This is a genomic window from Pseudomonas sp. CJQ_9 (assembly GCF_043106615.1).
Taxonomy (GTDB): domain Bacteria; phylum Pseudomonadota; class Gammaproteobacteria; order Pseudomonadales; family Pseudomonadaceae; genus Aquipseudomonas; species Aquipseudomonas juntendi.
This window is the reverse complement of the sequence record NZ_JBICMS010000091.1, coordinates 57,672-155,538: the sequence shown is the minus strand read 5'-3', so window position 1 is coordinate 155,538 and position 97,867 is coordinate 57,672. Positions and strand designations below refer to the sequence as shown.

General features: G+C 62.6%; 98 protein-coding genes (1 of these 98 running past the window's edge). 75 read left to right on the top strand and 23 right to left on the bottom strand.

Annotated elements, in window-relative coordinates; all coding sequences use genetic code 11:
• The 54 genes from ACF8SD_RS19160 to ACF8SD_RS18895 all read left to right on the top strand — a co-directional run.
• On the top strand, nt 1-199 hold a 199-nt coding region (locus ACF8SD_RS19160), incomplete at its 5' end, for a hypothetical protein (protein WP_392484981.1).
• A gap of 83 nt (nt 200-282) precedes the next feature.
• Nucleotides 283-693, top strand: coding sequence for a flagellar basal body rod protein FlgB (flgB, locus tag ACF8SD_RS19155; RefSeq protein WP_009684247.1), 411 nt, complete (start codon nt 283-285; stop codon nt 691-693).
• A 2-nt stretch (nt 694-695) separates the two neighbouring features.
• Nucleotides 696-1,139: a flagellar basal body rod protein FlgC gene (flgC, locus tag ACF8SD_RS19150; protein WP_061304388.1), complete on the top strand. Its 444-nt coding sequence runs from the start codon at nt 696-698 to the stop codon at nt 1,137-1,139.
• A gap of 12 nt (nt 1,140-1,151) precedes the next feature.
• Nucleotides 1,152-1,853, top strand: coding sequence for a flagellar hook assembly protein FlgD (gene flgD / locus ACF8SD_RS19145; RefSeq protein ID WP_392484980.1), 702 nt, complete (start codon nt 1,152-1,154; stop codon nt 1,851-1,853).
• Between the two features lie 28 nt (nt 1,854-1,881).
• Nucleotides 1,882-3,204 carry a flagellar hook protein FlgE gene (gene flgE / locus ACF8SD_RS19140; RefSeq protein ID WP_392484979.1) on the top strand — a complete coding sequence of 441 codons (1,323 nt, stop codon included), beginning with the start codon at nt 1,882-1,884 and terminating at the stop codon, nt 3,202-3,204.
• A 131-nt stretch (nt 3,205-3,335) separates the two neighbouring features.
• Nucleotides 3,336-3,518 carry a hypothetical protein gene (locus tag ACF8SD_RS19135; RefSeq protein WP_054881819.1) on the top strand — a complete coding sequence of 61 codons (183 nt, stop codon included), beginning with the start codon at nt 3,336-3,338 and terminating at the stop codon, nt 3,516-3,518.
• Nucleotides 3,519-3,678: 160 nt separating this feature from the next.
• Entirely contained in the window at nt 3,679-4,419 is a 741-nt protein-coding gene (locus ACF8SD_RS19130) for a flagellar basal body rod protein FlgF (RefSeq protein WP_009684241.1), read from the top strand.
• 47 nt (nt 4,420-4,466) lie between these two features.
• Nucleotides 4,467-5,252: a flagellar basal-body rod protein FlgG gene (gene flgG, locus ACF8SD_RS19125; RefSeq protein WP_009684240.1), complete on the top strand. Its 786-nt coding sequence runs from the start codon at nt 4,467-4,469 to the stop codon at nt 5,250-5,252.
• Between the two features lie 45 nt (nt 5,253-5,297).
• Nucleotides 5,298-5,993: a flagellar basal body L-ring protein FlgH gene (gene flgH, locus ACF8SD_RS19120; protein WP_029887007.1), complete on the top strand. Its 696-nt coding sequence runs from the start codon at nt 5,298-5,300 to the stop codon at nt 5,991-5,993.
• A gap of 12 nt (nt 5,994-6,005) precedes the next feature.
• On the top strand, nt 6,006-7,115 hold the full coding sequence (locus ACF8SD_RS19115) for a flagellar basal body P-ring protein FlgI (RefSeq protein WP_009684238.1): 1,110 nt from the start codon (nt 6,006-6,008) through the stop codon (nt 7,113-7,115).
• Nucleotides 7,116-7,126: 11 nt separating this feature from the next.
• Entirely contained in the window at nt 7,127-8,281 is a 1,155-nt protein-coding gene (flgJ, locus tag ACF8SD_RS19110) for a flagellar assembly peptidoglycan hydrolase FlgJ (protein ID WP_392484978.1), read from the top strand.
• Nucleotides 8,282-8,293: 12 nt separating this feature from the next.
• A complete protein-coding gene (flgK, locus tag ACF8SD_RS19105; RefSeq protein ID WP_392484977.1) occupies nt 8,294-10,336 on the top strand; it encodes a flagellar hook-associated protein FlgK in 2,043 nt (680 codons plus the stop codon).
• Between the two features lie 13 nt (nt 10,337-10,349).
• Complete coding sequence (locus ACF8SD_RS19100; RefSeq protein ID WP_392484976.1) at nt 10,350-11,912, top strand: flagellar hook-associated protein 3; 1,563 nt, start codon at nt 10,350-10,352, stop codon at nt 11,910-11,912.
• A gap of 353 nt (nt 11,913-12,265) precedes the next feature.
• Entirely contained in the window at nt 12,266-13,195 is a 930-nt protein-coding gene (locus ACF8SD_RS19095; protein ID WP_009684233.1) for a ketoacyl-ACP synthase III, read from the top strand.
• Between the two features lie 407 nt (nt 13,196-13,602).
• Nucleotides 13,603-15,039: a flagellin gene (locus ACF8SD_RS19090; RefSeq protein WP_392484975.1), complete on the top strand. Its 1,437-nt coding sequence runs from the start codon at nt 13,603-13,605 to the stop codon at nt 15,037-15,039.
• A 77-nt stretch (nt 15,040-15,116) separates the two neighbouring features.
• Complete coding sequence (locus ACF8SD_RS19085) at nt 15,117-15,473, top strand: flagellar protein FlaG (RefSeq protein ID WP_392484974.1); 357 nt, start codon at nt 15,117-15,119, stop codon at nt 15,471-15,473.
• Nucleotides 15,474-15,556: 83 nt separating this feature from the next.
• Complete coding sequence (gene fliD, locus ACF8SD_RS19080; protein ID WP_392484973.1) at nt 15,557-16,945, top strand: flagellar filament capping protein FliD; 1,389 nt, start codon at nt 15,557-15,559, stop codon at nt 16,943-16,945.
• Nucleotides 16,946-17,070: 125 nt separating this feature from the next.
• Entirely contained in the window at nt 17,071-17,472 is a 402-nt protein-coding gene (fliS, locus tag ACF8SD_RS19075; RefSeq protein ID WP_009684229.1) for a flagellar export chaperone FliS, read from the top strand.
• A gap of 16 nt (nt 17,473-17,488) precedes the next feature.
• Nucleotides 17,489-17,782 (top strand): flagellar protein FliT, encoded by a 294-nt coding sequence (locus ACF8SD_RS19070; protein ID WP_392484972.1) that lies wholly within the window; start codon nt 17,489-17,491, stop codon nt 17,780-17,782.
• Between the two features lie 169 nt (nt 17,783-17,951).
• On the top strand, nt 17,952-19,427 hold the full coding sequence (gene fleQ / locus ACF8SD_RS19065) for a transcriptional regulator FleQ (protein WP_392484971.1): 1,476 nt from the start codon (nt 17,952-17,954) through the stop codon (nt 19,425-19,427).
• Nucleotides 19,428-19,639: 212 nt separating this feature from the next.
• A complete protein-coding gene (locus tag ACF8SD_RS19060; RefSeq protein WP_392484970.1) occupies nt 19,640-20,857 on the top strand; it encodes a sensor histidine kinase in 1,218 nt (405 codons plus the stop codon).
• A complete protein-coding gene (locus ACF8SD_RS19055; RefSeq protein WP_392484969.1) occupies nt 20,857-22,212 on the top strand; it encodes a sigma-54-dependent transcriptional regulator in 1,356 nt (451 codons plus the stop codon). The genes ACF8SD_RS19060 and ACF8SD_RS19055 overlap by 1 nt, the downstream gene beginning before the upstream one ends.
• 223 nt (nt 22,213-22,435) lie before the next feature.
• Nucleotides 22,436-22,768, top strand: coding sequence for a flagellar hook-basal body complex protein FliE (gene fliE / locus ACF8SD_RS19050; protein WP_392484968.1), 333 nt, complete (start codon nt 22,436-22,438; stop codon nt 22,766-22,768).
• A 15-nt stretch (nt 22,769-22,783) separates the two neighbouring features.
• A complete protein-coding gene (gene fliF, locus ACF8SD_RS19045) occupies nt 22,784-24,562 on the top strand; it encodes a flagellar basal-body MS-ring/collar protein FliF (protein WP_054904678.1) in 1,779 nt (592 codons plus the stop codon).
• Nucleotides 24,555-25,574 carry a flagellar motor switch protein FliG gene (fliG, locus tag ACF8SD_RS19040; RefSeq protein WP_003254434.1) on the top strand — a complete coding sequence of 340 codons (1,020 nt, stop codon included), beginning with the start codon at nt 24,555-24,557 and terminating at the stop codon, nt 25,572-25,574. Before fliF ends, fliG begins: the two co-directional genes overlap by 8 nt.
• A gap of 109 nt (nt 25,575-25,683) precedes the next feature.
• Entirely contained in the window at nt 25,684-26,478 is a 795-nt protein-coding gene (gene fliH, locus ACF8SD_RS19035; protein ID WP_392484967.1) for a flagellar assembly protein FliH, read from the top strand.
• On the top strand, nt 26,468-27,823 hold the full coding sequence (gene fliI, locus ACF8SD_RS19030; protein WP_054904676.1) for a flagellar protein export ATPase FliI: 1,356 nt from the start codon (nt 26,468-26,470) through the stop codon (nt 27,821-27,823). Before fliH ends, fliI begins: the two co-directional genes overlap by 11 nt.
• A 6-nt stretch (nt 27,824-27,829) precedes the next feature.
• The gene (gene fliJ / locus ACF8SD_RS19025) at nt 27,830-28,282 is read left to right on the top strand and encodes a flagellar export protein FliJ (RefSeq protein ID WP_173888052.1); all 453 of its coding nucleotides are present in this window, start codon (nt 27,830-27,832) and stop codon (nt 28,280-28,282) included.
• Between the two features lie 114 nt (nt 28,283-28,396).
• Nucleotides 28,397-28,699: an STAS domain-containing protein gene (locus tag ACF8SD_RS19020; protein ID WP_173888054.1), complete on the top strand. Its 303-nt coding sequence runs from the start codon at nt 28,397-28,399 to the stop codon at nt 28,697-28,699.
• Between the two features lie 8 nt (nt 28,700-28,707).
• Nucleotides 28,708-30,399, top strand: coding sequence for a fused response regulator/phosphatase (locus ACF8SD_RS19015; RefSeq protein ID WP_173888056.1), 1,692 nt, complete (start codon nt 28,708-28,710; stop codon nt 30,397-30,399).
• Between the two features lie 47 nt (nt 30,400-30,446).
• Nucleotides 30,447-30,794, top strand: coding sequence for an Hpt domain-containing protein (locus ACF8SD_RS19010; RefSeq protein ID WP_173888057.1), 348 nt, complete (start codon nt 30,447-30,449; stop codon nt 30,792-30,794).
• A 70-nt stretch (nt 30,795-30,864) separates the two neighbouring features.
• Nucleotides 30,865-32,127, top strand: coding sequence for a flagellar hook-length control protein FliK (locus ACF8SD_RS19005; protein ID WP_392484966.1), 1,263 nt, complete (start codon nt 30,865-30,867; stop codon nt 32,125-32,127).
• A 208-nt stretch (nt 32,128-32,335) separates the two neighbouring features.
• Entirely contained in the window at nt 32,336-32,833 is a 498-nt protein-coding gene (fliL, locus tag ACF8SD_RS19000) for a flagellar basal body-associated protein FliL (protein ID WP_054911378.1), read from the top strand.
• Between the two features lie 9 nt (nt 32,834-32,842).
• Nucleotides 32,843-33,811: a flagellar motor switch protein FliM gene (fliM, locus tag ACF8SD_RS18995; RefSeq protein WP_173888061.1), complete on the top strand. Its 969-nt coding sequence runs from the start codon at nt 32,843-32,845 to the stop codon at nt 33,809-33,811.
• A 47-nt stretch (nt 33,812-33,858) separates the two neighbouring features.
• Nucleotides 33,859-34,326, top strand: coding sequence for a flagellar motor switch protein FliN (gene fliN, locus ACF8SD_RS18990; RefSeq protein WP_173888063.1), 468 nt, complete (start codon nt 33,859-33,861; stop codon nt 34,324-34,326).
• Nucleotides 34,327-34,773 (top strand): flagellar biosynthetic protein FliO, encoded by a 447-nt coding sequence (gene fliO / locus ACF8SD_RS18985; RefSeq protein ID WP_392484965.1) that lies wholly within the window; start codon nt 34,327-34,329, stop codon nt 34,771-34,773. It abuts the gene before it with no gap.
• Nucleotides 34,773-35,540 carry a flagellar type III secretion system pore protein FliP gene (fliP, locus tag ACF8SD_RS18980; protein ID WP_054881279.1) on the top strand — a complete coding sequence of 256 codons (768 nt, stop codon included), beginning with the start codon at nt 34,773-34,775 and terminating at the stop codon, nt 35,538-35,540. Before fliO ends, fliP begins: the two co-directional genes overlap by 1 nt.
• A 21-nt stretch (nt 35,541-35,561) precedes the next feature.
• The gene (fliQ, locus tag ACF8SD_RS18975; RefSeq protein ID WP_012273497.1) at nt 35,562-35,831 is read left to right on the top strand and encodes a flagellar biosynthesis protein FliQ; all 270 of its coding nucleotides are present in this window, start codon (nt 35,562-35,564) and stop codon (nt 35,829-35,831) included.
• A 7-nt stretch (nt 35,832-35,838) separates the two neighbouring features.
• Entirely contained in the window at nt 35,839-36,615 is a 777-nt protein-coding gene (gene fliR, locus ACF8SD_RS18970; RefSeq protein WP_392484964.1) for a flagellar biosynthetic protein FliR, read from the top strand.
• Between the two features lie 2 nt (nt 36,616-36,617).
• On the top strand, nt 36,618-37,760 hold the full coding sequence (gene flhB, locus ACF8SD_RS18965) for a flagellar biosynthesis protein FlhB (protein ID WP_173888065.1): 1,143 nt from the start codon (nt 36,618-36,620) through the stop codon (nt 37,758-37,760).
• 240 nt (nt 37,761-38,000) lie between these two features.
• Nucleotides 38,001-40,130, top strand: a complete 2,130-nt coding sequence (flhA, locus tag ACF8SD_RS18960) for a flagellar biosynthesis protein FlhA (protein WP_173888066.1) — start codon at nt 38,001-38,003, stop codon at nt 40,128-40,130.
• 11 nt (nt 40,131-40,141) lie between these two features.
• Nucleotides 40,142-41,446, top strand: a complete 1,305-nt coding sequence (gene flhF / locus ACF8SD_RS18955) for a flagellar biosynthesis protein FlhF (RefSeq protein ID WP_173888067.1) — start codon at nt 40,142-40,144, stop codon at nt 41,444-41,446.
• Between the two features lie 84 nt (nt 41,447-41,530).
• A complete protein-coding gene (gene fleN, locus ACF8SD_RS18950) occupies nt 41,531-42,373 on the top strand; it encodes a flagellar synthesis regulator FleN (protein ID WP_172828404.1) in 843 nt (280 codons plus the stop codon).
• Complete coding sequence (fliA, locus tag ACF8SD_RS18945) at nt 42,370-43,110, top strand: RNA polymerase sigma factor FliA (protein ID WP_009683227.1); 741 nt, start codon at nt 42,370-42,372, stop codon at nt 43,108-43,110. The genes fleN and fliA overlap by 4 nt, the downstream gene beginning before the upstream one ends.
• A gap of 116 nt (nt 43,111-43,226) precedes the next feature.
• Nucleotides 43,227-43,601, top strand: a complete 375-nt coding sequence (locus ACF8SD_RS18940) for a chemotaxis response regulator CheY (RefSeq protein ID WP_173888068.1) — start codon at nt 43,227-43,229, stop codon at nt 43,599-43,601.
• A gap of 20 nt (nt 43,602-43,621) precedes the next feature.
• Nucleotides 43,622-44,410: a protein phosphatase CheZ gene (locus tag ACF8SD_RS18935; RefSeq protein WP_173888069.1), complete on the top strand. Its 789-nt coding sequence runs from the start codon at nt 43,622-43,624 to the stop codon at nt 44,408-44,410.
• A 12-nt stretch (nt 44,411-44,422) separates the two neighbouring features.
• Nucleotides 44,423-46,684 (top strand): chemotaxis protein CheA, encoded by a 2,262-nt coding sequence (locus ACF8SD_RS18930; protein WP_173888070.1) that lies wholly within the window; start codon nt 44,423-44,425, stop codon nt 46,682-46,684.
• 46 nt (nt 46,685-46,730) lie between these two features.
• Entirely contained in the window at nt 46,731-47,855 is a 1,125-nt protein-coding gene (locus ACF8SD_RS18925; RefSeq protein WP_392484963.1) for a chemotaxis response regulator protein-glutamate methylesterase, read from the top strand.
• Nucleotides 47,855-48,595, top strand: coding sequence for a flagellar motor protein (locus ACF8SD_RS18920; RefSeq protein WP_009681920.1), 741 nt, complete (start codon nt 47,855-47,857; stop codon nt 48,593-48,595). Before ACF8SD_RS18925 ends, ACF8SD_RS18920 begins: the two co-directional genes overlap by 1 nt.
• A gap of 3 nt (nt 48,596-48,598) precedes the next feature.
• Nucleotides 48,599-49,456, top strand: a complete 858-nt coding sequence (gene motD / locus ACF8SD_RS18915) for a flagellar motor protein MotD (RefSeq protein ID WP_009681921.1) — start codon at nt 48,599-48,601, stop codon at nt 49,454-49,456.
• Between the two features lie 182 nt (nt 49,457-49,638).
• Nucleotides 49,639-50,427: a ParA family protein gene (locus ACF8SD_RS18910; RefSeq protein WP_173888074.1), complete on the top strand. Its 789-nt coding sequence runs from the start codon at nt 49,639-49,641 to the stop codon at nt 50,425-50,427.
• Nucleotides 50,427-51,353, top strand: a complete 927-nt coding sequence (locus ACF8SD_RS18905; protein ID WP_173888076.1) for a CheW domain-containing protein — start codon at nt 50,427-50,429, stop codon at nt 51,351-51,353. Before ACF8SD_RS18910 ends, ACF8SD_RS18905 begins: the two co-directional genes overlap by 1 nt.
• Nucleotides 51,354-51,365: 12 nt before the next feature.
• Nucleotides 51,366-51,845 (top strand): chemotaxis protein CheW, encoded by a 480-nt coding sequence (locus ACF8SD_RS18900; RefSeq protein ID WP_003254393.1) that lies wholly within the window; start codon nt 51,366-51,368, stop codon nt 51,843-51,845.
• A gap of 1 nt (nt 51,846) precedes the next feature.
• Entirely contained in the window at nt 51,847-52,242 is a 396-nt protein-coding gene (locus tag ACF8SD_RS18895; RefSeq protein ID WP_173888077.1) for a DUF2802 domain-containing protein, read from the top strand.
• A gap of 44 nt (nt 52,243-52,286) precedes the next feature.
• Here ACF8SD_RS18895 and ACF8SD_RS18890 read toward each other — a convergent pair whose 3' ends face one another.
• The 4 genes from ACF8SD_RS18890 to ACF8SD_RS18875 form a co-directional block, all read right to left on the bottom strand.
• Entirely contained in the window at nt 52,287-55,046 is a 2,760-nt protein-coding gene (locus ACF8SD_RS18890) for a dermonecrotic toxin domain-containing protein (RefSeq protein WP_392484962.1), read from the bottom strand.
• A gap of 88 nt (nt 55,047-55,134) precedes the next feature.
• Nucleotides 55,135-57,867, bottom strand: coding sequence for a dermonecrotic toxin domain-containing protein (locus ACF8SD_RS18885; protein ID WP_392484961.1), 2,733 nt, complete (start codon nt 57,865-57,867; stop codon nt 55,135-55,137).
• A gap of 59 nt (nt 57,868-57,926) precedes the next feature.
• Nucleotides 57,927-58,280, bottom strand: a complete 354-nt coding sequence (locus tag ACF8SD_RS18880) for an EscU/YscU/HrcU family type III secretion system export apparatus switch protein (RefSeq protein ID WP_392484960.1) — start codon at nt 58,278-58,280, stop codon at nt 57,927-57,929.
• Nucleotides 58,277-59,833, bottom strand: coding sequence for a flagellar hook-length control protein FliK (locus ACF8SD_RS18875; RefSeq protein ID WP_173888084.1), 1,557 nt, complete (start codon nt 59,831-59,833; stop codon nt 58,277-58,279). The genes ACF8SD_RS18880 and ACF8SD_RS18875 overlap by 4 nt, the downstream gene beginning before the upstream one ends.
• A gap of 185 nt (nt 59,834-60,018) precedes the next feature.
• Here ACF8SD_RS18875 and ccmA point away from each other — a divergent pair, with 185 nt between their 5' ends.
• The 13 genes from ccmA to ACF8SD_RS18810 all read left to right on the top strand — a co-directional run bounded on the left by ccmA (nt 60,019) and on the right by ACF8SD_RS18810 (nt 69,829).
• Nucleotides 60,019-60,651: a cytochrome c biogenesis heme-transporting ATPase CcmA gene (gene ccmA, locus ACF8SD_RS18870; RefSeq protein WP_173888086.1), complete on the top strand. Its 633-nt coding sequence runs from the start codon at nt 60,019-60,021 to the stop codon at nt 60,649-60,651.
• Entirely contained in the window at nt 60,648-61,316 is a 669-nt protein-coding gene (gene ccmB, locus ACF8SD_RS18865; protein WP_173888088.1) for a heme exporter protein CcmB, read from the top strand. Before ccmA ends, ccmB begins: the two co-directional genes overlap by 4 nt.
• Nucleotides 61,317-61,362: 46 nt before the next feature.
• Nucleotides 61,363-62,130 (top strand): heme ABC transporter permease, encoded by a 768-nt coding sequence (locus tag ACF8SD_RS18860; protein ID WP_392484959.1) that lies wholly within the window; start codon nt 61,363-61,365, stop codon nt 62,128-62,130.
• A complete protein-coding gene (gene ccmD, locus ACF8SD_RS18855; RefSeq protein ID WP_173888092.1) occupies nt 62,127-62,303 on the top strand; it encodes a heme exporter protein CcmD in 177 nt (58 codons plus the stop codon). The genes ACF8SD_RS18860 and ccmD overlap by 4 nt, the downstream gene beginning before the upstream one ends.
• A complete protein-coding gene (gene ccmE / locus ACF8SD_RS18850; protein ID WP_173888093.1) occupies nt 62,300-62,755 on the top strand; it encodes a cytochrome c maturation protein CcmE in 456 nt (151 codons plus the stop codon). The genes ccmD and ccmE overlap by 4 nt, the downstream gene beginning before the upstream one ends.
• Before the next feature lie 11 nt (nt 62,756-62,766).
• Nucleotides 62,767-64,740 (top strand): heme lyase CcmF/NrfE family subunit, encoded by a 1,974-nt coding sequence (locus tag ACF8SD_RS18845; protein WP_392484983.1) that lies wholly within the window; start codon nt 62,767-62,769, stop codon nt 64,738-64,740.
• Nucleotides 64,737-65,273, top strand: a complete 537-nt coding sequence (locus ACF8SD_RS18840; protein ID WP_009681936.1) for a DsbE family thiol:disulfide interchange protein — start codon at nt 64,737-64,739, stop codon at nt 65,271-65,273. Before ACF8SD_RS18845 ends, ACF8SD_RS18840 begins: the two co-directional genes overlap by 4 nt.
• Entirely contained in the window at nt 65,270-65,746 is a 477-nt protein-coding gene (locus tag ACF8SD_RS18835) for a cytochrome c-type biogenesis protein (RefSeq protein ID WP_392484958.1), read from the top strand. The genes ACF8SD_RS18840 and ACF8SD_RS18835 overlap by 4 nt, the downstream gene beginning before the upstream one ends.
• Nucleotides 65,739-66,935 carry a c-type cytochrome biogenesis protein CcmI gene (gene ccmI / locus ACF8SD_RS18830; RefSeq protein WP_392484957.1) on the top strand — a complete coding sequence of 399 codons (1,197 nt, stop codon included), beginning with the start codon at nt 65,739-65,741 and terminating at the stop codon, nt 66,933-66,935. The genes ACF8SD_RS18835 and ccmI overlap by 8 nt, the downstream gene beginning before the upstream one ends.
• Nucleotides 66,936-66,947: 12 nt before the next feature.
• Nucleotides 66,948-67,358 (top strand): hypothetical protein, encoded by a 411-nt coding sequence (locus ACF8SD_RS18825; protein WP_392484956.1) that lies wholly within the window; start codon nt 66,948-66,950, stop codon nt 67,356-67,358.
• 121 nt (nt 67,359-67,479) lie between these two features.
• Nucleotides 67,480-68,418 (top strand): 2-hydroxyacid dehydrogenase, encoded by a 939-nt coding sequence (locus ACF8SD_RS18820; RefSeq protein ID WP_173888099.1) that lies wholly within the window; start codon nt 67,480-67,482, stop codon nt 68,416-68,418.
• Nucleotides 68,419-68,468: 50 nt separating this feature from the next.
• Nucleotides 68,469-69,257 carry a PhzF family phenazine biosynthesis protein gene (locus ACF8SD_RS18815; protein ID WP_392484955.1) on the top strand — a complete coding sequence of 263 codons (789 nt, stop codon included), beginning with the start codon at nt 68,469-68,471 and terminating at the stop codon, nt 69,255-69,257.
• Nucleotides 69,258-69,421: 164 nt separating this feature from the next.
• Nucleotides 69,422-69,829, top strand: coding sequence for a GFA family protein (locus tag ACF8SD_RS18810; RefSeq protein WP_110677418.1), 408 nt, complete (start codon nt 69,422-69,424; stop codon nt 69,827-69,829).
• A gap of 1 nt (nt 69,830) precedes the next feature.
• Here ACF8SD_RS18810 and ACF8SD_RS18805 read toward each other — a convergent pair whose 3' ends face one another.
• Nucleotides 69,831-70,724, bottom strand: a complete 894-nt coding sequence (locus ACF8SD_RS18805) for a LysR substrate-binding domain-containing protein (protein ID WP_392484954.1) — start codon at nt 70,722-70,724, stop codon at nt 69,831-69,833.
• 249 nt (nt 70,725-70,973) lie between these two features.
• Here ACF8SD_RS18805 and ACF8SD_RS18800 point away from each other — a divergent pair, with 249 nt between their 5' ends.
• The 3 genes from ACF8SD_RS18800 to ACF8SD_RS18790 all read left to right on the top strand — a co-directional run bounded on the left by ACF8SD_RS18800 (nt 70,974) and on the right by ACF8SD_RS18790 (nt 73,190).
• Complete coding sequence (locus tag ACF8SD_RS18800) at nt 70,974-71,915, top strand: DMT family transporter (RefSeq protein ID WP_392484953.1); 942 nt, start codon at nt 70,974-70,976, stop codon at nt 71,913-71,915.
• A 39-nt stretch (nt 71,916-71,954) separates the two neighbouring features.
• Nucleotides 71,955-72,293: an FKBP-type peptidyl-prolyl cis-trans isomerase gene (locus ACF8SD_RS18795; protein ID WP_173888103.1), complete on the top strand. Its 339-nt coding sequence runs from the start codon at nt 71,955-71,957 to the stop codon at nt 72,291-72,293.
• Between the two features lie 234 nt (nt 72,294-72,527).
• Nucleotides 72,528-73,190 (top strand): histidine phosphatase family protein, encoded by a 663-nt coding sequence (locus tag ACF8SD_RS18790; RefSeq protein WP_392484952.1) that lies wholly within the window; start codon nt 72,528-72,530, stop codon nt 73,188-73,190.
• A gap of 174 nt (nt 73,191-73,364) precedes the next feature.
• Here the strand turns inward: ACF8SD_RS18790 and ACF8SD_RS18785 are convergent, their stop codons facing one another.
• The 3 genes from ACF8SD_RS18785 to ACF8SD_RS18775 form a co-directional block, all read right to left on the bottom strand.
• Entirely contained in the window at nt 73,365-74,093 is a 729-nt protein-coding gene (locus tag ACF8SD_RS18785) for an aspartate/glutamate racemase family protein (RefSeq protein ID WP_173888107.1), read from the bottom strand.
• A gap of 16 nt (nt 74,094-74,109) precedes the next feature.
• Nucleotides 74,110-75,642 (bottom strand): NCS1 family nucleobase:cation symporter-1, encoded by a 1,533-nt coding sequence (locus ACF8SD_RS18780; protein ID WP_392484951.1) that lies wholly within the window; start codon nt 75,640-75,642, stop codon nt 74,110-74,112.
• Between the two features lie 547 nt (nt 75,643-76,189).
• Nucleotides 76,190-76,627 (bottom strand): Lrp/AsnC family transcriptional regulator, encoded by a 438-nt coding sequence (locus ACF8SD_RS18775; protein ID WP_392484950.1) that lies wholly within the window; start codon nt 76,625-76,627, stop codon nt 76,190-76,192.
• A gap of 133 nt (nt 76,628-76,760) precedes the next feature.
• Here ACF8SD_RS18775 and ACF8SD_RS18770 point away from each other — a divergent pair, with 133 nt between their 5' ends.
• Both ACF8SD_RS18770 and ACF8SD_RS18765 read left to right on the top strand, forming a co-directional pair.
• Complete coding sequence (locus tag ACF8SD_RS18770; protein ID WP_173888111.1) at nt 76,761-77,657, top strand: DMT family transporter; 897 nt, start codon at nt 76,761-76,763, stop codon at nt 77,655-77,657.
• 85 nt (nt 77,658-77,742) lie between these two features.
• Nucleotides 77,743-78,669 carry a class I SAM-dependent methyltransferase gene (locus tag ACF8SD_RS18765; RefSeq protein WP_392484949.1) on the top strand — a complete coding sequence of 309 codons (927 nt, stop codon included), beginning with the start codon at nt 77,743-77,745 and terminating at the stop codon, nt 78,667-78,669.
• A 122-nt stretch (nt 78,670-78,791) separates the two neighbouring features.
• On the opposite strand, the gene ACF8SD_RS18760 is transcribed toward ACF8SD_RS18765, so the two are convergent.
• Nucleotides 78,792-79,790 carry a sulfate ABC transporter substrate-binding protein gene (locus ACF8SD_RS18760; protein ID WP_173888115.1) on the bottom strand — a complete coding sequence of 333 codons (999 nt, stop codon included), beginning with the start codon at nt 79,788-79,790 and terminating at the stop codon, nt 78,792-78,794.
• 214 nt (nt 79,791-80,004) lie between these two features.
• Entirely contained in the window at nt 80,005-80,826 is an 822-nt protein-coding gene (locus tag ACF8SD_RS18755; RefSeq protein WP_274411914.1) for an ion transporter, read from the bottom strand.
• Between the two features lie 155 nt (nt 80,827-80,981).
• On the opposite strand from ACF8SD_RS18755, the gene ACF8SD_RS18750 reads away from it, so the two are divergent.
• A complete protein-coding gene (locus ACF8SD_RS18750) occupies nt 80,982-81,680 on the top strand; it encodes an RHS repeat-associated core domain-containing protein (protein WP_392484948.1) in 699 nt (232 codons plus the stop codon).
• Here the strand turns inward: ACF8SD_RS18750 and ACF8SD_RS18745 are convergent.
• The 6 genes from ACF8SD_RS18745 to gcl form a co-directional block, all read right to left on the bottom strand.
• Complete coding sequence (locus ACF8SD_RS18745) at nt 81,656-82,522, bottom strand: urea transporter (protein ID WP_392484947.1); 867 nt, start codon at nt 82,520-82,522, stop codon at nt 81,656-81,658. The two genes, ACF8SD_RS18750 and ACF8SD_RS18745, sit on opposite strands and share 25 nt — an antisense overlap.
• 183 nt (nt 82,523-82,705) lie before the next feature.
• On the bottom strand, nt 82,706-84,121 hold the full coding sequence (pyk, locus tag ACF8SD_RS18740; protein WP_392484946.1) for a pyruvate kinase: 1,416 nt from the start codon (nt 84,119-84,121) through the stop codon (nt 82,706-82,708).
• A complete protein-coding gene (locus tag ACF8SD_RS18735; RefSeq protein WP_392484945.1) occupies nt 84,118-85,392 on the bottom strand; it encodes a glycerate kinase in 1,275 nt (424 codons plus the stop codon). Before ACF8SD_RS18735 ends, pyk begins: the two co-directional genes overlap by 4 nt.
• A gap of 215 nt (nt 85,393-85,607) precedes the next feature.
• A complete protein-coding gene (locus ACF8SD_RS18730) occupies nt 85,608-86,501 on the bottom strand; it encodes a 2-hydroxy-3-oxopropionate reductase (RefSeq protein WP_392484944.1) in 894 nt (297 codons plus the stop codon).
• A 158-nt stretch (nt 86,502-86,659) separates the two neighbouring features.
• The gene (hyi, locus tag ACF8SD_RS18725) at nt 86,660-87,442 is read right to left on the bottom strand and encodes a hydroxypyruvate isomerase (protein WP_173888127.1); all 783 of its coding nucleotides are present in this window, start codon (nt 87,440-87,442) and stop codon (nt 86,660-86,662) included.
• A gap of 53 nt (nt 87,443-87,495) precedes the next feature.
• On the bottom strand, nt 87,496-89,271 hold the full coding sequence (gene gcl, locus ACF8SD_RS18720) for a glyoxylate carboligase (protein ID WP_173888129.1): 1,776 nt from the start codon (nt 89,269-89,271) through the stop codon (nt 87,496-87,498).
• Between the two features lie 256 nt (nt 89,272-89,527).
• Here gcl and ACF8SD_RS18715 point away from each other — a divergent pair, with 256 nt between their 5' ends.
• The gene (locus tag ACF8SD_RS18715; RefSeq protein WP_173888131.1) at nt 89,528-89,968 is read left to right on the top strand and encodes a heme-binding protein; all 441 of its coding nucleotides are present in this window, start codon (nt 89,528-89,530) and stop codon (nt 89,966-89,968) included.
• A gap of 128 nt (nt 89,969-90,096) precedes the next feature.
• On the opposite strand, the gene ACF8SD_RS18710 is transcribed toward ACF8SD_RS18715, so the two are convergent.
• Nucleotides 90,097-90,708, bottom strand: coding sequence for a TetR/AcrR family transcriptional regulator (locus ACF8SD_RS18710; protein WP_054911348.1), 612 nt, complete (start codon nt 90,706-90,708; stop codon nt 90,097-90,099).
• Between the two features lie 132 nt (nt 90,709-90,840).
• Here ACF8SD_RS18710 and ACF8SD_RS18705 point away from each other — a divergent pair, with 132 nt between their 5' ends.
• Nucleotides 90,841-91,755: a DUF808 domain-containing protein gene (locus ACF8SD_RS18705; RefSeq protein ID WP_173888133.1), complete on the top strand. Its 915-nt coding sequence runs from the start codon at nt 90,841-90,843 to the stop codon at nt 91,753-91,755.
• A gap of 138 nt (nt 91,756-91,893) precedes the next feature.
• Here ACF8SD_RS18705 and ACF8SD_RS18700 read toward each other — a convergent pair whose 3' ends face one another.
• From ACF8SD_RS18700 to uraD, 6 genes are all read right to left on the bottom strand, one after another.
• Nucleotides 91,894-92,676, bottom strand: a complete 783-nt coding sequence (locus ACF8SD_RS18700; RefSeq protein WP_173888135.1) for an outer membrane protein OmpK — start codon at nt 92,674-92,676, stop codon at nt 91,894-91,896.
• 351 nt (nt 92,677-93,027) lie between these two features.
• A complete protein-coding gene (locus ACF8SD_RS18695) occupies nt 93,028-93,813 on the bottom strand; it encodes an outer membrane protein OmpK (protein ID WP_009683937.1) in 786 nt (261 codons plus the stop codon).
• Nucleotides 93,814-93,966: 153 nt separating this feature from the next.
• A complete protein-coding gene (locus ACF8SD_RS18690) occupies nt 93,967-95,322 on the bottom strand; it encodes a nucleobase:cation symporter-2 family protein (RefSeq protein WP_054911346.1) in 1,356 nt (451 codons plus the stop codon).
• A 159-nt stretch (nt 95,323-95,481) separates the two neighbouring features.
• Entirely contained in the window at nt 95,482-96,807 is a 1,326-nt protein-coding gene (locus tag ACF8SD_RS18685) for a urate hydroxylase PuuD (protein WP_173888137.1), read from the bottom strand.
• A gap of 45 nt (nt 96,808-96,852) precedes the next feature.
• Complete coding sequence (locus ACF8SD_RS18680) at nt 96,853-97,356, bottom strand: ureidoglycolate lyase (protein ID WP_009683933.1); 504 nt, start codon at nt 97,354-97,356, stop codon at nt 96,853-96,855.
• 49 nt (nt 97,357-97,405) lie between these two features.
• On the bottom strand, nt 97,406-97,867 hold the 3' portion of the coding sequence (uraD, locus tag ACF8SD_RS18675) for a 2-oxo-4-hydroxy-4-carboxy-5-ureidoimidazoline decarboxylase (protein WP_392484943.1). The gene runs 54 nt beyond the window's last position; the window shows 462 of its 516 coding nt (coding positions 55-516); its start codon lies off the right edge, out of view; its stop codon occupies nt 97,406-97,408.

Here is a 97,867-nt window from a genome sequence, read left to right as displayed (position 1 = left end):
CTGTGCCGCCTTCAGGCTTGCATGGCCCCTGCGGGAGCGGGCATGCCCGCGAAGAGGCCGGCTCAGAAAAACCCTGACGTCAAATTTTTGTTTTGCCGCTTATGCCAACCGGCAATTGCCGCTTTCACGGCCAAAGGCGGAAAGCTTTTGCCGCTTTTCTGGCATCAGCCTGACAGCATGCCGCGCGCAGACCCCGTAATTTAGCGGTTCACGGGGGTTGGCACAGCCCTTGCTATAGCTTGCTCAACAAAACTCCGGTCAACCTCTGAAGGTTTCCCCGATATGAGCATCAGCTTCGACAAGGCGCTTGGCATTCACGAAAAGGCCCTGGGCTTCCGCGCCCAGCGCGCCGAGGTGTTGGCCAACAACATCGCCAACGCCGACACGCCCAACTACAAGGCGCGTGACATGGACTTCTCTTCGGTGCTCGCCGCCGAAACCAGCAAGCAGCAAAGTGGCCGCTTTGCCATGGAGCGGACCAACAGCCGGCACATCGAAGCCGAGGGCCTGGCCGTCGCTGCTGACGACACGCTCAAATACCGCACGCCGCTGCAGCCTTCGATCGACCAGAACACCGTCGACGCGCAGATCGAGCAGTCGAACTACACCGAAAACGCCATTGGCTTCCAGGCCAGTTTCACCTTGCTCAACAGTAAATTCAAAGGGCTGGTTTCCGCCCTGCGGGGAGAATGACCATGTCCCTTTCCAGTGTCTTCAACATTGCCGGTAGCGGCATGAGTGCGCAAAACACCCGGCTGAACACTGTGGCCTCGAACATCGCCAACGCCGAGACTGTCTCGTCGAGCATCGATCAAACCTACCGCGCTCGCCATCCGGTGTTCGCCACCACGTTCCAGGATGCGCAGGCTGGCGGCAGCCAGTCGCTGTTCGACGACCAGGGTGAAGCCGGGCAGGGCGTGCAGGTAAAAGGCATCGTCGAAGATCAGAGCAACCTTGAAGCCCGCTACGAGCCGAACCATCCGGCGGCGAACAAGGACGGCTATGTCTACTACCCGAACGTCAACGTGGTCGAGGAGATGGCTGACATGATCTCCGCCAGCCGCGCGTTCCAGACCAACGCCGAGCTGATGAACACGGCCAAGAGCATGATGCAGAAAGTGCTGACCCTGGGGCAGTGATAGGAAGCCGACATGACCACCACCAATTCCACCACAGACGTCGGCAGCGCGTACCTCACCTCGCTGCAGAAGCAGACGTCGAAAACCGACAGCACTACCGGTGCTGCCGGCAGTGCACTGGGCAAGGATGCGTTTCTGCAATTGCTGGTAACCCAGATGCAGAACCAGAACCCGCTCGACCCGCAGGAAAACGGCGAGTTCGTCGCCCAGTTGGCGCAGTTCAGCAGCCTGGAAAGCATGCAGTCGCTCAATGATGCAGTGACTTACATTGCCGCTGGGCTGCAGTCCTCCCAAGCCCTGCAGGCTTCTTCCCTGGTGGGGCGCAATGTGGTCGTGCAGACCGACAAGGCCGTTGTCGACACCAGCAAGGACATGCGTGGTTCGGTCAACCTGACCTCGTCCAGTACTTCGACCTCGGTGGGCATCTACGACAAGGACGACAAGCTGGTGCGCACCATCGACCTGGGCACCCAGAAAGCCGGCAGTATCGACTTTACCTGGGACGGCTTGAACGATGACGGTGAAGTCGCGGCTGCCGGGACCTACACCTTCAAGGCCACGGCCTCGATCGATGGCCAGGCCACCAGCATGACCACCAACCTGCCAGCGTCGGTGACCAGCGTGACCATGGGTACCAACGGATCGGAAATGATGCTCAACCTGGCCGGGCTGGGCAGTGTTGCGCTTTCCAAAATTCAAAGCATCGGCATCTAGGGCCTGAGCAAAACGACAGGAGTTACACATGTCTTTCAACATCGGCCTTAGCGGCCTCTATGCAGCGAACAAGGCCCTTAACGTTACCGGCAACAACATTGCCAACGTCGCCACCACCGGTTTCAAATCGTCGCGTGCCGAGTTCGCCGACCAGTACTCCAACTCCATTCGGGGTACTAGTGCCGGCAAGAGCGTGATCGGTACCGGGGTCAAGACCGCCGCGGTTTCCCAGCTCTTCACTCCGGGCAACATCAATGCCACCGGCCAGGCGCTGGACATGGCCATCGATGGCAACGGTTTCTTCGCCCTGAATGACAACGGCTCGAAGATCTATACCCGTGCCGGCGCGTTCTACAGCGACAAGGAAGGCTATGTGGTCAATGCCGGCGGGGCAAACCTGCAGGGCTATGCGGTCGGTGAGGACGGCAAGATCATCCAGGGTGTTCTGACCGACCTGCAAATCGACACGTCCAACCTCACGCCGAAGCCAACCAGCCTCATCACCGAGAAGATCAACCTCAACTCGGGTGCCACCGCTCCATCGGTCACGCCGTTCGATCCGACCAACGCCAGTTCCTACAATTTCACGTTCAATACCCCGGTGTATGACAGCCAGGGCAACGAACACCAGATGAATCAGTACTTCATCAAGGACGACGTTACCAATACCTGGTCCATGCACACCACCATCGATGGGCGCAACCCGGCAAACCCGGCTTCTACCACGCCCCTGGTCAACGCCGTGCCATTCAAGTCCGATGGCACCCTGGACAAGGACGCCATGGCTGCGGGTGACGTGGTCGGCGGCCTGAGCATTGGCGAAGACAAGATCTTCCAGCTCAACGACTGGATTCCGGCGCAGAAGAATGCCGCTGGCGAGTGGTCGGCCAATGGCGCCGTTGCCAACGCCGATGGCGTCAAGCTGGACATGCTCGGTGCCACCCAGTACAACGCCTCATCCGCCGAAATCGCCAAGACCCAGGACGGCTTCGCAACGGGTGAGCTGTCGGGGTTGAGTATCGACCAGAACGGCTACCTGTTCGCCAGCTTCACTAACGGCAAGGACAAGGTGATCGGCCAGGTGGCGATTGCCAACTTCGCCAACCTGCAAGGCCTGACGCCGATTGGCGGCACCAACTGGAAGGAATCCTACGCCTCGGGCGTGCCGGTAATCGGCGCCCCTGATACCGGTACTTTGGGTCAGATCTCGGGTGGCGCCTTGGAAGATTCCAACGTCGACCTGACCGGCGAGCTGGTCAACCTGATCAAGGCGCAGAGCAACTACCAGGCTAACGCCAAGACCATTTCCACCGAAAGCACCATCATGCAGACCATCATCCAGATGACTTGACGATGGCTGGGGCTGCACAGTAGCCCAGCGCGACCCGAGGCCGTTCTTACAGGTGATCGCGATCCCTTGTAGGCGCGGCCTTGTGTCGCGATTGGCGCAACGCGGCTCCAAATTTCCAAAGGTTGACGCTCATGACAAGGCTAATGCTGATAGCCCTGCTGGCCATGGCTTTGCCACTTTCGGCCGCTCCCGCCCCGTTCTACTTGTGGCAAAGCCTGGTCACCGGCCGCTACCTGTGTGTGCCCCACAACCCGGGCAAGGGCTGGGTACGCCATGCCGGCCCCTACAACAACGCAGCTTGCCGCAGCCACTGAGCCTACCTTGCCGCAGGCGGCAATTATCCGCCGACAAACTGACGGTTACTGCCCCTTGGCACGCTGCAAGCCCCGTAAACCGGCTGTTTCATACTTGGTTCGATTATTGCTTTGAACCTGCCCAGTGACAGCGCGGCAGCGACGCGCAGAAGGAGATACTGTGGACAAGTTGCTTTATGTGGCCATGACCGGCGCCAGCCAGAACGCGCTGGCGCAGAAGGCCCACGCCAACAACCTGGCGAACGTTTCCACCAATGGTTTTCAGCGCGACCTGGAACAGGCCCGCTCGATGCCGGTGTTTGGTGACAGCTTTCCGGCGCGCGCATTCGCCATGACCGAACGGCCTGCGACCGATTTCACCCAGGGGCCCCTGGTGGAAACCGGCCGTGACCTGGACGTGGCGGTGACCGGCAACGGTTTCATCGCGGTGCAGGCCCCCGACGGCAGCGAAGCCTATGTGCGCACCGGTAGCTTGAACATCGATGCCCTTGGCGTGCTGCGCGCCGGCAATGGCATGCCGGTGATCGGCAACGGTGGCCCGATCGCCGTACCGCCCGAGCAGAAGGTGGAGGTCGGCGCTGATGGCACCCTCAGTATCCGCTCCATGGGCGAAGACCCGCGGGTGATTGCCGAGGTTGACCGCATCAAGCTGGTGAACCCCGACATCAAGGGCCTGAAGAAGGGCCTGGACGGCTTGATCCACACCACGTCCGGCCAGCCGGCCGATGCCGACGTGAATGTACGGGTCGTGTCGGGCTTTCTGGAAGGCAGCAACGTCAACGCGGTCGAGGAAATGACCTCGGTGCTGGCGTTGTCACGCCAGTTCGAACTGCACGTCAAGATGATGAACACGGCCAAGGAAGGCGACGAAGCCATGGCTCGGGTTTTGCAAATCGGCTAATCACTTTTGAACGCGTGCCGTAAAACAGGCGCACGAGGAGAAATTACATGCTTCCGGCTCTTTGGGTCGCTAAAACCGGCCTGTCCGCCCAGGACACCAACCTGACGGTCATTTCCAACAACCTGGCCAACGTCTCGACCACCGGCTTCAAGCGTGATCGTGCCGAATTCGCCGACCTGCTCTACCAGGTGAAACGCCAGCCTGGCGCCCAGTCGACCCAGGACAGCGAGCTACCCTCGGGCCTGCAGGTAGGTACAGGTGTGCGCATTGTCGGCACCCAGAAAAGCTTCGTCGCCGGCAGCCTGCAAACCACCGAAAACCCGCTGGACATGGCGGTCAACGGCCGTGGTTTCTTCCAGATCCTGCAGCCCGATGGCACCGTTTCCTATACCCGTGACGGTACCTTCCACCTGAATTCCGACGGCCAGATCGTTACCGCCAACGGCTATGCCCTGGAACCTGCGATTGTTGTGCCCAACGATGCGCAAACCTTCACCGTGGGCACCGACGGCACGGTCTCGATCACCACGGCCGGCAACCCGGCTGCGCAGGTGATCGGCAACATCCAGACTGCCGACTTCATCAACCCGGCCGGCCTGCAGGCGATTGGCGACAACCTGTTCCTGGAAACCGCTGCCAGTGGTGCGCCGCAAGTCGGCACCCCGGGCCTGAACGGTTTCGGCACAACCCAGCAGCAGACCTTGGAAAACTCCAACGTCAGCACCGTGGAAGAGCTGGTGAACATGATCACCACCCAGCGCGCCTACGAGATGAACTCCAAGGTCATCTCCACCGCCGACCAGATGCTGTCGTTCGTCACCCAGCAGCTCTAAGCCGCCTTGTTCTTTCGTTACACCCGTGCCCGTGAGGTAAGCGTCATGAATCGTCTGTTGTCCGTTTTCGCCCTGGGGGGGGCGGTGTTGCTGGCAGGTTGCGTCGCGCCGACGCCCAAGCCCAACGACCCGTACTATGCGCCGGTGTTGCCGCGCACCCCGTTGCCGGCAGCGGCCAACAACGGTTCGATCTACCAGGCCGGTTTCGAGCAGAACCTTTACAGCGACCGCAAGGCGTTCCGGGTGGGTGACATCATCACCATCACCCTCAACGAGAAAACCTCGGCCAGCAAGAACGCCGGGTCGCAGATTGCCAAGAACAGCAAGACCAATATCGGCCTGACCTCGCTGTTCGGTGGCACACCGAACACCAACAACCCGTTTGGCGGCGGCGACCTGTCGCTGGAGGCGGGCTACAGTGGTGACCGCGCCACCAAGGGCGATAGCAAGGCGACCCAGGGCAACACCCTGACCGGCTCGATCACCGTAACGGTGGCCGAAGTGCTGCCCAACGGCATCATCGCGGTACGCGGCGAAAAGTGGCTGACCCTGAATACCGGCGAAGAGTTGGTGCGTATTGCCGGCATGGTCCGTGCCGACGACATCGCCACCGATAACACCGTACCGTCCACCCGTGTGGCCGACGCGCGTATTACCTACTCCGGTACCGGCTCGTTCGCCGATGCCAGCCAGCCTGGTTGGCTGGACCGCTTCTTCCTCAGCCCGCTTTGGCCTTTCTGAGTACGGATGACCATGTTCAACGTGAGGCAGCTGATTGCCGCAACCCTGCTCCTGTCCTGTGCCTGTGTGGCCCAGGCCGAGCGCCTGAAGGATATCGCCAGTATCTCTGGCGTGCGCTCCAACCAGTTGATCGGCTATGGCCTGGTGGTTGGCCTGAACGGTACGGGTGACCAGACCACCCAGACCCCGTTTACCCTGCAAACCTTCAACAACATGCTGTCGCAGTTCGGCATCAAGGTGCCGCCAGGCTCCGGCAACGTGCAGTTGAAAAACGTCGCTGCCGTGTCGGTGCATGCCGACTTGCCGCCGTTCGCCAAGCCGGGCCAGGTGGTCGACATTACCGTGTCCTCGATCGGTAACTCGAAGAGCCTGCGCGGCGGCAGCCTGCTGATGACCCCGCTCAAGGGTATTGACGGTAACGTCTACGCCATCGCCCAAGGCAACCTGGTGGTCGGGGGCTTCGACGCCGAGGGCCGTGACGGCTCGAAGATCACCGTCAACGTTCCGTCGGCGGGTCGGATTCCAGGTGGCGCCAGTGTGGAGCGGGCCGTGCCAAGCGGCTTCAACCAGGGCAATACCCTGACCTTGAACCTCAACCGCCCCGATTTCACCACCGCCAAACGTATCGTCGACAAGGTCAACGACCTGCTGGGGCCAGGTGTGGCCCAGGCGGTGGACGGTGGCTCGGTGCGGGTCAGTGCGCCGATGGACCCAAGCCAGCGCGTGGACTACCTGTCGGTCCTGGAAAACCTGGAAATCGACCCCGGCCAGGCGGTGGCCAAAGTCATCATCAATTCGCGTACCGGTACCATCGTCATTGGCCAGAACGTGAAGGTTTCGCCAGCGGCGGTGACCCACGGCAGCCTGACCGTGACCATTACCGAAGACCCGATCGTCAGCCAGCCGGGCCCGCTCTCCAACGGCCAGACCGCCGTGGTGCCGCGCTCGCGGGTCAATGCCGAGCAGGAAGCCAAGCCGATGTTCAAGTTCGGCCCTGGTACCACGCTGGATGAAATCGTCCGCGCGGTGAATCAGGTGGGCGCAGCGCCCGGTGACCTCATGGCCATTCTCGAAGCCCTGAAACAGGCCGGCGCCCTGCAAGCCGACCTGATCGTGATCTGAGGCCGTCGCCAATGAACAGCAAAAGCCTGGTTTCCGGTAGTGCCGACAGCGGCGCCTACACCGACCTCAACCGCCTCAACGCGCTCAAACAGGGTGACCGCAACAGCGAAGCCAATGTGCGCAAGGTGGCCCAGGAGTTCGAGTCGCTGTTCATCAGCGAAATGCTCAAGGCCTCGCGCAAGGCCAGCGACGTGCTGGCTGACGACAACCCGATGAACACCGAAACGGTCAAGCAGTACCGAGACATGTACGACCAGCAGCTGGCGGTGAGCATGTCCCGCGAGGGGGGCGGTATCGGCTTGCAGGACGTGCTGGTGCGCCAGTTGACCAAGGGCCGCAGCGCTTCGATCAACACCAGCCCGTTCCCGCGGGTGGATAACGCAGGCCCGGCCTTGTGGGGCAACAAGGTGGCAGAGCCGGCACGTGCCACGGCTCCGGCCAGCAACCGCAACGACGTGGCTGCGCTCAATTCGCGGCGCCTGGCCCTGCCCAGCAAGCTCACCGACCGCCTGCTGGCCGGTATCGTGCCCTCGGCGGCCACGGCCAACGCTGCTGCCGTGCCGGCGCGTGAAGGCCAGCAAGTGGCCAAGGCTTTCGCCGTGCCGGACTCGGGGCTGCGCATTGTCGGCCGGGCCGTGGCCCAGCCACCATTGGCACCGAAAAAAGCCTTTGCCAACAGCGACGAATTCGTCGCCACCATGCTGCCGATGGCTGAGCAGGCGGCCAAGCGCATCGGCATCGACCCGCGCTACCTGGTGGCCCAGGCTGCACTGGAAACCGGTTGGGGCAAATCGGTCATGCGCAACAGCGACGGCAGCAGCAGCCACAACCTGTTCGGCATCAAGGCCACCGGCAACTGGCAGGGCGAGCAGGCGCGCGCGATCACCAGCGAGTTCCGCGATGGCCAGTTCGTCAAGGAAACCGCAGCGTTTCGCAGCTACGACTCGTACCAGGACAGCTTCCACGACCTGGTGACCTTGTTGCAGAGTAATTCCCGCTATCAAGGTGCACTGGATTCGGCCGATAACCCAGAGCAGTTTGCAAGAGAGCTGCAAAAGGCAGGTTATGCGACCGACCCGGGCTATGCGCGCAAGATCATCAGCATCGCCCAGCAAATGCAGTCAACCCCGCAATACGCCATGGCTGGCAGAACCACGAATTTATAAAAGGACTAAAGCATGTCGAGCCTGATTTCGATTGGCCTGAGTGGCCTGAATGCCAGCCAGGCGGCATTGTCGGTAACCAGTAACAACATCGCCAACGCCGCGACCAGTGGCTATTCGCGCCAGCAGACGCTGCAGGCTGCGGGGCCTTCGCACAACATCGGCGCGGGGTTCCTGGGCACCGGCACCACGCTGGCCGATGTGCGCCGCATCTACAGCTCCTACCTGGACAACCAACTGCAGACGGCCACCTCGCTGCAGGCGGACTCGGCCACCTTTCAGGATCAGATCACCAGTGTCGACAAACTGTTGGCCGACCGTGACACGGGTATCAGCTCGGTGCTCACGGCATTTTTCGCGGCCATGCAGACGGCCGCAGCCAAGCCGGGTGATGTCGCCTCGCGGCAGCTGTTGCTGACTCAGGCGCAAACCCTGAGCAACCGGTTCAACGCGGTGAGCACCCAGTTGTCCCAGCAGAACGCCACGATCAACTCCCAGCTCGATACCATGGCCGGGCAGGTGAACAAGCTCACCGCCAGCATTGCCGAGTACAACAAGCAGATCACGGCGGCCAGTGCCTCTGGCAACACCCCCAACAGCCTGCTGGATGCGCGCGGCGAAGCGGTACGCCAGCTCAATGAGCTGGTGGGGGTGACGGTGCAGGAGCGCGACGGCAACTACGACGTGTACCTGGGCAGTGGCCAGTCGCTGGTTACCGGCACCAAGGCCAATACCTTGTCGGTGGAGCCGGGGGTGGCCGACAAGAGCCAGGTTGGCCTGCGTATCAACTATGACTCGTTCAGCTCGGACGTGACCTCGGTGATTTCTGGTGGCGCCATCGGCGGTTTGCTGCGCTATCGCCAGGATGTGCTGACGCCGTCGATGAACGAGCTCGGCCGTGTTGCCCTGGTGGTTGCCGACAGCATCAACAGCCAGTTGGGGCAGGGCCTGGATGCCAATGGCCAGTTCGGCAGCTCGCTGTTTTCCAGCATCAACAGTGCCACCGCCATCGCCCAGCGCAGCCTCGCATCGTCGAACAACAGTGCCGGCTCCGGCAACCTGGATGTCACCATCGCCGACAGCGGGGCACTGACTACCTACGACTACGAAGTGAAGTTCACCAGCGCCAACCAGTACAGCGTGCGCCGCTCCGACGGTACCGACATGGGCAGCTTTGACCTCAATGCCGACCCGGCGCCGGTGATCGATGGGTTCAGCCTGGCGTTGAAAGGCGGTGGCCTGGCGGCCGGCGACAGCTTCAAGGTCATCCCGACCCGTGCCGCTGCCGGTAGCATCACCACGACGCTGACTGACGCCAATAAGCTGGCTTTCGCCGGGCCGATCAGTGCCAACGCGGGCAGTGGCAACAGCGGCACCGGCACCATCACCCAGCCGACGCTGGGCGAAGCGCTGGACGTTTATGGCGGTGCCGACACCGCGTTGATCCAGCAGTCGATTCGCGACTCGATGCCGGTGCGCGTGGTGTTCGACGCCGCCAGTGGCGGTTCGCAGGGCTACAAGCTGTTCGACGCCAAGGGCACCCAGATCGGCACGGGCAGTGTGGTGCCAGGGCAGGACAACAAGCTGTCCATCGCGGTGCCAATGCTGGATGGTTCGGGCAACCCGATTCTGGATGGCAGCGGCAACCCGCGTACCTTCAGTGTCGAGACCACCATCGGCGGCAGCCCTGCCGCCAACGACAGCTTTACCCTGTCGTTCAATGCCGACGGCAAGGCGGATAACCGCAATGCCACGGCGCTACTGGAGCTGCAGACCAAATCGACGGTCAATACCGGCTCGGGTGGCGGCACCAGCTTCACGTCTGCCTACGCCTCGCTGGTCGAGCGCGTGGGGGCCAAGGCCAACCAGGCGTCCATCGACACCACCGCCACCGAAGCGGTGCTCAAGTCCGCCAGCGAAAGCCGCAGCGCGGTGTCGGGGGTCAACCTGGATGACGAAGCGGCCAGCCTGGTCAAGTTCCAGCATTACTACACGGCGTCTTCGCAGATCATCAAGGCGGCGCAAGAAACCTTCAGCACCCTGATCAACGCTTTGTAAGGAGTAGACTATCGTGCGTATTTCCACTGCTCAGTTCTATGAGGCCAGCGCCAGTAGCTACTCCAAGAACTTCTCCAGCATGAACAAGACCAACGACCAGGTGACTTCGGGTATCCGCATCCAGACAGCGGCTGATGACCCGGTCGGTGCTGCGCGCCTGTTGCTGCTGCAACAGCAGCAGTCGTTGCTGGACCAGTACAGCGGCAACATCAATACGGTCAGCAATGCGCTGCTGCAGGAGGAGAGCGTGCTCTCCACCATCAACGATGCGATGCAGCGCGCCAGCGAGTTGGCGATCCGCGCCGGTGGCGCCGGCGTCACCGACTCCGATCGCGTGGCCATCAGTACCGAGTTGAAGGAGATCGAAGCCAACATCTTCGGCCTGCTCAACTCGCGCGACGCCAATGGCGACTACATGTTCGGCGGCTCGAAAAGCACCACGCCGCCTTACGTCCGTAATTCCGATGGTACCTACAGCTACCACGGTGACCAGACCCAGCTGAGCCTGCAGGTCTCCGATACCCTGAACCTGGCCACCAACGACACCGGTTTCAGCATCTTCGACTCGGCCAGCAACAAAAGTCGCACCCAGTCGAGCTTGCTGGTGCCCGCCACCGACGACCACGTGGTCGGCGTGTCCTCGGGTCTGTTGACATCGAGCACCTCCTACAACAACAGCTTCACGGCGGGCCAGCCCTACAAGCTGACCTTCACCAGCGCGACCCAGTACACCATCACCGACGCCAGCGGTAGGGACATCACCTCCGAAACCGCCACCAACGGGACCTTCGACAGCAACACCGAGGGTGCCAACAAGATTGCCCTGCGTGGCGTTGAGTTCGAAATAACCGTCACCCTGGAAGAGGGCGCCGATGCCGATGCGGCCGTGGCGGGGCGTGAATTCTCGCTGCAAGCGCGTCCGGACTCGTTCAATGCCACCCGCAACGGCAGCAACAGCTCCAGCGCCCAGATCACCGGCAGCAGCGTCACCGATGAAACCGCCTACCGCAGTACCTTCCCCAGCAATGGTGCGGTGATCAAGTTCACCGGCCCCGGCGCCTATGAGCTGTACGCCCAGCCATTGACCGCCGATAGCAAGGCGATTGCCAGCGGCACCTTCACGGCGCCCTCGCTGACGGTGGCCGGCGTGACCTACGAGATGTCCGGCTCGCCAGAGGCCGGTGACCAATTCGCGATCACCGCCAATACCCACCAGAACCAGAACGTGCTGGAAACCATCAGCCAGTTGCGTGCTGCCCTGGATACCCCGGTCACCGGCACGGGCGAGGCCAACGCACTGAAAGACGCGGCTGCCTCGGCCATCGCCAACCTGGCCAGTGCCCGCGAGCAGGTCGATATTACCCGTGGCTCGATTGGTGCCCGTGGTAACTCGCTGGAGATCCAGCGGCAGGAGAACACCAGCCTGGGCCTGGCCAACAAGACGACCCAGAACGCCATCGGCAACACCGACATGTCGCAGGCTGCCATTACCCTGACCTTGCAGCAGGCCATGCTGGAGGCCTCGCAGCTGGCCTTCTCGCGCATCTCGCAGTTGAGCCTGTTCAACAAGCTCTAAGCTGGCTGTTCGATCGCTGGGGCCGCTTTGCGCCCCTTCGCGGGCTTGCCCGCTCCCACAGGTTTTGCGTGTGCTTGAAGCCAGCGCATGCCCTGCAGGGGCGGGCAAGCCCGCGAAGGGGCGCAAAGCGGCCCCAGCTTTTTCATGCCTGCGAAAAACCCAGTCCCCGCACCCTCTGCAAGGCTTTCGTAGCATTTCAATGTGACCAATGAGTCAAAACGGTCATCTTCCCTGTATTCTATGCAGCAGCTGTTGCAGCATTTTGTTACCGGCGCGCAGGCGAGCGCTGCCGGTATTTGGCGCCCTCAATTCATCGAGTGGTGGTCTTTGGCTGTTTTCATTGGGAAGCCAGAATGATTGGCATCAAAAGCATCGCGAGTTACGTGCCTACCGCTGGCCTGGACAACTATGTCCAGGGTGCGAAGTTCGGCAAGGACGAAGAGTTCATGTTCGGCAAGATCGGCGCCTCTTTCCTGCCGCGCAAGGCCGCAGAACAGGAAACCTCCGACCTGTGCGTAGAAGCCGCCCAGGCCCTGTTCGCCAGCAACCCTGACCTGGATCCGCAGTCGATCGATGCGTTGATCGTGGTCACCCAGAACGGTGACGAAGAAGGCCTGCCGCACACCGCTGCCATCGTTCAGAGCAAGCTGGGCCTGTCTACCCGGGTAGCGGCGTTCGATGTGTCGCTGGGCTGCTCGGGCTATGTGTATGGCTTGTATGCGATCAAGGGCTTCATGGAAGCGGCAGGGCTGAAAAATGGCTTGCTGATCACTGCCGACCCGTACTCGAAGATCGTCGACCCGGAAGACCGTAACACCACCATGCTGTTTGGCGACGCCGCCACGGCCACCTGGATGGGTGAAGGCGCGGTCTGGAAGTTGGGCCAGGCGCGTTTCGGCACCGACGGGTCCGGCGCTGAACACCTCAAGGTCAGCGATGGCAAGTTCTTCATGAACGGCCGCCAGGTATTCAACTTCGCCTTGATCAAGGTCCCGGCGCACCTGCATGAGTTGCTGGACGCCAGCGGCCTGCAGTCGTCGGATATCGACGCCTTCTGCATCCACCAGGGCAGCGCGGCGATTGTTGACGCGGTGGCGCGCCGTTTCGAAGAGCAGCACCCCGAGAAGTTCGTCAAGGACATGCTCGAAACCGGCAACACTGTGTCATCCAGCGTGCCACTGCTGCTGCAGAAGCACATGCTCGATGGCAGCTGGAAGCGCGTGGCGATCAGCGGCTTTGGCGTGGGCCTGTCGTGGGGCTCGGCCATTCTCTATCGCGACTGACCCTAGGTCACTTCAAAAAAGCGCCCGGCGGCCACCGCCCGGCGCTTTTTTTGTGGCTGGAACACAAAGGCATGAACCTCACCGGCTCCCTGTGGGAGCGGGCATGCCCGCGAAGCGATCAACGCGGTGGATGGCACCGGCATTGCCGGTGTTCGCGGGCGCGCCCGCTCCCACAGGGGAGGGTGGGGCTGGCAATGCCATTAAGCCTGTTCAGCAGCGGAATTTGACGCCAATAAACCGCCCTTAACCCCTTGATTTCTCAGGGCTGGCCTCCTGCCAGCATTTTTTTTCGAAAAAACCCTCAAGCAACCCGCGCACCCGACGATAACTATTACGAAGGTTCTCTAGGCCAATCCGGCGGTTGCCAAGGCCGGAAGCCGCAGTACCCATCCAACGAGGATTTCGTCATGGCTTTAACTGTAAACACCAACATTGCGTCGATCACCACCCAGGCCAACCTGACCAAGGCGAGCAACGCCCAGACCACTTCGATGCAGCGTCTGTCCTCGGGTCTGCGCATCAACAGCGCTAAAGACGACGCTGCCGGCCTGCAGATCAGCAACCGCCTGACCAGCCAGATCAATGGCCTGGGCCAGGCTGTGAAGAACGCCAACGACGGCATCTCGATCGCCCAGACCGCTGAAGGCGCAATGCAGGCATCGACCGACATTCTGCAAAAAATGCGTACCTTGGCTCTGTCCTCGGCCACTGGCTCGCTGAGCGCCGACGACCGTAAGTCGAACAACGACGAATACCAAGCGCTGACTGCTGAGCTGAACCGTATTTCTCAAACCACTACTTTTGGTGGTCAGAAGCTGCTGGACGGTTCGTACGGCACCAAGGCTATCCAGGTGGGGGCTAACGCCAACGAAACTATCAACCTGACTCTGGATAATGTGGCTGCAAACAAGATTGGTTCGCAGCAGATCAAGAGTACGGCCGTCACCATCAACGACACCGGTCTGACAGCTGGCGACATCGTTGTGACCGGTAATGGCCAGACGTCGACTGTAAGCTATGCCGATGGCGCTTCTGCCAAGGAAATCGCATCCAAACTCAATGGCGCAGTCGGTGGTCTGACTGCTACCGCTAGCACTGAAGTCAAGTTCTCGGTAGGTGCCGCTGCTGCAACTGATCCGGCGAGCTTCGAGCTGGCAGTGGGGGACGGTACTGCGGTCAAGTTCATCGGTGTTACCGATACTGCCAGCCTCGCTGACCAACTCAAGTCCAACGCTGCGAAGCTGGGTATCAGCGTTAACTACGATGAAGTCAACGATACTCTCGAAGTCAAATCCGATACCGGCGAAAACCTGAAGTTCACCGGTACTACTGACTCGGCTTCCATCGGCGTCGATTCCAAAGGTGGTGACGGTAAGTACTCCGGTACAGTTGTCCAGCTGGCCGACGGTGATAACGCAATCGTTACTGGCCAGGTTTCGCTCGACTCGGCCAAGGGCTATTCTCTGGGGGAAGGTGCGGCTGACGGCGTTACTGCGCTGTTTGGTGCGACCACCGTTGCTTCGCAGAAAACCACTATCTCGGAAACTGACGTAACCGACGCTTCCAACGCCCAGAATGCCCTGGCCGTTATCGACAAGGCCATCGGCTCCATCGACAGCGTCCGTTCGGGCCTGGGTGCTACCCAGAACCGTCTGCAGACCACCGTCGATAACCTGCAGAACATCCAGAAGAACTCCACCGCTGCCCGCTCCACCGTGCAGGACGTGGACTTCGCTTCGGAAACTGCCGAGCTGACCAAGCAGCAGACCCTGCAGCAGGCTTCGACTGCGATCCTGTCGCAGGCCAACCAGCTGCCATCCTCGGTCCTGAAACTGCTTCAGTAATTCAGGCGCCTGAGTAAAGGGTGAAAGGGCGCGTTTACGTGCCCTTTCGCCTTTTTTGACATGAGGGAGTTCGAAACATGGACATGAGTGTCAAGCTGAGCCAGGTGTATCCGACCGTCTTGCCCCAGGCGCCAGTAGCTGATCGCGATCGGGACGCCGCTGTGCCTGCCAAGGTGCAGGAAACCGCTGGCACCGATAATCAGCCGCACTCGCGCGAAGACCTGGAAAAGGCCGTGGGCGAAATTCGCGATTTCGTGCAATCGAGCCAGCGGCAGCTGGACTTTTCCATCGATGATTCCACGGGCCAGGTTGTGGTCAAGGTGATCGCTACCCAGTCCGGTGAGGTAATCCGGCAGCTTCCGTCGGAACTTGCGCTGAAGTTGGCGCAGAGCCTCAGTGAAGCCAGCAGCCTGCTGTTCGACGACCAAGTTTAGGCTGGCACGATTTTTGTTGTGGTCGACATTTTGATGGATTTTTCCGCCAAGGATACGGCAGCTACTGAACAAGGAGAGCAATGATGGCAGGTACAACAGTCAGTGGTATTGGCTCGGGCATCGATACCCAGGCGATCGTCGATTCGCTGGTGGCCGCGCAAAAGGCGCCGAAGCAGGCGCAGATCAATACTCAAACACTGAAGGCAACCACCACGTTGTCCTCGATCGGCAAGATTCAGGCGGCGCTGGACGCGTTCCGCGGCGCTTTGGCCAACATGAGCGATACCAACAGCTTTGGCGGCCTGAGCCTCAAGTCCTCGGATGAGAAGGTCGCCACGGTAACCATGGGCAGCGGCGCCGCAAACGGTTCGTTCAAGTTAATCGTGGACAAGCTTGCAACAGCCTCCAAGGTTTCGACCAGGGTTTATGCCGACGGCGCGGGGTCTGTCGTCAATAAGGGTACTTCTCCGACTACCTTGACCATAAGTCAGGGCGGGAAGGATTTCGACCTTAGTGTTCCGCCTGGCGCCACGTTGCAGCAGGTGCGTGATAGCATCAACAGCCAGTTTGGCGTTGCAGGCCTCAGTGCCAACGTACTGACGGATGCCAACGGCTCTCGTTTGATCGTGACCTCGACCACGATGGGTGAGGGCTCCGATATCACGCTGTCGGGTAATTCTGGTATAGACACTGGCTATACGGTGGTCGATGAGCCGACGGACGCAGAGTACACACTCGATGGCATCGCCATGAAGTCCAAGACTAACGATATCAATGATGCTGTGAGTGGGCTCAATATCAAGTTGGTGGGGACTTCACCGACGAATGCCTCTAGTGGGGAAAAGACCGCGACCATTCTGTCGCTTAGTACCAGCTCTACCACGCTGAAGTCAGGCCTCAAAGGTTTCATCGATACCTACAACGCTTTGCTCGCTGTGATAAACGCTGAAACCAAGGTAACCAAGAATCCCGATGGCACCATGACGGCTGCGGCGCTGACCGGCGATGCAACCATGCGCACCCTGATGACATCCATTCGCGAAGAGCTCAATGCAGTGTCCGGCAATGGGGCCTTGAAGTCGTTGGCGGCCTTTGGCGTGACATCGGCCCAGGATGGCGGTGCGCTGAGTCTGGACGACGCGAAGTGGGATAAGATCGCGTCCACCAACGCGGCAGACCTCACCAGCATTTTCAATGGCAAGGATGGCCTGCTGGCACGCTTGCAGAATGTTACTGAGCCGTTCGCCAAGGCCAGTACGGGTACCCTTGCCGCACGCTCCCAGGTGCTCAGTGAAAGCCTGACCAAGCTCAAGGCCGAGCAGGACACCCTGGACGCCCGGATGGAAGCCCTGCAGAAGAGCCTGCAGGACAAGTACAACAACATGGATACCTTGGTCACGCAGTTGCGTCAGCAGCAGAACTCGGTGCTCAGCACGCTTAACGCGTTGAACAAGTCGAACAGCGACGATTGATCCGTGAGCCTTGCATGAAGCCTGGGCGCGGTGCCCAGCTTCATGTCATCGGCCGGTAAAGTTTTTCTCGATCCGCCCGATACAAGGAATATCTCCCCTAAGCCTGCCCGTCACGAGGTCGCAAGATGAATCCCATGAGAGCCCTTCGTCAGTACCAGAAGGTCAATTCCCATGCTCAGATTTCCGAAGCCACGCCGCATCGCCTGGTGCAGATGCTGATGGAGGGAGGTCTCGATCGGATGGCCCAGGCCAAGGGTGCCATGGCGCGTGGTGACATCGCCGAGAAGGGGCTTATGCTGGGCAAGGCGATCGACATCATCATCGGCTTGCGTGACGGCCTGCAGCCCGAAAAGAGCGAAAACCCCGAGTATGTGGAAAACCTCGACGCCCTCTATGTATACATGACCAACCGGCTCATGCAGGCGAATGTCGACAACGATGCGAGCATCATCGACGAAGTTGCGCAACTGCTGATTACCGTGAAAAGCGGTTGGGACGGCATTGCCGACGCCCAGCCCGCCAGCTGACGGCAAGGAGATTAACGTGAACGCACTGCAACGCCTCGATGACACCTGCGATGCCCTGATCGGCGCTCTTGGTGAACGTGACTGGGACGCCATTGCCAAGCTGGATGTGGCATGTCGCACCTGCATCGACGACGTACTGGAAAACCACACGATGGACCAGGGGTTGCTGCGCGAAAAGCTGGAAGGGGTGTTGGAGGTCTACCGCAACCTCATCGATGTGACAACCGGTGAACGCCAGGCAATTGCCGAAGAGATGATGCAGATCAACCAAGCAAAAAATGCTTCAAAGGTATACCATCTCTTCAGTTAAGATGCGCACAACATTAGAAAAGGCGCCATAAATTTGACTGCATGGCCCTTTTTGACTTAACTAGTGGCTGTTTTCGAATTCCAGACGTCCGAACACTGACCATTCAGTCGGAATGATGTCGAGCATGCCCCTTGCAGGGTGCCGATATGACTAGGGAAGTTGCTATTGCATGTGGCGTGAAACCAAGATCCTGCTGATCGATGACGACAGCGAGCGCCGCCGCGATCTCGCGGTGGTGCTGAACTTTCTCGGCGAAGAAAACCTCGCGTGCGCCAGCCATGACTGGCAGCAGGCGGTCGAGCCGTTGGCTTCCAGCCGCGAAGTACTGTGCGTGCTCATTGGCGCGGTAAACGCTCCTGGCAATGTGCTTGGGTTGCTTAAGACAGTGGCTGGGTGGGATGAGTTCCTTCCGGTTTTGCTTTTAGGTGAAATTTCTTCTGCAGAGTTCCCTGAAGACCTTCGCCGCCGCGTGCTTTCCAACTTGGAAATGCCGCCCAGCTACAGCCAGTTGCTGGATTCGCTGCACCGTGCCCAGGTCTACCGCGAGATGTATGACCAGGCGCGTGAGCGCGGCCGCCAGCGTGAGCCCAACCTGTTCCGCAGCCTGGTGGGTACCAGCCGAGCCATCCAGCATGTGCGGCAGATGATGCAGCAAGTGGCCGACACCGACGCCAGTGTGTTGATCCTGGGTGAGTCGGGCACCGGCAAAGAGGTGGTCGCACGCAACCTGCACTACCACTCCAAGCGCCGCGAAGCGCCGTTCGTGCCGGTCAACTGCGGCGCGATCCCCGCTGAGTTGCTGGAAAGCGAGCTGTTCGGCCACGAGAAAGGCGCCTTTACCGGGGCGATCACCAGCCGTGCCGGGCGTTTCGAGCTGGCCAACGGGGGCACCCTGTTCCTTGACGAGATCGGCGACATGCCGTTGCCGATGCAGGTCAAGCTGCTGCGCGTGCTGCAGGAACGCACCTTCGAGCGCGTGGGCAGCAACAAGACCCAGAGCATCGATGTGCGCATCATTGCCGCGACACACAAAAACCTCGAAACCATGATCGAGGGCGGTACCTTCCGCGAAGACCTCTACTACCGGCTGAACGTGTTCCCCATCGAGATGGCGCCGCTGCGCGAGCGGGTGGAAGACATTCCGCTGCTGATGAACGAACTGATCTCGCGCATGGAGCACGAGAAGCGCGGTTCCATACGCTTCAATTCCGCCTCGATCATGTCGTTGTGCCGCCATGGCTGGCCGGGCAACGTTCGGGAGCTGGCCAACCTCGTTGAGCGCATGGCCATCATGCACCCTTACGGGGTGATCGGGGTTTCCGAGCTGCCGAAGAAATTCCGCTATGTCGATGATGAAGACGAGCAGATGGTCGATAGCCTGCGCACCGACCTGGAAGAACGTGTGGCGATCAATGGCCATACGCCTAATTTCAGCAACCCTGCGATGCTGCCCCCTGAAGGCCTGGACCTCAAGGATTACCTGGGGAGCCTGGAGCAGGGGTTGATCCAGCAGGCGCTGGACGATGCCAACGGGATTGTGGCGCGCGCGGCTGAGCGGCTGCGTATTCGCCGGACCACCTTGGTCGAGAAAATGCGCAAGTATGGCATGAGCCGCCAAGGCGGCGAGGACCAGGCTGAGGATTGAAGCCTGGCGGTCGTCTGTACTGGCCTCTTCGCGGGCTTGCCCGCTCCCACAGGTGCAGTGCATGGCGCGAATCCAGCGCTGGCCCTGCGGGAGCGGCCAAGCCCGCGAAAAGGCGGGTACAGGTTGCAACAAAACCCTATCCCCGGCACGGCTATTGCTACACCGCTGGCACCACACCGTTTTTATGACGGTCAGCCACGCGAGAGAGCACGATGCCCCAGGCCGCCAAACTATCCCCAGCCCCCGATCAGCAGGGGCATACCCCGGTCGAGCAGGACAGCCGCCAGGGTATCGAGCAAACTTTCGCCCTGTTCAATCAGGTGTCCAGCCAGCTGAGCCAGTCCTACAGCCTGCTCGAAGCCCGGGTCAGCGAGCTGAAAGGCGAACTGGCGGTGGTCAGCGCCCAGCGCATCGACGAACTGAGTGAAAAGGAACGCCTGGCCAACCGCCTGCAGAACCTGCTGGACCTGCTGCCTGGCGGGGTGATCGTGATCGATGGCCAAGGCCTTGTGCGTGAAGCCAACCCAGCCGCCTGCCAACTGCTCGGCGAGCCGTTGCTCGGCCAGCTGTGGCGCCAGGTGATCACCCGCAGCTTTGCACCGCGCAAGGACGACGGCCATGAAGTCTCGCTACGCGATGGCCGCCGCCTGTCCATCGCCACCCGTTCCCTGGACGCCGAGCCTGGCCAGTTGGTGCTGCTCAACGACCTGACTGAAACCCGACGCCTGCAGGACCAGTTGGCGCGCCATGAGCGCCTGTCGGCGCTGGGGCGCATGGTCGCCTCGCTGGCGCATCAGATCCGTACCCCCTTGTCGGCAGCCATGCTCTACGCCAGCCATCTGGCCGACAGCGCGCACGCACTGGATGCCGAAACCCGCCAGCGCTTTGCTGCGACCTTGAAAGAGCGCTTGCACGAACTGGAACACCAAGTGCGCGACATGCTGGTGTTCGCCCGTGGCGAGCTGCCGCTGGGCGATCGGCTCACCCCCAAGGCCCTGTTCCAGGCCTTGCAGCAGGCCGCCCAGGCCCATGTGCAGGGCCACGCCGTGCGCTGGCAGTGCGACAGCCACCTGGGTGAGCTGCTCTGCAATCGTGACACCTTGGTGGGTGCCTTGCTCAACCTGATCGAGAACGCCTTGCAGGCCAGCGAAGGGCCGGCGCGCTTGAAAGTGCACCTGTTCCGCCGCCAGCGCACCCTGTACCTGTGCGTAAGTGATGCCGGCAGCGGCATCGACGCCAGCTTGTTGGCGCGCCTGGGCGAACCGTTTCTGACCACCAAGGCCACCGGCACCGGCCTGGGTCTGGCGGTGGTCAAGGCAGTTGTGCGGGCGCACCAGGGCAGCCTGAGCCTGCGCTCGAAGGTCGGTCGTGGCACCTGCGTGCGGGTCGAGCTGCCGTTGATCGACGGGCAATTGGCGGAGGGCGTGTGATGGCGATCAAGGTGCTGCTGGTCGAGGATGACCGCGTATTGCGCCAGGCCTTGGGTGACACGCTGGCAATCGGCGGCTTTGCCTACCAGGCAGTCGGCAGTGCCGAGGAAGCTCTGGAGGCCGTGCACGATGGCGCCTTCAGCCTAGTGGTGAGCGATGTGAACATGCCCGGCATGGATGGCCACCAGTTGCTCGCGCAACTGCGCCGCCAGCAGCCGCAGTTGCCGGTGCTGTTGATGACCGCGCACGCGGCGGTCGAGCGTGCGGTGGAGGCCATGCGCCAGGGGGCTGCCGATTACCTGGTCAAACCGTTCGAGCCCAAGGCGCTGCTCAGCCTGGTCGAGCGGCATGCGGCCGGGCGGGTCTCGGGGGAAGAGGGGCCGGTGGCCTGCGAGCCGGCTAGTCGCCAGCTTCTGGAGCTGGCGGCGCGCGTTGCGCGCAGCGATTCCACCGTGCTGATTTCCGGCGAGTCTGGTACCGGCAAGGAAGTGCTGGCGCGCTACATTCACCAGCAATCCCCCCGTGCGGCCCAGCCCTTCGTGGCGATCAACTGCGCGGCGATCCCCGACAACATGCTCGAAGCCACCTTGTTCGGGCACGAAAAGGGGGCCTTTACCGGTGCCATTGCCTCCCAGCCCGGCAAGTTCGAGCAGGCCGAGGGCGGCACCTTGCTGCTCGACGAAATTTCGGAAATGCCCATGGCGCTGCAGGCCAAGCTGTTGCGGGTGCTGCAGGAGCGCGAGGTAGAGCGGGTAGGCGGGCGCAAGCCGGTCAGTCTCGACATTCGCGTATTGGCCACGACCAACCGCGACCTGGCTGGCGAGGTGGCAGCTGGGCGTTTCCGTGAAGACCTGTATTACCGCCTTTCGGTATTCCCCCTGGCCTGGCGCCCGTTGCGCGAGCGCCCTGGCGACATTCTGCAACTGGCCGAGCGGCTGCTGGCGCGGCATGTGGCGAAAATGAAGCATGCCCCGGTGCGCTTGTCGGCGCAGGCACAGGCCTGTTTGCAGGGCTACGCCTGGCCGGGCAACGTCCGTGAACTGGACAACGCCCTGCAGCGGGCCTTGATTCTGCAGCAGGGCGGGGTGATTGAAGTGGCGGATTTCTGTCTGGAAGGCGCCATTCCATTGTCAGCTGGCAATGAGCTATCACCCGCGGTCGCCGCTGAAGCCAGCGGCCTGGGGGATGACATGCGCCGCCACGAGTACCAGATGATCATCGATACCCTGCGGGCCGAGCGTGGCCGCCGCAAGGAAGCCGCGGAACGGCTTGGCATCAGCCCGCGCACCCTGCGCTACAAGCTGGCGCAGATGCGCGATGCCGGGTTTGACGTCGAGGCCAGCTTGTTCGGCTGACAGGTCCTGTTCGCACGCGCGATGCGGCCTGTGTGGGAGCTGGCTTGCCCGCGAAGCATCCAACGCGCTGCATGGCACCGGCTGCGCCGGTGTTCGCGGGCTCGCCCGCTCCCACAGGGGGGTGATGTTGTCTGAACGATAGAGGCTGGCACCTTTGTTGCTTTACGTAGGTTATTCGCTGCATGAGTGTCAAAAAAATGCGGCCGCAGGAGAGAGAAGGGTCATGAGCCAAGGTGTTGAATTCAATCGTCTGATGCTGGATATGCGCGCCATGCAGGCCGACGCCATGTCGCTGCCCAAGGTCACCGCTGCCGCCGAGCTGGCGCCAGGTCAAAGCACCTTTGCCGACATGCTCGGCCAGGCCATTGGCAAGGTTCATGAAACCCAGCAAGCCTCGACCCAGTTGGCCAACGCCTTCGAAATCGGCAAGAGCGGCGTCGACCTCACCGACGTGATGATCGCTTCGCAAAAGGCCAGCGTGTCGATGCAGGCCATGACCCAGGTACGCAACAAGCTGGTCCAGGCGTACCAGGACATCATGCAGATGCCGGTTTGAGGACGGATGTAACCCATGGCTGAAGCAGTCGTCGATAACGCCCCCGCCAAGGCTGGTTCGCCAGCGGCCAAGCCGCCGCTGTTCGGCATGGCGTTTCTGGAAAACATCGCGCAGATGCCCATGCTGCGGCAGGTCGGCCTCATGGTCGGCCTGGCGGCCAGCGTGGCGATCGGCTTTGCCGTGGTGCTGTGGTCGCAGCAACCCGATTACCGCCCGCTGTACGGCAGCTTGTCGGGCATGGACACCAAGCAGGTCATGGACACCCTGGCTGCGGCCGACATTCCGTACAACGTCGAACCCAATTCTGGCGCCTTGCTGGTCAAGTCCGATGACCTCGCCCGCGCACGCCTGAAGCTGGCCGCGGCGGGCGTGGCGCCAAGCGACGGCAACGTGGGCTTCGAACTGCTCGACAAGGAGCAGGGCCTGGGCACCAGCCAGTTCATGGAGGCTACCCGCTACCGCCGCAGCCTGGAAGGCGAGCTGGCGCGTACCGTGTCGAGCCTGAACAACGTCAAGGCCGCCCGTGTTCACCTGGCCATTCCGAAAAGCTCGGTGTTCGTGCGCGACGAGCGCAAGCCCAGCGCTTCGGTACTGGTCGAGTTGTACCCAGGTCGTGCCCTGGAACCCGGGCAGGTGATGGCTATCGTCAACCTGGTCGCCACCAGCGTGCCGGAGCTGGACAAGTCACAGGTCACCGTGGTGGACCAGAAGGGCAACCTGCTGTCCGAGCAGATCCAGGATTCTGCGCTGACCCAGGCTGGCAAGCAGTTCGACTACAGCCGCCGGGTGGAAAGCATGCTCACCCAGCGTGTGCACAACATTCTGCAGCCGGTGCTGGGTAACGACCGCTACAAGGCCGAAGTGTCCGCCGACCTGGACTTCAGCGCGGTCGAGTCCACTTCCGAGCAGTTCAACCCCGACCAGCCAGCGCTGCGCAGCGAGCAGTCGGTTGATGAACAGCGTGCCAGCAGCCAAGGCCCGCAAGGCGTGCCTGGGGCGCTGAGCAACCAGCCGCCCGGTGCCGCCACGGCACCGCAGACCACCGGTGGCGCCGCCACCCCGGCAGCGGCCATTCAGCCTGGCCAACCGCTGGTCGATGCCAATGGCCAGCAGATCATGGACCCGGCCACCGGCCAGCCGATGCTCGCGCCGTACCCGTCGGACAAGCGTCAGCAAAGCACGAAGAACTTCGAGCTGGACCGCTCGATCAGCCACACCCGCCAGCAGCAAGGGCGCATGACCCGTCTGTCGGTGGCTGTGGTGGTCGACGACCAGGTCAAGATCGACCCGGCGACCGGTGACACCACCCGTGCCCCGTGGGGCAGCGAAGACCTGGCGCGCTTCACCCGCCTGGTGCAGGACGCCGTTGGTTTTGATGCCAGCCGTGGCGACAGCGTGACGGTGATCAACGTGCCGTTCGCGGCCGACCGTGGCGAGGAAATTGCCGACATCGCCTTCTACCAGCAGCCGTGGTTCTGGGACATCGTCAAGCAGGTATTGGGCGTAGTGTTCATCCTGGTGCTGGTGTTCGGTGTACTGCGGCCGGTGTTGAACAACATCACAGGGGGCGGCAAGCAAGCTGCCCCGGATAGCGACATGGAGCTGGGCGGCATGATGGGTCTGGATGGCGAACTGGCCAACGACCGCGTCAGCCTGGGTGGCCCGACAAGCATTCTGCTGCCTAGCCCGAGCGAGGGTTACGAGGCACAGCTCAACGCAATCAAAGGCCTTGTGGCCGAAGACCCGGGCCGTGTTGCCCAGGTCGTGAAAGAGTGGATCAACGCCGATGAGTGATAACCGAGCCGTTACCGCCAAGCTCAGCCGCGTGGACAAGGCGGCGATCCTGTTGCTTTCGCTGGGTGAAACCGATGCGGCGCAGGTGCTGCGCCACATGGGCCCCAAGGAAGTGCAGCGGGTCGGTGTGGCCATGGCGCAGATGGGCAATGTGCACCGTGACCAGGTCGAGCAGGTGATGAGTGAGTTCGTCGACATTGTCGGCGACCAAACCAGCCTCGGCGTGGGCTCCGATGCCTATATCCGCAAGATGCTCAACCAGGCGCTGGGCGAGGACAAGGCCAACGGCCTGGTCGACCGCATCCTGCTGGGTGGCAACACCAGTGGCCTGGACAGCCTGAAGTGGATGGAGCCGCGCGCCGTGGCCGATGTGATCCGCTACGAACACCCGCAGATCCAGGCCATCGTGGTCGCCTACCTCGACCCCGACCAGGCCGGCGAGGTACTGAGCAACTTCGACCACAAGGTGCGCCTGGACATCGTTTTGCGCGTGTCGTCGCTCAACACTGTGCAGCCAGCGGCCTTGAAAGAACTGAACCAGATTCTGGAGAAGCAGTTCTCGGGCAACTCCAACGCCGCGCGCACTACCCTGGGCGGCATCAAGCGGGCCGCCGACATCATGAACTTCCTCGACAGCTCCGTGGAAGGTGCGTTGATGGATGCGATCCGCGAAATCGACAGCGACCTGTCGGAGCAGATCGAAGACCTGATGTTCGTCTTCAACAACCTGGCCGATGTCGACGACCGCGGTATCCAGGCGCTGCTGCGCGAAGTGTCGTCGGACGTGCTGGTGGTTTCGCTCAAGGGGGCCGACGAGCGCGTCAAGGACAAGATCTTCAAGAACATGTCCAAGCGTGCCTCGGAGCTGCTGCGCGACGACCTGGAGGCCAAGGGCCCGGTGCGGGTCAGCGATGTGGAAACGGCGCAGAAGGAAATCCTCACCATTGCCCGGCGCATGGCCGAAGCCGGCGAGATCGTGCTTGGCGGCAAAGGCGCCGAGGAAATGATTTAAGCGGCCAGTTACAAGCCGCAAGCTACAAGAAACAGCAGCCCTCGCGCAGCCTGTTTTTTCTTGAAACTTGCCGCTTGAAGCTTGCCGCTATGACCCACAGGCATTACCAATGTCCACCAAAGAACACCACCCCAGCGACCTGATCCGTGCCCGCGACCTCGAGGGCGTGGATGTATGGGCGTTGCCCAGTTTCGACCCGCAACCCGAGCCCCAAGCCGAGCCCGAGCCGGAGCCCGAGGTGGTCGAGGACGAAATCGAGGAAGTGCCGCTGGAAGAAGTCCAGCCACTGACCCTGGAAGAGCTCGAAGCCATACGCCAGGAAGCCTACAACGAGGGCTTCGCCACCGGTGAGCGCGAGGGCTTCCATAGCACCCAGCTGAAGGTGCGTCAGGAGGCCGAAGAGGCGCTCAAGGCCAAGCTCGACAGCCTTGAGCGGCTGATGAGCAACCTGATGGCGCCGATTGCCGAGCAAGACACACAGATCGAAAAGCATCTGGTGCATCTGGTCGCGCACATGACCCGCCAGGTGATCGGCCGTGAGCTGCGCACCGACTCCAGCCAGATCACCCAGGTGCTGCGCGAGGCACTCAAGCTGCTGCCCATGGGCGCGGAGAACATTCGTATTCACCTCAACCCGCAGGATTTCGAGCTGGCCAAGGCGCTGCGCGAACGGCATGAGGAAAACTGGCGGCTGTTGGAAGACGGCACCTTGTTGCCCGGTGGTTGCCGCATCGAAACCGCGCACAGCCGCATCGATGCGAGCATGGAAACGCGCATCGAAAAAGCCGTCGCGCAGTTGTTCGACCAGTTGCACGACCATTCTCTGCACCCGGCAAAACCCGACCTTGCCATAGACCTGGAAGCGCCGGTCGAACCTGCCGTGGACAACCCTGATGCGCCTTGAACGCACCAGTTTCAGCAAGCGCCTGGGCAGTTACGCCGAGGCCATTGCGCTGCCCGCCCAGCCGATCGTCGAAGGCCGTCTGCTGCGCATGGTCGGGCTTACCCTGGAGGCCGAAGGCCTGCGGGCCGCCGTGGGCAGCCGCTGCCTGGTGATCAACGACGACAGTTACCACCCGGTGCAGGTCGAGGCCGAGGTCATGGGCTTTGCCGGGTCCAAGGTATTCCTCATGCCAGTGGGCAGTATTGTCGGCATTGCCCCAGGTGCACGCGTGGTGCCGCTGGACGACGGCGGCCGCCTGCCCATGGGCATGAGTATGCTCGGCCGGGTGCTGGACGGTGCGGGCCGCGCGCTGGATGGCAAGGGCGGGATGAAGGCTGAGGATTGGGTGCCGATGGACGGCCCGGTGATCAACCCGCTCAACCGCGACCCGATCAGCAAACCGCTGGATGTGGGTATTCGCAGCATCAACGGCCTGCTGACCGTCGGCCGTGGTCAGCGCCTGGGCCTGTTTGCCGGTACTGGCGTGGGTAAATCGGTATTGCTGGGCATGATGACCCGCTTCACCGAAGCGGAAATCATCGTGGTTGGCCTGATTGGTGAGCGGGGCCGCGAGGTCAAGGAATTCATCGAGCACATTCTCGGTGAGGAGGGCCTCAAGCGCTCGGTGGTGGTCGCCTCGCCGGCCGACGATGCCCCCCTGATGCGCCTGCGCGCCGCCATGTACTGCACGCGCATTGCCGAGTACTTCCGCGATAAAGGCAAGAATGTGCTGTTGCTGATGGATTCGCTGACGCGTTTTGCCCAGGCCCAGCGGGAAATTGCCCTGGCCATTGGCGAGCCGCCGGCCACGCGGGGTTATCCGCCGTCGGTGTTTGCCAAGCTGCCCAAGCTGGTGGAGCGGGCGGGTAATGGCTTGCCAGGTGGTGGCTCGATCACCGCGTTCTATACCGTGCTGTCCGAAGGTGACGATCAGCAAGACCCCATCGCGGATTCGGCGCGTGGTGTGCTTGACGGGCATTTCGTACTGTCGCGGCGCCTGGCGGAGGAAGGCCATTACCCGGCCATTGATATCGAAGCCTCGATCAGCCGGGTGATGCCGCAGGTGGTGGATGCCGACCACTTGCGTCAGGCGCAGAAATTCAAGCAGCTATGGTCGCGCTTGTCGCAAAGCCGCGACCTGATCAGCGTGGGTGCCTATGTAGCGGGCGGCGATCCGGAGACTGACCTGGCGATTGCCCTGCAGTCCAAGCTGGTGGGTTTCTTGCGCCAGGGCCTGCGTGAAAACGTGGGTATGGCGCAAAGCCGTGAAGAGCTGGGGGCGATCTTCACGCCCCCGGCCGGCTGATAGGCCATGGCCCTCCCTGGGCGCGCCGCGCGCCTGGCGCCGGTGGTGGACATGGCTGAAGAGGCCGAACGCAAGGCCGCCCAGCGGCTGGGCCATTTTCAGCAGCAAGTTGCCGTCGCCCAAGCCAAGCTGGCCGAGCTGGAGCGGTTTCGCGAGGACTACCAGCAGCAGTGGCTCAACCGTGGTGGGCAGGGGGTCAATGGCAACTGGCTGGTGAACTACCAGCGCTTCCTTGGGCAGTTGGAAACGGCGATGACCCAGCAGCGGCAAAGCCTGGTCTGGCACCAGAACAACCTCGACAATGCCCGTGGCACGTGGCAGCAGGCCTACGCCCGGGTGGAGGGGCTGCGCAAGCTGGTGCAGCGCTACTTGGACGAGGCCCGCCGCGCCGAGGACAAGCGTGAGCAGCGCCTGCTGGACGAGTTGTCCCAGCGCCTGCCGCGGCAAAACCAGTTCTGAATCCGTAGCGTCGCGTTGTGGAGCGGCCTGTGGGCGCCGTGTTCTTGCCGCCCATGCCATCGCCTGCTAAACCTTCAACAAGCTGTATTCGCCATCATCGAAGGAATCGCTCGCATGGCAGTAGAAACTGATCTCACGCAGGATGGGAAAACGTTGACGATCAAGATCAAAGGACGCTTCGATTTCAGCAAGCATCAGGAATTTCGCGATGCCTATGAGCGCCAACCAGGCCGGCAAGATTGCGTGGTTGTCGATCTGAAAGACACTACCTACCTCGACAGTTCGGCCCTGGGCATGCTGTTGCTGCTGCGCGACCATGCGGGCGAAACGGTTGAGGTGCAAGTGGTGAACCCCAGCTCCGACGTGCGCAAGATTCTCGCCATCTCCAATTTCGAAAAACTCTTCAACATCAGCTGAGCGCCGACATGCCGGCCGAACAGGCATTGACCGTGCTGGTTGCCGAAGACGGTGCCGCCGACCGTCTGCTGCTGGCGCAGATCGTGCGTCGCCAGGGGCACGAGGTTGTCACCGCGGAAAATGGTGCGCAGGCCGTGGCGCTGTTCGTCGAGCGGCGCCCGCAGTTGGTGCTGCTGGATGCGCTGATGCCGGTCATGGACGGCTTCGAGGCGGCGCGGCAGATCAAGGCCCTGGCGGGCGAGGCGTTGGTGCCGATCATTTTCCTCACCTCGCTGAACGAGGAAGAGGCCTTGGTGCGTTGCCTGGAAGCGGGCGGCGATGATTTCATGGCCAAGCCCTACAGCGCGGCGATACTGGCTGCCAAGATCCGCGCCATGGACCGCCTGCGTCGGCTGCAGGGCACCGTGCTGGCGCAGCGTGACCAGATCGCCCGGCACCACCACCACTTGCTCAACGAACAGCGGGTGGCCAAGGCCGTGTTCGACAAGGTCGCCCACGCCGGCTGCCTGGCTGCGGCAAACATCCGCTACCTGCAATCGCCCTACGCCTTGTTCAATGGCGACCTGATGCTGGCGGCATTCACGCCGGCCGGCGACATGCGTGTGCTGCTGGGTGATTTCACCGGCCACGGCCTGCCGGCTGCAGTGGGTGCCATGCCGCTGGCGGAAGTGTTCTACGGCATGACCGCCAAGGGTTACGACATGGCCGAGGTCCTGCGCGAGATGAACGCCAAGCTCAAGCGTATTCTGCCGGTCGACATGTTCTGTTGCGCGGTGCTGCTCAATCTGAGCATGCAGTGTGGCGCAGTAGAGGTATGGAATGGCGGCATGCCTGATGTCTACCACCTTTCGGTGGATGGCCGGGTGTTGTCGGTGCTGCAGTCTCGGCACCTGCCGCTGGGTATTCTGGCGGCCGAATGCTTCGATGCCAGCACAGAGATGTTGCCGCTGGTACAAGGGGAGCGCCTGCTCCTGCTGTCGGACGGGGTGCTGGACACTGCCGACGAGCAGGAGCGCTTGTTTGGGGATCGGCGCCTGCGCGAAGTGCTGGACGCCAACCGCGACCCGGCCCGCTTGTTCGACGAGTTGCTGTTGGCCCTCGAGCGTTTTGGAGGGCGCCCACGTGACGATATCAGCTTGTGCGATATCCGCATGTTCGATGCTCAAGAGCGGCCACCGATGCCTGTGCTCTACGCTGACAGCGGACGGTCCAGCCCGCAGGACTGGTCGTTGGCGTTCGAGGTGCGGGGTGCCAGTCTCAAAAGTTTCAACCCGGTGCCTTACATGGTGCAGTTGTTGCAGGAAATACCGGGCCTGCGAGCGCGCACCGGCCACCTGCACAGCGTGCTCAGCGAGTTGTATTCCAATGCGCTGGAGCATGGCGTGCTCGGTCTGGATTCGCAGCTCAAATGCGATGTGCAGGGCTTTGCCGACTATTATCAAGAGCGCGCGCGGCGCCTGGCGTTGGTGGGTGAAGGTTATGTAAGCATCCGTTTAAGGGTTGAACCGCGCCCCCAGGGTGGGCGTCTGAGTATCGAGGTTCGCGACAGCGGCGCTGGTTTCGATGTGCCGAGCGTGTTGGCCCGGGCTGTGCCGGACCACGGCCTGAGTGGTCGTGGCCTGAACATGGTGCAGCAGCTGGCCAGTGATGCGCGCTGGGCCGAGGGCGGGCGGTGTGCGCAGGTGGAATTCCAATGGTGAGCCCCGGGCGGGCTTGGGCATAATCTGCTTGATCAGGGAGTGAGCAAGTGATGGACATGCATATCGATCACCAAGTTCTCAAGGGCCTGCGTGAGGTCATGGAGAATGAGTATCTGACATTGGTGGAGACGTTTCTCACGGACTCGGAGCTCCGCGTGGAGCAGCTGCACGCGGCTAAAAGTGCCGCAGAACTCATGACGGCTGCACACAGCTTCAAGGGCAGCAGCAGCAATATGGGCGCGATGATTTTGGCCAGCCTGTGCCAGCAGCTTGAAGAGCGTGCGCGGCAGCCGCCGCTGTATGGCATCGAGGACCTGATCAGCCGCATTGTTCGGGAGTATCAGGAGGTAAAGTGCTTTTATAGCGGTGAGAAAGATCGCATTTCTGCCGGCTGACGGCTAGTTGGCGCGAGTCTTGCTTCTCTCTGCCAGGAAGATATTCACGTTCTGGCGCGGAGACCGCTCGATGCCTGTCGCACCCAACCCCTTGTTGCAAGCCAATGCCTCCGCCAGTACCGCGCGGTCAACTGCCCAACAGGCGGACAAACCCGTGCAGGCGTTGGGCGACAAGGGCGACGGCTTCGACCAGGTCATGGCCCAGCAGCGGCGCAACCCGCCGGGTGGGCCCGATGACAAGGTTGCCCAGGCCAAGCCCAAGGACAAGCCAGACGCGGCTGTTGGCGGCAAGAAGGGCCCGGGCAGCCAGGCAGCCGTTGCCGATGACGGCAACAAATTGCCGGATAACGATGCCGGGCAGGCTGATACCGGGCTGACGGACGCCAGCCTGGTGGCTGGGCAAGTCACCGATGGCCAGCCCGGCGGGCAGCTGATCCAGGCCCAGGCCGAGGCGGTGGCGCCCGTGTTGCAAGCCGCCACGGCGCAAGCCCAACTGGCCACCGCAGTGCCGGCAGAACCCACCGAAGAAGCCTTCGACCCTGACGCCGACCCCTTGGCCAACCTGCCAACCCTGCGCCTGGCGCTGGAGCACAGTGCTCAGGCCAGAGGTAGTACCTCCGCACATGCCCTTGATCCGGCCCAGGCTCGGGGCGAAGACGGCCGTGCTGCCGTCAATAGCTTGACGACTGTGGTCGAGCAATCCGAGGGCGAAGCTACCGAATCCGGTGACGGGGCGTTTGGTGCCTTGCTCGAAGACGGCCTGAAAGACACCAAGAGCGCTGCCAGCGACACCCGTATCGATGATTTCGCCAATCGCCTGGCCAGCCTGACCCAGGCAGCCACGGCCAAGACCGCCAACGCGGTGCCGGGCAGTACCAGCCCGCTGCACCAGCCCTTGCCGATGAACCAGAATGCATGGGCCGAGGGCCTGGTCAACCGGGTCATGTACTTGTCCAGCCAGAATCTCAAGTCGGCGGATATCCAGCTGGAGCCAGCCGAGCTGGGCCGCCTGGACATTCGCGTCAATGTGGCGGCGGACCAGGCTACCCAGATCACGTTCATCAGCGGCCATGCGGGCGTGCGTGATGCCCTGGACAGTCAGGTGCACCGCCTGCGCGAGCTGTTCGCCCAGCAGGGGCTGGCGCAGCCCGACGTCAACGTCGCCGATCAGTCGCGGGGGCAGCAACAACAACAGGGCCAGGCACAGGACAGCAATCTGTCCGGGGTGGCGGCGCGGCGGGCCGGGCAGGGTGGGGGCGAGGTTGTCGATAGCGCCCGGCCAGTGGAGCAGCAGGTGGTTGTCGGCGACAGTGCGGTCGATTACTACGCCTGATGCCAGGTAGCCTGTTCCGGCCTGTTCGCGGGCTCGCCCGCTCCCACCGGGATTTGAAACCTGTGCAGTACCTGTGGGAGCGGGCATGCCCGCGAAGAAGCGAGCACCGCAAATCCTGCTGAAACCGAGCTTCTGAATAAGCTGGCATAACACTTGCTCAAGCCAAGCCATCCTCCTTTGAACCCCCGATGGACGACGGATTATTGGCATGGCGAAGAGCGAAGCAGTCAAAGACCCCGCCACAAAAGGCAAACTCAAGCTGATCATCATGGCTGTCGTCGGCTTGTTGCTGGCGATCGGCCTGTCGGTGGGCGCTACCTGGTTCATCATGCACAAGAGCGAACCGGCGCCGGCTGCCGAGGCGGCAGCCAGCAACGTCAAGCCCGCGGCAATCTACCAGGCGCTGACCCCGGCCTTCGTGGTCAACTTCAACCAGAACGGTCGTCAGCGCTACATGCAGGTGAGCATTACCATGCAGGCGCGCAACCAGGCAGACCTGGACGCGCTCAAGGTGCACATGCCGGTCATCCGCAACAACCTGGTGATGATGTTCTCCGGGCAGGGCTTCGACGCCCTCGCTGGCAGCCCGGTCGGCCAGGAAATGCTGCGCCAGAAAGCGACTGCCGTGGTCCAGGAAGTGGCGCAGAAGGAACTTGGCAAGCCGGTCATCGACCAGCTGCTGTTCACCAATTTCGTATTGCAGTAGGAGTGCGCAATGGCCGTACAGGACCTGCTGTCCCAGGATGAGATCGATGCTCTGTTGCACGGCGTCGACGACGGGCTGGTGCAGACCGAGAGCGTCTCGGAGCCTGGCAGTATCAAAAGCTACGACCTGACCAGTCAGGACCGTATCGTGCGCGGTCGCATGCCGACCCTGGAAATGATCAACGAGCGTTTCGCCCGTTACACCCGCATCAGCATGTTCAACCTGCTGCGCCGCTCGGCCGACGTGGCCGTGGGTGGCGTGCAGGTGATGAAGTTCGGCGAATACGTGCACTCGTTGTATGTGCCGACCAGCCTGAACCTGGTCAAGATCAAGCCATTGCGTGGCACTTCGCTGTTCATTCTCGACGCCAAGCTGGTGTTCAAGCTGGTGGACAATTTCTTCGGCGGCGATGGCCGCCATGCCAAGATCGAGGGCCGTGAGTTCACCCCCACCGAGCTGCGCGTGGTACGCATGGTGCTGGACCAGTGCTTCGTCGACCTCAAGGAAGCCTGGCAGGCCATCATGCCGGTGTCTTTCGAGTACATGAACTCCGAGGTCAACCCTGCCATGGCCAACATTGTCGGGCCGAGCGAGGCCGTGGTGGTGTCCACCTTCCATATCGAGCTGGACGGTGGTGGCGGTGACCTGCACGTGACCATGCCGTATTCGATGATCGAGCCGGTGCGGGAAATGCTCGATGCCGGTTTCCAGTCTGACCTGGACGACCAGGACGAGCGTTGGGTCAAGGCCCTGCGCGAAGACGTGCTGGATGTTGCGGTGCCGATGACTGCCACCGTGGCCCGGCGCCAGTTGAAGCTGCGCGACATTCTGCACATGCAGCCCGGCGATGTGATACCGGTTGAATTGCCCGAGCACCTGGTGTTGCGCGCCAATGGCGTGCCGGCGTTCAAGGCGCGGCTGGGCTCGCACAAGGGCAACCTGGCGCTGCAGATCATCGACCCGATCGAACGCCGCTGACGGCGTGCCGGTCGCCCCTAACGAATTGAATGCCTGTCGAGGAAACCATGGCTAACGAAAACGAGATCACCTCCCCAGAAGATCAGGCCTTGGCCGATGAGTGGGCCGCCGCGCTGGAAGAGACCGGTGCGGCCGGCCAGGCGGACATCGATGCGCTGCTGGGCGGTGACACCAGCAGCCACAGCGGCCCGGGTCGCCTGCCAATGGAAGAGTTCGCCAGCTCGCCCAAGCCGAACGAAAATGTCAGCCTCGAAGGGCCGAACCTGGATGTGATCCTGGATATCCCGGTGAACATTTCTATGGAAGTGGGCAGCACCGAGATCAATATCCGCAACCTGCTGCAGCTCAACCAGGGTTCGGTCATCGAGCTCGATCGCCTGGCCGGCGAGCCCCTGGACGTGCTGGTCAACGGTACGCTGATCGCCCATGGCGAAGTGGTGGTGGTCAACGAGAAGTTCGGCATTCGCCTGACCGACGTGATCAGCCCCAGCGAACGCATCAAGAAGCTGCGCTGAGTGAAGGCCACGATACGCGCCATTGCGGCACTTGCGGCGCTGTTGGGCAGCCATGCCTGCCTGGCTGCGGCCACGCCCACGGCCCCGCCGGCAGCTGCGCCTGGCAGCCTGGGCGGGCAGCTGGCGCAGATGGTCTTCGGCCTGCTGCTGGTAGTTGGGCTGATTTTCTTCCTGGCCTGGCTGCTGCGGCGTTTGCAAAGCACGGCAGTTAAGGGTGGGCAGGTGATCGAGATCGTCGGTAGCCGCGCCATCGGCCCGCGCGACCGCCTGTTGCTGGTGCAGGTGGGCAAGGAGCAGATTCTGATAGGCCATACCCCGGGCAGCATCGAGGCATTGCATGTGCTGGCAGAACCGGTGCAAGTGCCGGAAAACACTCGCCAGGCGACGCCGGAGTTTGCCCAGCGGTTGATGGAGCTGATGGGCAAGAACCCTAAGGACAACAGGTGATGAGCGGCGCACTGCGTAGGTTGTTGGGGCCGTTGTTGACAGTGGCGCTGTTGCTGGCCGCGCCGTTGGCGTTGGCCGCCGACCCGTTGTCGATTCCGGCCATTACCCTGTCCAATACCGCGGACGGGCAGCAGGAATATTCGGTCAGCCTGCAAATCCTGCTGATCATGACGGCGCTGAGCTTCATTCCGGCGTTCGTCATCCTGATGACCAGCTTCACCCGTATCATCATCGTGTTCTCGATCCTGCGCCAGGCCCTGGGCTTGCAGCAGACACCGTCGAACCAACTGCTGACCGGCATGGCGCTGTTCCTGACGATGTTCATCATGGCCCCGGTGTTCGACCGGGTGAACCAGGATGCCTTGCAGCCTTACCTGAAAGAGCAGATGACCGCTCAGCAGGCCATCGACAAGGCCCAGGGGCCGCTCAAGGACTTCATGCTGGCGCAAACCCGGCAAAGCGACCTGGACCTGTTCATGCGCTTGTCCAAGCGCACCGACATTGCCGGGCCCGATCAGGTGCCGCTGACCATACTGGTGCCCGCGTTCGTCACCTCCGAGTTGAAAACGGCGTTCCAGATCGGCTTCATGATTTTCATCCCGTTCCTGATCATCGACATGGTGGTGGCCAGTGTGCTGATGGCGATGGGTATGATGATGCTGTCGCCGCTGATCATTTCGCTGCCGTTCAAGATCATGCTGTTCGTGCTGGTCGATGGCTGGGCGCTGATCATGGGCACCCTGGCCAGCAGTTTCGGCGGCGTCTGACGCCGTCAAGGAGAGCCGCCGATGACACCTGAAGTCGCTGTCGACCTGTTCCGTGATGCCCTGTGGCTGACCACCCTGATGGTGGCCGTGCTGGTGGTGCCGAGCCTGCTGGTGGGCCTGGTGGTGGCGATGTTCCAGGCCGCCACGCAGATCAACGAACAGACCCTGAGCTTTCTGCCGCGCCTGCTGGTGATGCTGATCACGCTGATCGTCGCCGGGCCGTGGCTGGTGCAGAAGTTCATGGAGTACATCACCACGCTCTATACCAACATTCCGCAGCTCATAGGTTGATGCGCGGATGCTTGAGCTGACCGATACGCAGATCGGCACCTGGGTCGCCACCTTCATCCTGCCATTGTTCAGGGTGACGGCCGTGTTGATGACCATGCCGATCTTCGGTACCCGCATGCTGCCGGCGCGGGTGCGCCTGTATGTGGCCGTAGCCATTACCGTGGTCATCGTGCCGGCGTTGCCACCGCTGCCTGAATTCGACCCGCTGAGCCTGCGCGGCCTGCAGCTGTGCGCCGAACAGATCATCGTCGGGACGTTGTTCGGCCTGGCGTTGCAGTTGCTGTTCCAGGCGTTCGTGATTGCCGGGCAGATCGTGGCGGTGCAGATGGGTATGGCCTTTGCCTCCATGGTCGACCCGGGGAACGGGGTCAACGTCACGGTGATCAGCCAGTTCATGACCATGCTGGTGAGTGTGCTGTTCCTGTTGATGAACGGCCACCTGGTGGTGTTCGAGGTGCTCACCGAAAGCTTCACCACGTTGCCGGTTGGCAATGCGCTGGTGGTCAACCACTTCTGGGAGCTGGCCGGGCGCATGGGTTGGGTGTTCGGTGCCGGCTTGCTGTTGATCCTGCCGGTGATTGCGGCGTTGCTGGTGGTGAACATCGCCTTTGGGGTGATGACCCGTGCGGCGCCGCAGCTGAACATTTTCTCCATCGGTTTCCCGTTGACCCTGGTCATGGGCATGTTCATCTTCTGGGTCGGCCTGGCCGATGTGCTGTCGCACTACCAGGCATTGGCCAGCGAAACGCTGCAGTGGCTGCGTGAACTGGCAAGGGCGGGCTGAGCATGGCTGAGAGCGAGAGCGGCCAGGACAAAACGGAAGACCCCACCGAGAAACGCAAGCGCGACTCACGGGAAAAAGGCGAGGTCGCCCGCTCCAAGGAGCTGAACACGGTGGCGGTGACCCTGGCCGGTGCGGGCGGGCTGCTGGCGTTTGGTGGCCATTTGGCCGAAACCCTGCTGGCGTTGATGCGCATGAACTTCAGCCTGACCCGGGACATCATCGTCGATGAGCGGGCGATGGGCGCGTTTCTGCTGGCCTCGGGCAAGATGGCCATCTGGGCCGTGCAGCCGGTGCTGATCCTGCTGTTCGTGATCTCCTTCGTGGCGCCCATCGCGCTGAGCGGCTTCCTGTTCTCGGGCAGTTTGCTGCAGCCGAAATTCAGTCGCATGAATCCGTTGTCAGGCATCAAGCGCATGTTCTCGATGCATGCCTTGACCGAATTGCTGAAGGCGCTGGCCAAGTTTTTCGTGATCCTGGTGGTGGCGGTGGTGGTATTGATCAACGACCGTCAGGCGCTGCTGTCGATTGCCAACGAGCCGCTGGAGCAGGCGATCATTCACAGCCTGCAGGTAGTGGGCTGGAGTGCCTTGTGGATGTCGGCCGGGTTGTTGTTGATCGCGGCTGCGGATGTGCCGTTCCAGCTGTACCAGACGCACAAGAAACTGAAGATGACCAAGCAGGAAGTGCGCGACGAGTACAAGGACAGCGAGGGCAAGCCCGAGGTCAAGCAGCGTATTCGCCAGCTGCAGCGCGAAGTGTCGCAGCGGCGCATGATGGCGGCGGTGCCGCAGGCCGATGTGATCATCACCAACCCGACCCACTATGCGGTCGCCTTGCAGTATGACCCGGAGAAGGGTGGGGTGGCGCCGTTGCTGTTGGCCAAGGGCACGGACTTCATTGCCTTGAAGATTCGCGAAATTGGCATGGAGCATAAGGTTCAGATCCTGGAATCGCCGGCGCTGGCGCGGGCGATCTATTACTCGACCGAGATCGAGCAGGAAATCCCCGCCGGCCTGTACCTGGCTGTGGCGCAGGTGCTGGCCTATGTGTTCCAGATCCGCCAATACCGTGCGGGCAAGGGCAAGCGCCCTGAGCCGTTGAAGGATGACCTGCCGATCCCGCCAGACCTGCGCCGCGACAGTTGATCTTGGGTCTTGAGAGGGGATTGGAAGCTGTCATTCACCGTTACGCCTGTGGGAGCGGGCTTGCCCGCGAACACCGGCGCAGCCGGTGCCAGACACTGCGTCGCCTGCTTCGCGGGCACGCCCGCTCCCACAGGCCGACCCACAACATAAATCTCCTGTCGCGCAAAGTTGGAAGGCTTCTTGCAATGCCAGCCGCAGATGCCCCTTGGGCGTCAAAGTTTTGCATCAAGAGGACTCGCGGTGGATCGCACTCAGTTAATCAGCAACGCCCGTCATAACCTGGCCGGGCTCGGCCGGGGCAACCTGGGTGTACCGCTGCTGCTGTTGGTGATGTTGGCAATGATGATGTTGCCGATACCACCGTTCCTGCTCGACGTGTTCTTCACCTTCAACATCGCCTTGTCGATCGTGGTGCTGCTGGTCTGCGTCTACGCCTTGCGCCCGCTCGACTTCGCAGCATTCCCCACCATCCTGCTGGTGGCCACGCTGCTGCGCCTGGCACTGAACGTTGCCTCCACGCGGGTGGTCATGCTGCATGGCCAGGAAGGCCACGGTGCCGCCGGCAAGGTGATCCAGGCCTTCGGCGAGGTGGTGATCGGCGGTAACTACGTGGTCGGTGCGGTGGTCTTCGCCATCCTCATGATCATCAACTTCGTGGTGGTGACCAAGGGCGCCGGGCGTATCTCGGAAGTGAGCGCGCGCTTCACCCTGGACGCCATGCCCGGCAAGCAGATGGCGATCGACGCCGACCTCAATGCCGGCCTCATCGACCAGGCCCAGGCCAAGCACCGTCGTGCCGAGGTGGCCCAGGAGGCCGAGTTCTACGGTTCGATGGACGGTGCCAGCAAGTTCGTGCGCGGTGATGCCATTGCCGGCTTGCTGATCCTGTTCATCAACCTGATCGGTGGCATGCTGATCGGCATGCTGCAGCATGGCATGAGCTTCGGCGAGGCCGGCAAGGTGTACGCCCTGCTGACTATCGGTGACGGTTTGGTGGCGCAATTGCCATCACTGCTGTTGTCGACCGCTGCGGCCATCATGGTCACGCGCGCCTCGGGCTCCGAGGACATGGGCAAACTGATCAACCGGCAGATGTTCGATTCGCCCAAGGCGTTGGCGGTGTCGGCGGGGTTGATGATTGTCATGGGGCTGGTGCCGGGCATGCCGCACATCGCCTTCATCGGCCTGGGGCTGCTGGCCGGCGGCGGGGCTTATCTGGTGTGGAAGAAACAGCAGAAGGCCAAGGCCCAGGCTTTGCAGGAGGCGCAGCGCCAGCAAGACCTGCTGCCTTCGCCGCAGCGGGCGCTGGAAACCAAGGAACTGGGCTGGGACGATGTGACACCGATCGACATGATCGGCCTGGAAGTCGGCTACCGGCTGATCCCCCTGGTGGACCGCAACCAGGGTGGTCAATTGCTGGCGCGAATCAAGGGCGTGCGCAAGAAGCTGTCGCAGGACCTGGGCTTCCTCATGCCCACGGTGCATATCCGCGACAACCTTGACCTGCAGCCCAGCGCCTATCGCCTGACGCTGATGGGTGTGATCCTGGCGGAGGCCGAGATCTACCCGGACCGCGAGCTGGCGATCAACCCGGGGCAGGTGTTCGGCACCCTCAACGGCATTGCCGCACGTGACCCGGCGTTCGGCCTGGAGGCGGTGTGGATCGACGTGGGCCAGCGCTCGCAGGCGCAGTCGCTGGGCTATACCGTGGTCGACGCCAGTACGGTAGTGGCCACCCACCTCAACCAGATCCTGCAAAAGCACTGTCATGAACTGATTGGCCATGAAGAGGTCCAGCAACTGTTGCAGGTGCTGGCCAAGGCTTCGCCTAAACTTGCAGAAGAACTGGTGCCGGGTGTCATTTCCTTGTCGGGGCTGCTCAAGGTCTTGCAGGCCCTGTTGTCGGAACAGGTACCAGTGCGCGATATTCGCAGTATTGCCGAAGCGATCGCGAACAACGCTGGCAAGAGTCAAGATACCGCCGCGCTGGTTGCGGCGGTGCGCGTCGGATTGTGTCGCGCCATCGTGCAAAGCATTGTCGGCGTTGAGTCGGAGCTCCCGGTGATTACCCTGGAGCCAAGGTTGGAACAGATCTTGCTCAATAGTCTGCAACGCGCCGGGCAAGGTCAGGAAGACGGTGTTCTTCTGGAGCCGAGCATGGCCGAAAAGCTGCAACGTTCGCTGATCGAAGCGGCCCAGCGCCAGGAAATGCAGGGCCAACCGGCCATTCTGCTGGTCGCCGGCCCGATCCGCGCCATGCTGTCGCGTTTCGGTCGCCTGGCTGTACCGAATTTGCATGTGCTGGCGTATCAGGAAATACCGGACAACAAGCAAGTCACCATCGTTGCCACCGTGGGCCCTAACGGCTGAGGTAGTGGATAATGCAAGTTAAGCGATTTTTCGCCGCCGATATGCGTCAGGCCATGAAACTGGTCCGTGATGAGCTGGGCGCCGATGCCGCGATCATTGGCAACCGTCGCATTGCCGGTGGTGTCGAGCTGACGGCCGCGCTGGACTACAAGCTGTCCGCCCTGGCCCCGCGTGTGCCCAATGCCGAGCTGGAAGAAGAGCTGCGCAAGACCCACACGCGCATCGCCACGGCCCAGGCCGAGCTCGGCCACCGCCAGGACAGCAGCGACAACAACCGCCAATTGTTCGCCGGGCAGTCGCTGACCGCCGCCGAGCCGCTGGTCGAACCCCATGCCGAGGCCCCACCGGCGGCCGCCACGGCACCGGCGGCGGTTGACCCGCGCCTGTTCGATGCCATGCGCTCCGAGCTGTCGGGCCTGCGCGAACTGCTGGAAGTGCAGCTCGGCTCGCTGGCCTGGACCCAGCTGCAGGGCAGCAAGCCACAACAGGCCAACATCTGGCGGCGCCTGCAGCGCATTGGCCTGTCCGGGCCGATTGCCCGCGAGCTGCTGGAGCTGACCGCCGAAATCGAAGAGCCACGCCATGCCTGGCGCATGCTGCTGGCGCACTTGGCCCGCATGATCGACATCCCCGAGGTAGAGCCGATCGAAGAAGGCGGTGTGATCGCCATGGTCGGCCCGGCCGGCATGGGCAAGACCACCACCCTGGCCAAGCTGGCGGCGCGCTATGTGCTCAAGTATGGCGCGCAGAACATGGCGCTGGTGAGCATGGACAGTTTTCGCATCGGTGCCCAGGAGCAGCTCAAGACCCTTGGCCGCATCCTCAATGTCCCGGTCACCTATGTCGACCCTGGTCAGTCGCTGGCGGCAGCGCTGGAGCCGCTGCTGCGCAAGCGTGTGGTGCTGATCGATACCGCCGGCCTGCAAGCCAGCGACCCGGCCCTGCGCATGCAGCTGGAGACCCTGGCCGGCCGTGGCATCGCCGCCAAGAATTACCTGGTACTGGCCACCACCAGCCAGAAGCAGGTGCTGACCGCCGCCTACCACAGCTACAAGCGCTGTGGCCTGGCCGGCTGCATCCTGACCAAGCTCGACGAAACGGCAAGCCTTGGCGATGTGCTGAGCCTTGCCATCAGTCATGATTTGCCTGTGGCCTATCTTACCGACGGCCCGCGCATTCCTGACGACCTGCACCTGCCGCGGGGGCACCAGCTGGTGTCCCGGGCGGTCAATGTGCAGCAGCAGGAGGAGCCCAGCGAAGAGGCAATGGCCGACATGTTCGCTGATCTCTACCACAACCCACGGCGAGCGGGTTGAGTATGAAACGTGTGCAAAGTAGCTATGCCAAGGGGTGCGCAGAATTGCCCTACGTGTGGCCTGGGTCCCAGCGATACAAGGTAAATTACAAACATGGGTAGCATGCATCCCGTACAGGTGATCGCCGTGACCGGTGGCAAAGGTGGCGTCGGCAAGACTAACGTTTCAGTGAACCTGTCCCTGGCGTTGGCCGAACTCGGCCGCAGGGTCATGTTGCTGGATGCCGACCTGGGCCTGGCCAATGTCGACGTGTTGCTGGGCCTGACGCCCAAACGGACCCTGGCCGATGTCATCGAAGGGCGCTGCGAGCTGCGTGACGTGATACTGCAGGGGCCTGGCGGTGTGCGCATCGTGCCGGCTGCCTCCGGTACCCAGAGCATGGTCCACCTGGCGCCGGCCCAGCACGCCGGGCTGATCCAGGCGTTCAGCGAAGTCGGCGACAACCTCGATGTACTGGTCATCGATACCGCTGCGGGTATCGGTGAGTCGGTCGTCAGCTTTGTCCGTGCCGCCCAGGAAGTGCTGTTGGTGGTGTGCGACGAGCCTACCTCGATCACCGATGCCTACGCGCTGATCAAACTGCTCAACCGTGACTACGGCATGAACCGCTTCCGCGTGCTGGCCAACATGGCCCAGAGCCCTCAGGAAGGGCGCAATCTGTTTGCCAAGCTGACCAAGGTTACCGACCGTTTCCTGGATGTCGCCCTGCAGTACGTGGGCGCCGTGCCCTACGACGAGTGCGTGCGCAAGGCGGTGCAGAAGCAGCGTGCCGTGTACGAAGCCTTCCCACGCTCCAAGTGCGCGCTGGCCTTCAAGGCGATTGCGCAGAAGGTCGACAGCTGGCCGCTGCCGGCCAACCCACGTGGCCACCTGGAGTTCTTCGTCGAGCGCCTGGTGCAGCCGACCAGCGCGGGACCGGTGCTATGAACGCCAGCGGGTTCAAGATGTACAGCCGGGCGGCCAAAGACGCCCAGTACGAGTTGATCGAACGCTACGCCCCCCTGGTCAAGCGCATCGCCTACCACCTGCTGGCGCGCTTGCCGGCCAACGTGCAGGTCGAGGACCTGATCCAGGCCGGCATGATCGGCCTGCTGGAAGTGGCCAACAAGTACGACGCCAGCAAGGGCGCCAGCTTCGAAACCTATGCCGGCATTCGTATCCGCGGCGCCATGCTCGACGAAGTGCGCAAAGGCGACTGGGCACCCCGTTCGGTGCACCGCAACACCCGCATGGTCAGCGACGCGATGCGCGCCGTGGAGGCCAGAACCGGCCGTGACGCTAAAGATCATGAAGTTGCTGCCGAACTCCAATTGAGCCTCGATGATTACTACGCGATCCTCAACGATACCTTGGGCAGCCGTTTGTTCAGCTTCGATGACCTGCTGCAGGACGGTGAGCACGAGGGGCTGCATGAAGACGGTGCCAGCGGCCAGGTCGAACCTGCCCGGGGCCTCGAGGAGGAGCGCTTCCAGCTAGCCCTGACCGAGGCCATCGCCAACCTGCCCGAGCGTGAACGCCTGGTGCTGGCGCTGTACTACGACGAAGAGCTCAACCTCAAGGAGATCGGTGAGGTGCTGGGGGTCAGCGAGTCGCGGGTCAGCCAGTTGCACAGCCAGTGTGCCGCGCGTCTGCGAAGCCGCCTGGGGGAATGGCGGGCGCGCTGAGCCTGCCGGGGTAGCGGCTGTTTCCACGCGGTTTTCCACGTTGTACCGAATTGATTGAATGCGCGCTCGGGGCCGAGCGCGTTTGAGACTGCTTGGAGGTCTACTTGAACAAAGACATGAAAATCCTCATCGTTGACGACTTTTCGACGATGCGGCGGATCATCAAGAACCTGTTGCGTGACCTGGGCTTCACCAACACCGAAGAGGCCGACGACGGCACCACGGCGCTGCCGATGCTGGAAAACGGCCAATACGACTTCTTGGTGACCGACTGGAACATGCCTGGCATGTCCGGCATCGACCTGCTGCGCAAGGTGCGTGCCCACGACCGGCTGAAAACCATGCCCGTGCTGATGGTCACTGCCGAAGCCAAGCGCGACCAGATCATTGAAGCGGCCCAGGCCGGCGTCAATGGTTACGTGGTCAAGCCGTTCACGGCACAGGTGCTCAAAGAAAAGATCGAGAAGATCTTCGAACGCGTCAACGGCTGAGTCACGTCAGGGGGCGCGCCATGGATTCATCACATAACTCTTTGGGCGAGTTCGAATCGACCCTGAAGAAACATGCCCAGGAGTTGGTCGAAAGCCTGGAGCGGGGCCGTTTCGGCGAGGCGGTGCAGCTGATTCACGAGCTGAACCAGACCCGCGACCGCGGCTTGTACCAGGAAGTCGGCAAGCTGACCCGCGAGCTGCACAGCGCCATCGTCAGTTTCCAGATCGACCCGACCATGCCGCAGGCCGAAGAGGTGTCACAGATTACCGATGCCACCGAGCGCCTGTCCTATGTGGTCAAGCTCACGGAAGGCGCGGCCAACCGCACCATGGACCTGGTCGAGGAAAGCACCCCGGTGCTCAACGACCTGGCCAGTGAGGCCAAGGCCCTGAGCACCGACTGGCAACGCTTCATGCGCCGCGAAGTGGCGGCTGAAGAATTCCGCGACCTGGTCAAGCGGGTCGACAGTTTCCTCACGCACAGCGCCGAAGGTAACCGCAAGGTCGCCGGCCACCTCAATGACATTCTGCTGGCCCAGGACTATCAGGACCTGACCGGGCAGGTGATCAAGCGCGTCACCAACCTGGTGACCGAAGTGGAAAGCAACCTGCTCAAGTTGGTGCTGATGGCCAGTCAGGTCGACCGCTTTGCGGGCATTCAGCATGACCACGATCAATTGCGCGCAGAAAAAGATCGAGAAAAACATCCGACTCGGGGTGAAGGTCCGCAGATTCATGCCGATAAGCGTGAAGACGTCGTGTCCGGCCAGGACGACGTCGATGATCTGCTGTCCAGCCTGGGTTTTTAAGGAGCACCTTTGATGAGCTTCGGCGCCGATGAAGAAATCCTCCAGGATTTCCTGGTAGAAGCCGGCGAAATTCTTGAGCAACTGTCCGAGCAATTGGTCGAGCTGGAAAGCCGGCCCGACGATGCTGACCTGCTCAATGCGATCTTTCGCGGTTTCCACACTGTAAAAGGGGGCGCCGGCTTCCTCCAGCTGAACGAGCTGGTGGAGTGCTGCCATATCGCTGAGAACGTGTTCGACGTGCTGCGCAAAGGTGAGCGTCGGGTTGACGCGGAGCTGATGGACGTAGTGCTCGAGGCACTGGACACGGTCAACAGCATGTTTGGCCAGGTGCGCGAGCGCGCTGAAGTCACGCCGGCAACCCCCGAGTTGCTGGCAGCCTTGGCGCGCCTTGCCGAGCCGGGTGCGGCGCAGCCGCAGGGTGGCGAGGAAGCGGTGGTGCCGGTGGCTGCGGCGCAAGCGCCTGCTGCGGCACCGGTTGGGGACCAGGAGCAGCACCAGGACATCACCGACAGCGAGTTCGAGCAGTTGCTCGATTCGCTCGACGCGGTCAAGGCACAAGCTGCGGCCGAGGAACAGCTGCAAGGCGAGCGCGTGAGTGGTGGCGGTGATGAAATCACCGATGCCGAGTTCGAATCGCTGCTCGACCAGTTGCATGGCAAAGGCCAGTTCACTGCCGAAGTCGCAGCGCCGGCTGCTGCCGTCAGCCACGAAGCGGCCAGTGACGAAATCACCGATGCCGAATTCGAGTCGCTGCTCGACCAACTGCACGGCAAAGGCACCTTCCAGGTCGACGCCCTGCCTGCCGCCAAGGCGGCACCTGCCGAGGTGGCGCCTGACAGCACCGCCAGCGCCACCAGCGACGAAATCAGCGAGCATGAATTCGAAGCGCTGTTGGACCAGTTGCATGGCAAGGGCAAATTCGGCGGTGACGTCGCTGCAGTCCAGGCCCCGCCTGCGGCCAAGGCGCCGGCAGCGGCCAAGCCGGAAAGCCCAGCTGCCGCCAAGCCAGCTGCTGCGCCTGCGCCTGTGCCCGCGGCTGCAAGCAAACCTGCTGCAGCCGCGCGCACGCCGGCCCCGGTCGCCGACAAGCATGCGGTCAGCGAAGCGGAAACCACCGTACGCGTCGACACGGCGCGCCTGGACGAGATCATGAACATGGTCGGCGAACTGGTGCTGGTGCGTAACCGCCTGGTGCGCCTGGGCCTGAACAGCGGCGACGAGGCCATGTCCAAGGCCGTGTCCAACCTCGACGTGGTCACCGCCGACCTGCAAACCGCGGTGATGAAAACCCGTATGCAGCCGATCAAGAAAGTCTTCGGCCGCTTCCCGCGCCTGGTTCGCGACCTGGCGCGCCAGTTGAAAAAAGAAATCAACCTCGAGCTGGTCGGTGAAGAAACCGACCTCGACAAGAACCTGGTCGAGGCCCTGGCCGACCCGTTGGTGCACTTGGTGCGCAACGCCGTCGACCATGGTATCGAGATGCCCGATGAGCGCGATGCCGCAGGCAAGCCGCGCACTGGCCGCGTGGTGCTGTCGGCGGAGCAGGAAGGCGACCACATCCTGTTGTCGATTTCCGACGACGGCAAGGGCATGGACCCGAACATCCTGCGGGCCAAGGCGGTGGAGAAGGGCCTGATGGACAAGGACGCCGCCGAGCGTCTGAGCGAGTCGGACTGCTACAACCTGATCTTCGCCCCGGGGTTCTCGACCAAGACCGAGATTTCCGACGTGTCCGGGCGTGGCGTGGGCATGGACGTGGTGAAGACCAAGATCTCCCAGCTCAACGGTTCGATCAACATCTTCTCGGCCAAGGGCCAGGGCTCGAAGATCGTCATCAAGGTGCCGCTGACCCTGGCGATCATGCCCACCCTGATGGTGATGCTGGGCAACCAGGCATTCGCTTTCCCGCTGGTCAACGTCAACGAGATCTTCCACCTCGACCTGTCGCGTACCAATGTGGTCGATGGCCAGGAAGTGGTGATCGTGCGCGACAAGGCACTGCCGTTGTTCTACCTCAAGCGCTGGCTGGTGCAAGGCCAGGTGCATGAAGAGCAGCACGAGGGCCACGTGGTGATCCTGTCGGTCGGCACCCAGCGCATCGGCTTTGTCGTCGATCAACTGGTAGGCCAGGAAGAAGTGGTAATCAAGCCGCTGGGTAAGATGCTGCAAGGTACCCCGGGCATGTCCGGGGCCACCATTACCGGTGACGGTCGGATTGCGTTGATTCTCGACGTCCCGAGCATGCTCAAGCGTTACGCCGCGCGGCGTATTTGATTTCGGTGGCGCACCCTGGCAGGTTGCGCCGCCTAATGGAGTGTTTATGGCAGTCAAGGTCCTGGTGGTGGATGATTCCGGTTTCTTCCGCCGCCGCGTCTCGGAGATCCTCTCGGCGGATCCTACGATCCAGGTAGTAGGTACCGCGACCAACGGCAAGGAAGCGATTGACCAGGCGCTGGCGCTCAAGCCCGATGTCATCACCATGGACTATGAAATGCCCATGATGGATGGCATCACTGCGGTGCGGCACATCATGCAGCGCTGCCCGACGCCGGTGTTGATGTTTTCCTCGCTGACCCATGAGGGCGCCCGGGTCACCCTTGATGCTCTGGACGCGGGGGCGGTTGATTACCTGCCGAAGAACTTCGAGGACATTTCGCGCAACCCCGACAAGGTCAAGCAACTGCTGTGCGAAAAGGTGCATACGCTGGCGCGTAGCAACCGCCGGTTTGGCAGTTACGCCAGCCCTGCGCCGGCCGCAACGCCGGCACCTGCCAGCAGCCATGCGCCGGCGCCGGGTGTGGGCAGCCCGGCAGCGGCGCGCAATGCGCTGCCGGCCCGGGCCCCGGCAGCCGCGCCGGCGCCGGCTGCGGCACCTAAACGCAAGCCTTACAAACTGGTGGCCATCGGTACCTCCACCGGCGGCCCCGTGGCCCTGCAGCGGGTCTTGACCCAGCTGCCGGCCAACTTCCCGGCACCGATCGTGCTGATCCAGCACATGCCGGCTGCGTTCACCAAGGCGTTTGCCGAACGCCTGGACAAACTGTGCCGCATCAGCGTCAAGGAAGCCGAGGACGGTGACATGCTGCGCCCAGGCCTGGCCCTGCTTGCCCCGGGTGGCAAGCAGATGATGGTTGATGGCCGTGGCACGGTGAAGATCCTGCCGGGCGATGAGCGCCTGAACTACAAGCCGTGCGTGGACATCACCTTCGGCTCGGCGGCCAAGTCGTATGGCGACAAGGTGCTGTCGGTGGTGCTGACCGGCATGGGTGCCGATGGCCGCGAAGGCGCGCGCCTGCTCAAGCAGGGCGGCAGTACGGTGTGGGCTCAGGATGAAGCCAGCTGTGTGATCTATGGCATGCCCATGGCCATCGTCAAGGCCAACCTGGCCGACGCGGTGTATAGCCTGGACGAGATCGGCAAGCACCTGGTAGAGGCCTGCGTCTGATGGATGTGCTGAGCCTGATCGGCCTGATCCTCGCCTTTGTTGCCATTGTCGGTGGCAATTTCCTCGAGGGTGGCCATGTCGGTGCCCTGGTCAATGGGCCGGCGGCATTGATCGTGCTGGGCGGCACCTTGGCGGCGGCACTGCTGCAGTCACCGCTGGCCTCGTTCAAGCGGGCCCTGCAGATTCTGCGCTGGATCCTGTTCCCGCCCAGGGTCGACCTGGCGGGTGGCATCGACCGGGTGGTGAACTGGAGCCTGACGGCGCGCAAGGAAGGCTTGCTGGGCCTGGAAGGGGTGGCCGACAGCGAGCCCGACCCGTATGCACGCAAGGGCTTGCAACTGCTGGTCGACGGCGCCGAGCCAGAAGCCATTCGCAGTATCCTCGAAGTCGACTTCCTGACCCAGGAAAGCCGCGATATCCAGGCGGCCAAGGTGTTCGAGAGCATGGGCGGGTACGCGCCGACCATCGGAATCATCGGTGCGGTCATGGGCCTGATCCACGTGATGGGCAACCTGGCCGACCCGTCGCAGCTGGGCAATGGCATTGCCGTGGCCTTTGTCGCCACCATCTACGGTGTGGCCAGCGCTAACCTGGTGCTGCTGCCGATCGCCAACAAGCTCAAGGCCGTGGTCATGCGCCAGTCACGCTATCGCGAAATGCTGCTTGAAGGCCTGTTGTCGATTGCCGAGGGTGAAAACCCGCGCTCGATCGAGCTGAAGCTGCAAGGCTTCATGGAGTAACCCATGCGCCGCCGCCGTCATACCGAGGAACACGAAAACCACGAACGCTGGCTGGTGTCGTACGCCGACTTCATTACCTTGCTGTTCGCATTTTTTGTGGTGATGTACTCGATTTCGTCGATCAACGAGGGCAAGTACAAGGTCATTTCCCAGGCGCTGCTCGGGGTGTTCAACGACCCTGAGCGCAGCATGAAGCCCATCCCTGTGGGCGAGGAAAAGCCATTGACCGTGCGCCCGGCCGAGCCGCTGGTCAACGACAGCGAGCAGACCGAAGCAGGCCTTGCTGCAACCAATACCGACCCGCTGAAGACCATCAGCGATGACGTGCGCGATGCCTTTGGCGACCTGATCAAAAGCAACCAGATGACGGTGCGCGGCAACGAACTGTGGATCGAGATCGAGCTCAATTCATCGCTGTTGTTCGGCAGTGGCGATGCCATGCCCAGCGACAAGGCGTTCGCCATCATCGAGAAGGTGGCCGATATTCTCAAGCCGTTCGCCAACCCGGTACATGTCGAGGGTTTCACCGACAACCTGCCGATCCGCACCGCGCAGTACCCGACCAACTGGGAGCTGTCGTCGGCGCGGGCAGCGAGCATTGTGCGCCTGCTGGCCATGGAGGGGGTGAACCCGGCCCGCATGGCCTCGGTCGGCTATGGCGAGTACCAGCCGGTGGCCAGCAATGACACTGCCGATGGCCGCGCGCGCAACCGTCGGGTGGTGTTGGTGATTTCCCGTAACCTGGAAGTGCGCCGCAGCCTGACGGGCTCGGGCAGCGCCAATGCAACACCGGATGCTGCCTTGCGCCGGGCTGGCACACAAAGTGCACCGGCTACGCCAGCAACGGTGGCGGGGCAGTGATTCGTCAATTCTCTGGCACTGCTACAAGCACAATTTTGAATCTGACGCCGTCCCCTGTGGGCGCGGGCGAGCCCGCGAAGCAGGCGACGCGGTGATTGGCACCGGCTTCGCCGGTGTTCGCGGGCTCGCCCGCTGCCACATTGAGCGCACGCGCTTTCAAATCAATACATAGAGTTTGCTTGATGAGAGTCTGGGCAGTAGCCAATCAAAAAGGTGGCGTCGGCAAGACCACCACGACCATCGCTTTGGCCGGCCTGCTGGCCGAGGCCGGCAAGCGCGTGGTCGTCGTCGACCTGGACCCGCACGGTTCGATGACCAGTTACTTCGGCCACAACCCTGATGCCCTCGAGCACAGTTGCTACGACCTGTTCCTGCACAAAGGCAGCGTGCCTGAGGGGTTGCCGGGGCAGCTGCTGCTGCCCACCAGCGACGAGCGGATCTCGCTGTTGCCGTCGAGCACCGCGCTGGCCGTGCTGGAGCGTCAGTCGCCGGGGCAGAATGGCCTAGGCCTGGTGATCGCCAAGAGTCTGGCGCAGTTGTGGCAGGATTTCGACTTTGCCTTGATCGACAGCCCACCCTTGCTCGGCGTGCTGATGGTCAATGCCCTGGCCGCCAGCCAGCAGTTAGTGGTCCCGGTGCAAACCGAGTTTCTTGCGGTGAAGGGGCTTGAGCGCATGGTCGCGACCCTGGCCATGGTCAACCGGTCACGCAAGCAGGCGCTGCCGTACCAGATCGTGCCAACGCTGTTCGACCGCCGCACCCAGGCCTCGCTGGGCACCCTCAAGCTGCTGCGTGACACTTACGGCCAGCATGTATGGCCGGGCTACATCCCGGTCGATACGCGCCTGCGCGACGCCAGCCGCAAGGGCGTGACGCCCTCGCAGTTCGACGCCAAGAGCCGTGGGCTGGTCGCCTACCGGGCACTGCTCAAGCACTTGTTGACCTACAAACCCGCAGCGCAGGTGGCCTGATGACCCAGATCCGGTACACCGGCACCCGGCCACAGATGGCCTTGCAATCGTATCTGGATGGCCTGCTGCAGGAGGCCACCGAAGACGAGGCGCTGTTGCAGCCACCCGTCGAGCCCGCTGCAGCCGATGACTTCGCTGAAGCCGTGCGCGAGGAGCAGGCCCGCGATGCCCGCCAGCCGCAACCCGCCGAACCGCTCGTGGCCGTTGCCCGCCCTGCGCCTCGGCCGTTCGCCGAACCCCGCCTGGCGGTGCTGCCCAGCGTGATGCCGGTAGACCCGCCGGTGGTGACGGTGGTCGAGCACGATGTGGTGGCCGAGGCGGCCATACCGGTGCTGGTCGAAGCACCTGCGCTGGAGCCGGCGCTGCCACTGGTCGACGTGCACCTGCCAGCGCCGCCCGTGCCACCGGCCACTGTCGACGGCCGCCCGGCCTGGGCCGCCGAACCCTTCGAGTGCCTGTTGTTCGATGTCGCCGGCCTGACCCTGGCCGTACCGCTGGTGTGCCTGGGCTCGATCTACACCCTGGCCGGCCAGGAGCTGACACCGCTGTTCGGTCAGCCCGAATGGTTCCTTGGCATCCTCACCTGCCAGGCGGGCAACCTCAAGGTCCTGGATACGGCGCGCTGGGTGATGCCCGACCGCTACCGCGACGATTTTCGCCAGGGCCTGCAGTACGTGATTTCGGTGCAGGGCTACGAATGGGGGCTGGCCGTGCACCAGGTCAGCCGTTCGTTGCGCCTGGACCCGTCGGAAATCAAATGGCGCAGCCAGCGTGGCCAGCGCCCGTGGTTGGCCGGCACGGTTATTGAACACATGTGTGCATTGCTCGATGTTGCTGCACTGGCCGAGCTGATCGCCAGCGGCGCAGTCAAGCAGCTGCACGACAAACAAATGACACCGAACACAACCGCCAGAAAGCGGATTTAGAGGGCTAGGGGAATGAAAAAGTCGTCTGCACAAGGTTCTGAAGATCCAATCCTGCAGTGGGTAACCTTCCGGCTGGACAACGAGTCCTACGGCATCAACGTGATGCAGGTGCAGGAAGTGCTGCGTTACACCGAGATCGCGCCGGTGCCGGGTGCGCCAAGCTACGTGCTGGGCATCATCAACCTGCGAGGCAATGTGGTAACGGTGATCGATACCCGCCAGCGCTTTGGCCTGATGCCGACCGAAGTCACCGACAATACCCGTATCGTCATCATCGAGGCCGACAAGCAAGTGGTCGGTATCCTGGTCGACAGCGTGGCCGAGGTGGTCTACCTGCGCCAGTCGGAAATCGAAACCGCGCCGAACGTGGGTAACGAAGAATCGGCCAAGTTCATCCAGGGCGTGTGCAACAAGAACGGCGAACTGCTGATCCTGGTCGAACTGGACAAGATGATGACTGAGGAAGAGTGGTCCGAGCTGGAGAACATCTGAGTTGATCTTCGAGGTTGCGGTAATCTTTCTGGCATTGCTGTGGGCCTTGAGCCTCTGGTTTTTCCTCAACTACAGCAAACGCCAGCGCGAAGTGGCCGCGCAGCAGGCCATGGGCGATGCCTTGCGCGACCAGCGCATCAAGGACCTCGCCAAGCGCCTGGATGACTACCAGAACGTCACGGTGCGCATGGGGGAGGCGCTGCACGAACTGACCGTGGCGGTTACCCCATTGCCGGACCGGATCCAGCAACTGGAGCAACGCGACCCTCATAATGTGACGTTCTCCCAGGCAGCCAAGCTGGTGGGCATGGGCGCCAGCATCGCCGAGCTGACCGAGAGTTGCGGCCTGACCCAGGCCGAGGCAGAGCTGATGAGCAAGCTGCACCGTAGCGACTGAGCCTGGCGGGCCACTTCAAGGCCCGCTCAGGCCTGCGCCCAGGCTCAGGTCTGGACCCAGGAGTGATTGCCGCCCACCGTGGCGATGCGGTTGAGCGGCAATTGCTGGTGCACGGCCTCCCTCAACGCGCTGCCGTTGATGAAGGTGGCGGTATTGATACGCGGGATGTTGTACAGGTTGACCATCTGGCGCAAGGTTGCCAGATTGGGCAATTTCTGGTCGATCACGTCGCTGAGCAGGCGGGGGCCGGTCAGGTAGCTCAGGCGGCTGGCATAACGGTAGAAGTTCAATGGGTCTTCGGCCAGGCTAGGTCTGTGGTCATAGAAGTCCGAATGGATGCGGAAGCGGGCGTGCATTTCCTCGCTGATCGCCTCCAGGGTCGGGTTGCCAGGGTGGCTACCGATCTGGCTGGTGTTGTACAGGCAGTTCATGCTCAGTTTCTCGTTGGCCATCGGCGGCGGCAGCAGCAAGCCGTCGGGCGGGATGCACAGGTCCACCTCATTGATCGCTTCGGTGGGCGTTGCAGGTGGTTCGCCGTGCTCGGGTTGCCCGGCCTTGCCTGGCACCCGTAGCGTGTCGTCGACATCCATGTACAACCCCCCTTCATGGTGCAGCAGCGGGTAGCGCAGCACATCGCTCGCCGACGCATAGTTGGTGGCCACGCCACCATTGCCATCCAGCGCCGCGTCGTACTGGGCATAGTACTTGGTCTGCTGGAATGCCCTGAAGAACGCTTGTTCTTCCAGGGGTAGCACCTGCAGCCCCGGCGCTTGTTCGGCCAGCAGACGCAGGTTTTCTTCGTAAGCGCCAGGGTTGGCCGTGGACAGGAACAGGCGCAGGTTGTAATCACTGTTTTCCAGCGCCGCGACATTGTGGGCAAGGTTGCTCAGCAAGGCCGGGCGCAACGTCTTGTCACCTACCCAGAGACAGGAAATCCGCTTGGGGATGGGCATGCTGTTGGCGGGTGCGCGTGGTATTTCGCTTGGCAGCACCAGGTCGATACCCAGCGCGCGCAGGGTGGCAGTGCGCATCGCATCGGTGACGATGCGTTCGGCCGGTTCGGGTACCAGGCCGCCAGCGTCAGGGCTCGCCACGTAGCCAACGGGCTCAACGTCGTTAACGTCCTCGTCAAGGATGAAGACATCCCGCTCGAGGTCATACACCAGCTCCTTGATATAGTCGTCGATCACCGATTCCAGGGTGTCCGGCATGCCGTTGTACCTCGGCCTGCGGATCACGGCCTCGGCAGTTAGCGGGTCTGCCTGCGGCAGCGGCGGGATCGGTTCGCAGACATGGAAGTAAGGGGCACCTTCAGGCGCTGGGGCCAGCAGTACGGGGGGGCGTACTGGGCTCAATGGGTAACCTATCTGGTCGTTGAGCCGAATCGGCGGCACGAAGCCATCGCTCTTGAACTGGAACAGTGCCGAGGCTTTGGACGCCCCTGTCAACAGCAATGGCACGGCATTGAACAGCCCCCAGGTGATGTTGGCTACCCCCTCCTGCCGTGCCTGCAGAGTCTTGCCGTTGAGCGCTTCATCCAGGCCAAGGCCTAACTGCGCAATGCCACCGAGCGCCAGCACCGGCGCCAGGCCTGGCACCACCAGGCACAGCGGTGCCAGTAAATTGAGGGTGGTGAGCAGGTAGCCCCGCCACTTGGCTTTGCTGACCTGGCTGTCGCTGGTGATGATGTAGTCGGCGTCATCGAAGCTGCGTTGGCGTTGGCGCTCGGCCAGCGCCTGGAACAAGTCGCCGGTGATCCTCGGGTTGTAGCGGCTCGGCCGGTAGTTGACGTAGGTGCGCGGCGGCCAGATGCCGTCATCGTTGAACATGCCGTGTTCCGGTGGCAACACGTGGCGCCGGGGGTACTCGGCCAGCCCGCCGAGTGCGGTATCCAGCCCGCTGAAGTCCACGCCCTGTGGCCTGTCGGCCAGCCGGAAATGCTGTTTCAGGGCTTCACGCTTGAGTGGGTCTTTGCACTGCTCGCCCACCCAGTCCTTCAGCGCATTTTCGCTGGCGAACTCCAGCAAGGGTGAGCTGTTGCCGGGTATGTAGAGCACTGTCAGGTCCGTGCTTGGGTTGCACAGGTAAAGTAGGTCGGTGGCGGCGTAGCCATAGATGCTCAAGGTGCTCATGCGCAGCTTGTCGACCCGGGGCATCAACTCGGCGGCTTGCCACAGCAATTTCCGTGCGGCTTCGCTGAGGCTGCCTTCGCTGACCTGCTTGTTGCAGGCGGCAATGAAGTTGAGCTTGCACGCCAGGCGGTGTGCGCTCATGTGCTCGCGCCAGTAGGTGTGCAGGGTGTTCTTGAATGGCGCCTGGAAGTCCAGGTTCTCGATGAATTGCTGGAAACTTTCGGCGGCTACCGGCACATGGGTAGTGGCGTCATAGCGCGGTGGTTCGGTACGCCGGAACAGCCCATTGAAGACCGAAAATTCGGCGCCATAGTGGTTGAAACCCCGGGCGGGCAGGGCGTTGACGATCCGCACCGGGCCTTCTGGCAAAGTGCCGGCCCAGGGCGCACGGAACAAGGCGCCGAACAGGTCGTTATTGCTTTCGCCCTGCCAGTTGCTGAGCACGGCCTGGCTCAGGCTGACGCATTGCCTGACCTCTGCCAGGCTGCCGCCTTTGCGGTCGGAACGGTAGTGCAGGGTCACCACATCGACCCGGTCGGGGTCGAGGTCATGGCCCTGCTCGGCGAACCATTGCTTCACGGCCTGGCTGGCCTGGCGATCGGGCCGAGGGACATGGTTCAAATGATCGCGGACATAGTGCACGCCAGTGGCGTTGATCCCGGTAGTGCGCATCGTGGTTACCTTGCGTGAGTGGGAGCTGCAAGGTTGCAGGATGCTGCTGCACGCCAGTGGTAGATAACTACATACGCCCGCTATGGCGTCATCTGGTGTATCGCCAACTATGCGCGCGCCCCGTTTCGATGTAGCGGTCCAGGGGGGCATGCTCACGAATCAGTTGGCTCAACCGGCTAGGTTGAACGGTGTGGTGCATCTGATAGACAGGGGATACCAGCAGCTTGCACAGCTCGCGTAACTGTCTGAGCCACGGCAGCCGGGCGTCGATGACATCATTGAGTACCCCTGGCCCGGTCAAGCGGTTCAGCCGCCTGGCGTAGGCGTTGAACGCCACGGGGTTGAGGACCCCATCGGGCCGTTCGGTGTAAAACGTCGGGTCTTGCTGGAAGCGTTTCAGGATCTCGTCGGAAATCGCGTCCAGTGTCGGGTTACCAGGGTGGCTGCCGATCATGCTGGTGTTGTACTTGATGTACATGCCCAATTGGTCGTTGGAAACGGGAGGAGGCAGCAGCAAGCCATCGGCGGTCGTGCGCAGGGTTTGCCTGGCCAGGGTTGCACCGCCCGATTCCGATGCGGCATTGAGCAGACGGTCGTCGGCATCGAGATACAAACCACCGAAATGCTTGAGTAAGCGGTAGCGAAGGATGTCGCACGCCGAGCTGAAATTGGTCATGCCCGGGTGGGTGACCCCCAGTGCGGCCTGGTACTGGGCGAAGTAGGCCGAACGCGCGAACGCCTGGTAGAACGGCTGGTCTTCAAGGGGCAGCACGCTTAGGTGAAGCGACTCGTTCCTCAGCAGCGTGAGGTTGGCGGTGTAGGCCCTGGGGCTTTGCCGCGAAAGAAACAGCTGGTACTGGTACTCCGTATTTTCCAGGGCCTTGGCGTTATGTGCGAGCGCCTCCAGAAAGACGTCGGAAATGGCCTTGTCACCCACCCATATGCTGGAAACGATGCGGGGAATTGGCGTGCGCTCCAAGGCGTCGAACTGGTCGTAGTCGATGGGTAGATCCAGCTGGATGCCTAACTGCTCCAGGGTGGCCATGCGCTGTGCGTCGGTGACGACGCGGTGGGCGTTGGCCACACGGACCAGCCACGCAGATGCGCCGGGGTCGATCATCCAGCGCTCATGGGGTGCCTGCAGGTAGTCGGACAGTTTGATGAAACTGTCGGTGTGCACGTCGTACATCACAGGCTGCAGTTCGATGCCTCGGCTGGACTGGAATGCGCCCTCGAAGTAGTGGTTCAGATCATCGGCCACACGTGTCACCACGACGCGCGCCGGGGCCTGTGAAATGTGTGCCGTCTGGCGGAACGCCGCTTGTGCCGGTACCCACTCGAACGTGTCCGTCGGCAGGCTCGCGTTGGCCGTTTTGCCCAGCAGCTCGGCTAGCTGGGAAGGCCGCACCAGCCCTGGCCACCAATATTGGAACGGCTGGCTGGCGCGGGCGACGCCGACAGGCAAGGGCAATGCGTTGAACAGACCGAAGGCTTGGTTCTCGACCCCTTGAGCTTTCTCGTTCAGCGAATGACCGTTGATCATCTGGTCCATGCCCAGGCCGAATTGGGCCAGGCCACCCAGTACCATCACCGGAATGAACCCCGGTAGCGCTACGCATAAAGGCGCCAGTATGCACTGGGCAACGTTCAGGTAGTTCGCCCAGCGCGTCGTGTCGACCTGGCGGTTGGTGATGACGCGGTAATCCATATCGGCGTAACTGCGCTGCTTCTGGCAGTCAGCCAGGTGGACGAACAGGTTACCTGTGATGGGCGGGTTGTCCGTCGAAGCCCCGAACTCGATGGTAGCTTCAGGATCCCAGACACCGCTGGTGGCAAAGCCTGGACGATTCACGGGCAGGTGATGCGCAGCGGGATAGCAGCCAAGCCCTTCCAGGGCGGTGATCAGGCCGCTGAACTCCAGGCCGTCGGGCCAATCGGCAGGTGAGAAACACTGCTGCAACCACTCGCGGCGTGCTGGGTCTTTGCATTGTTGGGCAAACCAGTGCTTGAGCGCGGACAGGTTTGGGAACTCATGTAAAGGCGACGCGTTGCCCGGTATATGGAGCACAACGGTGCTGCTGTCGTCGGCCGTGATGTAGATGATCGATGTGCTGTAATAGCCGTATACATTCAGCAGGCGGGTCTTTATCGCGCGGGTGTCCTGTGGCAACAGGCCCACGGCCTGCCAGGCCAGGCGCCAGGCAGCGAGACTCAGGCTACCCTCGCCGACCTGATTGTTGCAGGCGGTGATGAAGGCAATTTCCAGTGCGCGCGCATAGTCGGCCTGGCTTTGCTGCCAATAATTGTCCAATTGCGTCTTCAGGCGAGCGTGCAGGTGCAAACCCCATACATAGTCCTGAAAGACCTCGGCACGGATGGGCAGCAGGGTCGCCGGGCTGAGCTCCTGATTCGCGGTACGTTGATAAAGGCCGTTGAATACGCGATAGGCAGACGCGTTGGAAAGCAGGGGTGGGGGTCGCATCCGGTCGACAAACGTCACGGCTTCCCGCGGTGCCATACCCGCCCAATCGCCAATCCGAAAACTGCCATTGGCTGGCTCACCTTGCCAGTTGCCCAGCAGGGCATCGGTCAGGCTGGTGCGTTGAATCACCTTGGCCTGCGGAGGTAGCCAAGGTTGGCCCTCTTCGCGCTCTGCGTCCTGGTAGTGGAAGGTGACGACGTCGATGTCAGCGGGGGACAGGAGCACACCGCGTTGCGCAAGCCAGTCGCGCAATAGCTTGTCGGCCAATGTATCGGGGCGCGGCATCTGGGCCAGCGCACTGTGCAACAGGCGCTGCTTCATGGGTTGTGGGAGGTTCATCGCTGGGTGTCCGTGGCTATCGGCGTTGCAGGGTAGCCAGCGGGCACACCGCTCAAGTGCTAATTAATGCTGTCATCCGCTGGTAGCACGCTCATCAGCGGGGGCGCTGGGGTAATGTCGCGCTCGCCGGACGGCTCGTCGTCGAAGCCCACGGGCACCTTGCCACGCAGTTGCCAGGCAAAGGCGATGATTTCGGCGATGGTCAGGTACAGCGCCTCAGGGATCTGCTCGCCCAGTTCCAGGCGGGCCAGCAAGCGTACGAGCTCGGCGTTTTCATAGATGGGAACGTCGTGCTCGCGGGCCAGGGCCAGTATGGCGTCGGCTACGCTGTCGTCACCTTTGGCCGTCAGGCTCGGCGCCTGCTGGCCATCGTAGCTCAAGGCAATGGCCTGGCGGGGTTGTCGGTCGTTCATGCGTTTTCGTCCACCCAGCGTTGTTCCACTCGGGTACGGGGGCCTTGCGGTGGGATGCCCGCACGGCATTCCAGGTCGCCGACCTCCAGGCCGCGGGCAAGCAAGCGTTCGCGCAGGCTGCTTAGCTGGCTGTCGATCAGGCGCGCGGTCTGCTCGCGCTCGGCCCACAGTTGGCCCGACAGCTGCCCTTGATTCAACTGGGCCTGGACCTGCATGGGGCCCAGCGGGGGCAGGTCGAAAGCCAGGTCGATACGCCAAAGGGCTTGCAGCGAGTCGCGTGCTTCATGTTCACGATCGGCCTGCTGCCGTGGCGTTTCTTCGCGCTGCACTTTGACCTGCAAGGGGATGAACTCCTGGCCGTGGCGAATCGGCACTTCGGTTTGCCACGTGGTCTGCAGGTTGCCGTTTTCCAGTGTGCCGCTTTGTTGCAAGCTGCTCATGGCGTGACTCTGCAGGCGGGAAATGGCCGCTGCGGCCAGGCGCAGCAGCTGTTGCAGGTCGCCTTCGTCTTCCAGCGCCTTCAGCAACCGCGACGGCAGCGGGAATGCCCCGGGCTGTGGCTTGGGGCTCACCCGTTCGAGCATGCCCAGGGCGCCGCGTGCCACGGCGGGCATGGTCACGGCCAGGCTGTCCGGGGCCAGGCTTGGCGTACCGGGCGGCAGGCTCGGTGCCTGCGCCACCAGCTGCAGCAGGTGTGCCTTGAGGTCGGTGGCGACACTGGCAGGGAAGCCGCCCAGCAATTTTGCTTCAAGGAAGGCACCGCTGTTGCTCAGGGCTTGTGCCACGCCTTTGGCGTCCGCCAGTTGCCGTACGTCCGGCAGGCCGGCCAGCAGGCGTTCGGCACTGGCGCGCAGGTCGCCAGGGGCATCGGCACTGCGGGTGAGCTGCTGCAGCGCGTCGAGCAGGCCGGGCAGCGAGGCCTGGCGGTTCTGTTGGGTCATTAGCTGCTGAGCAATGCTCAGCTGCTCCTGCCTGCCACTCAGTGGCACGAAGCGCAGTGACTGATCGCTTTGCACCAGCGCGCTCAGCAGGCTGCCAACGACCAGCGGGCGGGGGCTGTCGATGCTCAGCGTGGCACCGGCCTGGGCGCTGTTGAGCAAACTGATCAATGCCCGATAGACCGGCGCCTGCCCAGGCGCCTGGGGCAATGCCTGGTTGGTCAGGACCTTGCCTTGCAAAAGCGTGCCGACAGATAGCTGGCGGGTATCCAGGCGGGTCAGGGTGGCGGCCTGGCTGGCAGCGGCCTGCTGCAATAAGATGGCCAGGCGATTGCCTTCGGTCTGGCTGACGGTAACCTGGCTACCTGGGGCCAGGGGTTGGCCGGCGCTCGCCTGCAGTTGGGTCTGTGCGCCGTTGGCCTGGACCAGCCGTAGGAGCAGCTGGAACTCCTGGCCGGTCTGACGCAACGCCAGCACGTGGGCTTGCGCGGTTTCACCGGGCGCCAGCAAACCGGGCTGGGGCTGGACCAGCCGCAGGGTCTCGCCGGTCATGGCCGCCTTGGTGGCTTGGTTGCCAAGCGCAGTTTGTGCGCCAAGACTATTGATTTCAGTCATGATTGTATACAACCTGTCGAACCCGGCCTCTTGGCAGCGCAGCGGCGCGTGCAATAATGCCGACCGCCCATGGTTGCCAGTATAACGGCAGCGCACCGGGCGACTTGAGACACGAGGCTTCAGGTTGGCTCGCCTGCCAACCCGGCAACACCGGCCTGAGGCCCTCTACACGATAAGGCGAAACCGTGACCTTCCACCTCCAAGCCGCAGGCCTGGCCTGCGAGCGCGACTGGCGCCTGCTGTTCGAGCAGCTCGATTTCGAGCTGGGTGCGGGCGACATGCTGCAGATCAGTGGCCCCAACGGCAGTGGCAAGACCAGCCTGCTGCGCCTGTTGGCCGGGCTGATGCAGCCGACCGCCGGGCAGATTCTGCTGGGTGGCAAGCCGTTGGCTGAGCAGCGTCATGCCATGGCCAGCCTCCTGCTGTGGATTGGCCATGCCGCCGGCATCAAGGACCTGCTGACCGCCGAGGAAAACCTCACCTGGCTGTGCGCCCTGCATCAACCGGCCAGCCGCGACGCTATCTGGGCAGCACTGGCGGCGGTAGGCCTGCGCGGTTTCGAAGATGTGCCTTGCCACACCCTGTCGGCCGGCCAGCAGCGCCGCGTGGCCCTGGCCCGCTTGCACCTGGCCGGCCCGCCGCTGTGGATTCTCGATGAGCCGTTCACCGCCCTCGACAAGCAGGGCGTGGCGCAACTGGAAGCACACCTGGTGGCGCACTGCGAGCAGGGCGGCACCGTCGTGCTGACGACCCACCACACGCTGACGCGCAAGCCAGCCGGCTACCGTGAACTGAACCTGGGGCAATGGGCGGCATGAGCGTATTCAACCTGTTACTGCGCCGTGAAGCGCGCCTGTTGTTCCGGCGCCCGGCCGAGTTGGCCAACCCACTGGTGTTCTTCGCCATCGTCGTGGCCCTGTTCCCGCTCGCGGTCGGCCCTGAGAGCCAATTGTTGCAAACCTTGTCGCCGGGCTTGGTGTGGGTGGCCGCGTTGCTGGCGGTGCTGCTGTCCCTGGACGGCCTGTTCCGAAGTGATTTCGAGGACGGCTCGCTGGAGCAGTGGGTGCTGTCGCCGCACCCGCTGGCGCTGCTGGTGCTGGCCAAGGTGCTGGCGCACTGGATCTTTTCCGGGCTGGCGCTGGTATTGTTGGCGCCGCTGCTGGCCTTGATGCTGGGCTTGCCCGGCCACTGTCTGCCGGTGCTGCTCGCTTCACTGCTGCTGGGTACGCCGGTACTGAGCTTGCTGGGTGCGGTAGGCGCGGCGCTGACCGTTGGCCTCAAGCGCGGCGGTTTGTTACTGGCGTTGCTGATTTTGCCGTTGTATATCCCTGTATTGATCCTGGGCAGTGGTGCGTTGCAAGCGGCGTTGCAGAATATGCCGGCAACCGGCCATTTGCTCTGGCTCGCCAGCCTCACCGCCCTGGCCGTGACCCTGGCACCCTTTGCGATAGCGGCCGGGCTGAAGATCAGCGTCGGCGAATAACGAGTCCCGGGCTCTCAAGCCCGGCAAATACCCTGGATGTACCCTGATGAAAATAAGCTGGACGTGGTTCCACAAGCTGGGCTCCCCGAAATGGTTCTATGCCATCAGCGGCCGCATGCTGCCATGGCTGGCCACTGCCGCCGTGCTTCTGCTGCTGGTCGGCATCACCTGGGGCCTGGCCTTCGCCCCCCAGGACTACCAGCAAGGCAACAGCTTCCGCATCATCTATATCCACGTGCCGGCGGCGATGCTGGCGCAGTCCTGCTATGTGCTGCTGGCCGTGGCCGGGGTGGTGGGGCTGGTGTGGAAGATGAAGCTGGCCGATGTCGCCCTGCAATGTGCGGCCCCGATCGGCGCGTGGATGACCGCGGTGGCGCTGGTCACCGGTGCCATCTGGGGCAAGCCGACCTGGGGCAGTTGGTGGGTATGGGATGCCCGACTTACGTCCATGCTTATCCTGCTGTTCCTGTACTTCGGCATTATTGCGCTGGGCCAGGCGATCAGTAATCGTGACAGCGCAGCCAAAGCCTGTGCGGTGCTGGCGATCGTCGGCGTGGTGAACATCCCGATCATCAAGTACTCGGTGCAGTGGTGGAACACCCTGCACCAGGGCGCCACCTTCACCCTCACCGAAAAACCGGCGATGCCGGCAGAAATGTGGCTGCCGCTGCTGTGCACGGCGCTGGGTTTCTACAGCTTCTTCGGCGCTGTGCTGCTGCTGCGCATGCGCCTGGAAGTGCTAAAGCGCGAGGCGCGCGCCAGTTGGGTCAAGGACGAAGTCTTGAACAGCCTTGGGCGGAGGGCCGCACCATGAGCTTTGCCACCTTCGACGAATTCCTTGCCATGGGCCACCACGGCCTTTACGTGTGGTCGGCCTATGGCATCTGCCTGGTGGTGCTGGCGCTGAATGTCGCCGCGCCGCTGCTCGCTCGTCGTCGCTACCTGCAAGAAGAGGCGCGCCGTTTGCGCCGGGAGAACAACCAGTGAATCCGCAGCGCAAGAAACGCCTGTTGCTCATCGCCGGCCTGTTGGTCGGCGTCGGGGTTGCCGTCGGCTTTGCCTTGAGCGCACTGCAGCAGAACATCAACCTGTTTTATACCCCCACTCAAATTGCCAATGGCGACGCGCCGCTGGACACCCGTATCCGCGCGGGCGGCATGGTCGAGAAAGGCTCGGTGCAACGCTCGTCCGACTCGCTGGACGTACGCTTCGTGGTCACCGACTTCAACAAATCGGTGCCGATCACCTACCGCGGCATCCTGCCCGACCTGTTCCGCGAAGGGCAGGGCATCGTCGCCCTGGGCAAGCTCAATGACCAGGGCGTGGTGGTAGCCGATGAAGTGCTGGCCAAGCATGACGAGAAATACATGCCGCCCGAGGTTACCAAGGCCCTCAAGGAAAGCGGCCAGGCAGCCGCTGGCGGGGGGAGCAAGCCATGAACGCCGCACTGGTGATACCTGAACTGGGCCAGCTGGCGATGATCCTGGCCATCTGCTTTGCAGCTGTGCAGGCCAGCGTGCCGCTGCTTGGCGCCTGGCGCGGCGACAGCCTGTGGATGAGCCTGGCACGGCCTGCGGCCTGGGGGCAGTTCGCGTTCCTGGTGTTCGCCTTCGCCTGCCTGACCCACGCCTTCATGACCGACAACTTTTCGGTGGCCTACGTGGCCAGCAACTCCAACAGCGCCTTGCCGTGGTACTACAAGTTCAGCGCCGTGTGGGGCGCCCACGAAGGCTCTTTGCTGCTGTGGGCGCTGATTCTCGGTGGCTGGACCTTTGCCGTGTCGGTGTTCTCGCGGCAGTTGCCGCAGGTGATGCTGGCCCGCGTGCTGGCAGTGATGGGCATGATCAGCGTAGGTTTTTTGAGCTTCCTGATCATCACCTCCAACCCGTTCCAGCGCATGCTGCCGCAGGTGCCGACCGACGGCCGCGACCTCAACCCGCTGCTGCAGGACTTCGGCCTGATCGTGCACCCGCCAATGCTGTACATGGGCTACGTGGGCTTCTCGGTGGCCTTTGCCTTCGCCATCGCCGCCTTGCTCGGTGGCCGCCTGGATGCCGCCTGGGCGCGCTGGTCGCGGCCATGGACCATCGTCGCCTGGGCGTTTCTGGGGGTGGGCATTACCCTGGGCTCATGGTGGGCCTACTATGAACTGGGCTGGGGTGGCTGGTGGTTCTGGGACCCGGTGGAAAACGCCTCGTTCATGCCCTGGCTGGTGGGCACTGCGCTGATCCATTCGCTGGCGGTGACCGAAAAGCGCGGGGTGTTCAAGAGCTGGACCGTGCTCCTGGCGATTGCCGCGTTCTCGCTGAGCCTGCTGGGCACCTTCCTGGTGCGTTCCGGTGTGCTGACCTCGGTGCACGCGTTTGCCGCAGACCCGTCGCGGGGCATTTTCATCCTGATCTTCCTGCTGTTCGTGGTCGGTGGTTCGCTGACCTTGTTCGCCCTGCGCGCGCCGGTGGTCAAAAGCCAGGTCGGCTTTGCCCTGTGGTCGCGGGAAACACTGCTGCTGGCCAATAACCTGGTGCTGGTGGTGGCGGCATCCATGATCCTGCTCGGTACCCTTTACCCCCTGGTGCTCGATGCCCTTACCGGGGCGAAGCTGTCGGTTGGCCCACCGTATTTCAATGCGTTGTTCCTGCCGTTGATGGCGCTGCTGATGGTGGTGTTGAGCATTGGCGTGGTGGTGCGCTGGAAGGACACCCCGGGCAAATGGCTGGTGAGCATGATGAGCCCGGTGCTGGTTGGCAGCGCCATCCTTGCACCGCTGGCCGGCCTGATCGTCGACGACTTCGACTGGCCGACGCTGACCGCCTTCGCCCTGGCTGCCTGGGTGGTGCTCGGCGGGCTGCGTGACATCCTCGACAAGACGCGCCACAAGGGGCTGGTCAAGGGCCTGCCGGGGCTGGGCCGCAGTTACTGGGGCATGCAGCTGGCGCACCTGGGCCTGGCGGTGTGCGCGCTGGGGGTGGTGTTGTCGAGCAACAACAGCGCCGAACGCGACCTGCGCATGGCGCCGGGCGAGAGCGTCGAGTTGGGTGGCTACCACTTCCTGTTCGAAGGTGCCAAGCACTTCGAAGGGCCCAACTTCATCTCCGACAAAGGCACGATCGTGGTCAGCCGCGATGGCCGGGCTGTGACCACCCTGCACCCGGAAAAACGCCTGTACACCGTGCAGCAGTCGATGATGACCGAAGCCGGCATCGATGCCGGCTTCACCCGCGACCTGTACGTGGCCCTCGGCGAGCCGCTGGAGAACGGCGCCTGGGCGGTGCGCGTGCATATCAAGCCTTATGTCCGCTGGATCTGGCTGGGCGGTCTGTTGACGGGCCTGGGCGGGTTGCTGGCGGCCCTCGACCGGCGCTACCGCGTCAAGGTCAAGACCCGGGTGCGTGAGGCCCTGGGCGTGTCTGGAGCAGCTGTATGAAGCGTTGGATCATGGTAGTCCCCCTGGCAGTGTTCCTGCTGGTGGCGGTGTTTCTCTACAAGGGCCTGTTCCTCAAGCCCGACGAGCTGCCTTCGGCAATGATCGGCAAAGCGTTCCCGGCGTTTTCCCTTGCCTCGACCCAGGGCGACCGTACCCTGACCGAGGCGGACCTGCACGGCCGCCCGGCACTGGTCAACGTGTGGGCCACCTGGTGCCCGTCGTGCAAGGTGGAGCACCCATACCTGAACCAGCTGGCGCAGCAGGGCGTGGTGATTCACGGGGTCAACTACAAGGACGACAACGCCGCTGCGCGCAAATGGCTGGCCGATTTCCACAACCCCTACCAGCTGGACATCCGTGACGAGCAGGGCAGCCTGGGCCTGGACCTGGGGGTGTACGGCGCGCCGGAAACATTCCTGATCGATGCCAAGGGCATCATCCGCTACAAGCATGTGGGCATCGTCGATGCCACGGTGTGGCGTGAGCAGCTGGCGCCGCTGTACCAGGGCCTGGTCGACGAGGCCAAACCATGAAGCGTTGGCTGGCAGCGGTGCTGCTGGGCATGAGCCTGGCCAGCGTGGCCAAGGCGGCCATCGATACCTACCAGTTCCGCGACGAGGCAGAGCGCCAGCGTTACCAGGCGTTGACCAAGGAACTGCGCTGCCCAAAATGCCAGAACCAGGACATTGCCGACTCCAACGCCCCCATCGCTGCAGACCTGCGCCGGGAGATCTTCCGCATGCTGGGCGAAGGCAAGAGCAACCAGCAGATCGTGGACTTCATGGTCGACCGCTATGGCGATTTCGTGCGCTACAAGCCGGCGCTCAGTGGCCGCACCTGGCTGCTGTGGTTCGGCCCAGGGCTGCTGCTGGCGGGCGGGTTCGTGGTGTTGGCGCTGATCGTGCGCCGGCGTCGTGGCAGTGCCACGCCAGGCACCGATGCATTGTCTGCTGAAGAACGCGAGCGTCTCGCCATACTGCTGGAAAAAGAACCGACCCATGATTGAATTCTGGCTTAGCGCGGGCCTGTTGTTGCTCGCTGCCCTCAGCTTCCTGCTGATTCCGATCCTGCGTGGCCGTCGTCGCCAGCAGGAAGAAGACCGTACCGCCCTGAATGTGGCCCTGTATCAGGAGCGGGTCGCCGAACTGGCTGCGCAGCAGGCTGCCGGGGTACTTGACGCAGCGCAGTTGGCCCAGGGCCGCGACGAAGCCGCCCGTGAGCTGCTGGCCGACACCGAGGGCGCTGACGCCCCGCGCCAAGGCCACCTGGGCAAGGCACTACCCCTGCTGGCCGCGGTGTTGGTGCCGGTGCTGGCGTTGGGGTTGTACCTGCATTTTGGCGCAGCCGACAAGGTGGCCCTGACCCAGGAGTTGGCCCAGGCGCCGAAGTCGATGGAGGAAATGACCACGCGCCTGGAGCGTGTGGTGCAAGCCCAGCCAGACTCGGCCGAAGCCGTGTATTTCCTCGGCCGTGCCTACATGGCCGAGCAGCGCCCGGCAGATGCTGCGCGTACCTTTGAACGTGCCGTGGCCCTGGCCGGGCGTCAGCCAGAGCTGCTGGGGCAGTGGGCGCAAGCCCTGTATTTTGCTGCTGACAAACAGTGGAGCCCACAGCTGCAGGCCCTCACCGACGAAGCCTTGAAGGGCGACCCCAACGAAGTTACCAGCCTGGGGCTGCGCGGTATTGCCGCTTTCGAAGGCGAGCGTTACCAGCAAGCCATCGATTACTGGCAGCGTTTGCTGGCGCAGTTGCCCGAGGGCGATGCATCGCGCGCGGCATTGCAAGGCGGCATCGACCGCGCTGCCGAGCGCCTGGGCAGCTCGCCGGCACCGGCGGGCGAAACCGCGCCGGTCGCGGCGCGCCTGAAGGTGCGGGTGGAGCTGGCGGCGGCGTTGCGGGACAAGGTCAAGCCGGACGACACCGTGTTCATCTTTGCCCGCGCCAGTAATGGCCCACCGATGCCGTTGGCGGCCAAGCGGGTGACAGTGGCGCAGTTGCCGATCGAGGTCGAGTTGTCTGATGCGGACGCGATGATGCCGCAGATGAAACTGTCCGACTTCGCCGAAGTCCAACTGATGGCACGTGTGTCGCGTGCTGGGCAGCCGACCCAAGGTGAGTGGATCGGCCAAGGTGCACCCCTGTCCAGCGCGACCCAGGCCACCCAACACCTGACCATCGACAGCCCCGATCCGTAAGAGAGCAATGCCATGCACAGCGCCGTCCGCCTGACCCTGATTACCCTGGCCCTGGGTTTGTCTGCGTGTACGACGCAGCAGCCCTACGAGCACCCGCCGATAGAGCGGGTGCCGCCCCAGGGACCGGTGGTCAAGCCATTGCCCGGCGGCCAGCCTTCTACCCAGCCGGGCAGACCGGCGGCCATTCCCAAGCCGATGCCGCGAACCTCGGCCAGCTTCGCGCCACCGCCGGGCGGTGCCAGCCACTGGGACCCGAAACTGGGCGTCTATGTGCTGGATAAACAACCCAACACGTTCTACCGGCAGCGGACCTACTACCGCTTCGACAATGGTTGGAGCTGGTCACTAGGCCCGAATGGCCCTTGGCAGGAAACCGACAGCAGCGGGGTGCCAGGTGGGTTGGGGCGTGCATTCGCGCAATAGCGAGCTTGCCAGGCCCTACCCACTGCCAGGGGTACCCGTACAGTACAGTTCGAACGGTAATTAGCCATTGACTGTACTGTAGCGTAAGTCCGCATAATGCCCCTTCGTGAACGGAGGTGGCATGCACAAGACAGTCTTGGTACTCGTGGAAACCGTCGATGATTACCTGCCCTTGCTGGAGCAGGCCGGTTACCGCCTTATTCGTGCCCCGTCACCCCAACAGCGGGCTGATGCCATCCAGCGCCACGCCAATCAAATCGACGCCGTGCTCACCCGCGGCCCATTGGGCCTGACCGCTGTCGAAATAGATGCATTGCCCAACCTGCAGATCATCTGCGTCATCGGTGCCGGCTATGAACAAGTCGACCTGGCCGCCGCCGCCGCACGCGGCATTACCGTCACCAACGGCGCCGGGGCCAATGCTGCTGCCGTTGCCGATCACACCCTGGCCCTGCTGCTGGCCCTGCTGCGCGACATCCCCCGCGGCGATGCCAGCACTCGCCGCGGCGAGTGGAACCGGGTGATCAGCCCCTCGGTAAGCGGTAAGCGCCTGGGCATTCTCGGCCTCGGCGCCGTAGGCCTGGCCATCGCCAAGCGCGCCCACCTCGGCTTCGACATGCCCGTCAGCTACCACAGCCGCACCCTGCGCCAGGGTGTGCCCTACACCTGGTATGACAGCCCACAACACCTGGCCGATGCCGTGGATATCCTGGTCGTGGCCACCCCCGGTGGTGCCAGTACCCGGCATCTGGTCGATGCCCGGGTGCTGGAGGCGCTGGGCGCCGAGGGCTATCTGGTGAATATCGCCCGGGCCAGCGTGGTCGACACCCAGGCGCTGGTTGCCGCACTGCAACGTGGCCAACTGGCCGGCGCCGCGCTGGATGTGTTCGACGACGAGCCGGCCGTGCCCGATGCCTTGAAAACCCTGGCCAACACCGTGCTAACGCCCCATGTAGCCGGCCAGTCACCCGAGGCGGCGCGCGACACGGTGACCCTGGTGCTGCGCAACCTGCAGGCGTTTTTTGCCGGTGAGCCGGTATTGACGCCTATACGCCCGTAACCCTATTCAGACATCTGCCTGGCAGCGCCCAGGCAACAAGGAGCGTGTGCATGCAACTCGAAATTTTCCAGGTCGATGCCTTTTCCGCTGAGCCGTTCGGCGGCAACCCGGCAGCTGTGATTCCCCTGCAAAGCTGGCTGCCGGACGATGTACTGCAACGCATTGCCGAAGAGAACAACCTGTCGGAAACCGCCTACATCGTGCGCAATGGCGAAACCTACGACCTGCGTTGGTTCACCCCGGCCGTGGAAGTCGACCTGTGCGGCCACGCCACCTTGGCCTCGGCCTACGTGCTGTTCGAACAACTGGGCGAGCAGGCGCAGGTGCTGCGTTTCAATACCCGCAGTGGCGAACTGCGCGTCAGCCGCGGTGCGGACGGCCTGTTGGCCATGGACTTCCCGGCCAAGCAGCCCTTCGCCGAAGACATGCCGCAGGGGCTGCTGCAAGCGCTGGGCCTGAGCCAGGCGCAGGCGCTGTACCGCAGTGACGACTATGTGGTGGTGATCGATGACGCATTGCTGCTCGATACCCTGAAGCCAGACTTCGTTGCACTGTCGGCCTTCGATGTGCGCGGCATTGCGGTGACTGCTGCAGGACGTGGTTTTGATTTCGTCACCCGCTGGTTCGGCCCCAACGTGGGTGTGAACGAAGACCCGGTGACGGGTTCGGCGCATACCTCGCTCGCGCCAGTGTGGGCCGAGCGGCTGGGCAAGCAGGTGCTGGCGTGCGAGCAGGGCGGGGCGCGCAAAGGGCAGTTGCTGTGTGAAGTGCCGGGTAATGGCCGGGTGATCATCAGCGGGCGGGCGGCGTTGTACCTGCGCGGAACTGTCTATATTTAACAGGCTGACACCGTCTGCCTGTAGAAGCGGCCTTGTGTCGCGATCGGGCCGCAACGCGGCCCCTCGATTTTCGCGTTGATGCGTCAATCCGGGGGCTGCTTTGCAGCCCGATCGCGACACAAGGCCGCTCCTACATGGCCCAACCCCTGTTCAAGGAGCCAGCCATGGCCCTGGAAAAACACGGCACCTGCCTGTGCGGCGCCACCCGGCTTACCGTCACCGTCGACAATACCCACATCAGCGCCTGCCATTGCAGCATGTGCCGCAAGTGGACCGGTGGCCCGCTGCTGGTGGTTGATTGCAGCAAGCCCCCGCTGATCGAGGGGCGTGCACCCAGCGTGTATGACTCGTCCGACTGGGCACAGCGTGCTTTTTGCGGCCAGTGCGGCACGCACTTGTACTACCGGCTCAAGGCCAACGACTTCCATGCCATACCGGTCGGCCTGCTCGATGGCGACCAGGACTGGGATTTCAACATGCAGATTTTCGTCGAAGAGAAACCCGCCTGGTACTGCTTCGCCAACCAGACCAGGGAACTGACCGGCGAGGAAGTCTTCGAGCAGAACAGCTGATTCAGGCCTGCGCCAGCAGCCACTCGGCAAACACTTGGGCGGCGGGCGAGGGCAGGGTCTGGCGGTCATGCACCAAGTAGTCGGCCTGGCCGGTGCGGACCTCGAAATCGCACACCTGGCGGATCAGGCCGCTGTTGATACGGTCACGGGCCATGGACTCCCAGCCAAGGCCCACGCCCATGCCTTGCATCACCGCGTCGAACACCAGGTTCACCTGGTTGAAGGTGGGTGCGTCGGCCGGTGCCTGGTAGCGCAGGCCAAAGTGGGCGAACCAGTCATGCCAGTCCAGGCAGTTCCAGGCCGAGGCATCGAGCTGGATCAGCGGCAGCGCCTGCAGCGCCGTCAGGCTGTCGACCTGGCGCAGGTCCCAGTTGTTGCTGGCAATCGGGTAGATCACTTCGTCGAACAGCTTGCTGGCCTGCAGCGAGCGCCAGCGGCCATGCCCGTAGAGAATACCGAAGTCGTAGTCGGCCACCAGGCTCTCGTTGATGTCATTGCTGGCGTGGATGTTCACGGTCAGCCCGGGGTGTTGTTCGTTGAAGCGCAGCAGGCGCGGGAACAGCCAGTATTGCGCCACGGCGTGGGTGCAGATGACGCTGACATGGCGGCTGCCGTGGCCGCTTTTAAGGCGCTGGACGTTGGCCAGCAGCTTGTCCAGCATCGGCTCGACAAAACCATGAAAGTGCTCGCCGGCAGTGGTCAGCGCAATGCCCCGGGCGCGGCGTTCGAACAGCTGCGTGCCGAGCTGGTCTTCGAGCAGGCGAATCTGCTTGGACACTGCGCTCTGGGTCAGGTACAGCTCGCCGGCGGCGCGGGTGAAGCTGCCCGTGCGGGCCACTGCCTCGAAGGCGATCAGGGTATCAAGCGGGGGCAGGTGGCGGCTGTAGCGGCTCATGGTCGATTCCGGGCAACGGGTTGGCTGCACCGGCCCTATCGCCGGCAAGCCAGCTCCCACAGGGACCGCACAATGCTCAGGCCTGCGCGATACCTGTGGGAGCCGGCTTGCCGGCGATAGGGCCAGTATTGCCAGCATCATAATCAGCGCTGAGCCATTCCTCCAGGGAATGCCACCATGCAAATTGATCTTTTGCCCGATACCCCGCGCACAGGTAGCCTGCGCTCATCTTCAAACAGGAGCAGACACGTGAAACGCGGTGTGGTGTACGCCGGCATGGCCGGTGCGTTATGGGGCATGGTGCTGATGGTTCCCGAACTGTTGCCCGAGTTCAACCCGATGCTGCTGAGCAGCGTGCGCTACCTGATGGTGGGCGTGATCTCACTGTTGCTGGCCTTGCCCATGGCCCGCCAGCTGCGCCAGCTGACCGCGAGCGATGCATGGATGCTGCTGCGCCTGGCAGTGATCGGCAACCTGGTGTACTTCGTGTTCCTGGTTGCAGCGATCCAGCGCCTGGGCGTGGCCCCGGCTTCGCTGATCGTCGGCGTGCTGCCGCTGACCATCACCTTGTACGGGCGTAATGACAGTGGCGCAGTGCCTTTGGCGCGGCTGGTCGGCCCGCTGGCGCTGATCCTTGCCGGCATGCTGTGCATCAACCTGGAAACCTTCGCCTTCGCCCCCGGCGACATCGGCGACAAACTGATGGGCCTGCTTTACGCGCTGGCAGCGTTGGCCTGCTGGACCTGGTACGCCGTGCAGAACAGCCGCTACCTGAAGCAGTGCGGGCATTTTGACAGCCACCAATGGTCGGTGCTGTGTGGGGTCATGACAGGCCTGGCCAGCCTGCTGATGGTCGCCGGCCTGGCGGTGTGGCAGCCGCAGCAACTGCAGGTAGAAGCGCCGATGTCGCGCTGGTGGCTGTTCTGGGCGGCCAGCCTGGGCTGCGCGGTGCTCGGTTCGTGGTTGGCCATGGCTTTGTGGAATGCCGCGTCCAAACGCTTGCCGTTGACCTTGAGTGGGCAACTGATTGTGTTCGAGACCCTGTTCGCGCTGTTGTACGCCTTTCTCTGGCGGCAGACCGGGCCAAGCCTGCTGGAAGCGGCGGCGATCGTGCTGGTGGTGGGCGGTGTGCTGTGGTCGATGCGCCAGCACGAAACACCACGCGCGCTTGCCAAACCGGTGCATTCCTGAGAAAAGGGCGGCTTTGTTTTCAAGCGTTGGAGTATGCCTGTGAGCCAAGAACTGCAGATCATTGAACTGGTCGAGGGGGACGGCAAAGCCGCCGTCAAAGGCGCCCTGATCACTACCCAGTACACCGGCTGGCTGGCCGATGGCAGTGAGTTCGATTCGTCCTGGTCGCGCGGCAAGCCGTTCCAGTGCGTGATCGGCAGCGGCCGGGTGATCAAAGGCTGGGACCAGGGCCTGATGGGCATGCGCGTGGGCGGCAAACGCAAGCTGCTGGTACCGGCGCACCTGGGCTATGGCGAGCGCAGTGTGGGGGCGATTCCGCCGAATTCGGACCTGACCTTCGAGATCGAGTTGCTGGAAGTGCTGACGCGGGATGATTGAGCGGCTGCAGTGCAACCGCAGGTTCTTGCACCGTACACAATTGCGCAACACCCATGCCGTAACTTAGGCCTTGCCTAGGGAACGGCATCCACCTCCAGGGAGGAACCAAACGGGTTCAGGGCACTCTGACCCTCACTCGTTGCCAAGGATGGCCTTCACTACTGATAGCGTCCCGCAATTGCCGGGGCGATGTGGCGGGTAACCCGATTTTCTCTGCCACACGAGCCTGCCTTGATGAAGTTGCCAACATTCTTCCGCCGTCACCGTCACCTGCTGCTGAGCCTGGTGCTTACAGCTGTCGCCGTACCGCTGGCGCTGGAGGCTGTCGAAAGCCGCGCGCAACCGGTGGATGGCACCCAGACGCTGGTGTTCCTGCGCCATGCCGAGAAACCGGGCGAGGGCTTGGGCCAGTTAAACTGCCAGGGCCTCAACCGGGCGCTGGACCTGGCCACGCTGCTGCCCGAGCGCTTCGGCAAGGCGGACTTCGTGTTTGCCGCCAACCCTTCGCGGCATGTCGAGGAAGGCAGCATGGACGAAAGCTATAGCTATATCCGCCCGCTGATGACCATTACCCCCAGCGCCATCCGCCTCGGTCTGCCGGTGAACATCGACTACGGCGCCAACGACACCGATGAGCTGGCCGATGAGTTGCTGAGCGACAAATACCGCAACGCTACAGTGTACACCGCCTGGTCCCACGGCTACCTGCCGGAACTGATCAACACCGTGGCCGGCAAGGCCCTGGGTGAAGACCGGGTGATTACCGAGGACTGGCGTGGCGATGACTTTGACACCCTTTACGTACTGACCCTCACCTGGCATGACGGCAAGGCCACCCTGCTCAGCCGTAACGTGCGCCAGGGTTTGAATGACGGAGCGCATAGCTGCCCGACATGAGGGTTTTAGTGCTTGGCTATGGCAGTGCAGCGGTTGGCCCGGGTGATGTGTTGGCCTGTGCCGGCCTCTTCGCGGGCACGCCCGCTCCCACAGGGACCCCACAGCCTTAAGGCTTGTGGTTAGCCGGTGGGAGCGGGCGTGCCCGCGAAGAGGCCGGTACTGGCAACTAAAGGACTAGCGGCCGAACCGCATCGGCCAACCCACCACCTTCTTCACCCGCGGCGTGGCATAGGTGCGCACCTTGGAGGTACTCAACCCCATGCGCACCAGCGACTCGGCAATGGTCACCGCCGCACTCACCCCATCCACCACCGGCACCCCCGTGCGCTGGCGAATCTGCTCGTCCAGCCCGGCCATGCCGCCGCAACCCAGGCAGATCACCTCGGCCTTGTCGTCACGCACGGCGCGTTCGGCCTGCTCGACAATCGCTTCCACGGCCCGCTGCGGGTCGGCTTCCAGTTCCAGTACCGCCAGCCCGCTGGCCCGCACGGAGGCGCAGCGGTCATACAGGCCCGACAGTTTCAGGCGGTCTTCGATCAGCGGCACGGTACGGTCCAGGGTGGTCACCACCGAGTAGGCATGGCCCAGGTACATGGCCGTGCTGGCGGCGGCATCGGTAATGTCCACCACCGGCACGTTGAGCAGTTCCTGCAGACCTTCGCGGCCATGTTCGCCGTAACCGGCCTGGATCACGGCGTCGTACGGGCCATCGTAGGCCAGCACGCGGTCCATCACCGCGATGGCGGCTAGGTAGCTTTCGAAATTGCCTTCCACCGACTCGGCGCCAAACCATGGGGTAAGGCCGATGATTTCAGTGCCGGGCGCGGCGACCGCACGGGCCTGCTCGGCAATGGCGTCGGTGATGGCTTCGGTGGTGTTGACGTTGGCGATCAGAATACGCATGGGCAGTCCTCCCTGATTAATGGCAGCTGTGGTCGACGGCAATGCACTCGCCGCTGACGTCGTGGTATTGGCGGTTGCGTGGTGCGATCAGCAGGTAGATGGCGGCGGCGATGCCGGCACCGATCAGCCAGGAGAACGGTGCGATGCCATGGAAGTTCGGCACCAGGGCCAGGACAATGGCCAGCAGTGCGGCGGGTACGAAGGCGGCCACGGCGCGCAGGTTGATGCCCTTGCTGTAGTGGTAGGCGCCGGTCGGGTGTTCGGTGTACAGCTCCGGCACGTTGATGCAGCCTTTGCGCAGCAACCAGTAGTCGGACATGATCACCCCGTACAGCGGGCCTAGCAGGGCGCCCAGGCCAGAGAGGAAATACACGATCACCAGCGGGCTGTTGTACAGGTTCCACGGCAGGATCAGCACGGCGACGGTGGCGCTGATCAACCCGGCGCGGCGGAAGTTGAGGTGGCGCGGGGCGAGGTTGCTGAGCACGAACGCCGGGGCGACGAAGTTGGCCATGATGTTCACCGCCACGGTGACGATCAGGAAGGCGAGGCAGCCGAGTACCAGGAACGTTGTGCTGGGAATAGCGGCGACGATCTGCGTCGGGCTGTCGATGATCTGGCCATTGATCTGGAACTGCGCGCCGCACAGCACCACGGTGATCACCGCGAACACCAGGATGTTCACCGGCAGGCCCCAGAAGTTGCCTACGCGTATGGTCTTGCGGCACGGCGAGGAGCGGGCAAAGTCACAGAAGTTGAGCACCAGGGTGCCGTAGATCGCCAGCCACAGGGCACCGCCAGCAAAGATGTTGCGCCACATCTCATAACCGCTCAGCGGCTCGGCCACCGACCAGGCGATGCGCGCGTCGGCCCTGAAGTACATGAACACGGCCAGCGCAGCCACGGTCAGCAGGATGACCGGGCCGGCAAAGCCTTCGTAGCGGCGCACCATCTCCATGCCGTAGGCAAGGATCACCAGCTGCACCAGCCAGATCGCCACGAAACACACCCAGCCCAGGCTCGACAGCCCGAGGATGCTGTCGTGGTCGTAGCTGGCCAGTTGCGGCCACACGGCGGTGAGCAGCACACGCAGCACCACCGAGGCCAGGTAGGTCTGGATACCGAACCAGGCAATGGCGATGACCGCGCGGATCAGCGCCGGAATCTGCGCGCCGTGGATGCCGAAGGCGATGCGGCTGATGACCGGGAACGGTACCCCTGTTTTCTGCCCCATGTAGCCGGACAGGTTCATGAAGAAGTACACCAGCGCCGCGCCGATCGCCAGCGACAGCAGGATTTGCCAGCCACCCAGGCCGAGGGCGAATAAGCCCATGGCGAACGAATAGTTGGCGATATTGTGCACATCGTTTGTCCACAACGCGAAGATGCTGTAGCCACCCCAGCGGCGGCCTTCGGTGCGCGTCGGGGCGAGGTCGCGGTTATGCAGGCGTGGGCTCAGCGCCAGTTCCGGCTGGCTGCCGGCAAGTGTGGAAGCGGGGTGGGTGCTGGCGACGGATTGTTCAGGGGCAAGGTCGAGGCTGCTACTCATTCCGGCGGCTCCTGATGCACAGTGACTGCGATGAGCGGGCATGCGCACGGGCTCGCCATCTCGTCGGTGCAGCGTTGGCATCACAGGGTTCTGGGCGCGGCGGCCAACATTGGGTCGGCGTCGCGGGTTTTTGTGTATTTATGTTTTGTTTGAGTTGTATACAAAACACGAACACACAAAAGCCATTTTTGTGCCAAGGAAAAGTCAACTTTAGACGGGGAAGTTTTTGGTATTTGTCTTGTTGAAAGATAAGTTTATGAAATTATGGAGCTATAAGTTGACCAGATGAGCAGGTTTAATTTTCAAGACCGCAACTTAGTTGATCGAATGGTCAAAATTTGTTGTGAGGCGGGTGTAACGTATTGGGGCGTTACCTTGAAAAAGTGCACACAAAAATGGCACTTAAGGTGACATTCCTGTGTACAAAAAACAGTCAACTTTTTCTGCGCCGGCCCTTTCGCGGGCACGCCCGCTCCCACAATGAGTTCCAGCAATCTCGAAACCTTTGGGAGCAGGCATGCCCGCGAGAGGGCCGCGCAGGAAAAAATCAATCCATCGGCGGCAACCGCCGCTTCACCGGGCTCTTCTTGATGATTGCGGTGTTGGTCTCGGCCAGCACATTGATGCGGTCGAGCAGGGTGTCCAGTTGCTCCATCGAGCGCACATGCAGCCGGGCGATGAAGCAATCCTCGCCAGTAACCTTGTCGCACTCGGTGAACTCGGGGATGGCAATGATTTGCCGCTCCACTTCCTGTAACTGCCCCGGCAGCGGGCGAATGCGCACGATGGCCTGCAACTGGTAACCAAAGGCGCGCGGGTCGACCTCCACGGTGTAACCGCGCAGCACGCCGCGTGCCTCCAGCCGGCGCAGGCGCTCGCTGACGCTGGGCGCGGACAGCCCGCTGACCTGCGCCAATGCCTTGAGCGAGCGGCGCGAGTCCTCCATCAGTGCATTGATCAGTAATTGGTCGATGGCATCGGTCATGTTTTTCTCGTCAGGTAATTCTGGTGATTTGCCTTGATAGTAAAGGCAAGACCGCAAACCGGCCTTCGTTATCCGCTGGATGGCCCACCGCTAACCTTTGCATACTGTTGCCATCGTCAACGGGAGGTATGAGATGGACAGTTCATTGCGCCGTGGCTCGCTGGAAATGGTCGCTGCCATGCTGATTTCCGGGACCATCGGCTGGTTCGTGCTGGTGTCTGGCCAGCCGGTGCTTGAGGTGGTGTTCTGGCGCTGCGTGTTCGGCGCCGTGACCCTGTTGGTGATCTGCGCCGCGTTCGGCTTTTTGCGGCCGGGGGTGATCAGCCGCACGGCGGTCCTGTTGGCGATTGCCAGTGGTGTGGCCATTGTCGGCAACTGGGTGCTGTTGTTTGCTTCGTATTCACGGGCGTCGATCGCCATCGGCACGGCGGTGTACAACGTGCAGCCGTTCATGCTGGTGGGGCTGGCGGCGCTGTTTCTGGGCGAGAAGATCACGTTGGCCAAGGTCACCTGGCTGAGTGTGGCGTTTCTCGGCATGCTGGCCATCGTCAGTGCACATGGTGCAGGGCAGGGGACTGGTGAAGACTATCTGCTCGGCATTGCGCTGGCACTGGGCGCGGCGTTCTTGTATGCGATTGCTGCATTGATCATCAAGCGGCTGAAAGGCACACCCCCGCATTTGATAGCGCTGATCCAGGTCATGACCGGGGTGCTACTACTGGCGCCGTGGGTCAAGCTTGGTGGATTGCCGGGTGAGGTGCCAGCATTGGCCAGCCTGGTGACCCTGGGCATTGTCCATACCGGTGTGATGTACGTGCTGCTGTACAGCGCCATCCAGCGCTTGCCCACAGCCTTCACCGGTGCGTTGTCATTCATCTACCCGGTTGCGGCGATTCTGGTGGATTGGGTGGCGTTCGGACACCGGTTGGCCCCGCTGCAGTGGCTGGGAGTAGGGTTGATCCTGCTGGCTGCGGCGGGTATGCAGCAGGGGTGGTGGTTCCGACCTACGCGATTTGCAGTCAAGCATTGAGCTGACCTTGCTGGCCTCTTCGCGGGTTTACCCGCGAAGAGGCCAGCAAGGTAGAATGCCGCTCTTTGCCAGCTTGCGACCCACCATGACTTCGCCAATCCACACCCTCGAGCAACACCTGCTCGCCGCCCTCGACCCTGCCCCGCAGGAAACCCGCCGCCTGTTCCACGGCCGTGGCCGCTGCTGGGCGGGCCTGGAGCAAGTCACCGTCGACTGGCTGCAAGGTGTGTTATCGGTCGCATTGTTCCGCGAGATGCCTGAAGGCCAACTGGCCGAGCTGGAGGCCATGCTGCGTGCCGTTGCCGAGCGCCCGCAATGGTCCGGCCAGGCCATCCTCGTACAGCACCGCTACCTGCCCGACAGCCCCGGCCAGTGGCTGATGGGCGAGCCGTGCCAGCAGCGCGAGGTGATAGAGGACGGCCTTACCTACCTGTTGGACCTGGGCGTGCGACAGAACAACGGCCTGTTCCTTGACATGCGCTACGGCCGGCGCTGGGTGCGTGAGCAGGCGGCGGGCAAGCGCGTGCTGAACCTGTTCGCCTACACCTGTGGCTTTTCGGTGGCAGCAATTGCCGGCGGTGCCGAGCAGGTGGTGAACCTCGACATGGCCAAGTCGGCGTTGTCGCGGGGCCGGGACAACCATCGCTTGAATGACCACGATGCGTCGCGGGTGGCGTATCTGGGGCATGAGTTGTTCAAGTCATGGGGCAAGGTGCGCAAGTACGGGCCTTACGACCTGATCATCATCGACCCGCCTACCTTCCAGCGTGGCAGCTTTGTGTTGACCCAGGATTACGCGAAGATCCTGCGGCGACTGCCGGAGTTGCTGAATGCGGGGGGAACGGTCCTGGCGTGTGTCAACGACCCGGGTATCGGGCCGGAATTCCTGATCGATGGGATGGCCGAGCAGGCGCCTTCTTTGGCGTTTGTCGAGCGGCTGGAGAACCCACCGGAATTTCCCGATGTGGACCCGGCGGGGGGGCTGAAGGCGTTGGTGTTCCGCCAGGCTTGATGTCGCCTGGTCCGGCCCCCTCGCGGGCAAGCCCGCTCCCACAGGATTATCGTAGGCCTGGGTTTTGCACGATTCTGTGGGAGCGGGCTTGCCCGCGAAGGGGCCGGGCCTGCCTAAATCAATTACTGACCGGTATAGATCTGGTCAAATACCCCACCATCATTGAAGTGGGTCTTCTGCACGGTGCGCCAGTCACCAAAGGTTTTCTCCACCGACAGGAAGTCCACCTTCGGGAACCGGTCGGTGTACTTCGCCAGCACCGTCGCATCGCGTGGACGCAGGTAGTTCTGTGCGGCAATTTCCTGGGCCGCTGGCGACCACAGGTACTTCAGGTATTCCTCGGCCACGGCCTGGGTGCCTTTCCTGGCCACCACCTTGTCGACCACGCTAACCGGAGGTTCGGCTTCGGCCGACACGCTCGGGTAAACCACTTCGAACTGGTCGCGGCCGAACTCGCGGGCGATCATTTCGGCTTCGTTCTCGAAGGTTACCAGCACATCACCAATCTGGTTGGTCATGAAGGTGGTGGTGGCAGCACGGCCACCGGTATCCAGCACCGGGGCCTGTTTGAACAGCTTGCCGACGAAGTCACGGGCCTTGGCCTCGTCACCGCCCTGCTTGAGTACATAACCCCATGCCGACAGGTAGGTGTAACGGCCGTTACCCGAAGTCTTCGGGTTGGGCACGATCACCTGCACACCGTCCTTGAGCAGGTCGGGCCAATCTTTCAGGGCTTTCGGGTTGCCCTTGCGCACGATGAACACGGTGGCCGAGGTGAACGGCGCGCTGTTGTTCGGCAGGCGGCTCACCCAGTTGTCCGGCACCAGCTTGCCGTTGTCGGCCAGGGCGTTGATGTCGGTGGCCATGTTCATGGTAATGACGTCGGCCGGCAGCCCGTCGATCACTGCCCGTGCCTGCTTGCTCGAGCCGCCGAAGGACATTTGCACGTTGACCTTCTCTTTGTGCTCGGCTTCCCAGTGTTTCTGGAAGGCCGGGTTGTAGTCCTTGTAGAAGTCGCGCATCACGTCGTAGGAAACGTTGAGCAGGGTCGGGGCGGCCTGGGCGATGTTGCCCAAGGCCAGGCCTGCGGCGAGCAGCGAGGCGGTGAAGAGTCTTTTCACGTTGCTTCCTTGTACTTGGCGGTAATCGAGGCAGATTGCCAGCGACTATAGCGGTTGGATTTGTGCGGGTTAAAGAACAAAAAATGCTTTGGTTATGCTTCTGCTTCTGCCTGTGCCGGCCTCTTCGCGGGTAAACCCGCTCCTACGGGACCGCGCACGGCCCGGGCCTGTTGTAGGAGCGGGTTCACCCGCGAAGAGGCCGGCGCAGGCGCTGTCACGCTTTGGGGAATAACCCATTCCCGCACCGCGAGCAGAACGCCGCGCTTTGTTCATGGGTCTTTTTCTTGCAGACCGGGCAATCATGCTGCAGCTGCTCACCCCGCATGGCGTTGGCCAGCTCTGCAGTAAAGATCCCGGTAGGCACGGCAATGATCGAATAACCGATGATCATCACCATCGACGAAATCACCTGACCCAAGGGCGTCTTCGGCACGATGTCGCCAAAGCCCACGGTGGTCAGGGTGACGATCGCCCAGTAGATGCCCTTGGGAATGCTGGTGAAACCGTGCTCCGGCCCTTCGATCACATACATCAGCGTGCCGAACACCGTGACCAAGGTCGATACCGTGACCAGAAACACGATGATCTTCTGCTTGCTACCGCGCAGCGCGTCGATCAGGTAATGGGCCTGCTTGAGGTACGGGCTGAGCTTGAGCACGCGGAAGATCCGCAGCATGCGGATGACGCGGACGATCAGCAGGTATTGGGCGTCGCTGTAATAAAGCGCGATGATCCCCGGCACGATCGCCAGTAAATCGACCAGCCCATAGAAACTGAAGGCATAGCGCAGCGGCTTGGGCGAGCAGTACAGGCGGGTGAGGTACTCGGCCAGGAAGATCGCGGTAAAGCCCCATTCGATACCGGCCAGCAGGCCGGCGTAGCCCTGGTGCACTTCGTCGATGCTGTCGAGGATCACCGTGACCAGGCTGGCGAGGATGATCAGTAGGAGGATCTTGTCGAAGCGCCTTCCAGCCACGGTGTCGGTCTGGAAGACCATGATGTAGAGGCGTTCCCTTAGGGATTGCGATACAGGCATGTTTATTGGCTCGTAGTACTGAAGTGGGAAGCCTAGAAGGATTGATTGCCCATCTGCAATTGGTTACCTGCGAATGCAACTGATATTTCTGTCAGTTTCCCGACCTTGTGCTTTGGGGAGAGCATGGGGGGGCAGAGGTGGCAACTGGAGCGGTCATGATCTCTTTGAAAATAAAACCCAATCAGGCTAACGCCTATTCGCCATTTGGCTACCTGGCAGGTTCGTCACCTTTGAACATATTGGCTTACGCAGGCCAAGTGTTCGATCAATATCTTTCAGGCTATCTGCTGGGACAGGGTTATCGGTGTTACGCGCCATCGCTGATGCGCTTCACGAGTCCCGACAGCATCAGTCCATTTGGTGAGGGGGGTATCAATGCGTATTCCTACTGCACTGGTGACCCTGTGAACAAAGTCGACCCATCAGGGCAGATGGGACAGAGGACGGGCTTGACGGGACATCTTTCGCGGTTCGGCTTGACTAAGAGGGATTTGAAAGCCCATTTGAAGCCGCTTGCCAAAGCAGAATACAAAGGCAAGTCTTTGCAGGTTATCAAGGTTCACAGTGAAACTTTTACAACTTTCGAATTCACCGGTAACTCACCGAGAATCGATGCACAGGTCGTGGCTCAGTCGCCACTTGCCGAGCTATCGGGTGCTTACTTCAAAAAGGACGATACTCATATCCCTGCAACGTCCAGAGCCAGGGGGGGGCACTTACTGTTAAAAGGTTTCGAGAGGGTCGAGATTGTGCCACCCACCCATGCTTTCATCAACCCAGCCAGGCGGGGGGCAGTTTCAACTGCAGGAGAGAGGGCAGTGCCAAATGATTATGTCGAAGACATACGGCGTTGATACTGCTCTGCAATGTGCGCACATGTGTGCATCAGCCAGCATGCGGCGACAAAAGGCGCGGTCAGGCCGGCTACAGGCAGCAGCATGAACAGCGGTTGCAGCAGCAAGGCCAGAGCGATGGCCAGCAACGTCACCCAGGGTTTTTCGCCTTGCCTGCTGAAGGCCAGCGCCGCCAGCGCGGCGTTGAAGCCAGCCAGGCCCATCCACGCTGCTTGCGCCTGGTCTGTGAGCAGCGCCATGCCGCCCCCGATGGCCGAGCCAATTACCGCCCACATCGCCGCATAGGGTAGGGCGATGAACATGCCGACGATGATCAGCAACCCGGCCAACGGCTGGTCGAGCAGGAAGATCTGCCCTATGCCGCGGGCCAGGGCGTACACCGGTTCGGCTTCGACGAAACCGGTCATCGAGGGTTCGGCGAGCAACAGCGTGCCCCAGCCCAACAGCACGAACGGCGCGGTATAGGCAACCAGCAGCTTGCCGCCGCGCTTGCGCCATTGGTGGGTGATGATGCTCGAAAGGCCGCCAGCGGCAATGATCAAGGGCGGCAGGATGGCCGACCAGGGCAGCACGGCGCTGATCAGGATGCCGATCAGTACGCCGTTGTAGCAATACAGCCCGGCCTGGCGGTCGGCACGGTCGTAGCCGCGGCGCTGGGCAGTGAGCAGGCCGGCGAGGGCGCCGAGCAGGGCGCCGCCGACCAGGTCTGGCGCAGTCAGCAGGATGGCCAGCAGGCAGCACAGGCCGCACAGGGGGTTGCGCAGCAGCAGCACCTGGCTGAAGCCGTTGAGTAACGCCGTGGCCCAGTCAGGGCACGGGTTGGCGAAATGTTTGCTGTACATGGGGCAGTCAGTGAGGTTGATGGAGCGGTGGGCCTCTTTGGGCCTCGTTTTTCCGCGATTCTTTGCTTCACCACCGACGCTGTGGGAGCGGGCGTGCCCGCGAAAGGGCCAGCAGGGTCAACGAAGTTGCCTGGACTGACGCATTCGCGGGCACGCCCGCTCCCACAGGGGCTATGCAGTGGCTTAGATCAGTGTTTCGATCCGCAGCGTGTTGGTCGACCCAGGTTTGCCGAACGGCACCCCGGCAGTGATCAGCAGTGTGTCGCCCCGGCTGGCCATGCCTTGTGCCTGGGCAATTTCCAGGGCCGTGGAGACCACCTCATCCACCTGGCGCAGGCGGTCGTTGACCACCGAGTGCACACCCCAGGCCACGCTCAGGCGCCGCGCGGTGTTCAGGTTGGGCGTAAGGTTGAGGATCGGTGCCCGTGGCCGTTCACGCGAAGCGCGCAGGGTGGAGGCGCCCGACTCGCTGTAGTTGACCAGCACCGCCACCGGGAGGATGCCGCTGATACGGCGGATCGCGCAGCTGATGGCGTCCGATACGGTGGCTTCGGCCTTGGGCCGGCCGACGTCGAGCTGCGCCTGGTAGTCCGGGCCGTTCTCGACCTGGCGGATGATCTTGCTCATCATCTGCACAGCCTCCAGCGGGTAATCCCCCGAGGCGGTTTCGGCCGACAGCATCACCGCGTCGGCACCCTCGGCCACGGCGTTGGCCACGTCGGTGACTTCGGCACGGGTCGGTGCCGGCGAGAAACGCATCGATTCGAGCATCTGCGTGGCCACCACCACTGGCTTGCCCAGCTGGCGGCAGGTGCCAATGATGCGCTTCTGGATCTGCGGCACGCTTTCGGCCGGCACTTCCACGCCCAGGTCCCCGCGGGCCACCATGATGGCGTCGGCCAGTTCGGCGATGGCTTGCAGGTGCTCGACTGCCGACGGTTTTTCGATTTTGGCCATCAGGTAGGCGCGGCCGCCAATCAGCTGGCGCGCTTCAACGATGTCCTCAGGGCGCTGCACGAACGACAGGGCGACCCAGTCCACGCCCAGCTCCAGGCCAAAGGCCAGGTCGCGGCGGTCTTTTTCGGTGAGCGGCGAGAGGTCGAGCACCGCTTGCGGTACGTTGACGCCCTTGCGGTCCGACAGCTCGCCACCGTTCAGCACTTCGGTGTCGATCGCGTCGCTGTGCTTGGCGGTTACCCGCAGGCGCAGCTTGCCGTCGTCCAGCAGCAGGTCCATGCCTGGCTCCAGGGCGGCGATGATCTCGGGGTGCGGCAGGTTGACCCGGCGGTTATCGCCCGGGGTGGTGTCCAGGTCCAGGCGCAGGGCCTGGCCGCGTTGCAGCTGGACCTTGCCTTCGGCAAAGCGGCCGACCCGTAGCTTGGGCCCTTGCAGGTCCATGAGAATACCCAGGGGGTAGTTCAACTGCTGCTCGACTTCGCGGATCCACTGGTAACGCAGGGCGTGGTCGGCGTGTTCGCCGTGGCTGAAATTGAGGCGGAAGATGTTCACCCCCGCTTCGACCAGTTGGCGGATGTCGTCGATGCCTTCGATCGCCGGGCCGAGGGTGGCGAGGATCTTCACTTTTTTATCAGGCGTCATGATTGGGCAGTCTCGAGGATCAGGATGGCGCGGAAGTCGTTGACGTTGGTGCGAGTCGGCTCGGTGACGATCAACGCGTCCAGCGCGGCGAAGTAGCCATAGCCGTTGTTGTTGTCCAGCTCATCGCTGGCCGACAGGCCCAGGGCTTCGGCGCTGGCGTAACTGGCCGGGGTCATGAAGGCGCCGGCGTTTTCTTCCGAGCCGTCGATACCGTCGGTGTCACCGGCCAAGGCGTACACGCCCGGCAGCCCTTTCAGGCTTTCGGTGAGGCTGAGCAGGAACTCGGCATTGCGCCCGCCACGACCATTGCCGCGCACGGTCACGGTGGTTTCGCCACCGGACAGGATCACGCAGGGCGCCTTCAGCGGCTGGCCGTGCAGCACGATCTGCCGGGCGATGCCGGCATGCACCTTGGCCACTTCCCGCGATTCGCCTTCCAGGTCGCCGAGGATCAGCGGGCTGAAGCCTGCCTGGCGCGCTTTGACTGCGGCGGCTTCCAGCGACTGCTGGGGCTTGGCAATCAGCTGGAAGTGGCTGCGAGCCAGGGTCGGGTCGTCGGCCTTGACGGTTTCCGAGGCCGGGTTGTTGAGCCAGTCGATCACCGCTTTTGGCGCTTCGATGTTGTAGCGCTTGAGAATGGCCAGGGCATCGGCCGAGGTGCTCGGGTCGGCCACGGTGGGGCCGGAAGCGATCACCGTGGCGAGGTCGCCGGGTACATCGGAGATGGCATAGGTGTAGACCGTGGCCGGCCAGCAGGCCTTGGCCAGGCGGCCGCCCTTGATCGCCGACAGGTGCTTGCGCACGCAGTTCATCTCGCCGATGGTGGCGCCGGATTTCAGCAGTGCCTTGTTGATCTGCTGCTTGTCGGCCAGGGTCAGGCCCTCGGCGGGCAGGGCCAGCAGGGCAGAGCCACCGCCGGAGAGCAGGAATATGACGCGGTCTTCTTCATTGAGGTTGCTGACCAGTTCCAGCACGCGCTTGGCCACGGCCAGGCCGGCGGCATCCGGTACCGGGTGGGCGGCTTCGACCACCTCGATTTTCTGGCAGTTGGCGCCGTGGCCGTAACGGGTGACGACCAGGCCGGAGACTTCGCCCTGCCAGCTTTTCTCGACCACTTCGGCCATGGCGGCTGCGGCCTTGCCGGCGCCGATGACGATGACCCGGCCGCTACGGTCGGCGGGCAGGTAGGGTTCGAGAACTTGACGGGGGTGGGCGGCGGCGATGGCTGTGTCGAACAGGTCGCGGAGAATTTTTTGCGGATCGACCGACATGGCAGGCTCCCAATTATTGTTGTTCTGCACAATCAAAAACGCCCCTGGAATCGCCTCCGTGCAGGCTGAACCAGGGGCGGTCTCCACAGCTGCGAGCTGCGAGCTGCAAGCTGCAAGCTACAAGCTACAAGCTACAAGCAAAAGCAGATCTGCTCTCGCTTGTCGCTTGTCGCTTGTCGCTTGTCGCTTGCCACTTGAGGCTCACAGCTTGAAGCTTATCTCTCGTCGCGGATCGAGAAGTTGGCCATGTGTTCCAGGCCTTTGATCAGCGCCGAGTGGTCCCAGTTGCCGCCACCCAGGGCCTGGCAGGTGTTGAACACTTGCTGGGCATTGGAGGTGTTGGGCAGGTTGATGCCCAGCTCCTTGGCGCCTTGCAGGGCCAGGTTCAGGTCTTTCTGGTGCAGGTTGATGCGGAAGCCCGGGTCGAAGGTGCCCTTGATCATGCGCTCGGCATGCACCTCGAGGATTTTCGACGAGGCAAAGCCACCCATCAGTGCTTCGCGCACCTTGGCCGGGTCGGCGCCGTTCTTGGCGGCGAACAGCAGCGCTTCGCTGACAGCCTGGATATTCAGGGCGACGATGATCTGGTTGGCCACCTTGGCGGTCTGGCCGTCACCGTTGCCACCCACACGGGTGATGTTCTTGCCCATGGCCTGGAACAGTGGCAGGGCGCGCTCGAAAGCGTTCGGGCAGCCGCCAACCATGATGCTCAGGGTCGCGGCCTTGGCACCTACTTCGCCACCAGACACCGGGGCGTCCAGGTAGGCGGCGCCGGTGGCCTTGATTTTTTCGGCAAAGGCTTTGGTGGCAGTAGGGGAGATCGAGCTCATGTCGATCACCACCTTGTTCGGACCCACGCCTTCGGCCACGCCGTTGTCACCGAACAGCACGCTTTCCACTTGTGGGGTGTCCGGCACCATGACGATGATGAACTCGGCTTCCTGGGCCACTTCTTTCGGGTTGGCCAGGGCCACTGCACCGGCGGCGATCAGGTCGGCTGGCGCGGCGTCGTGGTGGGTGGAAACGAAAATGCTGTGCCCTGCTTTTTGCAGGTTCTGGGCCATGGGCTTGCCCATGATGCCGGTGCCGATGAAACCGATTTTAGCCATGAGAATATGCCTCTTTGTATTTGTGATGTCTCAAGCTGTGGGTGCGGGCATGCCCGCGAAACAGGCGACTCGGTGGATGGCACCGGCTATGCCGGTGTTCGCGGGCATGCCCGCTCCCACAGGGTTTCGTGTTTCACAGGGGGCTAGCGTTCAGCCGTTCAGATTGCGTTATGGGTTTTCAGCCAGCCCAGGCCTGCTTCGGTGGTGGTCAGCGGCTTGTATTCCGCGCCCACCCAGCCCTGGTAGCCGATGCGGTCCAGGTGTTCGAACAGGAAGCGGTAGTTGATCTCGCCGGTGCCTGGCTCGTTGCGGCCGGGGTTGTCGGCCAACTGGATGTGGTTGATCAACTTCAGGTTGGCTTCCATGGTCCGGGCCAGGTCACCTTCCATGATCTGCATGTGGTAGATGTCGTACTGCAGGAACAGGTTGTCGCTGCCCACCTCGGCCTGGATTTCCAGGGCCTGCTGGGTGGTATTGAGGTAGAAACCAGGGATGTCGCGGGTGTTGATCATTTCCATGACCAGGCGGATGCCGGCGGCCTGGAGTTTGTCGGCGGCATACTTGAGGTTGTCGACGAAGGTCTTGCGCACGTCGGCACACTGCAGGCCTTGTGGGCGAATGCCGGCCAGGGCGTTGACCTGGGTATTGCCCAGCACCTTGGCGTATTCGATGGCCTTGTCGACCCCCGCGCGGAATTCTTCGACGCGGTCGGGGTGGCAGGTGATCCCGCGCTCGCCTTTGGCCCAGTCACCGGCCGGCAGGTTGAACAGCACCTGAGTCAGGCCGTTGGCGTCCAGCTGCTGCTTGATTTCAGCCGCGCTGTAGTCGTACGGGAAGAGGTATTCGACGCCGCTGAAGCCAGCATCGGCGGCAGCCTTGAAGCGGGCCAGGAAGTCCTGTTCGGTGAACAGCATGGACAGGTTGGCAGCGAAGCGAGGCATAGTTGTCTCCTTGCGGTGAAGGCCCCCAGGGCATGCCTGGGGGCGTCAGGCGATCAGTCCAGCATCGAGATGGCGGTTGGCGCGTCGTTGCCGACCAGCGCCAGGTCTTCGAACTCGTTGACCGCGTTGATCTCGGTGCCCATGGAAATGTTGGTGACGCGCTCGAGAATGACCTCGACCACTACCGGTACGCGGAACTCTTCGGCCATCTTCTGCGCCTTGAGCAGGGCAGGGGCGATCTCGGCCGGTTCGAACACGCGCAGGGCCTTGCAGCCCAGGCCTTCGACCACGGCCACGTGGTCAACGCCGTAGGTGGCAGCGTCTGTCGAGTTGATGTTCTCGAACGCCAGTTGTACACAGTAATCCATGTCGAAGCCACGCTGCGCCTGGCGGATCAGGCCCAGGTAGGCGTTGTTCACCAGCACATGAACGTACGGCAGGTTGAATTGTGCGCCCACCGCCAGCTCTTCGATCATGAACTGGAAGTCGTAGTCACCCGACAGCGCCACGACCTTGCGCTGCGGATCGGCCTTTACCACACCCAGTGCCGCAGGGATGGTCCAGCCCAGCGGGCCGGCCTGGCCGCAGTTGATCCAGTGGCGTGGCTTGTACACGTGCAGGAACTGCGCGCCCGCAATCTGCGACAGGCCAATGGTGCTGACGTAGCAGGTGTCCTTGCCGAACACCTGGTTCATTTCTTCGTACACACGCTGCGGCTTGACCGGCACATTGTCGAAGTGGGTCTTGCGCTGCAGGCTGGCCTTGCGCTGCTGGCAGTCTTCCAGCCAGGCCTTGCGGCATTTCAGCTTGCCAGCGGCTTGCCACTCGCGGGCGACTTCCAGGAGTACGTCCAGCGCCTTGCCAGCGTCGGAAACGATCCCCAGGTCCGGCGTGAACACGCGGCCGATCTGGGTTGGCTCGATGTCCACGTGGACGAATTTGCGGCCCTCGGTGTAGACGTCCACGGAGCCGGTGTGGCGGTTGGCCCAGCGGTTACCGATACCGAACACCAGGTCCGATTTGAGCAGGGTGGCGTTGCCGTAGCGGTGCGACGTCTGCAGGCCGACCATGCCGACCATCTGCGCGTGGTCGTCCGGGATGGTGCCCCAGCCCATCAGGGTCGGGATTACCGGTACGCCGGTCAGTTCAGCGAACGCCACCAGCTTGTCGCTGGCGTCGGCGTTGATGATGCCGCCGCCGGCGACCAGCAGCGGGCGCTCGGCGTCATTGAGCATGGCCAGGGCTTTTTCGGCCTGCACGCGGGTGGCGGCAGGTTTGTTGATAGCCAGCGGCTCGTAGGCGTCGATGTCGAATTCGATTTCGGCCATCTGCACGTCGAACGGCAGGTCGATCAGCACCGGGCCTGGGCGGCCGGTGCGCATTTCATAGAAGGCTTTCTGGAAAGCGTAAGGCACCTGGCCTGGCTCCAGTACCGTGGTCGCCCACTTGGTCACCGGCTTGACGATGCTGGTGATATCGACAGCCTGGAAGTCTTCCTTGTGCAGGCGCGCACGCGGGGCCTGGCCGGTGATGCAGAGAATAGGAATGGAGTCGGCCGAGGCACTGTACAAGCCGGTGACCATGTCGGTGCCGGCAGGGCCGGAGGTGCCGATGCACACACCGATGTTGCCCGGGTTGGCGCGGGTGTAGCCCTCGGCCATGTGCGAGGCACCTTCGACGTGGCGAGCGAGGACGTGATCGATGCCACCGACTTTCTTCAGGGCCGAGTACAGCGGATTGATGGCAGCCCCCGGGATGCCGAACGCGGTATCTACACCTTCACGGCGCATGACCAGAACGGCTGCATCGATTGCTCTCATTTTGCTCATGGTTTGTGCCTCATTGATTTTGTAATTGTATACAACTTGCTTTGCGATAGAGTGTATTCACGCCTAGCGCTGTAGGTCAATGGGTTTTCATCGGTTGACTTGGCTTTCCTCAGAGCGCCCATGAAAACGGGAGTTTGCGTGATCGCATACGATCGTTTCAAAATATTGTATACAAAAATAATCTTCGTTGTGTTCTATTTGTTCATCGGTTTTCAACTGCCCTCAGGGCTTCTCACAACAAGAAGAGGACCTTTTCATGAACGATTTGAACCTGAAAGTCGCCGTTGGGCTGGTAAACGCCGCGCTGGCGGCGGGCCGCAAGATCAACGCCGCGCCGCTGACCGTGGCGGTGCTGGATGCTGGCGGCCACCTGCTGGCGCTGCAGCGCGAAGATGGCGCCAGCCTGATCCGCCCGGAAGTGGCCACCGGCAAAGCCTGGGGTGCGATAGCCCTGGGCAAGGGCTCGCGCTTGCTGGCGCTGGATGCGCAGCAGCGGCCGGCGTTTTTTGCCGCGCTGAACGGAATGGGTGAACGGCCGGTGGTGCCGGCGCCGGGGGGCGTGCTGATTCGTGATCAGGACGGCAAGGTACTGGGTGCTGTCGGGATCAGCGGCGATACGTCGGATATCGACGAACAGTGCGCGATCAGTGCGATCGAGGAGGTGGGGTTGCTGGCGGATGCCGGAGTAGCGGCGTAAAGCTCAAGATAGCCGGGGCCGCGTTGCGGCCCTTTCGCGACACAAGGCCGCTCCTACGGGGAATCGCGTAACCCTGTAGGAGCGGCCTTGTGTCGCGAAAGGGCTGCAAAGCAGCCCCACTGGCCCTGTCAGGCCACCTCGGGCTCACAGCCCTTGAGCACCATGCGGATGATGGTCTCGGCTGCTGCGTCATAATCGCTGTCGGCCAGCTTGGCCTTGCCGGTCACCGCAGAAATCTGCCAGTCGAAATCGGCATAGGTCTGGGTGGCCGCCCAGATGCTGAACATCAGGTGGTGCGCGTCTACATGGGCGATCTGCCCGTTGTCGATCCAGCGCTGGATGCACTCGATGTTGTGCCGGGCCTGCTCGTTCAACTGCGCCACCTGGTTCGGTGACAGGTGCGGAGCGCCGTGCATGATCTCGCTGGCAAATACCTTGGAAGCATGGGGCAAGTCGCGGGAAATGCGGATTTTCGAGCGAATGTAGGCGCTCAGCACTTCTTTCGGGTCACCGTCGGCATTGAACGGCGTGGACGCCTGCATGATCGGCGCGATGATGCTTTCCAGCACCTCACGGTAGAGGTTGTCCTTGGACTTGAAATAGTAATACACGTTCGGCTTGGGCAAGCCGGCCTTGGCCGCAATATCGCTGGTCTTGGTGGCCGCGAAGCCCTTGTCGGCGAATTCCTCGCTGGCTGCGCGCAGGATCAATTCCTTGTTGCGCTCGCGAATGGTGCTCATGGTCAGGGATCTTCCTCGTGTCTGGCCACCTCTAAGAGGGATCGGGCATGGTAGCACCGGGCCCGACGGGCGCTCAAGGCAGCGGCTTTGGGCTAGAATTCTGGGCATTTACTCATTCGGATGCAGGCAAACATGGCAGGAAGCAGTCTACTGGTACTGATCGACGATATCGCCACGTTGCTGGACGATGTCTCGCTGATGACCAAAGTGGCAGCAAAAAAAACCGCAGGTGTGCTGGGTGATGACCTGGCGCTCAATGCCCAGCAGGTGACGGGTGTGCGGGCCGATCGCGAACTGCCGGTAGTGTGGGCGGTGGCCAAGGGTTCGTTGATGAACAAGGCCATTCTGGTACCGGCGGCCCTGCTGATCAGCGCCTTCATCCCTTGGGCGGTCACGCCCTTGCTGATGCTGGGCGGCGCGTATCTGTGCTTCGAGGGCTTCGAGAAGCTGGCGCACAAGTTCTTGCATAGCAAGGAAGACGACGAGGCGCAAAAGGCTGCGCGCAAACAGGCTGTGGCCGATGCCAATGTCGACCTGGTGGCGTATGAGAAAGCCAAGATCAAAGGGGCTGTGCGTACCGACTTCATCCTGTCGGCGGAAATCATCGCCATTACCCTGGGCATCGTCGCCGACTCGCCGCTGCCACAGCAGGTCATCGTGCTGTCGGGCATCGCAGTGGTAATGACCTTGGGTGTTTACGGGGTGGTGGGCGGCATCGTCAAACTGGACGACCTTGGGCTGTGGATGACCAAGCGGGGGTCGGGCGTGGCTCAGGCGGTAGGCAATGGCATATTGCGCGCGGCACCCTACATGATGAAAGGCCTGTCGGTGGTCGGCACGGCGGCGATGTTTCTGGTGGGTGGCGGGATTCTGGTGCATGGCATCGCGCCGCTGCATCACGCGGTCGAGGCGTTCAGCGAAGGCCGTGGTGGTGCATTGACCGGTGCGCTGCTCAACGGCGTGGCCGGGGTGGTGGCCGGGGCCGTGGTGCTGGCGGTGGTGACGGTTGCCGGCAAGTTATGGCGGGCGGTTCGGCCGGCCAGCTAGTGCGCATGGCCGGGGCGCTGCCCCGGTTCGCGGGCACGCCCGCTCCCACAGGTACAGTGCCTGCCTTGGGCCGAGCGCGGACCCTGTGGGAGCGGGCGTGCCCGCGAATGGGCCGCAGCGCGGCCCCGAGGACTCATGTCAGAAGTGCACCTTGACCAGGAAGCTCATGGTGTTCTGGTCGGTGGTGAAGGCATCGCTGTCCTTGATGCCGTACTTGTTCTTCCAGTAGTCATACTCCACACCCACGTACAACTGCTTTTCGCCAAAGTGCAGCGCCTTGCCCAGGTCGTACTTGATCTGCGGGTTGAAGTGCAGGTTGGCGTGGTAGGTACCACGGCGGTTCTGGTCGTTGTCGACCACCCAGTCCATGAAGCCGTCGATCAGTACGTCGGAATCCCCCACCGGGATGGTGTACGACCACACCGGCGTGATCTGCCACACATTGTCGCCGGCACGGCTGCCGTCGGTGGTGCGGTTGTAGAAGTTCAGCTGGAAGTAGTCGAAACCGGGGATGGCCAGGTCGAAGCCCGGGCCGATCAGGTACGACTCGGTATCACCCTCGCCAAACTCGTAGGTCATGGCCAGCAGCACGTCCTTGACCGGGCCGAACGCCAGCTTCTGGTCGAAGATCTTGCCAAACGACAGGCGTGGGCTGATCTCGCCATAGTAGGTGTTCGGGCCGTTGCCCTCGTCCTTCTGGCCCTGGTAGAAGATCTTGTCGACGAAGATGAAGTTGTCGCCGTACTTCCAGCCATCGGCATGTTCGAAGGTCACGGTTTGCTGGGTCGGCGGGTTGACCTTGAAGTTCTTGCCCCACAGGTAGGTCAGGCTGTTGTTCTGCCATTGCAGCAAGTCACCGCCGAAGGTGGTGCCGCAGGCCAGCAGGCCGCCAGCAAGGATCAGGCTGTTGATGGTACGCATTGCAAGTGTCGCTCCCTTGTTTGATCTGTTGTCTGCGCTCGTTGTTGGCGCTTTTTGTCTTTTGAGTCAGCTTTTTTCGATAGGCCACAGCTGTTTGGCAAGGGTTGGGCCAACTTTTCCGGGTTGGCAAAACCTTCCTGCTCGACTTCGTTCTGAACGGATGAAAAGGGTCTTTCAGGCTGGCAACACGTTCGCCAACCGCCCGTATTCATTGACTGAGCGGTCAGTAAACGCAGGCAGAATCCGTTCTGCCCTGATCGAGGGGGCGCGCAGATTACTGGCTTGCGCGCCGCGCCTCAAGTGCTCCGTCCTGGAGCGCTGTGAATCAAACTTGTGCGTTTGGTCAACTTCTTAGAAGTGTACCTTGATCAGCGCGCTCGCCACGCTCTGGTTGCTGTCCAGGTTGCCGCGGCTGTCGATGCCGTACTTGTCCTTCCAGTAGCTGTACTCGAAGCCCACATAAAGCTGCTTTGCCCCCAGGTTCAGGGCCTTGCCCAGGTCATATTTGACCTGCGGGTTGAAATGCAGGTTGGCGTGGTAGGTGCCACGGCGGGTCTGGTCGTTGTCGGTGACCCAGTCCATGTAACCATCGATCAGGATGTCGGACTTGCCCACCGGCAGGGTGTACGACCAGGCCGGGGTGATCTGCCACACATTGTCCCCGGGGCGGCTGCCCTCGGTGTTGCGCACATAGAAGTTAAGGGTGAAGTAGTTGAAGCCCGGGATGGCCAGGTCGAAGCCGGGGCCGATCAGGTAGGCCTCGTTGTCGCCTTCGCCACGTTCGTAGGTCATGGCCAGCAACACATCCTTGACCGGGCCGAATGCCAGTTTCCGGTCGAAGATCTTGCCGAATGACAGGCGCGGGCTGAACTCACCGTAGTAGGTGGTCACGCCCTTGCTGGCGTCTGCTTTGCCGTTGTAGAAAATCTTATCGACGAACATGAAGGTGTCGCCGTACTTCCATTTGTTGGCGTGCTCGAAGGTAACCGTTTGCTGGATGCTGGGGTTGACCTTGAAGTCCTTGCCGTACAGGTAGGTCAGGCTTTCGCCGTGCCATTGCAGCCATTCGCCCGCGTGGGCGGGAACGGTGGCCAGCAGGCTGCTGCCCAGCAAGAGGGACGTGGTGATGCGTTTCATGTTGTGCTTCCCGGACTTATTGTTTTTTTTGGGTTTTTTTGGCGTGCAGGTGCCCCGGGCGGCCCATTCCGGCGGGCCGACGGTATAGCGTCTACGACGGTTCGAGACCGGAGCGGCAACAGGCCGCTCCCGGTCACTCGAAGGGGTTTTGCTTCAGTGCTGGTGACAGGCGTCGTTGTGCACCGCGCGGTCGGCACCGCCCAGAATGTTGAACAGCACGTTCAACACCAGGGCGCTGACCGTGGCCATGGCGATGCCACTGTGGGTGATGGGCTCCATCCACTGCGGCATCTGCGCGAAGAACTCCGGGCGCACCACGGGGATCAAGCCGAAGCCCACGCTTACCGCAACCAGCAACTGGTTGCGGCGGTCGCCGATGTCGGCTTCCTGGAGGATCTTGATCCCGGTAGCGGTCACCATGCCGAACATGGCGATCGACGCCCCACCCAGTACCGCGGGCGGGATAGAGGCGATCAGGAAGGCCGCCTTGGGCAGCAGGCTGAGCAGAATCAGCAGTGCGCCGGCCACGATGGTGACAAAGCGGCAGCGGACCCCGGTCATCTGCACCAGGCCGATGTTCTGGGCGAACGACGAGTGGGTGAAGGTGTTGAAAAAGCCGGCGATGAACGAGGCCCCGGCATCGCACAGCAGGCCGCGGCGGAGCATGCCTGGGGTGACTTCTCGGTCGGTCACCTTGCCCAGGGCCAGGAACATGCCCGTGGACTCGACGAAGATGATCACCACCACCAGGCACATGGACAGGATCGGTGCCAGGCTGAAGGTCGGCATGCCGAAGTGCAGGGGCGTCACCACCTGCAACCACGGCGCTTCACTCAGGCCTGACAGGTCGACCATGCCGATGGCGCCGGCCAGCACGTAGCCCAGGCCCATGCCAACCAGCACCGACACGTTGACCCAGAAGCCGCGCATGAAGCGGTTGATCAGCAGGATCACGGCCAGCACCAAGCCAGCCACCAGCAGGTAGATCGGCGAGCCGAACGTACTGGCATCCTGGCCACCGCCGGCCCAGTTGACCGCTACCGGGAACAGCGACAGGCCAATCGAGGTGATCACCGTACCGGTGACCAGCGGTGGGAAGAAGCGCACGACCTTGGACATGAACGGTGCGATCAGCATGCCGAAGAACCCGGCGGCGATGGTCGCGCCGAAGATCCCCTGCAGGCCTACACCGGGCATGCCGGCCATGGCCACCATGCTGCCCACGGCTGCGAAACTGGCACCCATCATCACCGGCATGCGGATGCCCACCGGGCCGATACCGAACGACTGGATGATGGTGGCGACGCCAGCGACCAGCAGGTCGGCGTTGATCAGGAAAGCGACTTCTTCACGGGACAGCCCGGCGGCCTGGCCAATGATCAGTGGCACAGCGATGGCGCCGCCGTACATCAGCAAAACGTGTTGCAGGCCAACCAGGAACAGTTGGAACAGGGGCAAGGGTTCGCGCGGTGGCGCAACGGGTATGTACGCCTTGCGGGACTCGGACATGCAGCACCTCGAGTTTTGTTTTTATTCTCGGATCCAAGTGACAAGCTCCAAGCGGCAAGCTTCAAGAAAAAGCTTGGTATCCGCACTGGAGCCTGACACTCGATGCTTGCTTCCTACTACGTACAGCTTGAGGCTTGCAGCTTGACGCTTGTGGCTCGATCAGTTGACCTGGGCGCCCTTGGCGATCCAGTCACCGACCAGCTTGCGCTCCTCGGTGGTCATCTGGGTGATGTTGCCCAGCGGCATGATCTGGCTGGCCACTGCCTGCGCCTGAATGCGCGCGGCCTGGGCCTGGATCTGCTGCGGGGTGTCGAACATCACGCCGGCAGGTGCGGCGCTGAACAGTGGGCTGGTCGGCTTGGCCGAGTGGCACACGGTGCAGCGTTCCTGGATGACATTGTGGATCTTGTCGAAGTCGCCACCACCGGCCTGGGCCGTAGCCGGGGCCTGGGCCGGAGCTTCAGCAGGCGCTGCGGCGGCCTTGGCGGCGTCCTCGGCGCGTTGCTCGGCAGCGGTCTTGCCACCCACAGCAGTAGCCGGCAGAGGCTGATACTCGATCTTCGCGGCGGCCTGCTCAGGGCTCACTGCCATCGGTTTGGGGCCGGTGACGTAGGCCAGGCAAATCATTGCCAGGGCACCGACAGGCAAGGTCCAGGCGTACTTGTTGCTGTCGTGGCGGGTGTTGAAGTAGTGGCGGATCAGCACCGCAGCTACCGCGATACCGGCCAGGATCAGCCAGTTGTACTGGCTACCGTAGGTGCTCGGGAAGTGGTTGCTGATCATGATGAACAGCACCGGCAGGGTGAAGTAGTTGTTGTGGCGCGAGCGCAACAGGCCTTTGGCCGGCAGTACCGGGTCGGGGGTCTGGTTGTTCTCGATCGCGGCCACCAGCTGGCGCTGGGCCGGCATGATGATGCGGAACACGTTGCCGACCATGATGGTGCCGATGATCGCGCCGGTGTGCAGGTAGGCACCGCGGCCGCTGAACACCAGGCTGAAGCCCCAGCAGGCGGCGATGATCAGCACGAACAGTACGGCACCCAGCAACGCCGGCTTCTTGCCCAGCGGCGAGTCGCACAGGAAGTCGTAGATGAACCAGCCGGCCACCAGCGAGCCGATACCGATGGCCACGCCTTCGGCACCGCTGAGGGTACTGCCAGGGGCCAGCAGGTACAGCGTCGGGTTCCAGTAGAACACCACGCACAGCAAGGCGATACCGGACATCCAGGTGAAGTAGGCTTCCCATTTGAACCAGTGCAGGTTCTCGGGCATTTTCGGGGGGGCGAGCTTGTATTTCTCCAGGTGGTAGATACCACCGCCGTGAATCGCCCAGAGATCACCCGACAACCCATCGCGCGGGTTGCTTCGGTTCAGGTGGTTCTCCAGCCAAACGAAGTAGAACGATGCACCGATCCAGGCCACGCCGGTGATCATGTGAACCCAGCGAATGCTCAGGTTCAGCCATTCGTGAAGGTGTGCTTCCACAGTATGTACCTCTGCCGATCACCGAGAACGATGACCGACCTTTTCTTATTGGTGGGGATTGAGGATCAGCATCTGTTCCTCGGTGAAGTAATGCTCATCGCAGTTGTTGCCAGAACCGCTGCGATCAACCACCAGGAAGTCATCCCGCTTTTCGATCGTCAGCACCGGGTGGTGCCAGACGCCGCGATGGTAATTAACGCCCTGCCTGCCATTACTGCGGAAGGCACGGACCAAGCCTGATACAGGTGCATCGCCAATGGGCGCGACCACGATCAGAAAGGGGTTGCCGAGCAGCGGGATGAAAGCCTGGCTGCCCAGCGGGTGGCGTTCCAGCATGCGTACGGTCAGCGGCATGTCCAGCGCATCGGCGCGGAAGATGCTGATGATCGCCTTGTCTTCAGGCTCAGCGGTCTCGACCGTGGCGAGCTTGTGAAAGCGCATGGTCGAGCCGTTGTTGATCATGAAGTGGTCGCTGCCGTCGGTTTCGATCACGTCGCCGAAGGGAGCGAAGGCTTCTTTGGTCAGGGGCTCGATCATCAGGGTGCGCATGCGGGTCTCTCTTTTATGTTCGTTGTACTGAATGGGGGTCGGCTGCCGCTTACAGCTGCAGCAGGCGGAACAGGGCGATCAGGTTGATCTGCGCTAAGGCTTCCTTGAATTCGGCCTCGCTGTCGTTGTGGATGCGCTTTTCGAACGCGGCGAGGATCTGGTGCCGGTTGCTGCCTTTTACCGCCATGATGAACGGGAACTGGAACTTGGCCTTGTAGGCATCGTTCAGCTCGGTGAAACGGTCGAACTCTTCGGCGGTGCACTGGTGGATACCGGCGCCGGCCTGTTCGTTGGTGCTCGATGCGGTGAGCTCGCCCTGAATGGCGGCCTTGCCGGCCAGGTCCGGGTGAGCATTGATCAGTGCCAGCTGGTCAATGTGACTGGCGCTGAGCAGGATGTCGCTCATGCGCTGGTGCAGCGCCTCGACTTCGTCCAGTTCACCCAACTGGCCCAGGTCGTAGGCTTTTTCGGCGACCCACGGCGAGTGCTCGTAGATGTCGGCGAATACCTC

What these genes read in the sequence shown, in the direction of transcription:
- flgB (WP_009684247.1), top strand. Translation starts at nt 283, where the DNA reads ATGAGCATCAGCTTCGACAAGGCGCTTGGCATTCACGAAAAGGCCCTG.
- flgC (WP_061304388.1), top strand. Translation starts at nt 696, where the DNA reads ATGTCCCTTTCCAGTGTCTTCAACATTGCCGGTAGCGGCATGAGTGCG.
- flgD (WP_392484980.1), top strand. Translation starts at nt 1,152, where the DNA reads ATGACCACCACCAATTCCACCACAGACGTCGGCAGCGCGTACCTCACC.
- flgE (WP_392484979.1), top strand. Translation starts at nt 1,882, where the DNA reads ATGTCTTTCAACATCGGCCTTAGCGGCCTCTATGCAGCGAACAAGGCC.
- ACF8SD_RS19135 (WP_054881819.1), top strand. Translation starts at nt 3,336, where the DNA reads ATGACAAGGCTAATGCTGATAGCCCTGCTGGCCATGGCTTTGCCACTT.
- flgG (WP_009684240.1), top strand. Translation starts at nt 4,467, where the DNA reads ATGCTTCCGGCTCTTTGGGTCGCTAAAACCGGCCTGTCCGCCCAGGAC.
- flgH (WP_029887007.1), top strand. Translation starts at nt 5,298, where the DNA reads ATGAATCGTCTGTTGTCCGTTTTCGCCCTGGGGGGGGCGGTGTTGCTG.
- ACF8SD_RS19115 (WP_009684238.1), top strand. Translation starts at nt 6,006, where the DNA reads ATGTTCAACGTGAGGCAGCTGATTGCCGCAACCCTGCTCCTGTCCTGT.
- flgJ (WP_392484978.1), top strand. Translation starts at nt 7,127, where the DNA reads ATGAACAGCAAAAGCCTGGTTTCCGGTAGTGCCGACAGCGGCGCCTAC.
- flgK (WP_392484977.1), top strand. Translation starts at nt 8,294, where the DNA reads ATGTCGAGCCTGATTTCGATTGGCCTGAGTGGCCTGAATGCCAGCCAG.
- ACF8SD_RS19095 (WP_009684233.1), top strand. Translation starts at nt 12,266, where the DNA reads ATGATTGGCATCAAAAGCATCGCGAGTTACGTGCCTACCGCTGGCCTG.
- ACF8SD_RS19090 (WP_392484975.1), top strand. Translation starts at nt 13,603, where the DNA reads ATGGCTTTAACTGTAAACACCAACATTGCGTCGATCACCACCCAGGCC.
- ACF8SD_RS19085 (WP_392484974.1), top strand. Translation starts at nt 15,117, where the DNA reads ATGGACATGAGTGTCAAGCTGAGCCAGGTGTATCCGACCGTCTTGCCC.
- fliD (WP_392484973.1), top strand. Translation starts at nt 15,557, where the DNA reads ATGGCAGGTACAACAGTCAGTGGTATTGGCTCGGGCATCGATACCCAG.
- fliS (WP_009684229.1), top strand. Translation starts at nt 17,071, where the DNA reads ATGAATCCCATGAGAGCCCTTCGTCAGTACCAGAAGGTCAATTCCCAT.
- fleQ (WP_392484971.1), top strand. Translation starts at nt 17,952, where the DNA reads ATGTGGCGTGAAACCAAGATCCTGCTGATCGATGACGACAGCGAGCGC.
- ACF8SD_RS19060 (WP_392484970.1), top strand. Translation starts at nt 19,640, where the DNA reads ATGCCCCAGGCCGCCAAACTATCCCCAGCCCCCGATCAGCAGGGGCAT.
- ACF8SD_RS19055 (WP_392484969.1), top strand. Translation starts at nt 20,857, where the DNA reads ATGGCGATCAAGGTGCTGCTGGTCGAGGATGACCGCGTATTGCGCCAG.
- fliE (WP_392484968.1), top strand. Translation starts at nt 22,436, where the DNA reads ATGAGCCAAGGTGTTGAATTCAATCGTCTGATGCTGGATATGCGCGCC.
- fliF (WP_054904678.1), top strand. Translation starts at nt 22,784, where the DNA reads ATGGCTGAAGCAGTCGTCGATAACGCCCCCGCCAAGGCTGGTTCGCCA.
- fliG (WP_003254434.1), top strand. Translation starts at nt 24,555, where the DNA reads ATGAGTGATAACCGAGCCGTTACCGCCAAGCTCAGCCGCGTGGACAAG.
- fliH (WP_392484967.1), top strand. Translation starts at nt 25,684, where the DNA reads ATGTCCACCAAAGAACACCACCCCAGCGACCTGATCCGTGCCCGCGAC.
- fliI (WP_054904676.1), top strand. Translation starts at nt 26,468, where the DNA reads ATGCGCCTTGAACGCACCAGTTTCAGCAAGCGCCTGGGCAGTTACGCC.
- fliJ (WP_173888052.1), top strand. Translation starts at nt 27,830, where the DNA reads ATGGCCCTCCCTGGGCGCGCCGCGCGCCTGGCGCCGGTGGTGGACATG.
- ACF8SD_RS19020 (WP_173888054.1), top strand. Translation starts at nt 28,397, where the DNA reads ATGGCAGTAGAAACTGATCTCACGCAGGATGGGAAAACGTTGACGATC.
- ACF8SD_RS19015 (WP_173888056.1), top strand. Translation starts at nt 28,708, where the DNA reads ATGCCGGCCGAACAGGCATTGACCGTGCTGGTTGCCGAAGACGGTGCC.
- ACF8SD_RS19005 (WP_392484966.1), top strand. Translation starts at nt 30,865, where the DNA reads ATGCCTGTCGCACCCAACCCCTTGTTGCAAGCCAATGCCTCCGCCAGT.
- fliL (WP_054911378.1), top strand. Translation starts at nt 32,336, where the DNA reads ATGGCGAAGAGCGAAGCAGTCAAAGACCCCGCCACAAAAGGCAAACTC.
- fliM (WP_173888061.1), top strand. Translation starts at nt 32,843, where the DNA reads ATGGCCGTACAGGACCTGCTGTCCCAGGATGAGATCGATGCTCTGTTG.
- fliN (WP_173888063.1), top strand. Translation starts at nt 33,859, where the DNA reads ATGGCTAACGAAAACGAGATCACCTCCCCAGAAGATCAGGCCTTGGCC.
- fliP (WP_054881279.1), top strand. Translation starts at nt 34,773, where the DNA reads ATGAGCGGCGCACTGCGTAGGTTGTTGGGGCCGTTGTTGACAGTGGCG.
- fliQ (WP_012273497.1), top strand. Translation starts at nt 35,562, where the DNA reads ATGACACCTGAAGTCGCTGTCGACCTGTTCCGTGATGCCCTGTGGCTG.
- fliR (WP_392484964.1), top strand. Translation starts at nt 35,839, where the DNA reads ATGCTTGAGCTGACCGATACGCAGATCGGCACCTGGGTCGCCACCTTC.
- flhB (WP_173888065.1), top strand. Translation starts at nt 36,618, where the DNA reads ATGGCTGAGAGCGAGAGCGGCCAGGACAAAACGGAAGACCCCACCGAG.
- flhF (WP_173888067.1), top strand. Translation starts at nt 40,142, where the DNA reads ATGCAAGTTAAGCGATTTTTCGCCGCCGATATGCGTCAGGCCATGAAA.
- fliA (WP_009683227.1), top strand. Translation starts at nt 42,370, where the DNA reads ATGAACGCCAGCGGGTTCAAGATGTACAGCCGGGCGGCCAAAGACGCC.
- ACF8SD_RS18940 (WP_173888068.1), top strand. Translation starts at nt 43,227, where the DNA reads ATGAAAATCCTCATCGTTGACGACTTTTCGACGATGCGGCGGATCATC.
- ACF8SD_RS18935 (WP_173888069.1), top strand. Translation starts at nt 43,622, where the DNA reads ATGGATTCATCACATAACTCTTTGGGCGAGTTCGAATCGACCCTGAAG.
- ACF8SD_RS18930 (WP_173888070.1), top strand. Translation starts at nt 44,423, where the DNA reads ATGAGCTTCGGCGCCGATGAAGAAATCCTCCAGGATTTCCTGGTAGAA.
- ACF8SD_RS18925 (WP_392484963.1), top strand. Translation starts at nt 46,731, where the DNA reads ATGGCAGTCAAGGTCCTGGTGGTGGATGATTCCGGTTTCTTCCGCCGC.
- ACF8SD_RS18920 (WP_009681920.1), top strand. Translation starts at nt 47,855, where the DNA reads ATGGATGTGCTGAGCCTGATCGGCCTGATCCTCGCCTTTGTTGCCATT.
- motD (WP_009681921.1), top strand. Translation starts at nt 48,599, where the DNA reads ATGCGCCGCCGCCGTCATACCGAGGAACACGAAAACCACGAACGCTGG.
- ACF8SD_RS18910 (WP_173888074.1), top strand. Translation starts at nt 49,639, where the DNA reads ATGAGAGTCTGGGCAGTAGCCAATCAAAAAGGTGGCGTCGGCAAGACC.
- ACF8SD_RS18905 (WP_173888076.1), top strand. Translation starts at nt 50,427, where the DNA reads ATGACCCAGATCCGGTACACCGGCACCCGGCCACAGATGGCCTTGCAA.
- ACF8SD_RS18900 (WP_003254393.1), top strand. Translation starts at nt 51,366, where the DNA reads ATGAAAAAGTCGTCTGCACAAGGTTCTGAAGATCCAATCCTGCAGTGG.
- ACF8SD_RS18890 (WP_392484962.1), bottom strand. Translation starts at nt 55,046, where the DNA reads ATGCGCACTACCGGGATCAACGCCACTGGCGTGCACTATGTCCGCGAT.
- ACF8SD_RS18885 (WP_392484961.1), bottom strand. Translation starts at nt 57,867, where the DNA reads ATGAACCTCCCACAACCCATGAAGCAGCGCCTGTTGCACAGTGCGCTG.
- ACF8SD_RS18880 (WP_392484960.1), bottom strand. Translation starts at nt 58,280, where the DNA reads ATGAACGACCGACAACCCCGCCAGGCCATTGCCTTGAGCTACGATGGC.
- ACF8SD_RS18875 (WP_173888084.1), bottom strand. Translation starts at nt 59,833, where the DNA reads ATGACTGAAATCAATAGTCTTGGCGCACAAACTGCGCTTGGCAACCAA.
- ccmB (WP_173888088.1), top strand. Translation starts at nt 60,648, where the DNA reads ATGAGCGTATTCAACCTGTTACTGCGCCGTGAAGCGCGCCTGTTGTTC.
- ACF8SD_RS18860 (WP_392484959.1), top strand. Translation starts at nt 61,363, where the DNA reads ATGAAAATAAGCTGGACGTGGTTCCACAAGCTGGGCTCCCCGAAATGG.
- ccmD (WP_173888092.1), top strand. Translation starts at nt 62,127, where the DNA reads ATGAGCTTTGCCACCTTCGACGAATTCCTTGCCATGGGCCACCACGGC.
- ACF8SD_RS18840 (WP_009681936.1), top strand. Translation starts at nt 64,737, where the DNA reads ATGAAGCGTTGGATCATGGTAGTCCCCCTGGCAGTGTTCCTGCTGGTG.
- ACF8SD_RS18835 (WP_392484958.1), top strand. Translation starts at nt 65,270, where the DNA reads ATGAAGCGTTGGCTGGCAGCGGTGCTGCTGGGCATGAGCCTGGCCAGC.
- ccmI (WP_392484957.1), top strand. Translation starts at nt 65,739, where the DNA reads ATGATTGAATTCTGGCTTAGCGCGGGCCTGTTGTTGCTCGCTGCCCTC.
- ACF8SD_RS18825 (WP_392484956.1), top strand. Translation starts at nt 66,948, where the DNA reads ATGCACAGCGCCGTCCGCCTGACCCTGATTACCCTGGCCCTGGGTTTG.
- ACF8SD_RS18820 (WP_173888099.1), top strand. Translation starts at nt 67,480, where the DNA reads ATGCACAAGACAGTCTTGGTACTCGTGGAAACCGTCGATGATTACCTG.
- ACF8SD_RS18815 (WP_392484955.1), top strand. Translation starts at nt 68,469, where the DNA reads ATGCAACTCGAAATTTTCCAGGTCGATGCCTTTTCCGCTGAGCCGTTC.
- ACF8SD_RS18810 (WP_110677418.1), top strand. Translation starts at nt 69,422, where the DNA reads ATGGCCCTGGAAAAACACGGCACCTGCCTGTGCGGCGCCACCCGGCTT.
- ACF8SD_RS18805 (WP_392484954.1), bottom strand. Translation starts at nt 70,724, where the DNA reads ATGAGCCGCTACAGCCGCCACCTGCCCCCGCTTGATACCCTGATCGCC.
- ACF8SD_RS18790 (WP_392484952.1), top strand. Translation starts at nt 72,528, where the DNA reads ATGAAGTTGCCAACATTCTTCCGCCGTCACCGTCACCTGCTGCTGAGC.
- ACF8SD_RS18785 (WP_173888107.1), bottom strand. Translation starts at nt 74,093, where the DNA reads ATGCGTATTCTGATCGCCAACGTCAACACCACCGAAGCCATCACCGAC.
- ACF8SD_RS18780 (WP_392484951.1), bottom strand. Translation starts at nt 75,642, where the DNA reads ATGAGTAGCAGCCTCGACCTTGCCCCTGAACAATCCGTCGCCAGCACC.
- ACF8SD_RS18775 (WP_392484950.1), bottom strand. Translation starts at nt 76,627, where the DNA reads ATGACCGATGCCATCGACCAATTACTGATCAATGCACTGATGGAGGAC.
- ACF8SD_RS18770 (WP_173888111.1), top strand. Translation starts at nt 76,761, where the DNA reads ATGGACAGTTCATTGCGCCGTGGCTCGCTGGAAATGGTCGCTGCCATG.
- ACF8SD_RS18765 (WP_392484949.1), top strand. Translation starts at nt 77,743, where the DNA reads ATGACTTCGCCAATCCACACCCTCGAGCAACACCTGCTCGCCGCCCTC.
- ACF8SD_RS18755 (WP_274411914.1), bottom strand. Translation starts at nt 80,826, where the DNA reads ATGCCTGTATCGCAATCCCTAAGGGAACGCCTCTACATCATGGTCTTC.
- ACF8SD_RS18750 (WP_392484948.1), top strand. Translation starts at nt 80,982, where the DNA reads ATGATCTCTTTGAAAATAAAACCCAATCAGGCTAACGCCTATTCGCCA.
- ACF8SD_RS18745 (WP_392484947.1), bottom strand. Translation starts at nt 82,522, where the DNA reads ATGTACAGCAAACATTTCGCCAACCCGTGCCCTGACTGGGCCACGGCG.
- pyk (WP_392484946.1), bottom strand. Translation starts at nt 84,121, where the DNA reads ATGACGCCTGATAAAAAAGTGAAGATCCTCGCCACCCTCGGCCCGGCG.
- ACF8SD_RS18735 (WP_392484945.1), bottom strand. Translation starts at nt 85,392, where the DNA reads ATGTCGGTCGATCCGCAAAAAATTCTCCGCGACCTGTTCGACACAGCC.
- ACF8SD_RS18730 (WP_392484944.1), bottom strand. Translation starts at nt 86,501, where the DNA reads ATGGCTAAAATCGGTTTCATCGGCACCGGCATCATGGGCAAGCCCATG.
- hyi (WP_173888127.1), bottom strand. Translation starts at nt 87,442, where the DNA reads ATGCCTCGCTTCGCTGCCAACCTGTCCATGCTGTTCACCGAACAGGAC.
- gcl (WP_173888129.1), bottom strand. Translation starts at nt 89,271, where the DNA reads ATGAGCAAAATGAGAGCAATCGATGCAGCCGTTCTGGTCATGCGCCGT.
- ACF8SD_RS18715 (WP_173888131.1), top strand. Translation starts at nt 89,528, where the DNA reads ATGAACGATTTGAACCTGAAAGTCGCCGTTGGGCTGGTAAACGCCGCG.
- ACF8SD_RS18710 (WP_054911348.1), bottom strand. Translation starts at nt 90,708, where the DNA reads ATGAGCACCATTCGCGAGCGCAACAAGGAATTGATCCTGCGCGCAGCC.
- ACF8SD_RS18705 (WP_173888133.1), top strand. Translation starts at nt 90,841, where the DNA reads ATGGCAGGAAGCAGTCTACTGGTACTGATCGACGATATCGCCACGTTG.
- ACF8SD_RS18700 (WP_173888135.1), bottom strand. Translation starts at nt 92,676, where the DNA reads ATGCGTACCATCAACAGCCTGATCCTTGCTGGCGGCCTGCTGGCCTGC.
- ACF8SD_RS18695 (WP_009683937.1), bottom strand. Translation starts at nt 93,813, where the DNA reads ATGAAACGCATCACCACGTCCCTCTTGCTGGGCAGCAGCCTGCTGGCC.
- ACF8SD_RS18690 (WP_054911346.1), bottom strand. Translation starts at nt 95,322, where the DNA reads ATGTCCGAGTCCCGCAAGGCGTACATACCCGTTGCGCCACCGCGCGAA.
- ACF8SD_RS18680 (WP_009683933.1), bottom strand. Translation starts at nt 97,356, where the DNA reads ATGCGCACCCTGATGATCGAGCCCCTGACCAAAGAAGCCTTCGCTCCC.